Consider the following 115,343-nt stretch of genomic DNA (forward strand, 5'->3'; position numbering starts at 1 on the left):
GGAAAACCGCCAGACTTTCACCTGAACGATATTGCGACCTGAGCTGATAGGCTCCTGCAATACTTTTCGGCTTAACGACTACCGCGGAGACATCGCCAACATGATGGTGTATTTCATCATCGGCATGGTTTTCATGTTTTTGAGCATCATGTACTGCCCATACGGCAGTAATGGGAACCAGAATGGCTTTATCCCAGGCATCACCAGAGGCTGGCAATACGCCGGTAACGGTATAATTGACCGACTCATGTTGATGGGCGCCTTCACTGCCAACCTGCCCATGAATGGGGATAACCTTATCACCTATCGAAAGCCCTGTTGCCACGCCAACAATAGCACCATATTCACTACCAAATACCGAGTCTCTATGATTCTGGCCGTCATTACCGTACTGTATATCCCTGCCCCGTAACAGGTCATCATCGGTTCCAATAATTGGCATACCTTTATAACTATCACCAAAGGCTAACGGCGAAGCTGATTCCACTAACGAATGCTGTTTTAATTCATCCAGATAATGATGAGGTAACAGCGGTAATAGCGAAGGTTGTAAAAACACGCTGGATAACACCAGTTGAGTTTCACTACCAGCAGCCCCAACGATTAAATCAAAACGGTCGGCCGCTCTGGCGCTTCCTTCGCGTAGCGCCCTTTCCTGCAGGTTAACCACCATACTGAAAGCCACGGCAGTCGCAATCAACAGGGTAAGAATCAGTGTTCCACCCCACAGGCGTTTAAAATCGGCATAGATAATTTTAAAGGGGATCATAGCGCTCTTCCTGTAGTGATATCTTTAACCGGGCGACCGTTTTCCAGCGTAATTCGCCGACGCATTTCATCGCTCAAACGGGGATCGTGTGTAATACATATCAGGGTCGCTTTCGACCGTTTTGCAAACTGAGTGAGCAGGCGAATAACTTCCAGACCATTATTTGCATCCAGACTGGCGGTAGGCTCGTCGGCAATGACAATTTCTGGTTTATTCAATAACGCTCTGGCTATTGCCACCCGCTGTTTCTCTCCGCGAGATAACGTATCTACCACCTGTTTGTGTTGCTGAATACCAACCTGCTCCAGTAACTCAGCAGCACGTGCTTTCAATGATGCGGGCAAGCGCCAGTGGTGAAATCGTGCCGGAAGTAAAACATTGTCCAGCGCACTCAATCCTGGATACAAATGAAAGTCTTGCATCACCAGACCTATATGATGTGCCCGCCAGCGATCGCGCTGACGTTCCGACATACGACCAATATCTTTACCGTTCCAGAAAATTTTCCCACTATCGCTACGCTCAAGGCCGCTAATGGCATTAACCAATGTGGTTTTTCCACTACCGGAAGCACCGGTAACTGCCACCTGAGCCCCGCTGGATACCACCAACTGAGGAATATTCAGTGCCGCCTGAGCGCTGCCATTAAACCTGACCTGCAACTGATTAATAAACAGTTCTGACATATACAGACTCCCGATTAAAGCTCGCTAAATTGCGCATCTCGCAGGCGCAGCAGACTGACAAACCCCGTTTCTTTATCTCGCCAGGTTCCATACTCCAGAGTCCCTGTCACTTTTATCATGCTGTTATTTTGTACAAAGGTTTGGCGTTTGGTGAGATAGACCACCAAAATATCTTCCGGCCAGTCGGCATCTGAAGAGCAAAACGGACAAATCGCCATCGGCATTTTGGTTAAGACAAAAAACTGGGATTCTGCTTTGATAGGAGGCGCCATAAAGCCGGTGATTTCTATCTGCTGACCCGATAGCTGCTTCACTCGATCGGAAAACTCCAGTCCCAACACGCTTACTTTGCTATAAAACTGATCAAAAGAGAGTGTGGGCTGTGCTTTTAATGGTGATGCAATAAACAGTATCAATAACCACCACAGGCTGTGACGCCAGCCAGAAAAAACGCCGGGGGAACCCCGGCGATTAAGAACAGAGTATCTTGTCATTATCACCCCTGTTTTCCATGGCCTAACGACAGCGAATCAACAATCACGCGAAACAATTCGGTGTTATCCATATAGCCATGAATACGTTCAGCCCCGGGGCCCGATGCCTGAACAATCATGTCATCAACGGAGTGCACGCCGGTGTCGGTATTACGCGGGATATTACCGGTTCTCAGTACTGCACCCGGTATATCTTTGTATATCGCGTTGGCAATATACTCTCCCTTCTCATTTTGAATGGCGGGCACAAAACGAGCGTCCAGCTTAGGTCTGAAGGTTTCATAATGGTCAGGGAAGTTATTGAAGAACACCGCTAAACGTTTAGAGACATCAACTCTGTCCGGATAGCCGTCACCGTTTTTATCCTCATAATTTGGATAACCTGCTGTTTCATATACGCCTACCTTCTCACGCATATCGTTGCCCGGTTTATCATCATCGACAGTTCCGACAATGGAAATTCCGTGAGTATGGTCACCGGTAACAATAATCAATGTATCCGGGTGGGTTTCAGCAAACTTCTTCGCAATGGCTACAGATTGATCCAGCATGATGGTGTTATATGCCGCACGCTCCCAATCCAGCGGATGTGAGGCTTTATCAATTAGCGCTGATTCAACCATCAGAAAGAAACCATCCTGATTTTTTGACAGCACATCCAGCGCAGTTTGGGTCATTTCCGTCAGATCTGGCTGATCGGGAAACTTTTTAGTGACATCATTTTTCAGGAAACGTCGGTCCAGTACGTCATCCATATTACTGGTATGGAACAGGCCGAGTAGCTTATCCGCCCCGGAGCCCTGCTTTTTCAGTTCATCTGCATTAGTAACCAGCTGATAACCGGCCTGTTGGAAACGTTCAACATAGTTTTGGTTATCTTTACGTTTAGAACCTGGCGTGGTTTCCGGCAGGAAGTAGGCTGAGCCGCCGCCCAACAGAACATCTGGCTTAACGTCATAGAACATACTGACGATCTCTGCTTTATCGGCACGGCGGCGAGTATGGGACAACACCGCTGCTGGCGTGGCATCTTCCAGTTCTGCATCACTGACAATACCTACCGACATATCGGTTGTGCGTTTAATCAGTTCGCCCAGCGTTTCTTGCTTTGGATGATTAAGGGAGTCTTTAGCCCGACTAACATAGACCCCCAGCGCGTTCACACCCGATTTATGACCGGTCATATACGCACTCATGGTGTTAGCGCTGTCAGCAGCAATAGAGTCAGTACTTGAGGTACCAATAAATGCCATATTGGTTAAGTCATCAATGGCCAGGCGACCGTTGGCTTTACCTTCAGTAATGCCTTTTGACATCACTCTGGCAGCAGTACGGTGAGCAACCGACAGACCATCACCAATAAACAGAATGACATTTTTAGCCTGGCGTTTTTCTGGCGTTTGGTAAACATTCCAGCTTACCGAGCCCTTTTCATCGCCAGCTGAAACTTCAACTTTATAATCACCCGGCGTAGTGATATCGACATTTTTGATTACCAGTGAAGAAGCATTCAGACCATCTTCGTCTTTAATAAACTCGCTTTTTTGGTCCCATACCTGTTGATATGCTTTGCCATTAATTTTGATACTGACTTGAGCCGGGTCTACCTGCTTATCAAACTCAACCTTAAAGTCAAATTTGCCGCCGGTTAACATGGTCGCACGGTCAATAGGATAGATATTTACGGCGGATGCCGTTGCGGGAATAACCACAGGGACTAACGCAAAAGTGAGAGGAATCAACCAACTTGCCTTCATAACATTCTCCTGATTTTTATTTTTCAGGAGCAGATTACTCAGGCTGAATGTCAGTTTTATGAACGATATATGTCCAATTTATGTCTTAGAATGGAAACAACAGCGGAATAATAATGACACTCACCACCATCACCAATAAGGTAAACGGCACGCCGATGCGTAAGAAATCACTAAATTTATAGCTACCAGGTCCGAGTACCATGGTATTTACCGGTGAAGATACCGGCGTCATAAAGGCTGCTGAAGCGGCGATTGCTACCACCATAGCAAACGGTAAAGCGGAAACCCCCATCTGATTTGCCGCACCAATGGCTATCGGCGCCATCAAAACGGCAGTGGCAGTATTGGAAATAAACAGTCCTATAACCGCGCACAGAACAAACAGGCTAAGCAGTACCACCCTTGGTCCCATATCGCCAACGGCATCCATCAATCCTTTTACCACCAGATCGATACCACCGGTTTTTTGTAATGCATGAGCGAAAGGCAACATACCGACAATCAAAATAAGCGTTGGCCAGTGAATCGACTTATAGGCACTTTCCATATCGATGCAGCGGAATTTACCCATCAATAAGCAGGCCAGCAGCGCCGCAATAACGTTAGGCACGATGTCCGTTACCATCAGGAAAATCATCAGAATCAGGCACAGAAGAGCATGAGGTGCCTGACTGGTAGCCGGGGCGACTTCATCCACCTCAGCGGGCAGATTCATTACCAGGAAATCTCGGGTATTACTCTGTAATTGCCGAATCTGACGCCAGTCGCCAATCACCAGCATCATGTCACCGACTTTAAGCTCTTCATCAATCTGATTAGCCTCAATCAGTTTACCGTTGCGTCGGATACCAATCACATTCAGATTATAACGAGTGCGAAAACCCATCTGTCGCAGGGTTTTACCAATATATTCAGATTCAGGAACCAGCGATACTTCCGCCATACCGACTTCACGCGCTTGTTCAGAGAAGTATTCACCGCGCAAAATCATTGGCTCTAATTGCTCTTCGGTACAAAAGTGCCTGACGTCCGCTTCCGGGTCAAACATATCCACCAGCAGAATGTCATGCACCCGAAGTTCAGTGGCAGCAAAAGCGCCTATCATCACCCGACGGAATTTACGCCAGCGTTCAATACCCACCACGTTGGCACTGTAACGGGAACGCAGATGCAGTTCATCCAGCGTACGGCCAATTAGTGGAGAACCGGGGCGAATAGAAAGGCGACGAGCACGACCGCTTAACTTATAGTCATGAATCAGATCGCGCATGGTACGACGGGTACGGGATTTAGCCTTATCCTGACTCGCTGGCTTCACCAGCCATGGGCGAACCAGCAGCATATAACCAATCCCCATCGCCAGAATCACAATACCAATGGGGGTAACACTGAAGAAATCAAATTGCCCTACGCCATAACGTTGTAGTTCACTGTTTACCACCAGGTTTGGCGGTGTGGCTACCAGCGTCATCATGCCGCTGATTAATCCAGCAAAAGCTAATGGCATCATCAGGCGGCCAGGCTCTCTTTCCATCCGTGATGAAACGCTCATCACCACAGGAATAAAGATAGCCACCACGCCGGTGGAACTCATCACGGAACCTAATCCGGCCACCGCTAACATTAACAACACCAGCAATTTGGTTTCACTGCTGCCAGCAACCCGAACCAGCCAGTCACCTACCTGATAGGCAATACCGGTACGCACCAGCCCTTCGCCGATGACAAACAGCAATGCAATCAGAATAACGTTGGGATCGCTGAAACCAGAAATAGCTTCAGGTAGTGTCAAAATACCGCTGGTAACAAAAACGGTAATCAATAACAGAGCAACCACGTCCATTCGAACTTTATTGGATATGAACAGGATTATTGCGATAAATAAAAAGCACACCACCCAGAAAAGCTGGCTATCGGCTAACGTACCCATCGTTGTCAATAATCGCTCGATCACTGCGGCTCCCTTACTGGTTATCTGAACGTTTTTGCCCCACACAAAGATATTATCGAATACTAATCGTGATAAAACATTGGCTTTAAGATGTTTTTTCAGTCTGCCTATAAAGTCACTCTATTTTTCCCTCAATAAAGGAACAAAATATGCGCTTTAACTGATTAAAACAGAATAAAACACATCGTCAACCTTATATCAATCAAAAACCGAAACATTCAGCATAAACAAGGAGATTAGCCATAAATGTCATCAGCATGTTAATAAAAAAGCCCCAAATTATGGAGCTTTCTTATCTTTATGTCGCTAATCATTCATTTAATTAATCAAATTGAATTCTGGCAATGTTATCTGCATAACTGACCTGTAACTGTTGCAGCGTTTTTAGCGATTTATCTACCCGGGACAGTTCAGGCGTATTCGCCGGTGCATTGACCGCTATTACCTGACAACCGGCAGCCAGCCCGGAAGCGAGTCCTGCGGCGGCATCTTCAACCACCACACAGTCGGACGGAGCCAAACCTAAACGCTCTGCGCCCAGCAAATAGGCATCAGGCTCAGGTTTACCTTTGGCAACCAGTTCAGCGGTAACAAACACCTCAGGGAAAGGTATTCCTGCTGCTTTACTACGAGCATGAGCAATCGGAATAGTGCCGGAGGTCACAATGGCCCAAGGCACCTTCAGTTCATTAAGTCGATTAAGTAACTCAATAGCACCGGGTAGAGCCTCAACACCTTCAGTGTCGGTCGCTTCTATTTGTTCCAGTCGGTCAAACTCTCTTTTGATCGCCTCTTCACTTTGACCGGCCATAAAATGACGTAGCGAAGTTATTGCCTGCTTACCATGAATAAAATCGAGCATTTCCTGTGGTGCAACATTCAGGCGTTCAGCCACCCCTAACCAGGCACGTTCAACAACAGGTAAAGAGCTAACCAGCGTACCGTCCAAATCAAAAAGAAAACCTTTGCAATTCAAATTAATATTCTCACTGACAAAACAGAAAAACCAGTGACCGACATTAGCCGGTCACTATCGTAATAAGAAGAAAGAGAAAACATCAGGCATTAATGATTTGAGAAATCTCAATAGCGCATAAGTGATACTGACGCGGACAGGATTGCCAGATGGCCAGCATACGCTGATATTTATCCCACATTTTGGTTTGTGAGTTAAAGCCATGAGTTCCTGAATCAAAGTGGGTATAACGCCCTTCAGTATTTACCAGAAAGCGAACATAGCTGAGATAGCGGGCTTCAGTTGCTGCGTCAAAACCAAGGAAATTGATCCGGCGCTCATCAATTTCGGCTTTATCTTTCAGATTTTCACGCAGATTCTCAAAGGAGACTCTCAACGCGTGATGCATTTCCATAATATTAATAATAGTGCGACAGGTTTCTTCTGACAGTTCACCAAACTCGCGTTCCAGTTCCTTCATCTGCAAACCAAAGCCACGCTCAATGATGGTCTGTAACCGGCGATAACGTTCCGCGTTATCCGGATCCAGCATGGTCATCATTTTATATTGGTTTGAAAGGATTAGCCGTTGGGCATTAGTCATTTCCACGATAACAACTCCTGAGATTCAAAAACAAAAAAGAATTCTGTATGTGAATAAACGTCATCACGAATGGATAGAGAATGGCATATTGCGCAACAGAGTGATACCCATTCAGTGTAATTTTTTGTTTACCCGAACAGGTGATGAATAAAGGAAGGAAAATCAATCCGCGGCGTAGCTTCTGAGCAATGTCAGAAGCCCGCGCGTTTAGTCAGAGCTCATCCAGAAAAGTTTTATCTAACTGATTAAAAGCATGCTTAAGCAGTTCGGCCAAATGTTGATAAGTTGGCTCTTGCTCTAAAGGTGCAAACTCCTGCCCGGCTTCAGCCAGCTTCTCCCGCAGTTGTAGAAACCACTGCTTCAACGATGGCGGTAATGTTGAAATAGAACGCTGACCTAACCACCACAACCCTTGCATTGGCAAACTGCAGGCGAAAATAGCGGTAGCAACCGCTGGCCCCAGTTGGCCACTCATGGCAATTTGCCAGGCAAGGGTAAAGATAGCGACAGGCGGCATAAAGCGAACACCAAAGCGCGTTGCCGTAGTGATACGGTTTTCCGGGAACACCGCGGACAAACGTTTTTCGTTTGGCCAGGTCTTCATGTAAGTCTGCCCACGCTGAAATATCTGAATCCAACGGATAGGACCTGATGAACGTAGCATTTAATTTGCCGCCTTTGATTCCAGATCTATCAATATGTACATTATGTTGCGTTCCGGATTATAATGCACATTCAAAAAATTCTGTAAATTTTAAAATAAATGCACAAAAAACTTGATGCAGTTTAATAAATATCAATTTAATTTGCATTTCTGTTTTATTTTTACTTAGCCAGGTATTATTCTGGTCGTGGCCTTACGGCCAATTTTTTTGTTAGGGATAAAATAATACCAATAACCTGTTTTCAGGCAATTGTGTACAATAATAAGACGCGGGTACGCAGCATAACCTGGTGATAAAGGTTCGTCCTTACCAGTTAACGCTACGCTTGCCCTATTTTCGTTTTCCAAATCACAAAATTAAATAGGTACTTCTCATGTCGAGTAAGCTGGTTCTGGTTCTTAACTGCGGTAGTTCTTCTCTGAAATTCGCCATCATTGATGCTGCCAATGGCGAAGAACACCTTTCTGGTTTAGCCGAGTGTTTCCACCTTCCGGAAGCCCGTATCAAATGGAAAATGGACGGAAGCAAACACGAAGAAGCCCTTGGAGCAGGTGCTGCACACAGCGAAGCTCTGAAATTCATCGTTAATACTATTCTGGCTAAAAAACCAGAACTGTCAAACAACCTGACCGCTATCGGTCACCGTGTTGTTCACGGTGGTGAGCAGTTTACTCAGTCAGTTGTGATCAATGCTGATGTGCTGAAAGGTATTCAGGCTGCATCTCCATTCGCACCTCTGCATAACCCAGCTGGCCTGATTGGCATCGAAGAAGCATTCAAAGCGTTCCCATCTCTTAAAAATAAAAACGTGGCCGTTTTTGATACCGCTTTCCATCAAACAATGCCTGCTGAATCTTACCTGTATGCTCTGCCGTACAGCCTGTATAAAGAACACGGTATTCGTCGTTATGGCTTCCACGGTACCAGCCACTACTATGTCAGCCGTGAAGCAGCAAAAATGCTGAACAAACCGGTAGAAGAGCTGAACGTGATTACCTGCCATTTAGGTAACGGCGGTTCTGTTGCAGCTATTCGTAACGGTAAATGTGTAGATACTTCTATGGGTCTGACCCCGCTGGAAGGTCTGGTTATGGGTACCCGTAGCGGTGATATCGACCCTGCAATCATTTTCCATCTGTATGATGTGATGGGAATGAGCATGGAACAAATCAACAAAATGCTGAACAAAGAGTCTGGTCTGCAAGGCCTGACTGAAGTCACCAGCGACTGCCGCTATGTTGAAGATAACTATACACAGAAAGAAGATGCCAAGCGTGCGATGGATGTATTCTGTCACCGTTTAGCAAAATATATCGGTGCTTACACTGCACTGATGGACGGTCGTTTAGATGCAGTTATCTTCACCGGTGGTATCGGTGAAAACGCTGCAATGGTTCGTGAACTGGCACTGGGTAAACTGGCTCTGTTAGGCTTTGAAGTCGACCACGAGCGCAACCTGGCAGCCCGCTTTGGTAAGTCAGGTAACATCGCAAAAGATGGCACTCGTGCAGCACTGATCATTCCAACCAACGAAGAGTTGGTGATCGCTCAGGACGCATCTCGTCTTACCGCGTAAATAACGACAATAACACCGTCAGCTCAGGCTGGCGGTGTTGTTTTAGCCAAAGCATAACCTAAAGAGGTTTCGTCGTGTCTCGTACAATTATGTTAATTCCTACCGGCACCAGCGTCGGGCTGACCAGCGTCAGCCTTGGTGTCGTTCGCGCTATGGAGCGCAAAGGTGTCCGTTTAGGTGTTCTTAAGCCGATTGCACAGTCCCGCTCGGGTGCCGATGTGCCTGACCAGACTACTACTATTCTGCGTGCTAACTCCAACGCCGTAACGGCTGAACCACTGAGCATGGCTCAGGTTGAGAGCATGCTCAGTAACAATAAACAAGACGTACTGATGGAAACGATCGTTGAACGTTACCAGGAGTGCGCAAAGGACGCTGAAGTCGTTCTGATTGAAGGTCTAGTGCCTACTTCTCATCATCAGTTCGTTAATGCTCTGAACTATGAAATTGCTAAAACGCTGGGTGCAGAAATCGTTTTTGTGATGTCATTAGGTAATGACTCCCCTGCCCAACTGAAAGAGCGTATTGATTTAGCGCGTTCTAACTTCGGCGGCAGCAAAAATGAAAACATCACTGGTGTTATCATCAACAAGCTGAATGCTCCGGTTGATGAGCAGGGCCGTACTCGTCCCGATCTGTCAGAGATGTTTGATGATTCAGCCAGTAAACCAGCAATCAGTGTGGTTGATACCGCTCAGCTGTTCACTAATTCCTCACTGCCAATTTTAGGCTGCATTCCGTGGAATCTGGACCTGATTGCGACCCGTGCAATCGATATGGCTCATCACCTGAAAGCACGTATCATCAACGAAGGTGACATTCGTACCCGTCGTATTAAGAACGTGACTTTCTGTGCGCGTAGCATTCCTAATATGTTACTGCACTTCCGCCCGGGTTCACTGCTAGTGACCTCTGCCGATCGTCCTGATGTTCTGGTTTCTGCCTGTCTGGCAGCGATGAACGGCGTAGAAATCGGCGCAGTACTGTTAACCGGTGGTTATGCCATTGATGAACGTGTACACAAACTGTGTGAGCAAGCGTTTGAAACGGGTTTACCGGTGTTCATGGTTGATACCAACACCTGGCAAACTTCGCTGTCGCTGCAAAGCCTCAGCCTGGAAGCCCCGGCGGATGACCATCAGCGCATTGAACAAGCGCAAAACTATATTGCTAACCATATCAACAGCGAATGGATTGATACCCTGACGGCAAACAGTGAAGGTTCACGCCGCATGTCTCCTCCTGCGTTCCGCTACCAGTTAACTGAGCTGGCACGTAAAGCAGGTAAGCGCGTTGTTCTGCCGGAAGGTGATGAGCCTCGTACCATTAAAGCAGCGGCTATCTGTGCTGACCGTGGTATCGCACAATGTATTCTGCTGGGTAATCCGGAAGAAGTCAGACGTGTTGCGGAAGCTCAGGGCGTTGAACTGGGTAAAGGCGTAGAAATTGTTGACCCGGCTGAAGTACGTGAAAACTATGTTCCACGTCTGGTCGAGCTGCGTAAGAGCAAAGGCATGACCGAAGTGGTTGCTCGTGAGCAACTGCAGGACAACGTGGTACTGGGTACCATGATGCTGGAGCAAAATGAAGTTGACGGTCTGGTATCCGGCGCGGTTCACACCACGGCTAACACTATTCGTCCGCCGTTGCAGTTAATCAAAACCGCACCGGGCAGTTCTCTGGTTTCTTCAATCTTCTTTATGCTGTTACCTGAACAAGTTCTGGTATACGGTGACTGTGCGATTAACCCGGATCCAACTGCAGAACAACTGGCTGAAATCGCTATTCAGTCTGCTGACTCTGCTGCAGCCTTTGGCGTTGACCCTCGCGTTGCAATGATCTCCTACTCTACCGGCAATTCCGGTACCGGTAGCGATGTTGATAAAGTACGTGAAGCCACTCGTCTGGCGCAGGAAAAACGTCCTGACCTGGTAATCGATGGTCCGTTACAGTATGACGCAGCGATTATGGAAGACGTAGCAAGATCTAAAGCACCAAATTCACCGGTTGCAGGTAAAGCTACGGTATTCATCTTCCCTGATCTGAACACCGGTAACACCACCTATAAAGCGGTTCAGCGCTCAGCCGATCTGGTTTCTATCGGTCCAATGTTACAGGGTATGCGTAAGCCAGTTAACGACCTGTCTCGTGGTGCATTAGTAGACGATATCGTGTACACCATTGCATTGACAGCTATTCAGGCTGCTCAAAACGAAGGTTAATTCTCTCGTTTGTTGGTGAAAAAAATGCCGGGTTTAATACCCGGCATTTTTATTTGATGAAATCAGCTAATACGAATGAAAATCGTCAGATATCAGGCTTGATGTTCAACCGTTTCTGCAATCTCTTGCTGCTCTGGATTACGCGTCACCCAGAGATTAAGTGCCTTTACAGAATCTGGAGTAAACTCATCGGCTCGTTGATTGATCTCTTCCAGCGTCAGCCAATGCACGCTTTCAATCTCTTCTTCCTGCAAGGCAAATGGACCATGGGTAATACAGCTAAACAGCGCTCCCCAAACCATGCAGTTGTCCGACTCATAGTAAAAGGTACCGTGATCGGCAAATGGAACATCAGCAATCCCCAGCTCTTCTTCCGCTTCACGGCGTGCTGAAGCCAGCATGTCTTCCCCCTGCTGAACTACGCCACCGGCTGTGGCATCAAGCCACCCCGGATAGAAATCTTTAATGTCAGTACGACGCTGCACCAAAATCTTTCCCATACCATTATGAACCACAATATAGGTTGCCCGATGGCGCAAATTCTTCTGCCGCATTTGCTGGCGGGTCACTTGAGCCATCACATTGTTATTTTCATCAACAACATCGACCCACTCGACTTGTTCGGTCTGCTCTTGTTCTTCCATCTGTTAAAACCTTTTCTCTAAAGATACCTGAATGATGGGCTCTTGTTGTTGTAAGCTTAACACCTGTAACACACCATCGCTCAGCATACCAAAACTAGCCGGATATCCACCTTTAGGCAGACTGGCAGATCCCGGATTTAATACGTAAATATTCTCACGTTTTTCAGCCTGAGGTATGTGCGTATGACCATAAACAAACACATCCCCGGTACGTAACGCAGGGAGTTTATCGGGATGATAATGGTGTCCGTGAGTTAAAAACAACCGGCGTTGTTCAAGTAACACCTGTTGCCATGTTGCCTCTATTGGAAAGTGTAATAGCATTTGGTCTACTTCACTATCACAATTACCCCGCACAGCCATGATTCTATCAGCAAACTGATTAAGATACAGCGCCACTTCAGCAGGATTATACTTATCCGGCAATGGGTTACGCGGGCCATGATACAACAAGTCCCCCAGTAAAATTAACCAGTCAGCACCGGAATGCTCAAAGCGTTCTAATACCAATTGAGTTGCTGATAAAGAACCATGTAAATCAGATGCAAACATCAATTTCATCAGTGAATATTCCTGAATATAAAACCAATCAAGGTTGGAATTTGTGCAATAACGATACATTAAAAAATATTATCTAAGGTTACCGCACATTTTACTGAATAAAAAAGGTTTCTCCCGGCATAATATACCTGTTGGTCACAGGGAAAAAACCAGTAACTGTATTAAGCCAGTAAAATTTATGACATGGAGGGAACTATGATTAAATTTTATTACACCCCAATTCCTGATGGAAAAAAGATTGCTATCTTCCTTGAAAAGCTCGAGCTGTCTTACAGTATACATCCTTTCAAACTTGGTAATGTCGATTACCCACTGCAAACGCTCACAACATTGTCCCCTGAAGAAAGAGGTCCAATAATTATTGACCCTAAGCCGCATACTGGAGAACCGCCTTTAACGTTATATGGTGCAAGCACTATTCTGGTGTATCTGGCTGAAAAGAGCGGTCATCTTATGTCTGCCGGGCTTCGTCATCGTTATGATGTACTACAATGGCTATTTTGGATAGAAAACAAATTAATGCCAACGCTTGAAAATATGGAATATTTCAGCCACCACTCTAAGCGCATCATTCCTTCAACTATTGAGCTTTACCAAACTGAAACCGTTGGAGTTTATCAATCTCTTGAACAAAATCTGATCAAGAATATGTATATTGCTGGCGATCGCTACAGCATCGCAGATATTGCCCTTTATCCTTTGATTGATGATTATCAAAAGCAGCGTATAGATTTACAAAATTACCCGGCCGTCAATAACTGGTATCAACGTATCAGCAAACGACAGGCTGTAATTATCGCACGACGAATAGATACCGAATGGCGATTAAAAAGCAAAATAGAGTAAAAACACAAAGTTGTGAGCAATCATAATATTTTATGTCAACTATCCGCTATGATAAGTAGATGCTAGACGGTTTTATTCCTTACGACTGCTTCAGGAGATCGCCCATGCATATACTTATTACCGGCGCTACCGGGCTTATCGGTCGCCATTTGACCCAAAGCCTGTTATTGCAGTCCCATACCATTACCGTGGTTAGCCGCAGCATTGAAAAAGCCAGAGCACTATTTGGTGATAGTGTCAGCTATATCAATGCACTGGATAATTTGAAGAATCTCGATAATTTCGACGCGGTGATAAATCTGGCGGGTGAACCCATTGCCGATAAACGCTGGACAGCCGTACAGAAAAGACGGTTGTGCAACAGCCGCTGGCAATTAACGGCTCATCTCAGCAAGCTGTTTGCCGATAGTCATACGCCCCCCGCAGTATTCATTTCCGGTTCTGCCGTTGGTTATTATGGCGATCAGGGCCAAAGCGTAGTCACCGAAGACGAAACGCCTCATCCTGAATTTACCCATACTCTCTGTCAGCGTTGGGAAGAAGAAGCCCTGCTGGCAAAAAGCGATCGTACCCGAGTTTGTCTGCTACGTACCGGAATTGTGTTATCCGCTGAAGGTGGAGCGCTGGCCAAGATGCTACCTATCTTCAAAATGGGTCTGGGGGGGCCATTGGGTTCCGGCCTGCAATATATGCCGTGGATTCACATTAACGATATGGTTAATGGCATTCTGTTTTTACTGACCACGCCTAAACTGGAAGGCCCATTTAATATGGTATCCCCTTATCCGGTGCACAATGAATTATTTACCGACCTGCTGGCCTCAGCCATCGACAGGCCGCACTTCTTCCGCACTCCGGCATTTGTTATCCGTTTATTAATGGGGGAATCAGCGGTATTAGTACTTGGCGGTCAGCATGCATTACCTAAACGGCTGGAAGAAGCTGGATACCATTTTGAGTTTAGCGACTTAGAGAAGGCGTTTGATAACCTATTTCCGAAAGATTAATCATTGGGGAACAAAAATCCATCATCTCTCTAAAGTTAAACACCTATAAGCCAGTTCTGGCGCTTATAGGTGTTCAGGCCCCGTAAGCTGGTATTCGCTATTTACCTTATGCGCGTTTAGTCCGACGCTCGGCAATAAAAGACACCAGGAATATTGCACCAATCAGGTCAAAGAATCCCATTGCAATAAACAGAGGGTTAAAACCGATCTTGTCTGCGGTAACACCAATCAACAACGAAAACAAGAAACTGGCGATCCAGGCGGCCGAACCCCGCATACCATTAACCGTCGCCATCTGGCCTTTATCGAAAGAATCCACAACCAGGGCGCTCAACATACAAGAGATAATCTGATGGCCAAAGCCGCCGATAGAGATCAGTACGATAGCGATATAAGGATCTTTCGTCACTGCAACCAGTGCCAGAGAAAGCATCATAAATGCCCCGGTAACTGAACTGGCGACCACCGAGTTAGTACGTGAACAGCCAAACCAACGAACATACAATTTAGTCAGATAGCCACTGGCAACGCTACCCAGGTCCGCAGCTAAAAATGGCAGCCAGGCAAACATGGCAATCTGTTTTAAATCCATACCCCGCTCGTTAGCCAGATATAGCGGAACCCAGAAGCTTAGTACCGCCCAGGCAGGCTCGGCCATAAATGCCGGAATGGCGATACCGTAAAAACGTTTGTTTTTCGACACGGTTTTCAACGCAGTAAAGAATGGCAGTTTCACCGCAGGCGCTTCGTTATCCTGTTTAATGAATGCCAGCTCTTCTTTGCTCAAATTCGGATGTTGCTCTGGGTTATGATAGAACAGCCACCAAAGAATGACCCACACCATCGCCAGAATACCGGTAAACATAAATGCACCCTGCCAGCCAAAAGAGGCATGTGCAAAATAAATAATAGGCGGTGCCAGCATCGCACCAATGGAAAAACCAACCCCCGCCCAACCGGCAGCAACCGGACGCTCCTTTTTAGGGAACCACTCACCAATGGTTTTGGCGTTAGCTGGCGTAGCTGCTGCTTCGGCACCGCCCATCATAAATCGTAAAATAGCTAATTGTAGCCAGCTTCCCGCTCCCGCATGCATCATACAAACAATTGACCAGACAATTGCACATACCAGAAAACCCAGCTTCAGCCCTATTACATCAATTAACCAGCCGCATATTGGTTGGAAAACGGTATAAGCCAGTTGAAACGCACCAACAATCCATGAATATTGTTCGGTGGTAATCCCCAGACTGTTTTTTAACTCCGGAGCCAAAATACCAAGCGAGTTACGGGTAATGTAGTTAACGGTAACCCCCATCAAAAACAGTACTAATACCCACCAACGCAGGTTGCGGATGGTTCGCGTGGCCTTCACTGCAGTCACATCCTGATTTATTTCAGAACTCATTTTGATCTCCTCCTTGCAACGATAAGAATCAGCTCTGGTATGGCAACCTTCTGGCAGCCACTCTCTTTAACCATCTGATTAATTGTTTTTTTTATTTAAATTTTTTGCGTAGAAAAGCTAAAAGCAATTCGACAAATTGAGCCTAAATGAGTTATAAATCGACCAATAGCAGATTTGCTGCAATAATTTTCATCAGCCTGAAATAATCTAATAAACATTTAGTTAAACGGCTTTGAGAATGGTGAATGCTAAAAGATGAAAAAATTTTCATTTGCAAAATGGGCATAGATCACAGAATGAGTAAAAAGCTAAAAATAAGCGAAATTGCTACCCAAACCGGGTTATCGATCAGTACGGTTTCAAGAGTATTGGCAGGCAAAGCTAATACCAGTGAAGCGGCAAAACAACGGATTCTGGCTTGCGCACAGCAAAATGGCGTACTGCAAGGAATGGCTGCAGGACGTTTATTGCTTAATAATCTGATGGTATTTGCGCCCCAGCGGGCCTTTGATGAGCGTCTGGATGTTTTCTATTACCGTGTTATTCAGGGCATCAGCAAGGCACTTAGCACTCATGAAGTTCGGCTACGCTATTGTGCATTAGAAGAACTGGACAGCGATACCAACCTGTTTCTGACAAAAATGAATGAACCAGATACAGAGGCAGTGATGCTGCTGGGTATTGACGATCCCCATATTCATGATTTGGCGGTGGACTTGGGTAAACCCTGCGTTCTGATAAACTGCCGCGATCGCAAAATGCGCCTGCCTGGCGTATCTCCCGACAACCAACTTATCGGTGAATATGCCGCAAGTTATCTTTTTGAGCTGGGGCATAAATCGGTTGTTAATCTGCTGTGTCTGAGGCGTCACACCATGGAGCTGCGTCTGACAGGAATTCGGGACGCCTGGGAAGCCCATAACCTTGCGTTCGATGACGATAAACACCTGATTACTGCGCAAAGCTTTAGCGCAAAAGAAAGTGAGCAGCTAATCAGTGATTTTCTTGCTGTTACGCCACGGGATAAACTGCCCAGCGCATTACTGGTGGGTGGGGATTTTATGGCAGCAGGTGCCGTCAGTGCACTACAAAAAGCAGGACTGCGGGTTCCTAATGATATTTCGGTGATGAGTATTGATGGTTTCAACCTGGCCGCGATCCACGATGTACCTCTGACTTCCGTTCACGTTCCACGCGATCAATTAGGCGAAGAGGCAGTACATATTCTTCAACAGCGTCTGATACGTCCACAGGCTCCCGTGGGTAACTTATTGCTAAATGGTACTCTGGTCATACGGGAGTCGGTACGCCGCATTCGCCCAACGAAAAACCATACGGCAGTACGTAATGACGGGTTATATGATGAGTAATTATTGATGGCTATTTCAGTATTCAGAGTACTGAAATAATCAAGTTTTCCGGAAACAGAAAACCATCTTGATTGATTACCTTATGGCTTACTACCCTGCCAACGATCAAACAGGTCCTGCTCTAATTGAATATCAAGCTGGTCCAATACCCGATTCACCGTTTGATCAACTATATCCTGTACGCTTTGAGGTCGATGATAAAAGGCCGGAGCCGGAGGCATAATCACCGCACCCAATTCCGCAGCCTGTGTCATTAGACGCAAATGCCCCAGATGCAATGGTGTTTCCCGCACACACAGCACCAGAGGTTTACGCTCTTTTAGCGTCACATCCGCTGCCCGACTTAATAAATCATCAGTGTAACTGTTTACAATAGCCGACAGCGTTTTCATCGAACATGGCAAAATCACCATACCGTGGCAGCGAAACGAACCGGAAGAAACCGAAGCTGCAATATCCCGTACATCATGTACCACCGAGGCCAATGAAGTAACATCCCGCAGACCATAATCCGTTTCCATCGCCAACGTTTGACGAGCAGCGTTACTGACAATCAGATGGGTTTCTACTTCTGCACAACCTTGCAGAACCTGTAACAGGCGGACACCATAAATCGCACCACTGGCACCGGAAATACCGACAATCAAACGTTTCATAAGAAAACTCTTCGCATTCGCTGAATAATGACAGGACTTTGCCGTAATCACTGTAGTTTATCAATTAGAATTCTGATTGGGATGGGAAATCCTATGTGATTGAGTAAAATACTACGTTGATTATTTTCAGATTACTAGCAAACCTAATGGATCAGCTACTGAGAATATTCCGGTCGTAATAGCAATTATAGTTATATAAATATTGTGCTCGACCGGAAAAGCATTCGTACTCCACTTTAGAGTGCGTCGGGCCTAGGCTGCCTACGGGCAGTTATGAAACACCTTGCGGTGTTTCACCCTGACGGGCCAGCGCAAGCGCTGTTCAAACAAGCTTTGCCTGTTTGTCGTTGGCTTACGCCAAGTCGACCCCCACGGCACCCTCTCCCTCCGATTAACTATTTTGGAGTATGAAATTAAATTATCGGTGCTGCCATTAATACGAAATGCCGCACTAAAAATTTCAATACGGCATTTCAGGTTGATGACAAAACCTAATAAGTATCTATATTTAGCAAGAGCCTATCGGAGGGAGAGATTGCCGTTGGGGTCGTAGCAGCTTTAGCTGCCGGAGCGCTCCTTAGTTAAGTACAGATGGTCTTCCGGCCGAACACAAAAGTGATTTAAGCCAAATCGTTTTTACGGCCGGAATATTCACAGATGCTGATTATTAGGTTTGCAGGCAGCCTCAAATGTTCAATCACTAATAACCATCAATCTACCCTTCGTTATACAACTCCAGATTTTCTGCATTATGATGATCCTTATCCGCCTTAGCGTCATCATTCCGCAAAGTATCCAGATAATCGAGATAGTTCTGATCGATATCCCGCGTGACATAAATACCGTCAAATACTGAGCTTTCAAACTTCTCGATATCGTGGTTATCTTCACGCACTGCATCAACAAGATCATCCAGATTCTGGAATATCAACGCATCAGCACCAATGATGGCGTTAATCTCGTCTACTTCACGGCCATGGGCTATCAGCTCATTGGCGGTAGGCATATCAATACCGTAAACGTTAGGGAAACGCACTTCAGGGGCGGCTGACGCCAGATAGACCTTTTTCGCCCCTGCTTCGCGCGCCATTTCCACGATCTGTTCTGAAGTGGTACCGCGAACAATAGAATCATCCACCAACAGTACATTCTTATCACGGAACTCAGCACGGTTTGCATTAAGTTTACGGCGAACTGACTGCTTACGTGCCTGCTGGCCCGGCATAATAAACGTCCGACCAACGTAGCGATTTTTTACAAAACCCTGACGATAAGGCTTGTCGAGAATACGGGCAATTTCCAGCGCGATATCACAAGAAGTTTCCGGAATAGGAATAACTACATCAATATCCAAATCGTCCCATTCGCGGGCAATTTTCTCACCCAGCTTTTTACCCATACGAACACGAGCGCTGTATACGGAAATCTTATCGATAAAAGAATCCGGGCGGGCGAAGTAAACATACTCAAACAGACAAGGATGGCTTTGCGGATTATCGGCGCACTGCTGAGTAAACATTTGCCCCTGTTCCGACACGTAGATAGCTTCTCCCGGTTCGACATCGCGCAGGAACTCAAAGCCTAAGGTATCCAGCGCCACGCTCTCAGAAGCGACCATATACTCGATACGACCATCAACCAGTTTACGTTTACCAATCACTAATGGACGGATACCGTTAGGATCGCGAAATGCCAGCATACCATGGCCAATAATCATGGCTACACAGGCGTAAGCACCGCGGATTAATTTATGCGTATTGCGAACCGAGGTAAAAATATCCTCAGGTGTTAATGGATAGTGGCGGAAGTTATCCAGCTCGCTGGCCAGAATATTCAGCAGGACTTCAGAATCGGAGGTGGTATTAATGTGGCGACGCGCCACTTCAAACATCTTCTGCTTCAATTCATGAGCATTAGTCAGATTGCCATTGTGTGCCAGAGAGATACCATAAGGGGAGTTAACATAAAACGGTTGAGCTTCAGAAGCGCTGGAACCACCCGCCGTAGGATAACGAACATGCCCAATACCCATATTCCCCTGCAGGCGCTGCATATGCCGCATCTCGAACACGTCTTTTACCAGACCGTTGGCTTTTCTTAAGCGAAAATTGTTATTTTCATCAATAGTAACAATACCCGCTGCATCCTGCCCACGGTGCTGTAGCACCGTGAGCGCATCATAGATGGATTGGTTGACTGGTGTAAAACCAACAATACCGACAATACCGCACATGCTGTCTTTTCCTCATCAGTATCACCCCACGTCCACCCTGACGAAAATGTCTATTGCGTAACGTGAGGCAAGAAACTCGACGAACTTTGCAAGTAGTCAAAGAACCACTTGATAATATGACTAAATTGCGGAATCAACTGGGACTGTACCCAGTCTGTACTTTGAGAAAACGATGTAAATGAATCAAGGAAAAACAGTAACGCCGCCACAATCAGCGCGCCTCTTAAAGCACCAAAACAGATACCTAAAACGCGGTCCGTGCCGGAAAGTCCGGTATGTTTTACCAGGGAACCTATCACATAGTTAACAATAGCACCCACAATCAATGTCGCAATAAATAGCGCGGCAATAGCAATTCCATTACGTACCAACTCGTCCTGAAACTGCGTAAAATACACTGTCAGGTAAGGGTAAAATTGACTGGCTACAAAAAATGCCGCTACCCAGGTTACCAATGACAACGCTTCACGAACGAATCCCCGAATCAGGCTAACCAGCACTGAAAAAACAATGATGCCGATAATGGCATAGTCAACCCAGTTCAACATATGTACATCCATGTATTCATAATGTGGTACTTCATAAAATCAGCCTATGTAAATGCTACGCCGTCTGATTTGCAGCGCATTCTAACAGAAAAAGAAAACGTTCGCGTATCGTTTTTCCACTTAAGCAAACGTTATCGTCCAGTACTATATGCTTTAACTTGTCCACTCAGGCCAGTCAGTCGATGTAAATCCGATAGTGATGCTTCAAGCTTCTGTTTTGAAGGATCCGGACCCACCACTAAACGGGTAATCTGCCCCTGAACCGGTGTTGTTGGCACCGTATATACCCGGTAACCTGACAAACGTAAGGTAGCAACTAGTTCATTCACCTTGTCGGCATTTTTTAATGCGCCAAGCTGAACAATATAAGCCTGACCAACAGGCGGTTTCTCTACCGGTTTGGTTGGCTCTGTCGGTTTAACCGTTGGTTTAGGGTCCGCTGGCTTCACCGTCGGTTTTGGCTCCGGCTTAGGCTCTGGTTTTGGTTCGGGCTTCGGTTCAGGTTTAACTTCTGGCTTTTGCGTTGGCGGTACAACTTCCGGAGGTAATGTCGCCCCACCATTATCGGTTGTCAGTGGTGGAGGGGTTATAGCACCTGGCTCAGAACCGTTACCCGCGTCCGGTGCGGTAGCTCCTGTATTTACCGGCGGTAAATTGTGGTTTACCGAAGGCAAAATTTCGGTGTTTTGATCGTCCCCCTCTTTAGGCACCAGAGGAATCGATGCAAACTCATCTTCGTAATGTTTTTTCTTACCATCAAACAGGCTGGGAATAACAATGACCCCAATGGCGACAATAATCACTGCCCCCACCAGCCGGTTCTGAAATTGACTAGCCATCCTGTTCTCCTGTACATGACTCCAGCGCTTCCATCACATGTGCAACCGTATGGAAGGAACCACAGACAATAATGGTGTCCTGACTACCTGCATTCTGCAGCGCTTGATTCCAGGCCTGCTTAACATCAGAAAAGATATGCGGCTGCGGTAAATATTGTGCCAACTGCTCTGCTGTCGCCCCGCGAGGCCCCTCCAGAGGAGCGCAATACCATATATCCACTTGAGGTTTCAGCAATGCTAAAGTGCCTTCGATATCTTTATCCGACAGCATGCCAACAACGGCGTATACCTTTCCACCCTGCTTAGGTAATGCGGCTAAACGTTCGGCTAAATAGCCTGCCGCATGAGGGTTGTGGGCCACATCAAGAATTCTTAATGGCGATTGACCAATCGTCTGGAAACGCCCCGGGAGTGTGGCTTGTTTTAGCCCCTGATGAATTGCGCCATCGCCCAGACTCAGAGAAGAGTAATGCAGAGCAGCCATAGCCGTAGCCGCATTAGCTAATGGAACGTTTAGCAGTGGCAATGAACTGAGCTGTTCTCCATTAGTCTGCCAGCTCCAGCTATCACCCGCAGGATTTACACTGAATGACCACTCATGACCATGACGGTAGAGAGGCGCATTGAGCTGATGGGCAACATCGGCAATACTTTGTGGCATATCCGGTTCGCCAACCACGGCCGGACGTCCTGAACGGAAAATACCCGCTTTTTCACGACCAATGCTCTCGCGATCGAAACCCAACCAATCGGTATGGTCTAACGCAATACTGGTAACAACGGCTACGTCAGCATCAACGATGTTTGTTGCATCCAGACGACCGCCCAATCCTACTTCCAGAATAACCACATCCAGTTTGGCCTGCTTAAACAGTTGAAACGCTGACAGGGTACCAAACTCAAAATAGGTCAGAGAGGTTTCTCCCCTTCCCTGTTCAATCAGAGAAAAAGCCTGAGTATGGTCACTTTCTGCCAGTTCCTGGCCCTGAATTCGTACCCGTTCAGTATAACGAATTAAATGGGGAGAACTATAAACGCCAACGCGATAGCCTTCAGCCATCAAAATCATTTCCAACGTTCGGCAGGTGGTACCTTTGCCGTTAGTTCCGGCAACGGTAAACACATAAGGGGCAGGCTTAAGCAGGTCAAGGCGTTCGGCCACGGAACGAACCCGTTCCAAACCTAATTCAATAGCCTTGCTATGCAGGTGTTCGAGATAATAAAGCCACGAGGCAAGAGGCGACGTGGCTTGTGGTATTTCCAGATCTTTCATGATTCCCGTTCACTTAGCTACGGTGTTGTTTTGCACAAACCGGCCAAAAGGCCGGGTTGTGCAATTATCATTAGTAAATCGCCGGTTACTCTTCCGCTTCTTGTGCGGGCTCTGAAGGTTCGGCCTGAATTTCACCCTCATGAGGCAGAGGTTTACCGGTCATTTTTGCCAGCAAGCCAGCTAAACGCTGACGCATTTCAGGACGACGGACAATCATATCAATTGCCCCTTTCTCAATCAGGAACTCACTGCGCTGGAAGCCCGGTGGTAATTTTTCGCGAACGGTTTGTTCAATAACTCGTGGACCGGCAAAACCGATCAATGCTTTTGGTTCTGCCACATTGATATCACCCAGCATTGCCAGACTGGCAGAAACACCGCCCATAGTAGGGTCAGTTAATACTGAAATATAAGGTAAACCGCGCTCTTGCATTTTAGCTAATGCCGCACTGGTTTTAGCCATCTGCATCAAGGAGAACAACGCTTCCTGCATACGGGCACCGCCACTGGCAGAGAAACAGACCAGTGGGCAATTATCTTCCAGTGCCTGCTCAACACCGCGAACAAAACGGGCCCCAACTACTGACGCCATTGAACCACCCATGAAAGAGAATTCAAACGATGCAACCACTACCGGCATTCCATACAGGGTACCTTTCATGACGATCAGCGCATCTTTTTCATCAGTCTCTTTTTGAGCTGCAGACAGACGGTCTTTATATTTTTTAGAGTCTTTAAACTTCAGCAGATCTTTAGGTTCAAGCTCACTGCCCAGCTCAACTTCGCTGCCTTTATCCAGGAAGCTATGCAAACGCACACGAGCACTCATTCGCATATGGTGATCGCACTTAGGACAAACGTCCAGATTACGATCCAGCTCAGCGCGATAAAGCACCTGACCACAGCTGTCACACTTGGTCCAAACCCCTTCAGGGATGCTAGCTTTGCGCGTTGGAGCGCTGCTCTTACTTAAAATTCTTTCAATCCAGCTCATTGATGACCTTTCTGTTTAAACCGAGCATACCGCTGGTCTGTTATTCAGACGGATATCTTCCCGTGATAATGACAGTCATTGTCTGACACAGGTATATGACACAAATAATCGCCCATTAAACCATAACGCTCCGATAGAGTGGACTAAAAACTTATCGGAACCCTTTATTCTGTATAGCAAAAATCATAACAATATGAATTATTGGATATTTTTATTTTTTGCTGCCGCACGACGATGGCGAATAACTTCGATCACCCCCGGCATGACGGAAATAATAATAATCGCTACGATTAATAATTTTAAGTTATCTTGCACAATCTTTAAATCGCCAAAAATATATCCTGCATAGGTGAACAGCACAACCCAGACCACCGCACCAATCACGTTATAAGCAGCAAAATGACGATAGCTCATATGCCCCATACCGGCAACGAACGGCGCAAATGTCCTGACGATCGGAACAAATCGAGCCAAAATAATGGTTTTTCCACCATGACGCTCATAAAACTCATGGGTTTTCACCAGATAACTTCTGCGAAATATTTTAGAGTCAGGGTTTCTAAATAGTTGTTCACCAAACAGTTTACCAATGGTGTAGTTTACCGCATCGCCTAAAATAGCGGCGGTAATCATTAATGCGACCATGGCATGAACATTAATATCATTTCCTGGCAACGCTGATAGTGCGCCAGCAACAAATAGCAGTGAATCTCCTGGCAAGAACGGTGTTACGACTAAACCGGTCTCACAGAACAGAATCAAAAATAGAATGCCATACACCCACATACCGTAATTTTCAAAAATCTGTGCCAAATGCACATCGATATGGAGAATAAAATCAATTAAATAAGTAATGTAATCCATAGCAGGTGTTAATCATCCACAAAGGTTGTTATCTAAAAAAAGCGGGCCTAAGGGTAAGTCTGGTAACTCAAAGCGCTCCGGGTAATCTACGGCCACTAAATACAGACCTTCCGCCTTTGCCGTTGCGGCGGCCAGTGTGCGGTCTTTCGCTGCCAGTAGTTCGGCTATCCAGTGTTCATCCTGATTACCGCAACCCACTTCCAGCAGGCTGCCTACAATATTTCTCACCATATGATGCACAAACGCATTGGCCTTTATATCTACCACTACATAAGCCCCCTGTCGCGTGACATTTAAATGATTTACATTTCGCCACGGCGTACGTGATTGGCACTGTACTGCCCGAAAGGAGGTAAAGTCATTTTCACCTAACAAATACTGACCGGCACGATGCATACGCATTTCGTCCAACGGTAAATGAAAATGGGTAACACCGCTGCTTAAAATGGCGGGACGAAAACGATGGTTATAAATAATATAGCGGTAACGGCGCGCCGTTGCACTGAAGCGGGCATGAAAATCCTCATCAACCCGCTTAACCCAACGTACGGCAATATTCTTTGGCAGGTTGGCGTTCACACCCATTGTCCAGGCAACATCTTGCCTCTGAACATTGGTTTCAAAATGGACAACCTGCCCGGTAGCATGTACTCCAGCATCAGTGCGACCAGCACAAAAAACAGATATCGGCTGATTAGCGACTTGAGTTAATGCTTGTTCCAGATGCCCTTGAACGCTGGCAACTTCCTGTTGGCGCTGCCAGCCGTAATAGGCGCTGCCATCATATTCTATACCTAATGCAACCTTGATTTTTCCCGCCTCTGACATCAGTAAAAATACTCCTGAGTCAGGCTCTCCGCCGTTTTAACCATCATTAATGCACCGCCAAAACGGATGTTGTCAGCCACTGACCAGAACTGGATCTGTTCAGGAATACCATAGTCATTACGCAAACAACCAACGCTCAGGTGTGGATTACCTGTCGCATCACCAACCTGAGTCGGATAATCATCATTCTCACTCAGTTGGATATCTTCAGCATTAGAAAGCTCATCGTAAGCTTCTTCAGCCGACAATGGGCGTAGCCCTTCCATATGTACGACTTGCGCATTACCGTAGAATACCGGAGACTGAATACAAGAAATTGAAATTGCCAACCCATCATCTTGTAATACTTTACGGGTCTCATCCACCATGCGGCGCTCTTCTTTCACGCTTCCTTCTGAATCAGGTAACAGTGGCAGCAGGTTAAATGCCAACTGCTTATTAAAGAAACCCTCTTCTACCGGTAAACCGTTTAGCAAACGCGCACTTTGGCCAGCCAGATCGTCTACTGCCGCTTTACCATGTGCAGAAGCCGATAACATGGCGGTAACCTGAAGTCTGGAAAGCCCTGCCGCTTCAGAAAGTGGCTTAATAGCTGTCAGCAATTGGCTGGTTAAACTATCCGCTACGGCAACAATATTACGGTTACGGTACTCTGACAGCGCATGATTATTCACCCCAGGCACCACTAAAGGCACTTCCGGCTCAAGGGAAAATACACCGCTGTTATCAATCACCAGACATCCGCTGTTCGCCGCTTCATCAGCATAGCGCACTGCCGCTTCGGTTCCAGCAACAAAGAACGCCAGCTGAGCCTGTGACCAGTCAAATTCAGCCGCATTCTGTACCACAATACTTTTACCATTAAAACGCAGCGTTTCACCGGCTGTACGTTCACTGGATAAAAGATACAGTTCTCCTACGGGGAAATTGCGCTCCTGTAACAACTCAAGCAAGGCCTCACCTACTGCGCCTGTCGCCCCAAGTACCGCAACTTGCCAACCATCAGTCATGCTGAACTCTCCAAATCGTTACATATATGCACATCACGGCACGTCCCTTCTCCACATTAAGAAAAAAGAACGCACCGTAAAATCATTTTAAATCAGGTGTTATCGATATCTGACGCTAAAACCAAGTTGTTGAAGCTGAGTGGCAGTATCAACATTGTCACACTCAACGACCAGAGAGGACCACTCTCTGCGTTCGACATACTCTTTACGTAAACGGTCAAACTCACCGCGCTGGCCTGCCACTTTTCTCAGTGGCGCATCATCACGGCGCACATCATACACCAGATGAACTAATCGTTTTAGCCTGTGTTCATCTAATTCACCGTTAAAAGTGATATGGTTGAACTCTGCCTGCGGTAGTAACGATGAAAGCTCAATACTTTTCGGTTGCCCTATATATTCGCTCAATGCGTGATAAATCTGGGTAGTACCACGAGCCTTACCCTCCAGCGAATAACCCGCTATATGAGGAGTACCAATATCTACTCTCGCCAATAACGGTAATAGTAAATCAGGTTCAGGTTCCCAAACATCAAGAATAGTGCTCAGCTGTTTCCCTTTCTCCAGAGCCCGTAGTAAAGCGATATTGTCTACCACCGCACCACGGCTGGCATTAATCAATATACGTCCCGGAGCCATAGCAGCCAGCACTGATTCATTCACCATATGGAAAGTTTTATCCTCCCCATCTTTATGCAAAGGGGTGTGGAAAGTCAGAATATCAGCCTGCTGTACCAGTGTTTCCAGCGGTAAAAACTCAGCACTTTTTTCTTTGCGTGCTCTGGGTGGATCACATAATAGTGTTTTTATGCCTAATGCTTTCAGTCGGTTATTTAATCTTGAACCAACGTTACCAACACCAACTATGCCAACGGTTTTATCTCTGAGTTGAAAACCATCACGTTCAGCCAACATCAGCAAGGAAGAGAAAACATACTCAACAACAGCAATCGCATTACAGCCCGGCGCTCCTGAGAAGCCAATACCATGTTGTTTAAGCCAGATATCATCAACATGGTCAGTACCCGCTGTTGCCGTACCCACAAAGCGAATCTGAGAACCACTTAACAACTCACCATTAACTTTGGTAACGGAACGCACCATTAGCACGTCAGCATCCGCTAAGCGCTCGGTGTTTAGCTGCCGTCCGGCAACCAGAGTTACCTCTCCCAACTGCCCGAAAAGTTCACGGGCATAAGGCATATTTTCATCAGCCAGAATTTTCACGTTATTTTTCTCTTATCTGTTCCGCATCAGCAGAAATCGTTGGTTTAGATTGAAGGCTATCCATAATAAAACATGGCAACATCACCGACGAATCACTATTATTAGCTGCTTTTCAGATGATGGGTATCCCTGATATCACTATATTTGCCATATTGTCAGTCAGACAATCCAGAACAATGTAATGAAGAATACCCTGAATGTATATGCTATTTCCCCGATTGCAGGGATAACAGACAGAAACAGTTGATGGAGTGATTATGAAACGTGCGGTGGTTGTTTTTAGCGGTGGTCAGGACTCTACAACCTGCCTGATTCAGGCACTCACACAGTATGACGAAGTTCATTGCGTCACTTTTGATTACGGGCAACGTCATCAGGCTGAAATTGATGTAGCCAGAACGCTGGCTAAACAACTTGGAGCCACCGCTCATAAAGTGCTGGATACAGGCTTACTGAATCAATTAGCTATCAGCAGCTTAACTCGCGATAACATTCCCGTTCCTGTCAGTGTGGATGATGGTATCCCTAACACCTTTGTACCCGGTAGAAATATCCTGTTTCTGACTCTCACGGCAATTTATGCCTATCAGATCAAAGCGCAGACAGTAATTACTGGCGTATGTGAAACCGATTTTTCCGGCTACCCTGACTGTCGAGATGAATTTGTTAAAGCACTGAACCATGCGGTTGCGTTAGGTATGGACTATCCGGTGAAATTTGAAACCCCGTTAATGTGGCTGGATAAGGCTGAAACCTGGGCTCTGGCCGATTATTACGGCAAACTGGAGTTAATCCGCCACCAAACTCTGACCTGTTACAACGGCGTTCAGGGTGATGGCTGTGGTGAGTGCCCGGCCTGTCATTTGCGTGCTAATGGGTTAAAAACTTATCAGGATAATCGCCAGCAGGTTATGGTGCAGTTAAAAAGCAAACTGGCATTAAGTTAAGTGTCTTTTGATTGACACCACGTTATACAGGCGTGGTGTCGTTGTGTTATTTCACTAGCCTGTTATAAAACTTAAAGCTTCAGGCGCGTTAAGTTACGCTCAATGGTTGCAGCACCAATACCGGGTACTTCCTGAAGCTGTTCAATGCTGGCAAAAGGCCCATGCTGTTCCCGATAACTGACGATACTCTGCGCCTTCTTCAGCCCTATCCCTAACATCACTTCTGCCAGTTGCTCCGCTGTGGCTTGGTTAATACTTACCTGAGCGTTATCTAATCCTTTTTTCCCTTTACCAGCGTTCACCATTTCTGGCGCTGGTGCTGTTACTACCGATGTCGGAGGAGCACTCTCTTTCACCAGCGCTTTATCAGCAAAAACCGGGCCACTAAGCGGTAGCAACAACGCGCCGAGAAACAGGCATTGGCGTAGAGTCAGAACTGATTTTTTCATATACATATCCTTTGATTATTAAGCTGTGCCTTATGGTCACAGTCATAACAGATTGCCCGCCCCTGTAATTCAGTTAAACCCAAGGATTTCAGATATGCAAAAGGCCGCGAAAGCGGCCTTTAATTATGATGAGACGTTACATATAAATGCGATGCATGCCGCACAGATTACTGTACGTTGGCTAAATCACCCATTTTGATTTTTGCCTGTTGACGCAGATTGCTGATCAGAGCATCTAATACCACACCACTATCCTGATTAGCCATCTGAGCACTAAATGCTTTTAATGATGCAGCATCCATTTGACCAGGATGAACCGCGTCCAGCGCAACTAAAACGATATTATCGTTCTTATCACTGGATACACCGTATGAAGGTTTACCATCTTTCGGCAGCGGTAGCGCAAATACGCTCTCGGCCAGTTGGGCATCATCAGACATACGGGTAATCACTTTCTTATCACCAAATTTAACTTTGGCGGCCTGAAGCGCTTCATCGCCTTTATCGGTTTTCAGTGCAGCTACCAGTTGGTCTGCTTGTTCACGCGCCATCTTAGTTACGTTCTGACGTTTCAGCAACTCGGTGATGTCAGCAGACACTTCTTCAAACGGCTGCACGGCTTCCGGACGATGCTCAACAATACGCAGAACAAATGCACGATCCCCTTCTACGGTAATCAAGTCAGAGTTAGGACCAGGAGCACCTTTCACACCAAACAGATCGCCACCAAAAATTTCCTGAACCACTTCAGGATAAGCCAGCTCTTTCGGCATATTGTCACGAGACAACCAGCCGCTTTCTACCGCTTTCAGGCCCGACGATTTTTCTGCTGCATCCAGAGACAGGTTATTACTGGCTGCACCATCCATCAATTTGGTCTGAATATCTTCAAACTTGTTATAAGACTTATCCTGTAACAGGTTTTTAGTAATTTCAGCTTTCACATCTTCCAACGGTTTTTCTTTTGCAGCCTGAATATCGTTCAGACGTACAACCAGATATCCCATATCAGAGTGAATTACATCAGACAGCTGACCCTTTTCGGTTAATTTTGCTTTAGCAATATCATCAGGCACGGCCGCTGCTTCCAGCCAACCTAAATCACCGCCTTTAGCACCAGAATCTTTTTCCAGTGATTTTTCTTTTGCCAATGCGGCAAAATCACCACCGCTTTTTAGCTGAGCTAATACATCTTTAGCATCACTCTCTTTAGACAGCACAATAATGCTGTAGCTGGAACGAGGTGCCTGAATATACAGCGGCTTGTTCTTAGCATAAAAATCCGCAACTTCCTGATCGCTCACTTTAATATCGTCAGTCAGTTTAGCCGCATCTACTTCAATATATTTAACCCGGGCCATTTCTGGGGCAGTAAAGCGGCTCTTATTCTGATCGTAGAATGCTTTAACTTGCGCTGCCGTCGGGGTAACTTCAGCTTTGGCTTCCAGCGCTTTCATATCGATACTGGCAACGCGAATATCACGTTGCTGTTGAATCAACGCCACAACGGATTCAGTTTCAACCGGCAGAGAGAAATTAGTTCCGGCAAATGCCGCCAGCAGTTGCTGACTCAGCAATTGTTTGCGCGTCATTTCTGCATATTGTTCAGGGGCAATCTGGAAGCGATTTAATAAGTCACGATACTTACTGTTATCAAACTTACCATCAGTCGCGAATTCAGGAGATGACTGAATAGAAACTTTAACCTGATCGTCACCAATCGCCATACCAATTTTGGCCGCGTATTGGTCAAGTAACAGATCGTTAATCATGCGGTTAAGCACCTGCTGACGCATTTGCTTCACATATGCTTCATTGCCAGCCAGTTGAGAGAACTGTTCACCAAGCTGTTGTTGTAAACGAGCACGTTCATTCATGACCGACTGCTCAAACCGGGCGCGATCAATTTCTTGTCCGTTTACTTCGGCAACGTAAGAGTTTGAACCGCCAACCAGGTAACTACCCACGCCGGTCAAAACAAACGATAGCATAATCAAAGCAAGGATAACTTTAAGCACGACACTATTCGAGGCCGCGCGTAGATTGTCCATCATAGGGTGACAACTCTCCGCTGTAATAGGGCTAAACCATGAAACATAGATATGGTTGACCGCCATCTGACGATTTACCAACGGGCTATATGTTTACTGTCAGAATTACTGCTTATCTGACAGATGGCTATAAGTTTATATTAACCTTCAAAAAAAGGCGTAAAAAAAGCGCATCATTTGATGCGCCTCTATTCTATCAGTTCATTGCCTTAAGGTAATACCTTACATGGCAAAAACCCAAAAAATCTTAGTTAACGGCGTCTTTCAGCGCTTTACCTGCGCGGAATGCCGGAACTTTTGCAGCTGCAATTTTGATTTCTTTGCCAGTTTGTGGGTTACGGCCAGTACGGGCAGCGCGCTCACGAACAACAAATGAACCAAAACCAACCAGAGAAACTTGATCGCCATTTTTCAGCGCGTCAGTTACTGCATCAATAATTGCGTCTAATGAGCGGCCAGCTGCAGCCTTAGAAATATCTGCTCCCGCAGCAATTTGGTCGATCAGTTGTGATTTGTTCACTATAAAATCCCCTTTACGATAAATTGTCGTCCCTGATCATCGATAGGGATACGACGCCACTGCTGTTATATCAAGCAAAACAAGCGATAGCAAGTCAGCCTGCGCACTAATTTAACGGTACATAAAAAAACTGGCAAGAGAGAAATCCCTTGCCAGCCCTAGTTTTATCAAGAATATTTGCTCTACATCACTTTTTTGATGCTTTTGCCGCCGTCGCAGCCTTCTTTACAGCTACTGGCGCAGCGCCAAACGGTGGATTTTGTAACGCAAGCGTCAGCACTTCTTCAATGCGTTCTACCGGATGAATGTCCAGATCGGCAATGACGTTTTCCGGAATATCTTCCAAATCACGTTTATTTTCTGCCGGAATCAGCACGGTTTTAATTCCACCACGATGAGCTGCCAGTAACTTCTCTTTCAGGCCCCCAATTGGCAGAACCTGACCACGTAGTGTAATCTCACCCGTCATAGCAACATCTGCACGCACCGGGTTTCCGGTTAAGCAAGAAACCAGCGCAGTACACATGGCAGTACCGGCGCTTGGACCATCTTTCGGCGTTGCACCTTCCGGTACGTGAACGTGGATATCACGCTTCTCGTAAAAGTCACCGTTAATACCCAGTTTTTCAGCACGAGCACGCACAACAGTAAGCGCAGCCTGAATGGACTCCTGCATAACCTCACCCAACGAACCAGTATAAGTCAGCTTACCCTTGCCCGGTACACAGGCGGTTTCGATAGTCAGCAAGTCACCGCCTACCTCAGTCCATGCCAGCCCGGTTACCTGACCTACGCGGTTTTCATTATCCGCACGGCCATAGTCAAAGCGCTGAACACCCAAAAACTCTTTCAGGTTATCTGCGTTTACCGTGATATGTTTTATGCTCTTGTTCATCAGCAAGGTCTTCACTGCTTTACGACAAACTTTGGAGATTTCACGCTCTAAACTACGAACCCCTGCTTCACGAGTGTAATAGCGAATCATAGAAACAATCGCTGAATCATCCAGCGTCAACTCACCTTTCTTCAGCGCATTACGCTCAAGCTGTTTGGTCAACAGGTGTTGTTTAGCGATATTCAACTTCTCATCTTCGGTATAGCCCGACAGACGAATCACTTCCATACGATCCAACAGTGGCGCTGGAATATTCATGGAGTTAGATGTCGCAACAAACATAACATCGGACAGATCATAATCCACTTCCAGATAATGATCGTTGAACGCTACGTTTTGTTCCGGATCCAGAACCTCTAACAAAGCAGAAGCCGGGTCACCGCGCATGTCGGAAGACATTTTGTCGATTTCATCCAGCAGGAACAGCGGGTTTTTCACCCCAACTTTGGCCATTTTCTGAATCAGCTTGCCCGGCATTGAACCAATGTAAGTGCGACGGTGGCCACGAATCTCGGCCTCATCACGCACGCCACCCAACGCCATACGCACATATTTACGACCTGTCGCATTAGCAATAGATTGGCCCAGTGACGTTTTACCTACGCCCGGAGGTCCAACTAAGCAAAGAATTGGCCCTTTAATTTTGCTAACCCGGCTCTGAACCGCTAAATATTCAAGAATACGATCTTTGACCCGATCCAGGCCGTAATGATCGGTATCCAGAATCTCTTGTGCTTTGTTCAGATCTTTTTTCACTTTACTGCGGGAATTCCATGGAACCTGAAGCATCCACTCAATATAACCACGTACAACAGTGGCTTCAGCGGACATTGGCGACATCATCTTCAGCTTCTGCAGCTCGGCTTCGGTTTTTTCCCGTGCGTCTTTCGGCATTTTTGCCGCTTCAATTTTACGCTTAAGGGTTTCTATCTCATCTGGCGCATCGTCCATCTCACCCAGCTCTTTCTGGATGGCTTTCATTTGCTCATTCAGATAGTACTCACGCTGGCTTTTTTCCATCTGTTTTTTAACGCGATTTCGAATACGCTTCTCAACCTGTAACAGGTCGATTTCAGACTCCATCATCGCCATCAGGAATTCCAGACGTTCACCGACATCAACCATTTCCAGCACGGTTTGCTTGTCACTCAGTTTCAGTGACATATGTGCAGCGATTGTGTCCGCCAGACGGGCAGGATCTTCGATTCCGTTCAGGGAAGTCAGTACTTCCGGTGGAATCTTTTTGTTTAACTTAATATAACCGTCAAACTGATTGATAGCAGTACGGATAAGAACTTCCTGCTCCTGCTCATCAATACTGGCACTCGGCATGTATTCTGCCTGTGCAGAGAAATGCTCGCCGTTATCGGCCAGCATAGTAATACGGGCACGCTGTAAACCCTCAACCAGTACTTTTACCGTACCGTCAGGCAGTTTCAGCATTTGCAAAATAGAGGCAACGGTTCCCACCGAAAACAGATCGTTAACACCAGGATCATCCATGGTGGCATCTTTCTGTGCGACCATCAGAACTTTTTTATCCTGATCCATCGCCGCCTCAAGACAACGAATAGACTTCTCCCTTCCAACAAACAGTGGAATAACCATGTGTGGATAAACCACTACGTCTCTTAGTGGCAGCGCAGGGATTTCAATGCGTTCGGAACGCTCAGCATTCATAGAGCTCTCTCTTTGTTCGTTTTCCGCCAACTAAAAAACATTAACGGAAATGGGGGGATACGTTATTAACGTAGTACATGAAAGAGTATATGGGGACTATTCAATTACATTCAACGGTAGATAAAGATAAAAAAACAGGAGGATATTATCCCCCTGTTCTTTTTACTGGTTACAACGCCATTCTCAACCGAATTTTATTGAAAACTGACGATGATTTTATCAGTTACTCACCTGACGCCTGAGCTTCAGCCTGGCTGTAGATCAGAAGTGGATCGGTGTTATTTTCAATAACCGACGCATCAATTACCACTTTATCGACATTTTCCATAGAAGGAATGTCATACATAGTGTTAAGCAATGCAGCTTCCACAATTGAACGCAGACCACGAGCACCGGTTTTGCGCGACATTGCTTTTTTAGCGATGGCTTCCAGCGCTTCATCACGGAATTCCAGCTCAACATTCTCAAGGTGGAACAACGCCTGATATTGCTTGGTTAACGCATTTTTAGGCTCTTTCAGAATCTGAATCAGCGCCTGCTCATCCAGCTCACCCAGCGTAGCCACTACCGGCAGACGACCGATAAACTCAGGAATCAAACCGTACTTAATCAAGTCACCCGGTTCAACCTGCTTAAACAGTTCGCCTTCGGTTGCTTTATCGGATGCTTTTTTCACTGTCGCACCAAAGCCGATACCAGTACCGGTTTCAATACGCATACCGATAACTTTATCCAGCCCGGCAAACGCACCACCACAGATAAACAGAATCTTAGAAGTATCAACCTGTAAGAACTCTTGCTGTGGATGTTTACGTCCACCCTGTGGAGGAACGGCCGCAATGGTACCTTCAATCAGTTTCAGTAGCGCTTGCTGTACGCCTTCACCGGAAACATCACGGGTTATGGACGGATTGTCTGATTTACGAGAAATTTTATCAATTTCATCGATATAAACGATACCGCGCTGAGCCTTCTCAACATCGTAATCACATTTTTGCAGCAGCTTTTGAATGATGTTTTCAACATCTTCACCCACATAGCCTGCTTCGGTTAATGTGGTTGCATCCGCCATAGTGAATGGCACATCAAGAAAACGTGCCAGCGTTTCCGCCAGTAATGTTTTACCGCTACCCGTTGGGCCAATCAGCAAAATATTACTTTTACCTAATTCAACTTCCTGGCTGCTATCGCTATTGCGTAAACGCTTATAGTGATTGTAAACCGCAACCGCCAGAACCTTTTTAGCCTGCTCTTGCCCAATCACATAATCGTCAAGATGCTGACGGATTTCATGTGGTGTAGGCAGTGCATTGCGCTCTCTGTGTGGGATTAATTCTTTAATCTCTTCGCGAATAATATCGTTACATAAGTCGACACATTCATCGCAGATATACACTGACGGACCAGCGATTAACTTGCGAACTTCGTGCTGGCTTTTACCACAGAAGGTGCAGTACAGCAGCTTTCCTGAACCGTCTTTGCCCTTATCTGTCATCAGTAAACCTCATAAATTTAAACTTTCTTTGTGCATCCTGCTTCACTTTCCCTGACGCATACCAATATTCGGCAGCTATTGCCGCCTACCTGTTTATATAAGTGTAGGCGCTAAATAGACTCAATGTCAGGGATAATGATTATACCCTTGAGGTAACGATCTCATCGATCAAACCGTATTCTAACGCTTCCTGAGCGGACAGGAATCTGTCACGATCGGTATCACGCTCGATATCTTCAAGTGGCTTTCCACTATGATGGGACATCAGTTGATTCATTTTGGCTTTGATCTTCAGGATCTCTTCCGCATGAATTTGAATGTCTGAAGCCTGGCCTCTGTAGCCGCCTAATGGTTGATGGATCATGACGCGAGCATTCGGTAAACATAAACGTTTGCCCGCTGCGCCAGCCGTTAACAGGAATGCACCCATTGAACAAGCCTGACCTAAACACATCGTGCTGACATCCGGCTTAATAAACTGCATGGTGTCATAAATAGACATGCCTGAAGTAATTACGCCGCCCGGTGAGTTGATATACATAAAAATATCTTTTTCCGGGTTTTCAGCTTCCAGAAACAGTAACTGAGCCACAATCAGATTAGCCATATGGTCTTCAATCTGACCGTTAAGGAAAACGATACGTTCCTTTAACAGACGAGAGAAAATATCGTAAGAACGCTCTCCCCGGGAAGTCTGCTCAACCACCATTGGTACTAACGCCATGTGAGGTGCCATAGGCTGTTCCATATCTGATGAAAAATTATCTAACTTGCCACTGTAGGACATTGGGGTCTCCTGATAGAAAAATGGCCCGGAAACAGAGCCTCCGAGCCATATTTGCAGAAGAATAGCGACTAAGTCAACTTTCTGTCTGCTCTCAAAGCATTATCATGCAGCTGGAGTCTGATTCATTAGCTCGCTGAATGACATGGCTTTCTCAGTTACTTTAGCGTTAGACAGCAGAGTTTCCACTGCTTCTTCTTCCATAGCAACGTTGCGCATGTTGTTCATCAGTTCGCTGTTCTTATTATAGAACTCAATTACTTCTTGTGGATCTTCATACGCAGAAGCCATTTCTTCAATCAGTGCATTAACGCGAGTCTGGTCAGCTTTCAGTTCATGCTTACGAATGACTTCACCTAACAGTAAACCCACTACAACACGACGTTTAGCTTGCTCCTCGAACAGTTCGCGAGGTAATTCCATCGCTTGCTGTTGGTTGCCACCAAAACGTTGTGCCGCTTGTTGACGCAGTACATCGATTTCACCATCAACCAGTGACGCAGGAACGTCAACTTCGTTGGTTTTGATCAGACCGTCGATAACCTGAGTCTTAACGCGGTTACGGATAGCGCCTTTCAGCTCACGTTCCATATTCTTACGAACTTCGGCTTTTAAGCCATCCAACGTACCATCAGCAACACCAAAGCGAGAAATGAACTCTGGAGTAAATTCTGGCAGCTCACGCTCTTCAACTTTCTTCAGAACGATAGCGAACTTAGCCGCTTTACCTTTCAGGTTTTCTGCATGGTAATCGTCAGGGAAGTTAACATCGATAGTAAACTCTTCACCTTTCTTATGACCCACGATGCCTTCTTCAAAACCTGGGATCATACGGCCCTGGCCCATGGCCAGAACGAAATCAGATGCTTTACCACCTTCGAACTCTTCACCGTCGATAGAACCGGTGAAATCTACAGTTACGCGGTCTTCGGCTTTAGCCTGGTCATCAGTTTCTTTCCAGGTTGCTTGCTGCTTGCGTAAAGTATCCAGCATAGTCTCAACGTCAGCATCGCCCACGTTAACCACTGGTTTTTCAACTTCGATGGTGTTTAAGTCTTTCAGTTCTACTTCCGGATACACTTCAAACTCTACGGCATAGCTGAAGTCTTCACCCAGCTTGTATTCGCCCGGTACATACTTCGGTGCGCCTGCTGGATTGATTTTTTCTTTGATGATGGCATCAATGAAATGACGCTGCATCAGTTCACCCAGCACGTCCTGGCGCGCAGAAGCACCATAACGCTGAGCGATAATGTTCATTGGTACTTTTCCTTTACGGAAGCCGTCGATACGTACTTTCTTGGCAATATCTACCAGCTCTTTTTTTACTGCTTCTTCAATCACGTCAGCCGCAACAGCGATTGATAGACGGCGCCCTAGGCCTTGAGTTGTTTCAACGGAAACTTGCATCTTGTTACCTCAAAAAATCACAGTGCTCGGTCAACTCCAGAAGCGATTTTCAATATTGCACAGGCAAATTTGAAAACGATTCTTAAGACCGGGACGGCCGCGCTTACGGTACCCTATCCCTTATTGTCGGAAGCATCCCGAATAAAGTCCGGAAAATTAGACGCAGCATTATAGCCGCGCATTGATGATGAGTCGAGAAAAGAGAGGGGGTTAGTACCAGATAAATCGTGATTCAGTTCCCGAAACTTTACCCAACCGACGGTTATTGCCCTATTTTTATGGATATCAGACTCGATTTCCATTTTGATTCAATCGTTATGAAAAACGGCTACCGCCACGACATTCGGGTGAATCTGGCACTGAATCCTGCTGTTTTTGCCACTCGTCAGGCGTATAGGTATGTAAAGCCAGCGCATGGATTGGCTGCTGCATCTCTTGAGCCAGCAATTGATAAATTACACGATGGCGGGCCAGCAGACGTTGCCCGGCAAAACTATCAGAGACAATCACCACCTTAAAATGACTCTCTGAACCCACAGGCACATTATGCTGATAGCTTTCATTGACTACTTCAATGAACAGCGGCTTCAGCACTGCTAACTTACTTTTGATAATCTCTTGCATCATGATTGACTTACCCAACTTACTTCCTGATGATTAATTCTTGCATTATTCAGCATCGACATTTTATTGTCCCTGCAATTAAAGTACAGCATCGGTCATTTTGCCCGAGAAAAGTGGTCTTTTATTAAAATCACATTCCACCGCAAAACAGCGTTATCCGATCTACATAACCTCATCTGAATCGGCAATCGACCTGACCGCAGGCAACCATCCACAAAAAAACACATTAACCTGCGCGATATTATCATTTCCCCTCTTCCCCATCACCAGAGCAATGATATGATAGGCGCCGGTCTTATTTGTACCACGGTTTATCTCGGCAGTATGATTGACAATGCAGGTGACTAAACCAACTCACAAGCCGCTCTGACCTCTGATTAGGCTCAGGTATTAGCTGATAATACTATCATCGAAGCGGTATATGGATAATAAATTGAATTTAAAAGGTTTACCGTGAAAAAAATGACTCTGCCACAGCGTATTCTGTTTCCATTAATGGCGCTATTTATTCTGGCCGGCTGTGCCGGTTCAGATAACACATTAAACATCAACCCAACCATGAACCTTCCTCAGCAAGATCCATCGCTGATGGGAGCAACTATCAGTATCACCAGTGCAGACCAGCGCCAGGATAGCGCTTTAGCCAAAGTGAATCGCGATGGTCAATTGTTAACCTTAACTCCGTCAAGAGATATGCGTTTCTTGCTACAGGAAGCGCTGGAGAAACAACTGCGTGCCCGTGGTTATATGGTAGGTCCTGAAGGTAGCGTTAACGTACAGATCATTATCAATAATCTGTACGCCGATGTTCAGGAAGGTGACTTGCGCTATAACATCGTTACTAAAGTGGATATCTCGATTGTCAGCCAGGCAAAAAATGGCCAGCAACAAACTAAAAACTTCCGTACGACTCACAATACCAAAGGGCCCTTCACCGCCAGCAATAAGAACATCGAAGATGTTATCAATGCGGCCCTCACCGATATGATTAATGAAATGGCGCAGGATACCAGCATCAGCGACTTTATCCGTCAAAATGCGCGTAGTTAATCCAGTACTAATCCCTGCTCAAACCGGCAGGGGTTTCTGATTCTATGACTAATTATTATTTTAAGGCGTTTACTCAGCGTAATACCGCGGTATTGCTATTGCTTGGTTTTGCATCCGGTCTGCCTCTGGCCTTAACTTCCGGCACTCTGCAAGCCTGGATGACTGTAGCTGGTCTGGATTTAACCACCATTGGTTTCTTCTCTTTAGTCGGGCAAGCTTACGTTTTCAAGTTTCTCTGGTCACCCTTAATGGACCGCTACAGCCTGCCATTGCTTGGCCGTCGTCGTGGCTGGATGCTGCTAACTCAGATTGCACTGGTTATTCTGATTTTTGCCATTGGTTGCCTGAATCCTCAGCACGATTTATGGTTAATGGCAGCACTGGCGGTAATGATTGCCTTCTTCTCCGCCTCTCAGGACATTGTGTTTGATGCTTATAAAACCGATGTTCTGCCAGCAGAGCAGCGGGGAAACGGAGCGGCTATCTCAGTATTAGGCTATCGTTTAGCCATGTTAGTTTCTGGCGGACTGGCCCTGTGGATTGCTCATTACTATCTGGGATGGCGCGCAACTTACTGGTTGATGGCGCTGTTGATGGTTATCGGTATTATTGCCACGTTATGGGCAAAAGAACCTGAAACCATAACCTCTACGCCTAAAACCATTGAACAGGCGGTAGTTGAGCCATTAAAAGATTTCTTTGGTCGTAATAATGCCTGGCTGATTCTGTTACTGATTGTGCTGTATAAAATGGGTGATGCCTTCGCCGGGAGCCTGAGTACCACGTTCCTGATTCGCGGCGTCGGTTTTAACGCTGGCGAAGTGGGTCTGGTAAATAAAACGCTGGGCCTGTTTGCCACAATTATTGGCGTGCTGATTGGCGGCATTCTGATGCAAAAGCTAACGTTATTTCGCTCGCTGATGCTGTTCGGTATTTTGCAGGCGGTATCCAATTTTGGTTACTGGATTCTGGCGGTGACCGATAAAAACATTATCACCATGGGCAGCGCAATTTTCTTTGAGAATCTGTGTGGGGGAATGGGTACCGCAGCCTTTGTTGCTCTGCTGATGACCCTGTGTAATAAATCATTCTCTGCCACTCAGTTTGCCCTACTCTCAGCGTTATCTGCTGTTGGGCGTGTTTACGTTGGCCCGGTTGCAGGCTGGTTTGTTGAGCATTACAACTGGCCGCTGTTCTATCTGTTTACCATTGTAATGGCAGTTCCCGGATTGCTGTTGCTGGCGGTATGTCGTCAGACTCTGGAACATACCCAACAGACAGATAGCTTTATGCCCAGAATACATTTTTCCCGTCAGTACCAGTTGGCAATTCGATTAGTTATCGCCGGTGCAATTATGCTGGGGGCATGGCTGGTATTGCTGTTCGAGTCCGCAACTGAATTCAGTTCTCTCTATTATATAAAAGAAGCGCTACTAAATATTGGTGGCCTGCTGTGCCTGATGGGGATATTGATAGGCTGCTGGTTGGATTATAAATCCATCAGGAAAGAATCATCAGAAGTGACTAAAAGCATAGAATAACTTTAGAGCACCTGAATTACAGGTGTTCTAAAATCTATAATAAAAACATTTATTATCATATTGATAATAAATTTCAAAACGCTCGCAATTACATCCAATCCTTTCATCATCCTGACAATTTTGAGATTGGTTTAACTATTCTACGATTTGATCCCCGATCGTTTTTTGAGAAATCAATACTTTTTGAGTGCAGTAAATAGCCTCTTTATCTATTACCTCTATTGAATTCTCTTTTATGAAGATATCAATAGCACAACCCCCTTTTGAATCATTAATAAGCGCAATGATACTGCCGCCACCTCCTGATTGAGAGCCTATTTTCCATTTTGAAAATAACTCAGTATCTTCTGAATAAGATGTTGAAACAGGTAGTGATAACTGTTCATTTGGCCTAATAACTTTGATTCGTTTTAATTGCTGTAACTCTTCTAATGTTGGCTCCATACTGCCTGTGTGCTGCATCGTATAGATATATAAATCTTTGTTAGTATTATTATGTAAATAAATTGTTGGGGCCAATCGACTGAAATAGAAAATAATGAGCAATACAATACTCAATATAACTAAACCTTTTTTATTCAATTTCATAATTACTCTACTATTTTTAATAGATTTTCAGTATGCCTGCGCCAATGTAATAGGAAAACAGGATAGCTACAGCTGATAACATTGCCAGTAATAATAGATTTACCAGTAATATCAATAGAATTATTCAGGATTGGTGATTAGTAACGTAATAACATCTGAAGATTATATAAAATAATTTTCTTGATAAGCCAAACGATAAATAGATGGGAAGCACCCTGACAATAGGTGGGTGCTTCAAGATGTAGTTAATTTTACTGCCCGTAATAAGCATTCTTACCATGCTTACGCAGATAATGTTTATCCAACAGCTCTTGCTGCATTTCACCTAAATCAGGCGCTAGCTGGCGGGTAAACAGATTCATATAGGCAATCTCTTCCAGTACCACGGCGTTATGTACCGCATTATCTGGATCGGTTCCCCAGGCAAAAGGACCATGAGAGTTCACCAACACTGCCGGAATATCTTTAGCGCTAATACCCAGAACTTTGAAAGTTTCGATAATAACGTTACCCGTTTCCAGCTCATACTCCCCGGCTATTTCTGCCGGTGTCATTCTTCTGGTACACGGAATCGGGCCATAGAAATAGTCTGCATGGGTGGTTCCCCATGCGGGTAAATCACGTCCGGCCTGTGCCCAAATGGTGGCATGACGAGAGTGAGTATGCACAATTCCACCAATCTCAGGGAATGCCCGATACAGCGCCAGATGAGTTTCGGTATCTGATGAAGGCTTTTTGCTGCCTTCTACAACTTTTCCACTTTCCAGACTCACTACCACCATATCATCAGCAGTCATATGTTCATATTCAACACCTGACGGCTTAATCACGATCACTCCGCGCTCACGATCGATTCCACTAACATTTCCCCAGGTAAAGGTCACTAAATTATGACGAGGTAACGCCAGATTAGCTTCTAAAACCTGTTTCTTCAGTTGCTGATACATATTCTTTTGCCTTTTAATCTTTTCTTTCTAAATTAGCAGTTAAATTCAGCTCACTACTGAAAGAGGATTGCCCCCAGACGGTTATGCCTGAGGGCTTAGCTTTATTACTCTTTCAATTCAAACACCCATTTTCATCAACGTGTGTTTTGTTTATCACCAGATATCGCTTAGCGACACAGCTTGTAATAAACCTCATTCCAGCGAATCTCGTTCTTAAATGCCGGAATTTCAGTGTCCTGACCGATCACCAGCATCTCAATGCCGCACATTTCAGCATAGATACGCAGATGCTCGACATCCAGCGCCTGAGTGAACACGGTATGGTGCGCACCACCAGCCAGAATCCAGGCTTCAACTGCCACATCCAGTGATGGATGAGTTTTCCAGACTGCATGAGCTACCGGAAGCTTAGGCAGGTCATGTGGTGGTTTAACGGTATCAACCGTATTTACCAGCAGGCGGAAGCGATCGCCCATATCAATCAGGCTGGCGTTCAGCGCTGGTCCTGCCGGAGCAGAGAAGATCAAACGAGCTGGATCGTCTTTACCGCCGATACCCAGATGCTGGACATCCAGCAATGGCTTCTCTTCGCTGGCGATAGACGGACAAACTTCCAACATGTGAGAACCTAATACCAGGTCATTACCCGCCGCGAAGTTATAGGTGTAGTCTTCCATAAAGGAAGTCCCCCCTTTCATACCGCTGGCCATGACTTTCATAATGCGCAGCAACGCTGCGGTTTTCCAGTCACCTTCGGCACCAAAGCCATAACCCTGTTGCATCAGGCGCTGTACCGATAATCCCGGCAGCTGTTTTAAACCGTACAGGTTTTCAAACGTGGTGGTGAAAGCACCAAACTTACCTTGCTCCAGAAATTTCTTCAGGCCCAGTTCAATGCGGGCCGCTTCCAACAGGTTGCTACGTTTTGCCCCATTGACTTTAACCACATCAGTCAGACGATAGGTAGCTTCATACTCTTCAACCAGCGCGTCGATCTCACCTTTAGAGATGGCATCTACGACTGATACTAAATCCCCTAAGCCATAGCCGTTTACCGCATAACCAAATTTGATTTGTGCAGAAACTTTATTACCTTCCGTTACCGCTACTTCACGCATGTTGTCGCCAAAGCGAGCAACTTTCAGGTTTTTGCTTTCATAAATACCAGCAGCAACACGCATCCAGCGGTCCAGCTTGTGGTGTACTTCTTTATCTTTCCATGAACCCACTACTGCGGTGTACTCATTGCGCATACGTGCACCAATGAAACCGAACTCACGGCCGCCATGGGCAGTTTGGTTCAGGTTCATGAAGTCCATATCAATGGTGCCCCATGGAATTTCATTACTGTATTGGGTATGGAGTTGTAATAACGGCTTTTCCAGCAGACTTAAACCGGCAATCCACATTCTGGCTGGAGAGAAAGTGTGTAACCAGGTAACGATACCCACACAGCTTTGCGCGTAGTTCGCTTCCCGGCACAGGTTTATAATCTCATCCGGCGTGGTCGCCAGAGGTTTGATCACTAACTTGATCGGTAATCCTGCTTGCTTATTTAAGCCATCAACCACTTCCTGAGCCTGTTGACTCACCTGTTGCAGTGTTTTTGGCCCATACAGATGTTGACTACCAATAACAAACCAAACTTCTAACTGATTAAAGACGTTCATATAAACTCCTATAGAGAGCCTGCTTTTCAGCAGGCCAATTCAAAATGTAGTACCGCATTATTCGGCTTTAGCCGCATAGCAAGGCTCTGCGACTTTGCCCCATTGCTGATAACGCTGATAAAGTTTTTCATACTGCTCAGCACGCTGTGGATCTGGCGTCAACGTGCGCTCAATTGGGCTGGCCATATGCTGCTGAGCATCCTGAATTGTGGCGTGAACACCCGCGGCAACCGCAGCAAAAATAGCGGCACCCAGAGCACAACACTGATCGGATTCAACGATTTGCAGCGGACGATTCATGACATCGGTACAAACTTGCATAATTACCGGAGATTTACGGGCAATACCGCCTAATGCCAGTACGTTTTCCACAGGAATATCCTGATCGATAAAACACTCCATAATGGCTCGGGCACCAAATGCCGTAGAAGCAATAAATCCACCAAACAGGGTTGGGGCATCAGTACCCAGATTTAAATCTGTGATAACACCTTTCAGGCGCTGGTTGGCAAATGGCGTTCTGCGGCCGTTGAACCAGTCAAGTACCACCGGTAGCTTCTCCAATGAGGTTTGTTGAGCCCAGGCTTCAGTCAGCGCGGGTAATAAATTAGATTCGATTTGCTTCAGCGCTGGCGCTAACTCAGGGTTCTGCTCTGCAGCATGATTCAATGGCCATGACAGCAAACGGCTAAACCAGGCATACATATCACCAAATGCAGACTGCCCGGCTTCCATCCCGATAAGGCCCGGAATAACACTACCGTCCACCTGACCACAAATGCCTGCAACGGCACGGTCACCCACCAGCTGATAATCCGCCAGCAGGATGTCGCAAGTAGAAGTCCCTATCACTTTCACCAGCGTATAGGGTTGAGCACCTGCTCCCACTGCGCCCATATGGCAGTCAAACTCACCACCAGAAATCATCACGTTTTCAGGCAGACCTAAACGTGCAGCCCACTCTTTAGTGATTTGCCCTACCGGTTTCTCAGCAGTGTGAGTTTCAGTAAACATTGGATAGGTCAGGTCATTAACCAGAATAGGATCTAATGCCTGTAAGAAGTCGCGCGGTGGCAAACCATTCCAGTCCATATGCCACAATGCTTTATGGCCTGCGGCACAACGGCTGCGTTTAAGATTAGTTGGAGCCTGAGTACCACTTAACAATGCAGGAACCCAATCACACAGCTCAACCCAGGAGGTTGCCGCGCTGCGTACAGCCGCATCCGCCCGGGAAACGTGCAGAATTTTGGCCCAGAACCATTCCGATGAATAAACACCACCAATATAGCGAGTGTAGTCATCAAACTTGCCGCTATGGCACAAGCGGTTAATCTCTTCCGCTTCTTCAATAGAGGTGTGATCTTTCCATAACACAAACATAGCATTCGGGTTATCTGCAAACTCAGGACGCAGCGCTAACACCTGACCTTCATTATCAATTGGCGCCGGCGTTGAACCCGTAGTGTCAACACCAATACCTACAATGCTTTTGCGCTGTTCCGGTGTCAGCATAGCGACCACGGCTTTAATCGCCTGCTCCATAGACTCAATATAGTCCTGAGGATGGTGGCGGAACTGATTATCAGATGGTTTACAAAATAGCCCCTGCTTCCAGCGCGGGTAATAGACGACGTCGGTTGCAATCTCGGAGCCTTCTATGCAGTCAACAGCCAAAGCGCGAACAGAGTCACTACCGAAGTCAAGCCCAAGAGCAATAGCGCCTTTTGACATAAAAACCTCATATACGAATTAATGGTGATTTTTGTTTGGGGATACCATAAAAAAATCCCATCAAATCGGCGAGGATGCATTAGCTAGAAATATGCACAATCTTGCTTTCTTAAGATGGAGTATGATCTACCTCAAAATCAAAATGCATCACTTTTTCACTGAATATATGAACGATCTTGCTGTAATTCTCAATTGTGATGGCGCTCTAAAAAATCATATCGAATAAACGTTAAAACTTACGCCACTTTGTTATGGATTCTCTATCAACAGGCTTAAAAATAGCGTCAGTAAGCGTGTTAAATAAAAATCCGTTGTTATAACAATAGTAGATCTCGCTGAGTCAATATCATAAATACAGCCAATTAGGCTATATAGACCAAGTACAGGAGAGATAGAACATATGCATAAATTTACTAAGGCCCTTGCTGTTGTAGGATTGTCGGCAATTATGTCACATTCAGCTATCGCTGAAACGATGAAGCTCGGCTTTCTGGTTAAACAACCTGAAGAACCTTGGTTCCAAACCGAGTGGGCATTTGCTGATAAAGCAGGTAAAGATCTCGGTTTTGACGTAATCAAAATTGCCGTTCCGGACGGCGAAAAAACCCTAAACGCGATTGATAGTCTGGCAGCTAATGGAGCAAAAGGTTTTGTTATTTGTACTCCAGACCCGAAATTAGGGCCGGCAATTATTGCTAAAGCCAAAAGCTACAACCTGAAAGTTATCACCGTCGATGACCAGTTCGTTAACGCTAAAGGTAAACCGATGGATACGGTTCCTCTGGTCATGATGGCTGCCACCAAAATTGGTGAGCGTCAGGGGGAAGAACTATGGAAAGAGATGACCAAACGTAAGTGGAACATCGCTGAAACAGGGGTGATGGCGATTACTTCTAACGAACTGGATACTGCTCGCCGCCGCACCTCGGGTTCTATGGATGCGTTGAAGGCTGCTGGCTTCCCTGAGAAACAAATTTATCAGGTACCAAGCAAATCAAACGATATCCCGGGTTCTTTTGATGCGGCTAACTCCATGTTAGTGCAGCATCCGGAAGTGAAAAACTGGCTGATTGTTGGCTTTAACGACAACACCATTCTGGGTGGCGTACGAGCAACAGAAGGTCAGAATTTCAAACCTGAAAACGTTATCGGTATTGGTATCAACGGTGTGGATGCGGTAAACGAGCTGTCAAAAGCTAACGCTACTGGCTTCTATGGTTCATTGTTACCAAGCCCGGACGTACATGGTTATAAGAGTATTGAAATGCTCTACAACTGGGAAACCAAAGGTGTTGAACCAGCTAAATTCACTGAAGTTACCGACGTAGTACTGCTTACTCGCGAAAACTTCAAAGTTGAGTTGCAAAAGAAAGGACTGTAATTGTCCATTGGGCAGATGGTTAACCATCTGCCCGCTTTATACGACACCGTATTATCGAAAAATATACTTATTCCGTCAGTCGCTTCTTTTGGGCCGTTTACAATTAAAAGCCCCCTGCGGATAAGTGGTACGAGCATTAAGGAACTTATTATGCCTACGCTGCAATCACCTTATCTCGAGTTTTGTCAAATCAGTAAAACGTTTCCAGGCGTAAAAGCGCTGCAAAACATTAGCTTTGACTGTCACCCAGGTCAGGTCCATGCGCTGATGGGAGAGAATGGAGCTGGAAAATCAACGCTGCTTAAAATACTCAGTGGCAACTATATCCCAACTACGGGTGAAATTAAGGTCAAGGGACAACCAGTAAAATTCAATAACACCATGGATGCCCTGAATTCCGGCATTGCCATTATTTATCAGGAACTACATTTAATTCCTGAAATGACCGTTGCTGAAAATATCTATTTAGGACAATTGCCAACCAAAGGCGGCGTAGTCAATAAAAAAATCCTCAACTATGAGGCAAGTATTCAACTGGAGCATTTGGGGCTGGATATTGACCCAAATACTCCGCTTAAGTATCTCTCCATCGGCCAATGGCAAATGGTGGAAATAGCCAAGGCACTGGCGCGTAACGCCAAGATCATTGCCTTTGATGAGCCAACCAGCTCACTGTCAGCCAGAGAGATCGAACAGCTGTTTCGTGTTATTCGTGAACTTCGAGCTGAAGGTCGGGTCATTCTGTATGTATCCCACCGTATGGAAGAGATCTTCGCTCTTAGTGATGCCATTACCGTATTTAAAGATGGCTGCTACATGAAAACCTTTACCGATATTCCTAACCTGACCCATGATGAATTGGTTCAAACCATGGTTGGACGCGATATTGGTGACATCTATGGTTATAGCCCACGTCCTTTAGGGGATGTCCGCTTTGAACTGAAAAACGTCAAAGCACCGGGTGTTAAGCACCCAATTAGTTTTCAGGTACGTCAGGGAGAAATCGTCGGCTTATTTGGTCTGGTCGGCGCTGGCCGCAGTGAGCTCTTAAAATCACTGTTTGGTGCTACCCGTATTACTGGCGGTAGCGTCGAACTGGATGGCAAAACGCTGAAAATTGGCTCTCCGATTGAAGGCATCAGTCAGGGTATTATGTTATGCCCGGAAGACCGTAAAGCCGAGGGCATCATTCCGGTCCACTCCGTAAAAGACAATATCAATATCAGCGCCCGCCGCAAAACCCTTAGTGCAGGCTGCCTGATCAATAACAGTTGGGAAAACAGCAACGCCGAACGGCGCATTAATGAACTCAACATCAAAACGCCATCAGCAGAGCAGCTGATTATGAATCTGTCAGGTGGTAACCAGCAAAAAGCCATTCTCGGTCGCTGGTTATCAGAAGAGATGAAAGTGATTTTGTTAGATGAACCAACGCGCGGTATTGACGTTGGTGCTAAACACGAAATCTATAACGTTATTTATGAACTCGCAAAACAGGGCATTGCCGTCGTCTTTGCTTCCAGTGACTTACCGGAAGTTCTCGGCCTTGCCGATCGCATTCTGGTCATGCGCGAAGGTGCATTATCCGGGGAATTAGCCCATGACGATGCTACTGAAGGAAAAGCCCTGAGTTTAGCCATGTTAAATACCACCGCTGATGCGGTTGCCTAAGAGAAGGAAAATCTTCATGTCGATAACAACTACAACCCCATCACCGGCAAAAGCATCGGCTAACAATACAGGCAACAGCCTGAGCCGTATCTGGGATAGCTACGGGATGTTGGTGGTGTTCGCCGTACTATTTATTGCTTGTATGGTATTTGTACCTAACTTTGCCTCCTGGATTAATATGCGCGGTCTGGGTCTGGCGATTTCCATGTCCGGTATGGTGGCCTGCGGTATGCTGTTCTGTCTGGCATCCGGTGACTTTGACCTGTCGGTAGCTTCCGTTATTGCCTGTGCCGGTGTAACCACTGCGGTGGTCATCAACCATACAGAAAGTCTGGCTATCGGTATCGGTGCTGGTTTATTACTGGGTCTGGCATTTGGTTTACTTAATGGCTTCGTCATTGCCCGTTTGAAAATTAACGCCCTGATTACCACTCTTGCCACCATGCAAATTGCCCGTGGTTTAGCCTATATCATCTCCGATGGTAAAGCAGTTGGTATCGAAGATGAGCGTTTCTTTGAATTAGGTAATACCAGTTGGTTTAGCATTCCGGTTCCTATCTGGATCACTCTGTTCTGCTTTATTCTGTTTGGCTTCCTGCTGAATAAAACCACCTTTGGCCGCAACACTCTGGCCGTTGGCGGTAACGAAGAAGCGGCCCGTCTGGCCGGTGTACCGGTAATTCGTACTAAGATCATCATCTTTGCTCTGACAGGTTTAATCTCTGCGGCAGCAGGCATTATCTTAGCCTCGCGGATGACCAGCGGACAACCAATGACCTCTATGGGCTATGAGCTGATCGTTATCTCTGCTTGCGTACTAGGTGGGGTTTCACTAAAAGGTGGTATTGGTAAAATATCTTATGTTATTGCTGGTGTTCTGATTCTGGGTACGGTAGAAAACGCGATGAACCTGTTAAATATTTCGCCATTCTATCAATATGTTGTGCGTGGTCTGATCCTGCTGGCTGCGGTTATCTTCGACCGCTATAAGCAACTGGCGAAACAGAAAGTATAATTACCCCATTACCATACCGGGTTTAACCCGGTATGGTATGTTACACCGTCTAATGCCAGCCTGAGGAGGTAAGATTGTACCAGCGCATTGTCTCTGACTCACAACCTAACCCACTGTTACCCGGATACTCCTTTAACGCCTACCTGGTGGCCGGGCTGACCCCTATCGTCACTGATGGTCCTCTCGATTTCTTTATTGACCGCCCTAACGGCATGAAGGGCTATATCCTGAACCTGACGATTAAAGGCCAGGGACAAATTTTTGACGGTGAGAATGCGTTTTACTGTAATCCCGGCGATATGCTGTTATTTCAACCAAAAGAAGCTCACTATTATGGCCGTTCGCCTAACAGTGATTGCTGGTATCACCGTTGGATTTATTTCCGTCCACGCGCCTACTGGGCTGACTGGTTGGAGTGGTATAGTCAGACTAATCGCGTTGGTCGCCTGACTCTACCAACGGAAGCACTACAGGAAGAGTTCGAACAGCTGTTTACTTCCATTGAACAAACCCATCAGTCCGGCAGACGCCTGTCTGAAGAGCTATCGATGAATCTGCTGGAAAGATTACTGCTGCGTTGTATTGAAGAAGACCCTCAATCACCACAGAAAATTATGGACCCGCGAATTATTGAAGCCTGTCAGTATATGACCAGCAACTTATCGGATGATGTGCGTATTGAAGATATTGCTAACCACGTCTGTCTCTCCCCTTCTCGTCTGGCGCATCTGTTTCGCGAGCAGGTTGGCATTAATATGCTACGCTGGCGTGAAGACCAGCGAGTGATTCGCGCCAAATTGCTGCTGCAAACCACTCAGGAATCTATCGCCAGTGTGGGGCGCATTGTGGGTTATGACGATCAGCTCTATTTCTCCCGCGTGTTTCGCAAACGTGTCGGCGTTAGCCCCAGCGATTTCCGTCGTAGAAATATGGAACTGACGACTTACCCTGATGCAGATAACCCAATGTCGACAGAAGTAACGCTTTAAGCACAATTTAAACAGGGTCAGCTATCTCGCTGATCCTGTTCCGTTTATATATTCAGGATATCTTTTTCTTTCATTCATTATTATATACATTAGTTTCTCGTTTCAGCTTTTATATTAAACTACTCTTTTATTTCTGACATTCAGATCATTTACCCAACCTTATAAATATTAATTAGCTGCCAAAACATATATCAATAAGTTAATGGCTAAATAATTTATAACTTGAATAAACGATATAAAATTTCAGATAGCAGATAAAATAACCAACCTCAATTGTGATCCAAGTCTCAAAATAGAATGGCGGCATTTATATCCATATAAACAGCTAATAAATACATAACTATTTTAACATTAAAACTCTACAGTCCTTTGGCGGAAAGGAGTATTGACGGGGTTTATAGACAATATTTTAAAATCTTCGATACTATCCATAATTATTTTATAGCCAACTTTTACATAAAAAGGCACCTTAATTACGGTAAATTCACTCCTTTATCGCTGAATATGATGTAACTGTGCGCAAAAAAGAAATGGGTATTTTGTTTATCTCTGCATAAACAAAATCATTAACGTGAATTATTTTTACCACCAGCCCGAGGTATGAAATGAGTAAAATGAATTTGGCTAAACTATTATCCGCCAGTTTATTGGGGTTAATGGTTTGTTCTACCGCCGCAATGGCAAAAGAAGTTGAAGTGGTTAATATTTCCAAAATTGGTGGCATGCCATGGTTTAACCGGATGGGTGAAGGGGTAACCAATGCAGGAAAAGATTTGGGAATAAAAGCCTATCAGGTTGGCCCATCCAGTACCGATGCGCCTCAACAAGTTAAAATCATTGAAGATTTAATCGCCAAGAAAGTTTCCGCTATTACTATCGTGCCAAATGACGCCGATGTGTTGGAGCCTGTTTTCAAAAAAGCTCGTAGTGAAGGCATCGTGGTATTAACCAACGAATCACCAGGACAGCCAAGCGCTAACTGGGATGTTGAGATTATTGATAATGAAAAATTTGCTGCCGATAACGTAGAAGAAATGGCTAAAGCCATGGGCGGCAAAGGCGGTTATGTCATCTATGTTGGTAGCCTGACCGTTCCTCAACATAACCTGTGGGCCGATCTGTTTGTTAAATACCAAAAAGCGCACTATCCGGACATGTTTGAAGTGACCAGCCGTATGCCGGTAGCAGAAAACATTGATGATGCTCGTCGCACTACGTTGGATCTGATGAAAGCCTATCCGGCCATGAAAGGGGTGGTAGCTTTTGGTTCACAAGGCCCTATCGGTGCTGGCCGTGCAGTTAAAGAGAAACGCGCTCGCGGTAAAGTTTTCGTTTACGGCATGATGATCCCATCTCAGGCAGCATCACTGATTAAAAGTGGTGATATCGCCATGGGCGTAACCTATGACCCGGCTTCAGCGGGTTATGCGCTGACCGCAGTGGCTAACAAAATCCTTAAAGGCGAAGAAATCACCAAAGATCTGGACATTCCAAATCTGGGTAAAGCCGATGTGGATATGGATAAGCGCATTATCAAATTCCATAAAGTTCTGCGCGTTACCAAAGAAAACATCGATAGCCTGTATTAATCGCTCTACCTCCCCTGCCGGTAACCCACGGCAGGGGAAGCAAAAACACAGCAGTTTGCTACAAATGGGTGACAAGTTAACAAGAGGTAAAAATGGAACCCTTTATTTCACTGGGTAATATCAGCAAAACCTTCTATGGTGTTAAGGCGCTGGATAACATTGCCCTGACACTGTTGCCGGGAGAAGTTCACTGTCTGGCCGGACAAAACGGTTGTGGAAAATCGACGCTGATAAAAATTATTTCTGGCGTTTACCAACCAGATGCGGGGGCAGAAATTACCATTAATGGTAAATCATACTCTCACCTTTCCCCGATTGATTCAGTGAAAGCCGGTATTCAGGTTATCTATCAGGATCTATCGCTGTTTCCCAATTTAACCGTTGCTGAAAACATCGGTATTAACCAATATCACCATAACTTATTGGTTAATAAGCGTGAAATTCGCCGCATCGCCGAACTCACGATTAAAAGCATCGATGCCCAACTGGATCTTGATGCTACGGTAGAATCCCTGCCCATTGCCCAGCGTCAAATTGTCGCTATTTGTCGGGCACTGTCGCAAGAAGCCAAACTGATTATTATGGATGAACCTACCGCTTCTCTGACTATGCAGGAAGTAAAAGGCCTGTTACGGGTGGTTCACGATCTGAAAAAAAGAAATATCTGTGTAGTATTCGTTAGCCATCGGTTAGATGAAGTAATGGAAATCTCCGATCGCATTACCGTGTTAAAAGATGGCAAGCTGGTGGGCACCTACCCAGCCACAGAAATCGATAATAAAAAACTGGCCTTCCTGATGACCGGTAAAGAGTTCTCCTACGCAGTGCTACCTCCAATACAGGAAAAGGATGCTATTGCGCTGGAAGTGAAAAACCTTTGCCGTGGTCAGGAATATAACCAAATATCCTTTAGCCTGCATAAAGGCGAAATTGTTGCTATTACTGGCCTGCTTGGCGCAGGGCGCACTGAGCTTTGCCTTAGCCTGTTTGGCCTTACTAAACCTGATTCTGGTGAAATCCTGCTGGAAGGCAAATCAATTAACTTCTCCAGCAATCGGGAAGCAATTAAAGCCGGTATTGGTTACGTATCAGAAGACCGAATGAGTACCGGTTTGGTCATGGAGCAATCCATTAATGACAATATTATTTCCACCGTACTAAACCGCTTAAAAACTCCGCTGCAACTGTTAAACAGGCCTAAGGCCGACAGCGTTGTAGTGGATTTAGTTGAACAGCTAACCATTAAAATTGGCAGCGTAAATCTGCCAGTCAATACCCTGTCAGGCGGTAATGCCCAGCGGGTCGCCATTGCCAAATGGCTGGCAATTAATCCTAAAGTTCTGATCCTTGACTCCCCAACTGTTGGGGTAGATATCGCCAATAAAGCCGGTATTTATCAGATTATCTCGGCGCTATCACAAAAAGGCATTGCGGTACTGATGATCACCGATGAAATTGATGAAGCCTTCTTTAACAGCCACCGGATTTTAGTAATGCGTAAAGGTGAAATCACCGCAGAATATTTACCGGGAGAAACAACGGAAGCAGCTCTGGCAGAGGTGGTCAATGGTTAATAAATTAGGCATTAAGCCGCATGAACTGTTTTTAGGCTTAACCATTCTGGTGATTGGTGGTTATCTCTCTTTTGCCAGCCCGGACTTTATGACTTTTGGCAATATTTACGATCTGGTCAATAACTACGCCATGCTGACCATTCTGGCCTGCGGTCTGTTTATTGTTCTGATCTCTGGCGGTATTGATATCTCCTTCCCGGCAATGACCATTATCTCTCAATATGTCATGGTTAGCCTTATTCAGGGCACTACCGGCAACTTTGCCATCGCTTTTGCTCTGTCCGGCGGTATTGGTTTACTGCTGGGTATGGTTAACGCCGTGTTGGTTAATCGACTTAAAGTTCCTTCGATTATTATTACTATTTCAACCCTGAATATCTTCTACGGATTACTGCTCTATCTCACCAAAGGGGTATGGTTATACAGTTATCCGGAGTGGTTTGAACAAGGGGTTATGCTGTTTAAATTCACTGCTGCAGATGGCTATGATTATGGGTTGAGCCTGCAAATTATCACCCTGATTGTGGTGATCGCCCTGACCGGCATCATCATGAATAAAACCAGCATCGGCCGCATGATTTACGCTATGGGTGGTAATAAAGAGGCGGCTTCCCGTATGGGATTCGGCATCTTTAAACTTCAGCTGTTTGTATATGGCTATATGGGACTAATGTCCGGAGTAGCGGGTGTGGTTCAATCAGCAACAGTTTTAACCGTAGCACCAGACTCACTGCTGGGCTATGAACTAACGGTACTGGCTGCCGTAGTGTTAGGTGGTACCAGCATTGTGGGCGGACGAGGGACGCTGTTAGGCACGTTATTGGGGGTTATTTTGTTAGCTGTTCTGCAAAACGGCCTGAACCTGCTGGGTATCTCCTCTTACTGGCATACCGTGGTTACCGGTTTGGTAATCGTTATCAGTGTCAGTATGACGGCCTGGAGCCAGCGTAAGGGTCAGGGGGTATAACCATGAGCGCAAGAAAAGTAAAAGATAACGTAGAGATTTACCTGAGCCTGCTAATTGGCCTGGTGGTTATTACCTTCAGTTTTCTGATTCCTGATATTTTCTGGTCATCAGCTAACTTTCAGTCTATCGCATCACAAATGCCGGTACTTGGCGTACTGGCACTGGCAATGGCCATCACTATGCTTACCGGTGGGATTAATCTGTCGATTATTGCCACCATGAACGCCTGTGGATTGGTGATGGCTTGGGTAGCGACTAACTACCCACCAAGCATTGGCAGCGTAGCGCTGGTGTTGCTTGCTGGCTTAGCAATGGCTATCGTTATCGGTAGTGTGAACGGTTTCCTGATTGCCGTAGTCAGAGTCTCACCTATTCTGGCAACCCTCGGTATTATGACGTTACTCAACGGCATCAATATTTTAATATCGCGTGGATCGGCTATCTCTAATTTCCCTGACTATATTCTGGCGATTAACAGCACTAATCTGCTTGGTATTCCTCTACCGTTGCTAGTCTTTTTAGCCGTGGTTGCTGTGATATGGGTGATTCTGGAGAAATCTGCATTTGGTCGCACCATCTATCTGATCGGTTCTAATGAACAGGCAACTCACTACTCTGGTATTAACACCCGCAAAACTATCGTTTGGGTATATATCCTATCGTCCATACTCTGCGTGGTTGCTGCGCTGCTAATGATGTCCAAGCTCAACTCAGCCAAAGCATCGTATGGTGAATCCTACCTACTGGTTTCAATTCTGGCAGCAGTATTAGGTGGAATAAACCCGGACGGTGGATTTGGTAAAGTGTTCGGCATGGTAATGGCGCTGATTTTATTACAAATGCTGGAAAGCGGACTGAATATTCTGGGAGTAAGCAGCTACATTACTATGACGCTGTGGGGAGGACTATTACTGGCCTTCATCTTCCTGAAAGGTATTAACCTCTCCAGACTGTTTGGGCGATAAGCCAATATCTCCGAAAAGCATACAGCCCGGAATATGAATTCCGGGCCGTATTAAAATTGCAACTCAATACCAACTATCTTTTGGCTCTTCTCTTCTTACTCTTTCTATTTTTTTTAATATTTTTATTGTCAGCAACTTCAAGCTTCGTAAATACGGGTGAAGCATAACTCTCTACCGAGATACCATTCAATGAATAGCCACTCAGGTTGCATCCATCCCCTTTAACTACAGTGTCAGGCTGCTGTATCACCTTGGTTTTCATACCGTTTAATACAAAAACTTGCTGGTCTGAAACCTTGATGGTGTACTTATCCCGGACATACAGTTTCCGACTATAGTCATACAGAGAAAAGTTATTTTCACCGGATTTAAAGCTGTAGGTATCAACGTGTAAAGTAAACAGATCGATAATTTCTCCATCCCGTTCATGCTTTACCGCCACCTCTTTTAGTTCATCATAAGTAAAACCGGAGAAGGAAAAATCTATACCGCCCAGTGTTTCAACCTGCGCGCAATATTCCGCAAATTCAAGCTGTTGCTGTTCATAGCTGTTACTGCATCCGCCTGACAGAATGCCTGCGCCGATAAACAGCGGCAATAACCGGGAATAATTTTTCAGCACGCCAGCTTTACTCATACAAACTCCATTTCAATTAAACCAGACAGCTCAACAGTGCTGTCTGGTATCTGAGTCATTCCCTTAATCGCGGAAGTTATTAAACTGGAATGGCTGTCCTAACTCAGCCCCTCTCACCAGCGCCATTGCGCCCTGTAAGTCATCGCGGGATTTGCCGGTAACACGGACCTGATCGCCCTGAATTTGAGCCTGAACTTTTAGTTTATTATCTTTAATCAGCTTTATAATTTTTTTAGCCACGTCAGTTTCAATACCCTGCTTGAGTTTAACCTCTACGCTGTATGTTTTACCGCTGTGTACCATCTCCTCAGGGATTTCTAACGCCCCGGCATCAATACCGCGTTTAGCAAATTTATCGCGCAGAATATCCAGCAATTGCTGAACCTGAAACTCAGACTCACTGGCAACCTTAACGCTTTCACTCTTCTCGTTTAACTCAAAACTGGCGGGTATATTACGGAAATCCCAACGGTTGGTCAGCTCACGGCTGGCATTCTCCACCGCATTGCGGACTTCAGGCATATCAATTTCAGATACAATATCGAAAGATGGCATAACTTCTTCCTTTTTTATGATGGCTCTTTTAATAACAAATAATGTTATGCATGATAACGGTTATATTCACGCCTGCACAACCTGTCAGGTAGACAATCTTATTGATTAAGGAGTACTAAATGGCACCTAGAGCACTGGTTTGCCTGGCTCACGGCACTGAAGAAACCGAAGCAGTTACCACTATTGACCTGCTGGTTCGCGGTGGAATCGAGGTTATCACCGCCAGTGTCGAAGGGGATGGCTGCCTGAATATTGTCTGTTCACGGGGAGTAAAATTAATTGCCGACCATGCATTAGTTGATGTCGCTGATGAGCATTATGATGCTGTGGTTCTTCCTGGCGGTGTAAAAGGTGCCGAATGCTTTCGGGATAGCCCTTTGTTAGTAGAAAGAGTTCGCCAGACTCACCTTAGCGGTAATATTGTTACTGCGATTTGCGCGGCGCCTGCCTTAGTACTGGAACACCATAAGCTGTTTCCTGTCGGAAATATGGCGGTTAATCCGGGTTTTAAACATATGATTCCGGAGAATAAGTGGGTGGACAGACGGGTCAATTATGATGAGCGTGTCAATCTGGTCACCAGTCAGGGGCCTGGAACCTCAATCGATTTTGGTCTCAAATTAATTGAGCTATTAGTCAACCGGGATAAAGCTGCTGAAGTTGCCGGGCAACTTATCGTTGCTCCGGGAATATATGCCTACCTTTAAGCCATTTTTGCGGAGCACCTCTGCTCCGCACCCTACTCTTCTTTTGATTAAAACTTGAGATATTTCTTATCAGAGACAAATTTTAATTATTAAATATCTTTAGTCAGCATAAAGAATATATTTCCTGCACTTTACTTGTGCATTCTTGCACTATAATAAACCAAAGCGAATAAAGAAGAATAAAAGCAATTAGTGCATTTATTAAATTAATAATAAAAAGCTCGCCACCTGATGGATAAATATTAATGATTAAAAACGTTATTTTTATTATTCAAAGAGTAATTAACGTTCAACTTTCAAGCCAGATTAATTTTATAGTATTAGTATCACCCTCTCTTACCTGCACTAACATCGTGCAAATCAGTTGATATATAACATATAATTTATGTGGTCTATAAGTTTTTTTAATATTAGTTATCTGAAAATTAAATTTATTCACAATAGTTATTGTGAGGTAATCTTACGCTTTGTACTTTTAATACTTAAATAAATTTATTTAAATAAATCATAAAAATACCCTCATGTAATTTCACCCATAAGTTTTATTAATGATATCCGGAAAAATTTATATTTATTCTTTATCCTTTATTTACATTTTATTAATAACCCTATTTTTATTTAATTACTAAGCTCAAACGGCAAGTGGCAAAATTTAATCTCACTCCTTATTTTTATCGTTATCACCACAGGCCATAACATATGAAAAAAGTAATAGCAGTGCTCATCTCAACCATTGTTGCTGCCAGTGCAGCTCATGGGGCCGAAATCTATAACAAGGATGGAAACAAACTTAACCTGTATGGAAAGATAGATGGTTTACATTATTTCTCATCAGACAGCAGTCAGGATGGCGATGCGACCTACACTCGTTTTGGTATTAAAGGTGAAACTCAGGTCAATGAAGATGTAGTTGGCTTTGGACAGTGGGAGTACAACGTTCTTGCCAGTAACACCGAAGGTAGCAGCAACCAAAGCTTCACCCGTCTGGCTTATGCTGGAATAAAGCATCGTACCGTTGGCTCGCTGGACTATGGTCGTAACTACGGCATTTTATACGATGTTGAAGGCTGGACCGACGTACTGCCAGAATTTGGTGGTGACAGTTACACCGGGGCAGATAACTATATGGTAAGTCGTGCTAATGGTGTAGCAACTTACCGTAACACTGACCTGTTTGGCCAGGTTGAAGGTTTAAACTTTGCCGTTCAGTATCAGGGTAAAAATGACGGACAGAATTGTGAAGAATCTGGTGGCACCTCGGTATGTGAAAATTTGAGCCGTAACCCTCATGATGTCCAGCATCAAAACGGCGACGGTTGGGGAATCTCCTCTACTTACGATATTGGAGAAGGTATTAGTTTAGGTGCCGCTTACAGCTCATCTAACCGTACCGGAGAACAAAAAAACACAGGCGGTAATATTGCCGGAGGCGACAATGCCCAAGCCTGGACCACTGGTCTGCGTTATAGCGCGAATAACGTTTATCTGGCCGCCATGTACTCAGAAACCAATAACATGACCCCCTATGGTGGCGATGGTATCGCTAACAAGACTCAAAACTACGAAATAGTCGCTCAATACCAGTTTGAGTTTGGCTTAGCCCCTTCGCTTGCCTATCTGCAATCCAAGGGCAAAGACTTAAACACCAACAATGGTCAGTACAATAGCAACCAGGATCTGGTGAAATATGCTGATGTTGGCGTAACCCAATACTTCAACAAAAACTTCTCAGCCTATGTTGACTACAAAATTAACCTGTTAGACGACAACAGTTTCTACAAGGATAACGGTATCTCTACCGATAATATCGTAGCGACCGGTTTGGTGTATCAGTTCTGATATTGTTTATTTTATATAGCAAAAAGGCCCGATTGTGGGCCTTTAGGACTGCTGGGAAACCGGATAAATCAGCACCTGCAAATATTCCGACCGTAAAAACAATGTGCTTATATCGGCACTAGTAACGGTCGGTAAACCATTTGCACTCAACTACGGAGTGCGTTGGGCCTGGCCGGGTTAGGGGCGCTTCGTTGGCTTACGCCAAGTCGACCCCAACACCCGTCCCTCCCAACGATTAGCTATCTTAAGATACGAAACCAAACTGCCAAACGTTGTCATAAATAAATATTCCAGTCGTAAAGGCATCGTGTAATCTAAAGGAAAATATCTAACCAATATATTCGCTTATGCTGTCTTGCGATAAACCTTCACATTACTGTATCCCTGCTCCTGCAAATACAACGCCTGCAGGCGACTCATCACACCACGGTCGCAATACAATAAATAGGTTTTCGATTTATCCAGCTCGCTAAATGCCGTGCCCAACTTGTAGAACGGAATATGTTTTACACTAACTTCCGTGAGTTTCAGCGGGCTGGTTTCATGTTCATCAGATGAGCGAATATCAATGATCACATCATTGCTGCCAAAAGCCGCCACTGTTTCTACTTCGGTGATTTGCTGTTGGGTTTGCTCCGCGATCTGACGAATATCAATATTTACCGCCTGCTCAACGACTTTATCCAGAATACCAAAGTCAAAGTTCGCTTCTTCAGCCTCAATTTTAGCCTTCACCGCTTTCACCGTTGGGCTTTTTGAGATCACACCACAGAACTCTGGCATGGTTTTGGCAAAATCTTCAGTGCCGATCTGACGAGCCATATTGATAATGTGCTCTTTATCATGGGAGATCAGCGGACGCAGAATCAGGGTATCAGAGGCATTATCAATTAAACGCAGATTGGTTAAGGTTTGGCTGGAAACCTGTCCCAATGCTTCACCGGTTACAATGGCCTGAACACCATAGCGCTCAGCAATAGCTGAAGAAGCTCTGACCATCATACGTTTAAGCACGACACCCATTTGACCATCGTCCACCTTTTCCAAAATTTCGCCCACCACTGGAGCAAAATCGACAGAGATAAAGCGAACCTTATGAGAGCTACCGAACCGACTCCAGATATAGTGAGCTACCTGCTTAACACCAATTTCATGAGTTGCACCACCCAGATTGAAGAAGCAGTAGTGAACCCGGCAACCACGACGTATCAACATATAGCTGGAAACACCAGAGTCAAAGCCACCGGAAATCAGTGACATCACATCTTCCTGAGTCCCAATCGGGAAACCACCTAATCCTTCGTAGCGGGCCTGAACCATAATCAGGCGATCGTCTTCGATCTCTAAACGTACGGTTACGTCCGGATTGGTCAGATTCACTTTAGCCGACTCAATATGTTGGTTTAGTCCACCACCAACATAGCGCTCCACATCCTGCGAGTTAAAATCCTGCTTGCCACGGCGCTTAACTCGCACACAGAAGGTTTTACCTTCCAGCTGTTCACGATAGTTAGCCAGCGTCTGTTCAAAGATATTATGCATATCGGTATAAGGGGTTTCATCCACTTCAAGAATGTGGTGAATACCGGGGATTCGCGTCAGTGCATCCCGAATAATCGGGCCATTAGCCGGATCTTTGGTTCTGACTTCCAGAAAGTCCCAATGGCGGACCACCGCACACTCCTCAATACGCTGCCTTAAAACGTTACGCACGTTTCCGGTCAGAATTTTGATGAAGCGCATACGCACAGATTGGCTTTTGATAGTAATTTCAGGGAACAGCTTAATGATAAACTTCATGATAGTTGCGAGTACTTACGTCGTTAAATCGAATGAAAAGGATGATAGATTTCTGGGCGTGGAGTATACACCCGGAAAGGCAATCGGCGCACTAAACAATCTGCGCCGACAGAATATTTCATTGATTCGGATCTGAAATTAGCTGGAGCAGGAGATTTCCAGTCGTTTTCCCCAATCCGGAGGTAACTCAGCTAAATCGTTAAATTCAGAGGCATCCGTATAAGGATTCATTAAGCCCTGATGAATATGAGCCAGTACGCTGACATCCCCTTTCTCAGCAGCTTCAATCGCTTTTTGTGCCAGATAATTGCGTAATATGCGTTGTGGGTTAGCCGTTTTCATCACCTGCTGACGCTGAGCATCATCTACCTGTTCTTGCTGTAAACGCTTACGCCATGCCTGATACCAGTTGTCAAAGCTCTGGCGATCAATAAATTCATCACGTAAAGCAATGGCAGGACTCCCTTGCTCAACATCACTTAGCAAGCGGAAGGTATGAGTGTAATCACGCTTCTCTTTTGCCATCATGTCTAACAGCTGATTCAATAAATCATTATCCTGCGGATCCTGAGTGAAAAAGCCCAGTTTAGTTCTCATCAGTCGACCATAGGCGGCCATCAACGCTGGTTCATACGCAGCTAAACCAGCCTGTAACTGCTCCATGGTCATCAGACCAGACAACGCATTAGCCAATCGATGTAAATTCCAGTAGGCCACCGCAGGTTGATTACTAAAGGCATAGCGCCCCTGATAATCACTATGATTACAAATATATTCGGGGGAGTAATCATCCAGAAAACCATAGGGACCAAAATCGATAGTAATACCTAAAATCGACATATTGTCAGTGTTCATTACCCCATGAGCAAAGCCAACTGACTGCCAGAGCGCAATCATTTCCGCCGTTCGCTCAACAATATCTTTAAACCAAAGAAAATAGCGTTCTGACTGTTCCTGCCATTGAGGCCAATGGTGTCGAATAGCATAATCTGCGAGTTGCTGAACCTGCTCCTGCTGATTACGGTGATAAAAATGCTCGAAATGACCAAAGCGAATATGGCTCTCAGCTATCCGCATTAACATTGCGCCCTGTTCGGGCTGCTCACGAAACACTGGCTGTTGGCTGGTCACAATGGATAGTGCCCGGGTAGTAGGAATACCTAAACAATGGAGCGCTTCAGAGGCTAAAAACTCCCTGATTACCGACCGTAAGACTGCCCTACCGTCCCCCATACGGGAATATGGCGTCAGACCGGCACCTTTCAGATGCCAGTCCATCTTTTTTCCGCTGTCGGTTAGTTGCTCGCCCAATAAAATTCCACGACCATCACCCAATTGCCCGGCCCAAACGCCAAACTGATGGCCGCTATATACCTGAGCCAGCGGTTTCATTCCCGGCAGTAATTTCTCCCCTGACCAGATTTTCTGGTTGTCGCCGGAAAACAGTGAATCCTCCAACCCCAGCTCTTTTGCCAATGGTTGGCTGTGGTACAACAACCGGGCCTGGCTCAACGGTGTTGGAGCCAATTCAGTATAAAACCCGGGGAGTTCATCATAATAGGTGTGAATAAACTTTGGCATAGTTGACATAGTTGGCGCTGGTATCGACATCAATTGAGATAAAACCAGTGTAGTGCGCAGGTGACAGAATTAACACCAACCAAATGTAGGGAGATTATCGCTTTCTGTTGAGTTTCTCTTTCCAGCCCCTGCCACTCGGCCCTCACTCCTTATGAGTAAAATCTTGATAATATGTACCACTGCACAATTTCATGGTTAATTATCATTTTTATGAGTCATTTAATGGTAAACTCCACCCCATAACTTAGGTATTATTTAACCATAGCCGACAAAATAATCAGCATCGTTGGTATGAGCGGTGTATTATCTGCGCAATGCCCTGCATCCTTGCTGAGTTTGCGCTGGTTGATGCTTTCAGAATCCGCTAATGCGGTTATTTATTAAAGATAACATTTAATCGAAGCCACTATTAGATATGCCAAAAATGCCGAAAAAAACGCCTCAACCAGCCAGTTTTGAAACTGCATTAGGTGAGCTGGAACAAATTGTGAATCGTCTGGAAAGTGGTGACCTACCACTGGAAGAAGCATTAAACGAGTTTGAGCGCGGTATTCAGCTGGCGCGTCAGGGTCAACAGCAATTGCAACAGGCTGAACAACGAGTTCAGATCCTGTTAAACAGCGAGCCTGAGGCCCCGTTGTCTCCTTTTGATCAGGATGAAGCCTGATGTCATCGTTTACCCAGCTTCAATCTGAACATCGCCAGCGTGTCGATCGGGCGCTGGAGCATTATCTTTCTGCCTTACCGTTCAATCAGGCCCCGCTGGTAGAAGCCATGCGATATGGTGCCCTACTGGGTGGAAAACGTCTGCGCCCATTTTTAGTCTATGCTACCGGTGAAATGCTTGGCTTAAGTGCTCAAAATATGGATGCTCCTGCTGCAGCCATCGAGTGTATCCATGCTTACTCACTGATTCATGATGACTTGCCTGCGATGGATGATGACGATTTACGTCGCGGTCAGCCAACTTGCCATATTAAATTTGGTGAAGCACACGCTATTCTGGCGGGAGATGCGTTACAGACTCTGGCATTTTCTATCCTGAGCGATGCACCAATGCCCGAAGTGCAAACCACCTCTCGTCTGGCCATGATTAGTGAACTGGCCTGTGCCAGTGGCGCCGCTGGTATGTGCGCCGGACAAGCATTGGACCTGGAAGCTGAAAAGAAAAAAACTAATTTAGAAGAACTGGAACGTATTCACCGCCATAAAACTGGTGCCTTGATTCGTTCTGCTATACGCCTTGCAGCACTGGCTGCCGGTGAGCGCGGTAGAGCTATCCTGCCAATTCTGGACCGTTATGCTAATGCCATTGGTTTAGCCTTTCAGGTACAGGACGATATTCTCGATGTAGTTGGTGCTACCGAGAAAACCGGCAAGCGTCAGGGGTCCGATTTACAACACGAAAAGAGCACTTACCCTGCCCTGCTAGGAATTGAAGGCGCACAGGCAAAAGCGTTGGACTTGTACCGGGAAGCAATGGATGCACTATCGGAATTAGCATCACAGTCTTATAATACGGCTTCGCTGGAAGCACTGGCCGGTTTTGTTATTGAACGCGATAACTAAACTGCACATTTAAGCAAATAATTTTAGACGAGTTTTGGATGAGTCTTGATATAAATCGATATCCATTGTTGGCGTTAGTAAATAGCCCCGACGACCTGCGCCTGATATCAAAAGATAACCTACCTAAGCTCTGTGATGAGCTACGTGAATATCTGTTGAACAGCGTCAGTCGCTCCAGCGGTCATCTGGCTTCAGGTCTGGGTACTGTGGAACTGACGGTCGCGTTACACTACGTCTACAATACCCCATTCGATCATATTGTTTGGGATGTAGGGCATCAGGCTTATCCCCATAAGATCCTGACCGGTCGTCGCGATCAAATGCCAACTATTCGTCAAAAAGATGGACTGCACCCTTTTCCATGGCGCGAAGAGAGTGAATATGATGTGCTGTCTGTAGGCCACTCTTCTACTTCAATCAGTGCCAGCCTGGGATTAGCTATTGCTGCCCAGCGTGAAGCTAAAGGTCGCCACGTTGCCTGCGTTATCGGTGATGGTGCTATTACCGCTGGTATGGCGTTTGAAGCCATGAACCACGCCGGTGATGTCAAACCTGATATGCTGGTTATTCTGAATGACAATGAAATGTCGATTTCAGAAAACGTAGGTGCCCTGAATAATCATTTAGCGCAAATTCTCTCCGGCAAGCTCTACTCCACCTTACGTGAAAGCGGAAAAATGGTGCTGTCTGGCTTACCGCCAATCAAAGAATTAGTCAAACGCACCGAAGAGCACCTGAAAGGCATGGTGGTACCGGGTACGCTGTTTGAAGAGTTCGGTTTTAATTATATTGGTCCGGTTGACGGACACGATGTGCAGGCGCTGGTCCAAACCCTGAAAAATATGCGTAACCTGAAAGGGCCTCAATTACTGCATATTATGACCAAAAAAGGTAAAGGCTATGCACCAGCGGAAAAAGATCCTATTGGCTGGCACGGTGTACCGAAGTTTGATCCGGCAACCGGCACTCAGCAAAAAGGTGGTAGCGCTCACCCAAGTTATTCAAGCGTGTTTGGTGACTGGCTGTGTGAAACAGCGGCTAATGATAAAAAGCTAATGGCAGTTACTCCCGCCATGCGTGAAGGTTCAGGTATGGTACGTTTTTCCCGCGAATATCCGGATCAATATTTTGACGTTGCTATAGCAGAGCAGCATGCGGTTACTTTTGCTGCCGGGCTGGCTATTGGTGGATACAATCCTGTTGTAGCAATTTACTCGACTTTCCTGCAGCGGGCGTACGATCAGGTCATTCACGATGTGGCTATCCAGAAGCTACCGGTGATGTTCGCTATCGATCGCGGCGGCATTGTCGGAGCCGATGGACCAACCCATCAGGGCGCTTTTGATCTCAGCTATTTACGCTGTATTCCTGAGATGGTGGTGATGACCCCAAGCGATGAAAACGAATGTCGTCAAATGCTGTATACCGGTTATCACTATCAGGATGGTCCGGTTGCAGTGCGTTACCCACGAGGTAATGGTATTGGCGTTGAGCTGGAACCGCTTGCTATGTTGGCGATGGGCAAAGCTAAAGTTCGTCGTAACGGTGAAAAAGTAGCAATTCTTAACTTTGGTACTTTATTGCCCGACGCATTACAGGCCGCCGAGCAATTAAATGCTACCGTTGTGGATATGCGTTTCGTGAAGCCTCTGGATGAATCATTGATTCTTGAGCTTGCAGAATCTCATGATGCACTGATTACACTGGAAGAGAACGCCATTATGGGCGGTGCTGGTAGCGGCGTAAATGAACTGCTGATGGCACATCGTAAGACCGTTCCGGTATTGAATCTTGGATTGCCAGATGAGTTTATTGCTCAGGGTGGGCAGGAAGAGGTTCGGGCGGGATTGGGGTTGGATGCCGATGGGATTGTTGCGCAGTATCAAGAATGGTGTAGCAAATAGTAGTTTGGCTAATTGTTTTGCAAATCGGCTTCTGAGGGTATTCCGGCCGTAATGGCTATGTGATTATATAATCGCTGTGCTCGGCCGGAAGACCCGTTTATCTTAGCTATTACTGATATTTTTCATCAAATAGGCTATCGAGAATATTCCGGCCGTAAAAACCATATTACTCATATAAATATGGTGCTCGGCCGGAAGACAATTTGTACTTAAATCCGGCGTGCGTCGGGCCTAGATTCCCTAGGGGCACTTCGTTGGCTTACGCCAAGTCGACCCCAACGGAAATCTCTCCCTCCGATTGAATTCGGCTAAAAAACTCAAAACCAAAACCAAAACCAAAACCAAAACCAAAACCAAAACCAAAACCAAAACCCATATTCAGGGGCAATGCTCCAGAATGCTAACCAATATTTTGACCTTCATCTTTTGACTTTTAAGAGCACTGGAATTCAGCCGACAACTGAATGAGGGTAGCACGACCAGCAGGGATGCTGGTCGAGGCGCAGCGACGTCTGGAGCGGCTCTGCGCCGGTGCGTAAGCCCGAATGAAGGCGGAGGGCAGTCGCGTAGCGACCTGGATTCGTGTGCGAAGGCGCGGAGGTGCAGGAGGCGTTCGCCTTAACGCCTCTTGCTCGGCCGCCGCACATTAGTCAAGCAAGACACTACATCATTTGCGGACGAAACCTACTTAAATCTCAATACTACTCACCAAAGTGATCATACCCACTCCCCTCAAACTCCACCGCCTGATTCCCATCCAACAACTGCAATCCACCATTAGCAGTAATCTGCCCAATACAGTTATAAGGAATACCTAAACCAGAAAGTGCGGTATCCAGAGCGCCCCGGTTGTCTTCCGGTACGGTGAAACAGAGTTCATAGTCTTCACCACCGGTCAATGCCCAACGAATTGCCTGTTCGCGGCTGCAATTATCCGTCAATGCCGATGAAAAGACTAAGCGATCGAGATGGATTCTGGCGCCACAACCGCTGGCTTTCAGGATATGTCCTAAGTCCGGTAACAGGCCATCAGAAATATCAATAGCCGCTGTTGCCAGTTGGCGCATACCCTGCCCCATTAAAATACGTGGCTGTGGGCGGAGGTGGCGTTTTATCAGATAGTTTCGCTGTTCCTGATTTTCTACTTTGAGCTTACCCTGCAAAATAGCCAGACCAGCTGCGCTATCACCGGGCCAGCCGGTCACGTAGATCCAGTGCCCTGCTTTAGCGCCGCCGCGGGTTAGTTGTTTATCAACAGGTACCCAACCGTTTATGGTTAATGTCAGGCTGAGTGGGCCTTTAGTAGTATCCCCACCAATCAGTTGCATTCCGTAGTAGTCCAGCAACCCAAACAGGCTTTCACTAAAGCTGGCTAACCAAGGCTCATCGATTTCAGGTAGAGTTAATGCCAGAGAAACCCAGGCAGGATCGGCTCCCATTGCAGCCAGATCGCTTAAGTTAACCGCCAGACACTTGTAGCCTAAATCAGCAGGGTCGATATCAGGAAGAAAATGGATGCCGGACACCAGAGTGTCGGTACTAATAGCCAGATATTGTTTTTGTGAAGGAACCAGTAAAGCACAGTCATCACCAATACCCAGTAATACGTCTTTACGAATGGTACTTTGCCGATTGAAATAGCGGGCAATAACGTCAAATTCACTGCACGACATAGTAGCGGTACTCCAGTCGAACTTAACAATAAGGCCGGCATTGCCGGCCTTATCAGAACTCTTAATGGTGAATCAGGATATAACTCATTGCTTGGCGTTACGTACACGCAAACGAGGAACCACTTTATCCAGCACACCATTAACAAATTTATGGCTGTCTTCAGCACCAAAGATTTTAGCTAACTCAATAGCCTCATTGATAACCACTTTATAAGGGACATCTTCACGTTTGCTCAATTCGTAAACAGCAACACGTAAAATGGCTCTCTCAATTTGGCCCAGCTCATCCAGAGTACGGGACAGATAAGGTGCCATCAATTTATCCAGTTCACCCGCATGGGTGGCCGCGCCGGAAAACAGCTCACGGAAGTAAGTTAAATCAACATCTTTAACATCCTGTTCCGTCAGAAATTGTAATTCAACATCGGCAATATCATTTTTGGATAATTGCCAGGAGTATAACGCCTGAACGGCGCACTCGCGGGCGCGGCGACGAGCTGCAGGTTTCACAGGGTTTCCCTCAAATCTTAGTCGGACAATCAATGTTTATAGTCAGGTGTTACCCAAACTTACGCTTTGATCGCCTTAATTACATTAATCATTTCCAGTGCGGTCATTGCCGCTTCGGCACCTTTGTTACCGGCTTTGGTCCCGGCACGTTCGATAGCCTGTTCAATATTTTCTGTTGTCAGTACGCCGAAGGAAACCGGGATTTGGCTCTCCATGGCAACGCTGGATAAACCAGAGCTACATTCACCGGCAACATACTCAAAGTGTGCAGTACCACCGCGAATAACGGTACCCAACGCGATAACCGCATCATAACGACCGGTATCAGCCAGTGTGCGAACGGCTAAAGGCAATTCATAAGCACCCGGTACCCAAACTACAGTGATATTTGAATCAGAAACCTGACCAATACGTTTTAATGCATCAATAGCCCCTTCCAGCAGGCTATCATTAATAAAATTGTTAAAACGAGCAATAGCAATGGCAACACGGGCTTGTGGTGCTGCAACAATACCTTCGATAACGTTCATAAAAGTATATCCTTGGTTTCTTGATTCAATAACCCGACAAGGGGGCGGATTCTATCATATTCTTTCAGTTGTGGCGCTGCGGATTTGCTATCCGCGCACAATTACTGCAACTAACTACGAGGCGCAAGGCGTAAACGTAAGTCTTCACCGACCTGTTGCACATGCTGTATTTTAAACTCAGGTGCCTGTGTCAGTTGGCTAAGACCGGGAAGTTTACACAACCCACGAGCATCGTCCCCCAATAATTTAGGGGCCAGGTACAATACCAATTCATCCACCAGGCCTGCCTGTAATAAGGCACCGGCAATGGTTGGCCCGGCTTCAGTCCAGATAGTATTTATCTGACGGCGTCCCAGCTGCATCATCAACACAACCAGATCGATTCCCCTCTGATAAGCCGGAACAATAAGCTGTTCAACATTATCAGGCCAGGCCTCTTCACCTTTATGGGTGCGTACTAACCAGATATCTCCCGCTAGTGAAAATAATTTGAGATCTGGCGTTAAACGATTCTGGCTGTCAAGAATCACTCTTACAGGCTGACGCAGTAAACTTTTAGGATATATATCGTGGGTTTGACGGTCCAGCTCTTCCCAACGAACATTTAACGCCGGGTTATCCGCCAGCACCGTAGCACTGGTGCTCAAAATAGCCGAACTCTGAGCTCTGAACTGTTGAACATCGCGACGGGAATCTACCGAAGTGATCCACTGGCTTTCACCAGAGGCCATGGCTGTTTTGCCATCCAGTGAAGCTGCCAGCTTAAGCTGAAGATAAGGAAAACCGGTACGCATACGTTTAAAGAAACCGCGATTAACGGCTTCGGCTTCTGCCATCATTACGCCATGTTCAACTTCAATTCCTGCCTGCTGTAAGCGATACAGGCCGCGCCCTGCTACTTCAGGATTAGGATCCTGCATCGCAGCAACTACCCGCTTAACACCGGTATTAACCAGTGCATCGGCACAGGGAGGCGTACGCCCATGATGACTGCATGGTTCCAGCGTAACATAAGCCGTTGCTCCCCGAGCTTTTTCTCCCGCCATGCTTAAGGCATGAACTTCAGCATGGGGCTCACCTGCTTTATGATGGTATCCCTCGCCAACGATTTCTCCATCACGCACCAGCACACAGCCAACGTTAGGATTAGGCGTAGTCGTAAAACGCCCTTGCCAGGCCAGCTCAAGCGCTCGCGCCATATACTTTGCGTCATTCTGCATAGGGCAATCAGTCCTGTAGTTTGGCGATCTCTTCACCAAACTCTCGAATATCTTCAAAGCTACGGTAAACCGAAGCAAAACGAATATAGGCAACCTTATCCAATTTTTTCAAAGCATCCATCACCAGGTTACCCACCAGAGATGCCAGAACTTCGCGTTCACCAGTAGCGCGTAATTGGGATTTAATATGACTGATGGCCATTTCAATATCGTCAGAATTAACCGGTCGTTTCTCCAACGCCTTTAACATGCCCCGACGTAATTTTTCTTCATCAAAAGGCTCGCGAATTTCATTGCTTTTAATTACTCGTGGCATTACCAGTTCTGCCACTTCAAACGTAGTAAAGCGCTCATGGCAAACTAAACATTGGCGGCGGCGGCGTACCTGAGAGCCATCGCCGACCAGACGCGAATCAATGACTTTGGTATCAACAGCTGCACAAAAGGGGCAATGCATAACATCTCCTGAAAATATTTCCGGGGAAAAGCATACTCATATATTGATCTACCATTTTAAACGCCCCAGCTAAATAGTGATATAGCTGAGGCCCAGAAAGCAGATAATTAATGATAATCAATACCAGTGGAATATATCAGTAATCTTATTTTAAAGAAGTGGATTGCCAAATATTCAGGCTTTCACCATTTTATCTTCAATAACTACCCAGCGCTTATGGAACCATAATGACAGCAACATAATAGCCCCTCCCGACAGCGTTTTTCCCCATTCAGGTTGTTCTTGCCAGATAAGAAAATTCACCATCAGGCCAACGGGTATCATGGCGTTATTCATAATTGCCAGCGTTCCGGCATCCACTTTTCCGGCACCATAGTTCCACATAAAGTATCCCATACCAGAAGCACCTAATCCCAGCCAGACCAATATTCCCCACTGCACTGAAGTGGTTGGTAATTGTTCGACATTACCTAATAATAGCCATGCCACAATGGCTACACATAGCGCCCCTAAATAAAACAATGCACTACTCTGTCGTGAAGGCATTGGATAAAGCTCCATCGCACGCTTATAGCCAACCTGCCCTAACGCAAAGAAAAAGTTAGCAATTTGGATAATTAACATACCAAACCAGAAATCCTCTCTGGGATGACTAAAGTTAATTACGCCAGCTCCCAGCACCGCCAGTAAAGCACTAAACAGGTAGCCCAAACGCAGTGACTGTCCTTTCAACAAATCATAAATCAGCGTGACATAAATCGGCATGGTAATGCCAAACAGCAAAACTTCCGGTACGGTTAAATAGAGAAATGACTGATAGTAAAACAGATACATAATTCCTAACTGACAGGCACCTGCCGTCATAAAAGCCACACCGGCTTTTAAGCTTGTCCCCTTAAAACGCATGAACGGTACAAACAATAACGTCGCTAAACCAACTCGCATCAAAATAGAGAACCAGGGATCGACTTGCCCTGCCAGATAGACGCCAATCAGGCTAAAAGAAAACGACCAGATAACAGTAGTAATAATTAAAAACGGCATGACCACTCCGGAATGAATTGAAGAATTAACCAAAAAGAATGTCAGGCCGTGATACCGCATGGCGGATAGCATCGATTAACAGCGATAACTGTGCGGGCTGAATAATATAGGGCGGCATTAAGTAGATAAGTTTGCCAAACGGACGAATCCATACTCCCCTGGCAACAAAGAATTTTTGCAGGCTGGCCATATTGATCGGTTTAACCACTTCAACAACGCCAATCGCCCCCAGTACTCTCACCTGATGTACATAAGGAGAATCCTCCAGCGGACGTAATCCTTGTTCTAAAGCATCAGCGATTTGCGCTACCTGAGACTGCCAGTGATTTTCAGCCAGTAAATCTAAACTGGCACAGGCAACCGCACAGGCGAGTGGATTGGCCATAAATGTCGGACCATGCATAAAACATCCGGCTTCCCCCTGGCTAATAACATTAGCTACATTACGGGTAGTCATAACCGCAGAAAGCGTCATATATCCCCCGGTTAGCGCCTTCCCTACACATTGGATATCCGGTGAAATACCCGCATGCTGGCAGGCAAACAGTTTGCCGGTTCGCCCAAAGCCAGTAGCAATTTCATCGGTAATCATCAGAATTTGATATTTATCGCAGAGCCGGCGTATACCTTTGAGATATTCGGGATGATAAAAACGCATTCCTCCAGCACCCTGAACGATAGGCTCCAGAATAACGGCGGCAATTTCTTGTTGATGCTGTTCCATCAAACGAGAAAAGTGCTCCATTGCCCCTTCCTGCCATTCGCCGGAGAAGGGGATATCCATACCATCGGCAAACAAATTTTGCGGCAAAAAACCTTGATACAGACTATGCATCGAATTTTGTGGGTCGCAAACTGACATGGCTCCAAAGGTGTCACCGTGATAACCATGACGTAAAGCCAGGAACTGGTGTCTTCGCTCTCCTTTGCTCTGCCAGTATTGCAGTGCCATCTTCATTGCAACTTCAACAGCAACGGAACCGGAATCTGCCAGAAAAACGGTTTCCAACTCAGGTTCGGTTATCTCAATCAAACGACGACACAGTTCAGTCGCAGGTTGATGAGTAATACCACCGAACATCACATGTGCCATTTTGGTTAACTGTTGGCTGGCTGCCTGATTTAATTTGGGATGGTTATAACCATGAATTGCTGCCCACCAGGATGACATACCATCAACCAACTCGGTGCCATCTTGTAAATAGAGTGAAACGTCCTGAGCAGAACTCACCGGATAACAGGGCAATGGCTGAATCATCGAAGTATAGGGGTGCCAGATATGGCGTTGGTCAAATTCAATATCTGAAAACATAAAAAACAACCGTAAACTAAATTGACATAAAATTAGTTTACAATTAAAGTTTTTCAAAACCAACAGATTATTGATCGGATCTCTTATGAACCAGACTGAACGCTGGAGTGCAGCACAAACCCAGACGCTTTTTGATACACCGCTACTGGAGTTACTTTTCACCGCACAGCAAGTGCATCGTGAACACTTCGATCCCCGGCAAATTCAGGTCAGTACGCTACTGTCTATCAAAACCGGTAACTGCCCTGAAGACTGTAAATACTGCCCGCAAAGTGCCCGCTATAAAACCGGTCTGGCCTCAGAAGCATTAATGGCTGTAGACCAAGTACTGGAGTCGGCTCGTCAGGCAAAAGCCGCAGGTTCCGGACGCTTTTGTATGGGAGCTGCATGGAAAAATCCGCATGAGCGCGATCTCCCCTATCTGGAACAGATGATTCGTGGTGTGAAAGCACTGGGCATGGAAAGTTGTATGACCTTAGGCTCACTTACCCCTTCTCAGGCTGAAAGGCTAAAACATGCCGGACTGGATTATTACAATCACAATCTGGACACCTCGCCAGAATACTATGACAAGATTATTACCACTCGCAGTTATCAGGAACGGCTTAATACGTTGGATTATGTACGTCAGGCAGGTATTAAAGTCTGCTCAGGCGGTATTCTGGGATTGGGAGAATCGGTAACCGACAGAGCCGGTTTACTACGCCAGTTGGCGAATATGCCCGAACCACCGGAGAGTGTTCCAATTAACATGCTGGTTAAGGTGGCTGGTACACCGCTGGATAATCTTCCTGATATAGACCCTTTTGAGTTTATTCGCACCATCGCCATTGCCCGCATTATGATGCCGCGTTCTTATGTCCGTCTGTCCGCTGGTCGGGAACAAATGAATGAACAAACTCAGGCTATGTGCTTTATGGCAGGCGCTAACTCTATTTTCTATGGTTGCAAATTACTCACCACACCCAATCCGGAACAAAACAGCGATCTGAAACTGTTCAACAAGCTGGGGCTAAATCCTGAAAAACAGCAAATACAACAAACCTACAGCGAGCAGTTAGTACGTATCGCTAAGCAGTTACATGAACCAGACACCGAGCATTATTACAATGCCGCACCCTGATACCTTCGAGAATGTTATAAATCACACCTGGTTTATTACTGGTACCGATACCGATGCCGGAAAAACGGTTGCCACCAGAGCTTTACTACAATCATTTTCAGCCCGTCACTATCAGGTTGCAGGTTACAAACCTGTAGCCTCTGGCAGTCAGCTAACAGAAGATGGATTACGCAATCAGGATGCCCTGATTTTGCAGCAATATTCATCAAAGAAATTAGACTACCATCAAGTCAATCCGGTCACATTTCTTCACCCAACATCACCGCATATAGCCAGCCGCTTAGTATCGCAGCCTATACAACCATCTCAGCTATCATCAGGGTTAGCCAGCTTACAGCAGCAAAATGAAGTGGTGATTGTTGAGGGAGCTGGAGGATGGTTTACTCCTGTTGATGAGCAATATTCTCTGTCTGACTGGGTTATCGCCGAGCAGCTACCCGTGGTGATGGTGGTGGGAATCAAACTTGGCTGTATAAACCATGCATTATTAACTCAACAGGCTCTGGCAAGTGCAGGAGTTCATTTTAGCGGTTGGATAGCCAATAGCGTACAGCCAGACTATCTTCACTATGATGATTATATGACAACGCTAAAAAAACGAATTGCCGCCCCACTGCTGGGAGAAATTCCCTATTTACCAAACCTTTCGTCAATAAAGTCATTAGAGCAATATGTTGACAGCTCGCGACTGCTGTCTGAATAAAAACCAAAATCCAGGGCAATAAAAAACCCTCATATCACTATGAGGGTTTTTCTGTTCAATAATCGTATTAATTAAGGCAGCATTGAAGGCTGATCGGCGCCCTCTTTTTCCACTTTGGTTGGTAGCATGTGTTCACGCTTCACGCCCATCTTCAGCGCCATATAAGCCGCTACCCAGATGGATGATGCCGTACCCAGCAAAATACCAATAGCCAGTGATTCAGAGAAGCCTTTCAACATCTCACCACCAAAGAACAACAGACACAGAACCGCCAGTAAGGTAGTACCTGATGTCATTAACGTCCGGCTCAGCGTCTGAGTCAGGGAGACGTTCATGATTTCATAAGGTGTACCACGACGAATCTTACGGAAGTTCTCACGCATCCGGTCAAATACTACGATGGTATCGTTCAGTGAGTAACCGATGATCGACAGCATTGCTGCAACGATAGTCAGGTCCACTTCACGCTGGAATAACGAAATGATACCTAAGGTAATCACCACGTCATGCGCCAGTGCAAATACTGCACCTGCAGCCAGGCGCCATTCAAAACGAAAACCAACATAGATAAGGATACAGAGCAAACAAACAATAATCGCCATCAGACCGGATTGAGCCAATTCGGCACCAACGCTTGGTCCAACGAACTCGATACGTTTAACTTCCGCACCTTCATCGGCGTTGCTGTGAACGATATCCAGAATCTTGCCGCTCAGAACTTCACTGTTCATACCTTCAATAGGTGCCATACGGATCATAACGTCACGGCTACTACCAAAGTTTTGAACAATTGGGTCCTTAAAGCCCTGTGCATTCAGGTCAGCACGCACTTTTTCCAGGTCTATCGGATGGGTTAATTTAACTTCAATCACGGTACCACCGGTGAAGTCCAAACCCCAGTTAAACCCTTTCATGCCCATGATGACAAATGATGCAACCACAAGAATCATAGAAATAACGAAAGCGATATTACCCACGCGCAGAAAGTCATAGACTCTCCGACCGTGGTTAAGCTGCTCTACTTTATATTCCTCTGCCACAACAGACTCCTTAAATAGACAGCTTGGTAATGCGCTTGCCGCCGTACGCCAGGTTAACAATGGCGCGCGTACCTACAATCGCAGTGAACATGGAAGTCAAGACGCCAATAGACAGCGTGATGGCAAAGCCTTTAATCGAACCGGTACCTACAGCGTACAAAATCGCGGCGGTAATCAGCGTAGTCAGGTTGGCATCCAAAATACTGCTAAATGCGCCCTTATACCCTTCATGAATCGCCTGTTGGACACTACGTCCATTTTTCAGCTCTTCTTTTATTCGCTCGTTAATCAGTACGTTAGCATCAACCGCCATACCTACCGTTAGTACAATACCGGCAATGCCCGGCATACTTAGCGTTGCCCCCGGCAACAGCGACATGGTACCAACAATAAGAATAACGTTAACCACCAGTGCAGCACTGGCCATCAGGCCAAATACGCGATACACCAGCAGCATAAAAATTACCGATACCATCAGACCCCAGAAACAAGCTTCCAGACCCTGAGTAATATTTTGCTGACCCATTGACGGACCAATAGTACGCTCTTCAACAATTTGAATTGGCGCTATCAGTGCACCAGCACGCAGTAACAGTGAGAGCTGACGAGCTTCAGCGGCATTATCAATACCGGTAATACGGAAGCTGTTACCCAAACGAGACTGAATGGTCGCAACGTTAATCACTTCTTCTTGTTTTTCAAGAATAGATCTACCGTTGGCATCTTTTTTACCGCTGTCTTTATACTCTACAAACACCGTGGCCATATTCTTGCCAATGCTGTCTTTAGTAAAGTTAGACATGATATTACCACCAGCGCTGTCCAGAGAAATGTTCACCTGTGGGCGACCATACTCATCGCTGCTGGAAGTAGAATCGGTAATATGATCGCCAGTCAGAACCACCTTTTTATATAACACCACTGGGGAGTTATCACGGCGGTACTTAACTTCAGATTTACTACGGTCGCGACCGCGTAATACTGAAGCGGCATCAATGCTGGTATTTACCAGACGGAACTCAAGCGTTGCTGTCGCACCTAAAATCTCTTTAGCACGAGCAGTATCCTGAATACCCGGTAATTCAACCACAATACGGTCAGCTCCCTGACGCTGAACCACTGGCTCAGCAACCCCTAACTGGTTTACCCGGTTACGCAGGATGTTAACGTTTTGCTGAACCGCATATTCACGCGCTTCGCTCAAACGTTCCGCAGTCATTTGGGTCGTAAAGCTGTTATTAGAGCCTGGAGTGATAATCAGATCGCGATGACGAGGCGTCAGAAAATCAATAGCCTTAGTACGCGTATCTGCATCAGGGAAACGAGCTTCAACGCCGAAGTTGCTACTTTTCACTATTTCAGAATAAGCAATGCCTTCAGTATGAAGTTCACTTTCAATAGAATCTTGCGTTTGCTCTTGCAGTTTGGACATCGCGGTATCCATATCCACTTCCATCAGGAAGTGCACACCACCGCGCAGGTCGAGGCCCAGTTTCATTGGCTCTGCACCAATTGTCTGTAGCCAGGCTGGCGTAGCTGGAGCAAGGTTTAATGCAATAACAAACTGATTTCCCAGCGACTCTGCCAGAATTTCCCGAGCCCGCAGTTGAACATCAGTATTATCAAACCGTACCAGTAAAGAGCCATTCTCTTCCAGAGCTGCCGATTTGATAACAATATTCTGTTGCTTCAGAGCATCTTCTACCTGACCCAACGTAGCAGTACTGGCGGTGCCACCGCGCACCCCAGTAATCTGAATCGCCGGATCCTCACCATAAATGTTAGGAAGTGCATAAAGCAAACCGATGCCGATCACGAAGACCAGCATCAGATACTTCCATAAAGGATAACGGTTTAACACAATAGTAGTTTCCCTTCGGGAAAATCAAAAAGTATAGCGCTCAAATTAGAGCGCTTTCATTGTGCCTTTAGGCAATACAGCCGCAACGAAGTCACGTTTGATGGTTACTTCAGTTGTATCATTCAGAGCAATAACGATGTAGCCAGTATCAGAAACTTTAGATACGCGACCTACTAATCCACCGGTGGTTAAAACTTCATCACCTTTAGTAATGGAACTCATCAGGTTCTTATGATCTTTAGCACGCTTCTGCTGTGGGCGCAGGATCATAAAATAGAAGATCAAACCGAAAACTACCAGCATGATAACTAAAGAATATGGGCTGCCTTGAGCTGGTGCACCGGCTGCTGCCACTGCGTCAGAAATAAAAAGACTCATTAATGAGATTCCTCTGTTGTTATGTTGATGAATATATGAATTATTTAGCTAATGGCGGAACAGCTTTACCAATCCGCTCATAAAAATCAGTCACAAAGCGCTCTAATGTACCTTGCTCAATGGCCTCACGCAAACCCGCCATTAAACGCTGGTAGTATCTCAGGTTATGAATGGTATTTAACCGTGCACCTAATATTTCATTACAGCGATCAAGATGATGCAGATACGCCCGACTGTAATGGCGACAGGTATAACAGTCACAGTGCTCATCAAGCGTAGATGTATCATCTTTATGTTTTGCATTACGGATTTTAACCACTCCATCCGTAACAAACAAATGTCCATTACGCGCATTGCGCGTTGGCATCACACAATCAAACATATCGATGCCCCGGCGAACTCCCTCCACCAGATCTTCCGGTTTACCAACCCCCATCAAATAGCGAGGTTTATCTTCCGGAATTTGAGGACAAACATGCTCTAAAATCCGATGCATATCCTCTTTGGGCTCACCTACGGCCAAACCGCCGACAGCGTAACCGTCAAACCCAATCTCTACCAGCCCTTTTACAGAAACGTCACGTAAATCTTCGTAAACACTGCCCTGAATGATGCCAAACAGCGCATTTTTATTATTCAGTTCATCAAAGCGTTGACGGCTACGTTTCGCCCAGCGTAGGGACATCTCCATTGAACGTTTAGCATAATCCCAGTCAGCCGGGTATGGTGTACACTCATCAAAGATCATGACGATATCAGATCCGAGATCGTATTGAATTTCCATCGATTTTTCCGGGCTGAGGAATATCGAATCACTATTTATCGGATTGCGAAAATGCACCCCTTCCTCGGTGATTTTACGGATATCTCCCAGGCTAAACACCTGAAAACCACCGGAATCAGTCAGAATAGGACCGTGCCACTGCATAAAGTCGTGCAGATCGCCATGCTTGCGCATGATCTCCTGACCAGGGCGTAACCATAAATGAAAGGTATTGCCCAGAATGATTTGAGCACCAGTGTCTTTCACCTCTTCTGGTGTCATGCCCTTCACCGTACCGTAGGTACCTACTGGCATAAACGCCGGTGTCTCCACCGTGCCACGTTCAAAAACTAAACGACCACGTCTGGCGCGACCATCTTTTGTTTGTAATTCAAACTTCACGTAAAACCTCCGCCACCAGATAAACAGTCTGGAGCTTGTTTTTGTTAATTACGATTTCCCACCAGGGATTTCATTAATCGCTTCCGGATTACGGGTGATGAACATGGCATCCCCATAGCTAAAGAAACGGTATTGCTTCTCGACCGCCTGCTGATATGCCCGCATGGTATTGCTATAACCGGCAAATGCCGATACCAGCATGATTAGCGTTGATTCAGGCAGGTGAAAATTAGTAATCAAGGTATCAATAACCCGGAACTGATAGCCAGGATAAATAAAGATGCTGGTATCGCCAAAGAATGGCTCAATTAAATCTTGTTTGGCTGCCTGAGCTGCGCTTTCCAACGACCTAACTGATGTGGTTCCCACGGCAATCACTTTATTACCCCGGGCCTTACAGGCTAATACGGCATCAACTACCTGCTGTGGAACTTCTGCATACTCAGCATGCATTATATGCTGTTTAATATCATCAACCCGCACTGGCTGGAATGTTCCGGCTCCTACATGCAGAGTGACGAATTCCATATTAATCCCTTTGGCACGCAATGCTTCCAATAGCGGCTGATCAAAGTGTAAACCTGCCGTTGGAGCCGCAACTGCGCCAGGGCGCTGGCTGTAAACCGTTTGATAAAGCTCACGGTCAGCCTCTTCATCTGGCCTGTCAATATAAGGGGGTAATGGCATATGCCCGGCAGCGTTAAGAATCGTCAAAACATCGCGGCCATCGGTAAAATGAAGTTCAAACAGCGCATCGTGGCGGGCTGCCATAATAGCTGGAATAGATTCATCATCTCCCAATAGTAGTTCTGCTCCCGGTTTTGGCGCTTTAGAAGCGCGAACGTGAGCCAGAACTCTTCTGTCGTCCAGCACTCGCTCAACCAGAACCTCAATCTTTCCACCGCTGGCTTTTTTGCCAAACAGCCGAGCCGGAATCACCCTGGTATTATTAAATATCAGCAAATCACCCGGATTCAGCTTATTCAGCACATCAGTAAATGTGTCATCAGAAAGTGTGCCACTGATACCTTCAAGAGAAAGCATACGACAAGCGCTGCGTTCCGCCTGAGGGTAGCGAGCAATTAAGGATTCAGGAAGTTCAAATGAAAAATCAGTAACGCGCATAGGTTTTCTAATCTCAAAAAACAAGCGGCTTAGTCTAGAGCCAGTCGGATAAGGCTGCAACCTATAAGGCAATAAAAGTATAAGAAAACCAGCAATAATCGACATACTTCGCATCGCCGGAATATTAATCTTAATAATAAAGCATACCAGTGATGTCAGATTACACTATAATTAGCCCATGAATTTTCTCGCTCACCTCCATTTAGCCTCGCTGGCTGACAGTTCCCTGTTAGGAAATCTGCTGGCAGATTTTGTACGCGGTAACCCTGACGGAGAATATGCTCCGGAAGTGGTTAACGGCATCATGTTGCATCGACGTATCGATAAGCTTACCGATAACCTTGAACCGGTAAGAGAAGCGCGTCGCCTGTTTAGCCAACCTCACTATCGGGTGGCACCTATTGCATTAGATGTACTCTGGGATCACTTCCTGGCCCGACATTGGGAACAACTTAATGGCACCATGCCGCTGGCAAATTTTGTTGCTCTGGCAAAAAACAATATTGTTCCCCATTTATCAGAAACGCCCCCGGGGTTTCAACATATCAATCAGTATATCTGGCGAGATCGCTGGCTGGAACGCTACGCTGAATTACCATTCATTGCTGATACCTTGCATAATATGGCCATTCGCCGCCCACGACTGGAGGCGCTAAGCTATTGTATCGAGGATATTCAGCAACATTATCACCCATTAGAAGAGACATTTTTGCGCTTCTATCCACTGATGATGGCGCAGGCAAAAGCAAAACAATTATAGCACTTTCATTTAGTTAGCTAACAAAGCTAAAGTAAATTACCGTATAGCCGCTTTACAGGGTATGATGTTATGGTTATGTTTACCATCTGTAATAAGTGCCCTGATTAAACCATAGGCGGAAGCTATCTCAACAATCGGTCTGATATGCTTTGCGATCGATACCTTACTGCCTATACTGGCACACAAAATTTATTCCCTTATTTATCAACCTAATTGACAGGAGAGTTATTATGGTTCTGGTTACTCGCCAAGCCCCTGATTTTACTGCTGCAGCTGTTCTTGGTAACGGCGAAATCGTTGAAAACTTCAATCTGAAGAATCATCTGAATGGCAAAGCAGCTGTGCTGTTCTTCTGGCCAATGGACTTTACTTTCGTATGTCCTTCTGAACTGATCGCTTTCGACCACCGTTATGAAGAATTCAAAAAACGCGGTATCGAAGTTGTTGGTATTTCTTTCGATTCAGAGTTCGTACACAACGCATGGCGTAAAACCCCAGTAGACAACGGCGGCATCGGCGAAGTTAAATACGCAATGGTTGCTGACGTTAAGCGTGAAATTCAACAAGCATACGGCATCGAACATCCGGATGCTGGCGTTGCTTTACGTGCATCTTTCCTGATCGACAAAAACGGTGTTGTTCGTCACCAGGTAGTTAACGACCTGCCACTGGGCCGTAACATCGATGAAATGATCCGTATGGTTGACGCACTGCAATTCCACGAAGAGCACGGTCAAGTGTGCCCAGCTCAGTGGGAAAAAGGTCAGGAAGGCATGAACGCATCTCCGGATGGCGTTGCTAAATTCCTGTCTCAGAACGCTGGTAAGCTGTAATTAGCTGTTTGTTCTGATTCTGATATTAAAAAGAGCCGCGATGCGGCTCTTTTTTTGGCCGTTAGTTAGCCATTGTTTTTAGTTTTTAGCTTTTAGCTTTTGACCTTTGCTTTTGACCTTTGCTTTTGACCTTTGCTTTTGACCTTTGCTTTTGACCTTTGCCCTTGTTCTTAGCTTTTGTCTTTGCCCTTCACTATGAGCACTTGAATTCAGCTGACGACTGAGAGAGGCCAGCACGAGCAGCATGGATGCTGCTCGAGGCACAGCGACGCCGGGAGCGGCTCTGTGCCGGTGCGTTAAGGCTGAACGAAGGAGGAAGGAAGTCGCCTAAGCGACCTGAATTCCTGTGCGAAAGCGCGGGAGTGCAGAGGGGGTTCGCTAACCCCTTCTGCTCGGCCGTTACACTGGCGTTGAGATAAACTCAGCACTATTACGGACGAAACTTACACCAAGACTTAAGAGCAAAGACATAAACTAAGGTCAAAAGCTAAGAACAAGGGCAAAATACCCAACAAAAAATGGCCCCGGTTATCGGGGCCATTTTCAACTAACTCTATCTAACAACAATTAACTGCGCTTCTTCTGCATCCCCTTCAAATAGTAAACCCCCACCAACAACGCTATCCAGGCAAAGCCTACATACAACGAAATACGCGTAGTTGGGAAATAACCAATCAGGCCAATAATGCCAAACAGGAAGATCAGAGCAATAACAGAAGTGGTTGTGCCCCCGCGCAGAGGAAAATCTAACTTGCTGATTTGCTCTGGCGTTAACTTACGGCGGAAGCCTATTTGTGACAGCAGGATCATAATCCATACCCATACGGTAGCAAAGGTTGCCAGCGATGCAATAACCACAAATACATCTTCAGGAATAATGTAGTTCAGGTAAGCCGCAACCAACAGACCAGCCATCATAAACAGCACGGTAATCCACGGTACACCACGTTTAGACAGCGTAGTGAACATTTTTGGTGCCTGTCCCTGCTCTGCCAAACCGTACAGCATACGGCCTACACCAAACACGTCGCTGTTAATCGCAGAAAGCGAAGCGGTAATCACGACAAAGTTCAGAATACCGGCTGCAGCAGTAATACCCAGATTCTCAAAAGTCAGAACGAACGGGCTACCGTGAGTACCAACCTGATTCCATGGGTAGATAGACATAATAACGAACAGTGTACCTACATAGAAAAGCAGTATGCGAAAAGGTACAGAGTTGATGGCTTTTGGAATGGTCTTCTTCGGATCTTCAGCTTCACCCGCAGTGATACCAATAATCTCAATACCGCCATAAGCAAACATCACCATTTGCAGAGACAGAACCATACCGATAAAACCATTGGCGAAGAATCCACCATTAGTCCATAAGTTATGGATGCCTGTTGGTTCACCCTGATTGCCAAAGCCCCAGACGATGATACCAATGCCTGCCAGAATCATAATGATAATAGTGGCAACTTTGATGAACGACAGCCAGAACTCAAACTCACCGAATACTTTTACGTGTACCAGATTAATCGCACCGATAATCAGTACCACGCTCAATGCCCAGACCCAAAGTTCGACATTCGGGAACCAGAAACTCATATACAGACCAAAAGCCGTGACGTCAGCAATGGCTACAATCAGAATTTCGAAGCAGTAAGTCCAACCGGTGATATATCCCGCTAATGGCCCCAGATAATCCTGTGCATAGCGGGAAAATGCGCCAGCCTGTGGGTTATGTACAGACATCTCCCCCAACGCTCGCATAATGATAAAGGCGAAAACACCGCCAATGAGATAGGCCAATAGAACACTTGGGCCTGCCATTTTTATTGCACTGGCGGAACCGTAGAACAATCCGGTTCCTATTGCTGACCCCAACGCCATAAAACGGATATGACGAGCGGTTAAGCCTCGTTTAAGTTTGTTGGTTTGATTTTCCATGCCGAAGTTACTCGTCTTTTCTCGTTATAACGCCGCAGATTAAGACCGCGGCGTTTATTATCAATAAATAATACCCTGTCTAAAAATTACGTTCTGGATGCTTCCTGATGCTGAGGCATTAGACGATCGACAATCACTGCAATCACTAATGTTATAACCGCAGGAGGCAGCCATGCCAGCCCCTGCTGTGCACCCGGAAGATTATCAATCCAGCTCGGTAAAATGTGCGCTATCGCTGATGCTTTAATACCATCCAAAATACCGACCGCTGATGTTACCAGCATTACCGGGATCATAATACGACTTTCAGAACGCCACATGCGACTGGTAAAGCTTAATACAACCAAAGCGATACAAGGAGGATAAATTGCAGTTAATACCGGAACCGAGAACTGAATCAGATGGCTTAGCCCTAAATTAGAGACCACCATGGCGAAAATAGCCAGAATAAACACCAGAGTCCGGTAGGATAACGGCAGTAATTTAGAGAAAAACTCCGCACAGGCACAGGTCAGGCCAATCGCCGTCACCATACAGGCAATAAAGATCATTGCCGCCAGGAAGAAGCTACCAAAGCCACCAAAGGTGTGTTGAATATAGGCATGAAGAATCACCGCACCATTAGTAGCATCAGGTACCAGAGAACCACTGCCAGAACCTAAATTAAACAGGCTCAAATAGACCAGCGTCAAACCAATACCGGCAATCAAACCAGCCACTACCGTATAACGGGTTAATAATGTAGGGCTGGAAACACCGCGAGAACGTGCTGCATTAACAATAATGATGCCAAATACCAGAGCGCCTAAGGTATCCATGGTCAGATAACCTTCAACAAACCCTTTGGAAAATGGAATATTCTGATAAACCTGTACCGCAGGCAAGTGCTCACCGGCAGGCCATAGCAGTGCAGCAATACCTAAAACCGCCAGTGAAATAATCTTTAACGGGGCCAGAAAACGGCCAACGGTGTCCAGTAGCTTGCCCGGATAGAGAGAAACCAGAATCACCAGAGAAAAGTAGACCAGACTATAAATGAATAACGGTAAGCTACTGTCTTTATCGGATAACAGCGGAGCAATACCCAACTCAAACGATACTGTTGTGGTTCGCGGTGTGGCAAACAGAGGACCAACAGCTAAATAGCAGATAGTTGCCAACAGTAATCCAGCTTTATGACCTATTGGAGAACTGAGCGCTTCAATACCCCCGCCCACTCTGGCCAGCGCAATCACGGTAACTACCGGTAAACCCACAGCAGTTAACAGAAAGCCTAATGACGCAATCCAAACGTTTTCACCAGACTGTAACCCTACCATTGGAGGGAAAATAATATTGCCGGCACCAACAAACAGGGCAAACGTCATAAAGCCTAAGGCGATAATATCTTTAGAACTCAGTTGTTTCATATTAAACCATTACATATTTATCAAAAAAATCGTCAAAAATGTTGATTTTGTCACATCGCAAATGCGTTGCATTACCGTTGTTCTGCAGCACAGTGGTCTGCCTGAATGGCATTTTAACAACATTAAATTGGATAATTTATATACTAAAAAAGATGATTTTATGGTGACTTCACCAATAACGGCGCTAAGTAAACACAATAATCGCCATAGAAAACAAGTCTTATTGGCAATCACAGAACAATTATCTAAACAAAGGTTAAATAGCAGTCTGAATGACACGCATTTTAGCATAAAAATCTATTTATTCATTCATGATTAGCTCATTTTTTAATCTTAAATAAAAACCGTTGCTTAGGGTTATTTTACTTTCAAAAGCATTAGCTAAAATTTTCAGTACAGAAAATATCTAACGGTGTAATTGAGAGGACTGGCAATTTTACTGCGGTCACAATAATCCCTCAGGACATCTACCCATTTTTTACTTCATCGGTAGATTCTGCTATCAGGCAAAAAACAGATAAGATAGTTTATTCAGGCGACAGTATTGAAGGTAAACGATGACAGTCACAACACAAGGCGCTGCAATGAAACTCAAACCATTACGCTGGAACGATGACTTCATGTATCAGGCGATTCTGAATCATGAGCAGAAGTATGACGGCAAATTTCTTACCTGTGTAAAATCAACGGGTATCTACTGCCTGCCCTCCTGCCCTGCCCGAAAGCCGCTGTTAAAAAATATCCGCTTTTTAGCAACCGAACAGGAAGCCGTCGCCGAAGGATTCAGAATCTGTAAACGCTGTCGCCCCGATCTGTTTTATCGGAGAGAAAGCGTTGATGAAAATCTGTTTATCGAGATGTTGTCCCGCATTCGCGCTTGCCCATCATCATTTACCAATGTCAGCTCACTGGCAAAAAGCTGTGGTATCAGTACTACTAAACTTAATGAATTAATTCGCCTGCATGCTCATCTTTCGCCAGCGGATTTACTCAATCGTGAACGTATCAAAGCCGCCTGTAATGCGCTGATTAATTCATCGCAGCGCATTCTGGATGTTGGTCTGGCTGTTGGTTTTGAAAGCGAAGCCAGTTTTCACCGGCAGTTTTCAGCCCATATGGCCATGACGCCCAATGCCTGGCGCTTATTAAATAACAGCAATGAATTTACGCTAAAACTGCCGGATGACTTCACCGCTGATTACGCATGGCGCTATCACCTGCGTGATAAAGAGAGTCTTTCTGAATATCTTGATGAGACTGGTTTTACTAAAGCGCTGTGGGTTCATGGATATCCAGTGATTATCCATCTGCATATTGATGGGCATACTGCCCGTTGCCACTGGACACTACCTGAGGAGTTTACCGCCAATAGCGAACAACCAGTGGGAGTAGAAATTCACCAGCAGGTGATGCGGTTATTGGGACTGAATGCCGATGTAACCGGTTTTCGCAGCAGCGCCCGACAAAACAAACATATGGCACGATTAATTGAATCCTCTTCTGTCATCTATGTGCCTATGACTGCTAATCCTTTTGAATCACTGGTCTGGGCGATCATTGGTCAGCAAATTAACCTGACTTTTGCCGCAATGTTACGGCAGGTCCTGGTTAAATTAACCGGCCCGGTAATCAGGCAAGATGGTTTTCGTATTCACCCTTCTGCCAGAGAAATTGCAAAGCTGGAACCGCACCAACTCACCGACATTCGATTTTCCCGGTCAAAAGCTCAATATCTTATCGGCGTGGCTAAAGCCATTGTCAGTGGGGAGCTCGATTTAGAGCAATTAAGTCAGGGTTCTGCCATTGTGGCTGAAAGAAAACTTTGTGAGTTAAAAGGCATCGGCCCCTGGACTGCTCGCTATACGCTAATGCGCGGCATGGGTTTTGCCGACTGTGTTCCCGTTGGTGATAGCGGTCTTTATGCTGCCCTACAACAATTTTATCAGTTGGATAGTCGCCCCAGCGCGGCTGAAACCGAACAGTTAATGAAACCATTTAGTCCATTCCGTACGCAGGCAACCACCTGTTTATGGGAAAGCCTGAGGAAAAAATCATGAGACCAATGAGCAAAAGCCTGATAAATGCCAAAACAATTGGCATCTTTGACAGCCAGTTTGGTTCGCTGTCTGCCTGGCTGGATGAGTCGGATAAGCTTATTCGCCTGTCATTTCATACCCAACAGGATTTGGAATATGCCAAACGACTTGAAGTGACTCGTGACGACAACAAAGTTGAGTTCATTGCCCGGCAAATTCGTGAATATCAACAAGGAAAAAGGGTTGATTTTGATTTACCAATTAACCTGTATGGTACGCCATTCCAGATAAAAGTCTGGAATGAGCTGTGTAAAATTCCATTTGGAGAAACCATAAGCTACCAAACTCTGGCAACTCGCGTTGGAAATCCAAAGGCTTCCCGGGCAGTAGGAGCAGCCAATGGAAATAATCCAGTCAGTCTGATTGTTCCTTGCCATCGAGTGATCGGAAGTGATGGTTCGCTAACCGGTTATGAAGGAGGGCTGCCAATTAAACAAAAACTATTAGCTTTTGAAAAAGAGAATGCCAGCTAATGATGCTTAAAACTCTGCTGTTATTTATTGCGACTGCTTTAGCAGAAATTATTGGCTGCTTTCTCCCCTATTTATGGTTAAGAAAGTCAGCCTCCATTTGGATATTGCTTCCCGCAGCAGGTAGTCTGGCGCTATTTGTCTGGCTGTTGAGCCTTCACCCTGCTGCCAGTGGTCGGGTATACGCTGCCTACGGTGGCATCTATATTGCCACCGCGCTGGTTTGGTTAAGACTGGTGGATGGCATCAGGCTATCTATGTATGACTGGCTGGGTGCCACGGTAGTTTTGGCTGGCGTGTTAATTTTAGTTTCTGGCTGGAAAGCTTAAGAATCATATCCTTTGCCCGACAACCGTATATTCATCGGGCAAAGCATTACATTACCTGCGGACAGAATATTCTCTATATTCTTCCTGTCCTACAGTAACTTCTTCACCATCAGCACTTCACAAGCATGATGCCCACTCGCCCCAACTCTTTCTTCCACATACTCAAACCCCACCGATTCATATAACTTCAGTGACTCTTTAAGCGTTGCGGTACTTTCCAGATAGCAGTAGTCATAACCCTGCTGACGAGCAAACTCCAGTGCGGTAATCACCATGCGACGGGCAATACCCATACCTCTGACTGAAGGTAAGAAATAGAGCTTCTGTAATTCACAATATCCATCTTCCATTGGCGCGATACCAACACCGCCGGAGACAATACCGTCCAGCTCAACCACCCAATAAGCGCTCCCCTTCTGGTTATAGACTTCTGATAATTGGTGAAGTATCGGATCCGAGAAGCTAAAACCTTCTTGCCCTAACAAGCCATATTCACCAAATACGGACATAATAATCCCGGCAATCGCCGCGTTATCTCTGGCTTCAATCGGGCGAATAGTAATGGTTCTGGAAGACTGTCTGGCTACACTCTGTATGGCTGAGGCATATTTCTTCATTGACGACATCAGAGTTTGGTACTCATCTGAACCCAGTTGTTGAAGAATTTGGGCATTGTAAGCATTAGCCAGATTATTCAGCTCTTCCAGCTGTTTTCGACCGTTTTTGGTTAACTGGTTCAAGGTACTGCGACCATCAACCGGGTTAGGATATATCTCTATCAGCCCCTGCTGTTTTAGCCCTTGCAGAATACGACTCACGCTGGATTTATCTACTTTAAGCACAGTAGCCAGCTCCAAACCGGATAAGGGCTGATCATCAAGTTCAATCAGGCTATGGGCCTGTAAAGGAGAAAGCTGGGTTCCGCTCACCCATTTATCCATTACCCCCAGCTCTCTCACTAAAATTCTCGATAAATATCGTAAAGATGTTGGTTCCATGCCGCCCTCAGATATAGTAATTAATATCAACTTAATTTAGTTGACAATAACAACCAAATCAATATCCAGAGATAAAGAAATTAAATCAGCGTAATAACAAATCAGTGATTGATTATTGTTGAAAAAATCAGCTATAACAGAAGTGTTCCCACCTCATTGTGCTAATCCATCGACCAGAAGGTATGACTTATGCCTGATACATCACAGATTATTGCGTTTTCAATTTTGTCTTTAGGCATGGCATTAACCCCTGGTCCAAATATGCTGTATCTGGTATCTCGTTCTATCTCTCAGGGGCGGGTTGCCGGGCTGATATCATTAACCGGTGTTGCTTTAGGCTTTGTGCTGTATATGTTATGTGCAGCTTTTGGTATTACTACGCTTATGCTGGCCGTGCCTTATGCCTATGAAGCTTTATGTTTTGGTGGGATGATCTACTTACTTTATCTGGCATGGCAGGCAGTTAAACCCGGAGGACGTTCGCCATTTCAGGTTAAAAGTTTACCTAAAGACAGCCCTAAAAAGCTGTTCACAATGGGGTTCATCACCAACCTGCTCAACCCCAAAATTGCCATTATGTATTTATCTCTGCTACCACAATTTATTACCCCAGATCACGGTAGCGTATTAATCCAGTCGCTGGTTTTAGGTTCAATCCAAATTGTTACCAGCGTCACCATCAACGCACTGATTGCCATTATGGCTGGTTCTATTGCTGGCTTTTTGACGGGAAGACCTGCGTGGATGCTGGTTCAGCGCTGGTTAATGGGAACAGTTCTGGCTGGTCTGGCAATAAGAATGGCATTTGAAGCGCGCAGATAATGTTCTGAAAGTTGATTATCCATACAATTACTATTGTTTATCATCATAATTTCACTTATAAATTATTCCGTTATCAAAACTAGTCTATATTTATTCAGGTGTGGATTATCAACTTATTAATGGAGTGATTATGGGTAAGGTATTCATTGTCTCACTACTATCTCTGTTTGTGCTGGCTGGTTGTAACAGCGCACCAGAGGTAGGTAACTGGTCAAAGGCTGGCGCATCAGCACAAACTGCTGACGCCGACCGAGTCCAGTGTGAGAAAGAGAGCAGATCGTCTGCCAACAACAGCTATCATCCAGACCCACTCAATGAAACTGGTTCTGATGAAACCGTGAATAAACTTCTGGTGAAAGAACAACAGCAAGTTGATCTGGTTGGTGAATGTATGCGTGAAAAAGGTTATACCAACTTTTAAGCGAACGTTGCTGAAAACAAAAAACCCGCCGTTAGCGGGTTTTTTGTTTTAAATGGACTGAATGATTAACGACGAATTAAATCATCACCAAAGCCAATCCACTTATAAGTGGTTAATGCTTCCAGCCCCATTGGACCACGAGCGTGAAGTTTTTGTGTACTGACAGCAACTTCTGCACCTAAGCCAAACTGTCCACCATCGGTGAAGCGCGTACTGGCATTAACATATACCGCCGCAGAATCCACTTCATTAACAAAACGGTCAGCATTATTCAGAGAGCGGGTTAAAATGGCATCCGAGTGAGCACTGCCGTGTAAACGAATATGTTCAATTGCTTCATCCAACCCTTCAACAACAGCAACATTCAGATCCAGTGACAGCCACTCGTTGTCATACTCTTCATCATTTACCTGCACAACTTTCACTTCTCCACCACTGAGATACATCATGGCTTCTGGTGAAGCATGCAGCGTTACGCCACAAGAGTGCATTTTCTCCGCCAGCTTAGGTAAAAATGTCGAGGCGATCGCACGATGTACCAGTAGTGTTTCCAGAGTATTACAAGTGCTTGGGCGCTGAGTTTTGGCATTTTCAATAATCATCAGCGCTTTATCAAAATCAGCACACTCATCAACAAAAGTGTGGCAAACACCGATGCCGCCAATAATCACAGGAATAGTAGAATTCTCTTTACATAACTTATGCAGTGCCGCCCCACCACGAGGAATAATCATATCAACATAGCGATCGAGTTTAAGCAGTTCGTTGATTAATGCACGATCCGGGTTATCAATGGATTGCACTGCCGCCGCGGGTAAACCACATTTTTTAAGCGCCAGTTGAATCACTTCAACCATTGCCTGATTAGTATTAACTGTCTCTTTTCCACCGCGCAGAATCACTGCGTTACCGGTTTTCAGACATAACGAAGCAACATCGATGGTTACATTAGGACGAGATTCATAAATCACTCCAACTACGCCAAGAGGAACACGACGGCGCTGTAACTGCAAACCGCTGTCCATTAAAGAGCCATCAATAATATGACCAACAGGATCGGTTAAACGGTAAACATGACGCACATCGTTGGCAATAGATGCCAGCCGGGATTGCGTCAGCATCAGACGATCGATCATCGCCTCACTCAGGCCCGCCTGTTGTGCATTCGCGATATCTTTTTCATTCGCAGCCAGAATAGTATCGCTGTTAGCTTCCAGCGTGTCGGCCATCACCGCCAGCGCCTGGTTTTTCTTGGCCGAACTTAGCACCGCTAATTGATAAGATGCCTTTTTAGCGGCCATCCCCATTTGCTCTAACATTGCTAATACTCCTAGTTGATGATCATGTCGTCGCGGTGAACAGCAACCGAACCATACTCATAACCTAATATTTCATCAATTTTCTGAGAATGGTGTCCTGCAATCATGCGCAATGCGTCACTGTTATAGCGCGCCACGCCGTGGGCTAAATCACGCCCGGACAGATCGCGAATACGAATAACCTCACCGCGAGAAAAATCGCCTTTTACCTGCTTAATACCTTTCGGTAACAGCGAACTTCCCCGTTCCAGCATGGCCTGTACAGCACCATCATCAATAGTAATCTCGCCTGCAGGCGGTGCGCCAAAAATCCAGCGTTTGCGGTTCTCAAGAGGTGATGTCTGAGCGTGGAAACGTGTACCGACAGAGATATCATTAATCACATCGCCAATCACGCCCGACTTGCTGCCTGCGGCAATCACCACTTCGATACCCGCTCTGCCAGCGACATCAGCAGCCTGCAGTTTTGTTGCCATGCCCCCGGTTCCCAGCCCGGAGATGCTATCACCAGCAATGGCTCGTAATGCGCTATCAATACTGTGAACTTCCCGAATTAATTCTGCATCCGGATTATGACGCGGATCGGCAGTAAATAATCCTGACTGATCGGTTAGTAGTAATAGCTTATCGGCACCACCAAGAATAGCGGCCAGTGCAGAAAGGTTATCATTGTCACCGACTTTGATTTCCGCTGTTGCTACCGCATCGTTCTCATTAATCACCGGAACAATTTGGTTATCCAGCAGAGCCTGCATCATGTCGCGCGCATTTAAAAAGCGCTCACGATCTTCCAGATCGGCACGAGTAAGCAGCATTTGGCCAATATTGATGCCATAAATTGAAAACAACTGTTCCCAAAGCTGAATCAATCGACTTTGTCCTACTGCCGCCAGCAATTGCTTGGAAGCAATGGTTGCGGGTAGTTCGGGGTAGCCAAGGTGCTCACGTCCGGCGGCAATCGCGCCAGACGTCACGATAATAATACGATGGCCAAGTGCATGCTGTTGCGCGCACTGACGCACTAACTCAACAATATGGGCACGGTTTAAACGCAGTGACCCGCCTGTAAGTACGCTGGTTCCCAATTTAACCACCAGCGTTTGGCTGCTATTCATAATGTTCTGCCGTTGAATATCAAGAAAAGATGCAAGAAGACCTTTTTATCAGGTGTGACGCGTTATGCCAACAGGCATAACGCGAAATAGGCGAGATTTAGAGAAAAAATTGATCAGACTGAAAGTTTATCCGGACTTTTTGCCGCTTCAGTTTGGACGGGGCGGAAACTGAGTTTAATAGACGTCAGGTAATCCTGAAGCTTTTGTTGAAAGGATTGCAAATTCTGCTCAACTTCCTGTTGAATATCCGCATCCTTAATGGTTTTTACCTGCCACTCACCGACTTTATCAAACAGCCCGATTTGGCAACTGTAGGTGAAGCCCTGTTCATCAGCTTCGATATCCATCCACCATCCCCAAAATTCTCTTTTTTCCGGGGCTGGCTTGCTGCTAACGCAGACAGCCAGACAATCAAAAAAATAGTGATTCCCTTTACATTGAGACTCCCTGATATACGGTCCCAGAGTGATAAATTCTTTAATCAGCTTGTTTCTTGAATGACCATTTGCTAATAGCATGATGTAGCCCCAGTAAATTATAATTTAACAACCAGTTAACAGCCGCTGGGGATATTAGCATAACTTTTGATTAATCCACTCGCTTAATTGTTCCAATCCGCTATTTAAATTATTGAGTAATGGGGTCGAAGCGACTGTGATTAATTTTCCATCTCCGGTAGAAGAAACGATCAGCTTTGATTCAGATAATGGGCTGAAAACGTCCTTCTCAAAACTGGCTGAACACATAGGAATTGGACAGCGTCGCCCCAACAGCCCTTGCGTTTTCAGCGAATATCGAATTAATTCAGTATGTAATAAATTATCGGTTGTTGAATCCATCTTCAGGCGACTGGCGATCATATCCCGATAGACAATTGGCGTCTTAAGTTGAGTTTCTTTATTTACAAACAAATCATGAACAATCGGCCCTAAACAGGCAACTCCGCGCAAGCGACGTGACTCCAGATATCCCAGACGAACTGCGACATTGGCACCAAAACGAATACCCAACGCCACCACACGTTGATGATCAATCCATGGCACCTGATCTAATTGGTTCAATACCTGACGATGGAGCAGACTGGTGTCTTCGGTTAAGGTCCAGCGAGATGAAAAACCAAGGGAAGGTAAATCAACGCACAGCATCGCAATGCCTTTTGGTGCCAGATAATTCACAAACAGAGGATAATAATCGTTTTGCAGATTATCTAATCCCCCACACAATAAAACCGTTGGATGTGGCCCTTTTCCTTCGGATGGAATATGTAAAAAGCCCGCCAGGTTGCCACCTTCAACTTTAAAGTCGATAGATTTCAACTCAAAGGGTAAATAGTTTGCGGCTTCTTTATAAGCTCTGTCAGCTAATAATTCTGCCTGCTCCGCTAACTGATCGCCCCGCAGGTGAGGATAGCTGGCAATGCTGTAAAAGTGAGAAGCTTTTAGCCAATAACTGCCCGCGGTTATCGGATCCTGACAAGCCAGATCTAAGGCTTTTTTTTGCCAGACCATCCCCTCTTTTGCCCATTCATAAATCCAGTTTCCCCCCCGATAGCCAACTACCGTATCTAACAGCCCTTCATCCGTTCGCTCATTAGGCGAGGCGGCAATACGCGCCAGAACCTCTTCAGCCTCTATCGGGTCAACACCACGCCAGGACCATATGGTTTTATTAATCATACGATACCAATTTGATTGAGTTTCGCCTTCCAGTGACGATTGAATACTGGCATTGGTTTGTTCTATACGCTTGACCAGCGTTGAGGTTTCCGGGTGTTTAAAAGAGGGTTTAAACAGCACTTCTGAAAGATTAGCTTTTGGCATGATGGTGCAACAATCTCCTGTACAGGCTTATGCTTATAACTCGGCCTGAATAACATGATTCCACCAGTGTACCCAATAAATGGTAGCAGATGAAGTCAACAACGGGATAATTACACAGCCTTACTTTTCACTACCAATATAGGTAACAAAACAATTAACCACTATCTTATTAACCGGAAATAACCCAAGTCGACATGTTATATATATAAGTTATATTTTAATTACCACTTAAATTAATTTCCATTAATAAAAACACTATTGTCTCAATATTTAAAGTTAGACTAACATCTAATATTAATTAATTGTATTGTGTTTGATACTGTTAAAATTAATATCCCACAAAAATTACACTGACAATCTAATAAATTGATTTATAAACTAAAAATAATTTAAAGCCATAAAAAAAACACTCAAAAAAACAGAAAACCACCAATATATAGCACTGAAGCTAAAAATATCATTATGTTTAATTGAAGATTTTAGAATCATTACTATATTCATAGATATCTGAACAGAAATAACCTATCAGATTAAAAATGCAAATCACAACACCTCTATTTTTATTGAGGTGGGGAATAGATCATCATTTAAATATGCTTTAACCATCTCAGGAGCAAAGACATGAAGAAAGTTTTTCTTGCATTAACCTGCATAACATCACTAATCAGTTCAGCCACTGTCTTTGCTGCCGGCAATGGTCAGGTAAGCGGTACATTAGGCGTACAACTAACCATCACGAATGGCTGTGCAATCAATGGTAATAGCGTTCAGGGTTCACCAACAGGTTTGGGTACACTGGATTTTGGTAGTCACTCCACATTAGCCAATGATATTACAGCACAATCAGCCAGTAGCAGCAGTGGCACCATCAAAGTTCAATGCACGAATACCCTACCCTATACCGTTACTCTCGATAGCGGTGAGCACGCGCAAGGCACGCAACGTCGTTTGGCTCAGGGAAGCGAGTTTGTAAATTATAACCTCTATCAGGATTCCCTACGCGCCGTACTTTGGGAAGATACAACGTTATTAAGCAGAACCTCAACCGGGGTTCCTGATGATTTGACCGTATATGGTCTGGTGCCGCCACAAACCACACCGTCAGCCGGTATCTATTCGGATACCGTCCTGGTTACTGTGGACTGGTAATTCCGCTTAAGTATCTCCAACTTAAGCCATATATACGCAATGAGTATCAGGGGTAACAATGCATCTTTGGTTTAAAACCTGCCAATGCATCCTGTTGGTAGTCAATATTATTACCCCATCATCGGTGTTGGCAGTAACGGTAAAATCGGCAACGGTTTCCATCACTGCCAACGTCTTTCCCGCCTGCAGTGCGGGTTCTACCTCCGGGGGAACCACAACCTTTGGCGTAATGAATTTTGGTACTCACAGTACATTAAGTCGAGAGATAAAACTTATCGGACAAAGTAATGCCGGAGCCATTCTGGTGCAGTGTGCACCCGGAGTTAATTATCAGATCGTGTTAGGGGCAGGAAAAAGCAGCAACGTAGCACAACGCTATATGACTGGCAGTCAGTCTGGCCAACGGATCAACTATAACCTCTACAGTGACGCTAATTACACCGCTATCTGGGACGATACTCTGGGTATTACTAAAACTGCTAATGGCCTACAGGAATGGGTCAAGTCTATGGATATATTCCAGCACAATCAACTCCCGTAGCCGATAGCTACATCGATACGGTGCAAGTTACAGTAAGTTGGTAACAAAAATGAAAAAAACTATTCCTGCTTTTATGATCGTGATTTCTACTCTGGGTCTGATTTTAACTTGTTTCGCCATGGCCTCTGTCGTTTATGCCGACTCTCGAACCAAAGACGTCAAAATTGATGCCACCATCACTGCTGGCATCAATTTTGGTAACAATATCTCCTCACTGTTCAACAATATCGATGTGACATCAACACAAAATGCCGGCTCGATCATGGTGAGATGCACACCAAAAACCAATGTCACTTTGGGTATTGACGGCGGATTGAACAGCGGAGGAACCGTTGGTACTGGCCGATTAATGAAACTCGCCACGGGTACCAACACCCTGAAATACCAGCTCTATCAGGATAGTAATCACACCACCATTTGGGGAAATAACAGCAATGGTGGGCAAAATTTAACAGTCATGAGCGATGGTAGCGTACAAAAGATCGATATTTACGCTCGTCTGTTTTCCTCTACCTCACTACCTGCCGTCGGGCAATACAGCGATACCGTATTAATTACCGTCAGTTATTAAACTATTATGTTTACGGATGAAAGATCTATGACACATATAAAACAACCTATTTTACTGATTACCTCTGCCCTGCTGTTTTTTTGTTTCTATTTTCAATCACTAGCCTATGCCAGCTCAATTCTTATCTGGCCAATCGATCCAGTTATTGAAGATGAACAAAATGCTACCGCCATCTGGCTGGAGAATCAGGATAGTAAACCTGCTTATATGCAAATTCGAGTGTTGGAGTGGCAACAAAGCTCAGGTGAAAACCAATACCAACGGCAATCGGATATATCCGTTAGTCCACCTTTCGTTCTAATCGAACCGGGAAAACGTCAGATGGTTCGTCTGGTAAAAAATATCAAAATCCCGGCTAATCAGGAAAAAGCCTACCGAATTCTGGTAGATGAAACGCCAAGAGCTAAAAAGGATAATGAACCAGAGGATAATCAGAATGTTAGTATCGGCGTGAAATTCCAAATGCGTTACTCCATTCCTCTGTTTGTCAGTGGCCAGGGGATTTGGACCAATCCTGATTACAATAAAAACAGAGACATTAAAACCGCAACAACGCCTGAACTCAGTTATCAGATAAGCAATCTGAATGGGCAATCTTATCTCAGCGTCAGGAATGACGGTAAGGTTCATGCACGATTGTCAAAACTGAGCAATTTGTCCGGAAACAAAACTACAACACTGGTAGATGGTCTGGTGGGATATGTGCTACCCGGCTCCGTTATGCGTTTCCCTATTTCTAAAAACAGTCGTTCTTCTGGCTATGACAAGCTGCAGGCACTAATTAATAACGATCCTGACCCGGTTCAACTAATTAAACGCTAGTGCCAACTAAGATGATGATTAACGCAGCAAGAGAATTTGATGCTGGTGTGTTTCTGCGCGACGCCCTGCTCAACAAAGTCTTATTGCCTTTGAATATTCTGCTGTTCTCACTGCCACTAATGGCTGTGCAGCCGACCTTATCAGAATCAACGGTCAATTCATCGGTATCAGAGAGACCGGATGCGCCACCGCGCCCGGTTTCCGATACCGATGAGCTACCCGAAATGTCACTCATGTTGGAAATCGTTATTAATGGTCGTCAGACACAAGATATCACCCCGGTTTCTTACCGCTCAGGCCATTACTACATTACTTCTGAAGCATTTAATCGACTTGGTTTGCCGCTAAAAATTACTGATTCTCCAGAAGTTGAAATCGATACGCTTAAAGATGTGCAGGCCAGTTACGAAAGTAATACTCAGCAATTATTAATCACAGTGCCATCCAACTGGTTACCAGAACAACAAATCAAAGATTATAAAACTCAGTCTTTTGAGCAGGCTGAAAGCACGCTTGGTCTGCTGTTTAACTATGATATCTATGCCAGCCATAACTCTGGCGATACAGAAAGCAATGCTGTCTCTGCCTATACGGAACAGCGTTTATTAGGCGCTATCGGTGTGCTCTCTAATAATGGCATCTATAACCAAAATCTGAATTCTGATACCAACAATAATACCGACAGCCGCTATCTTCGCTACGATACCAAATGGTATTACAACGATGAAAAACGCATGTTGAAATACAGCATCGGCGACATTATTACAGACGCCCTTTCCTGGAGTACCTCCATTCGCCTTGGTGGGTTACAGATTGGTCGTAACTTCTCAACCCGTCCGGATTTAATTACATATCCTTTACCCCAGTTTGCTGGACAGGCAGCCGTTCCCAGTGCGGTTGATGTCTACATCGATAGCTACAAATACTCCAGCTCAAACGTCAATCCCGGCCCCTTTACCATTGAAACCGTGCCTTACATTAATGGTGCTGGTAATGCTAACGTGGTGGTAACCGATCCTTTGGGCCGTCAGGTTAATACATCAGTATCGTTTTACGTCTCCAGTGAATTGCTACAACAAGGGCTAAGCGACTTTAGCCTGTCAGCAGGAAAGATCCGTAATAACTATGGTCTGAAAAATTTTGATTATGATAATAATGCCGCCAGCACCACTCTGCGCTATGGATTAACTAACTGGATGACGCTGGAAGGCCGGGCAGAAGGTGCCAGTCAGCTAAATGTAGAAGGCATTGGAGCCAATCTTAAACTTGGTTCCTTTGGTATCTTAAGTGGTTCATACAGCCAGAGTCATGCACAAAAAGATGCTTTTAAAGCGGCAAACGCCCCTACTCTATCACCTGATATCACGCCGTCTGATAATCACTCTCTTAATGGTAATCAAAGCTCTGTTGGTTACTCTTACACTCAACGTTATTTCGGAATTAATGCCCAAAGAGTCATTCGTAGTGGTGGCTATGGCGATCTCTCCAGCTATAAAAGTACCTACCGGTTAGACAAACAGGTTGACCAAATTACGGCTAACACCTCATTTGACCAATATGGTTCTATCGGTATTGGTTACTTTGATGTTCATCAGTCGGATAATCATCGCTTTCGATTGCTAAACCTGTCTTACAGTGTCCCTCTGTTTAAGAACAGCAGCCTGTATGCTTCGGTTAACCGTGAAATTGGCGCTTCCGGTTATAGTGCGCAAGTGATTATCAGCATTCCATTAGGAGATTGGGGGGGAGCCTCTGTCAGTTCCAGTCGTGATGAAAATAATAACTGGACACATCAGGCTAACTATAACCGGGCAGCACCTACCGATGGCGGACTGGGATGGAATCTCTCTTATGCTAAAAACCCTTCTGGCCAAACAGATTACAAACAGGCCAGTCTTGACCTCTCAGCACGAAAAATGCGCCTTCAGGGAGGGATTTATGGTAGCGACCAACAAACCTATTGGGGAGAAGTCAGCGGTTCAGTGGTTGCGATTAAGCAAAACCTTTATGCCTCCAGAACCATTAGTGACTCTTTCGCATTAATCTCAACCACTGGCTATCCGGATATTCCGGTGCGTTATGAAAATCAGCCACTGGGGAAAACCGACAGTAACGGATACTTGCTGATTCCAACCGTTACCTCATATACCCATGGTAAATATGAAATTGACCCTATTGGTTTACCCGCCGATGTAAAAGTCCCAGTGGTTGAACAATATCGCTCAGTTAAGCAAAGCAGCGGTACTGTTATTGAATTTCCCGTCAGCAAAATCTTACCGGCCACCCTGACGCTGGTGGATAGCACCGGTACTCCACTTCCCAGGGGCAGCATTATCTATTTAAACGGTCAGGACAATGTGAGTTATGTCGGTTGGGATGGGGATTCCTATCTGGAAAATATCGCAGCAGAAAACAATTTAGTGGTTCAACGAGCTGATAACCGTGCTCAATGTTACGTTCACTTTACGTTACCAACACCAGAACCCACAGGGGTCATTACGCTAAATACGCTGGTGTGCTCAGAAGAAGGCAAGCCATGAATAACATACACAGCAAACCATCATCGTCTGTCTTAACTCATTATATGGTTCTGAGTATTGCCCTGTTTATTTTGCTCATAGCATCTCCACTACAGGCTGCTACCTGCAGAATTACCGCCAGTCCTGCGGCAGAAGATCTTGGAACCACCAGCTCATTTAACGTCAATAGCGCCAACGGACTAAGCACTTCCGGGCCAGGAGGGATTTCCTGTTCAGGGCTAAGCATTGACCTGTTATCCGGTAGCGTATTAACCGGAACCTTGAAAACTACCACCAATAACATGAATCTGGTTAACACGCAGATTCCCGGCGCAAAAATCCCTTATATGTTATACGCCGATAACACCACCAACTATCCTTTTATCAAGGATCAAGCCGTAAACTATGGGGCTGGTGGCCTTAATATTCTTAATCTGTTGGTGGTTGGACTAGGCGGTTCAACGACGATTTACACCAAGACGACTCCTCTGCAAAATATTCCTGCCGGAACCTATACAGATACAGTGACTATCTACTGGTATTCTAAAATGTGTCTGGCTAACCTGTTAGGAGCCTGTATCAGCCTGTCTCCCCCAGATGAAGGCACCAGCACCATTCAGATAAAGCTGATTGTGACTAAAGATTGTCAAATTATCACTACAACCAATATTAACTTTGGCAGCAGCGCCTTTGTCGATCAGTTCCCGATAAAAGCTAATAACACGGTAACTCTTACTTGCTCAGCTCAAACACCCTATAAAACCTACTTTACTAATGGGGATAACTACAGCGATCCCTGGCGACAAATGAAAGGCTCAGGAAACAGTTTCCTGCAATACAATATCTATTACCCCGACAACACCACGGTTTGGAACAGCCTGTCCAAGTTATCTGGCACCGGTAACGGTCTGAGCCAAAGCCTGATCTACTCAGCGATCATTAACCCTAGCCAGCCAGCACAACCCGCTGGTAGCTATAGTGATACTGTCCAGTTTGTCGTGGAATATTAAGACACAATCAGTTATGTTTCTGGTGATTGTTTTTCATACAAGGAAAAATAAAAAATGGGTAACCCCAATAACATCACCAAAGTAGCCGATCTGTGCGATGCCTTTAGCGACCGCGTTCGGGTATTTGCACCACTGTTCACTGACTTTGGTGGGAAAACTGAATTTCATGGCCCCGTAGCTACAGTAAAGTGTTTTGAAGATAACTCTCTGGTAAAAAGTCTGAGCCTGACACCCGGTAACGGCAGAATTATGGTGGTTGACGGTGGAGGAAGTACGCGCTGCGCTCTGCTGGGGGATAATCTGGCGGCTAATTTGATTAATAATGGTTGGCAGGGAGCGATTATCTACGGCTATATCCGTGATAAAGCAGAGCTGGCTCAGATGCCTGTCGGCATTAAAGCGCTCGGCGCCATACCACTACGCTCCGCCCAGAAGTCTGAAGGTACACTGGGGAAACCCGTCGAATTCGCCGGTCAGATAATCCAGGAGGGAGATTATATTTATGCTGACGACGACGGTATCATCATTCTTAATCCCGTCTGATAACGAAAGCATAAAAACGACAAAGCCCGGCATTAACCGGGCTTTGTATCAGAATCAGATAATCAGCAATCACCAATTGGCTTCACAAATGCGACGCCCATATCCCACGGTTGCTCAATCCAGGTATCCTGTGGAATATCAACTACATAATCATCCACCAACGGCTGACCAGCAGGTTTAGCAAAAATAGTCACAAAGTGAGCTTTTGGATACATATCGCGAATTGCTTTAGCGGTACTACCGGTATCCACTAAATCGTCAATCACAATAAAGCCTTCGCCATCGCCTTCAGCACGCTTCAAAATTTTCATTTCGCGCTGATTATCATGGTCATAGCTGGAGATACAAACGGTATCTACATAACGGATACTGAGTTCGCGAGCCAGTAACGCAGCAGGCACTAAACCACCACGACTCACAGCAATGATACCTTTCCATTGTTCTTTCGGCAGTAAGCGATGGGCAAGCTTACGGGCTTCAATCTGCAACATATCCCAAGTGACGACGTATTTTTCGCTCATATAAATCGAATCCCAGCCAGTAAATCATGGCTTCTATAATAATCAGGGGGAAAAAAGTTGCAGCAGATTATAAAGAGACGCGCCGATAAAAACCAGCGGTTATATCAGAGAAAAATAAACTAATTGATCCAAACGTATATTGGTTCAGTCTGACTAATCTGTTGGAGAAACCGTCAATATCCGAACAATTTTATCTTCCAGCGTCAGTGGTTTTGTCACGGGAGCAAATCGTTCCACCCTTCGTCCTTCATCACTAATTAAAAATTTAGTAAAGTTCCATTTGATCGCCTGATGCCCCAATAATCCCGGTGCTTTTGACTTTAGATAACGAAATAGTGGATGAGCATCTGAGCCATTTACTTCAACTTTAGCAAACATAGGAAAACTAACGCCGTAGTTAAGTTGACAAAAAGCTTCAATCTCCTGATTGCTACCCTTCTCCTGCTGACCAAACTGATTACAAGGAAACCCCAATACCATCAATCCCTGAGCACTGTAACGTTGCCACAGCTGTTCCAACTCCTGATATTGCGGCGTAAATCCACATTCACTGGCGGTATTCACTACCAGTATGGCTTTCGCCATAAAATCACCCATGCTTTTTGTTTCGCCGTGGATGTTAAGCAATGGAATAGAAAACAGTTGATTCAACACAAAGCACTCCGGCAATTCAGTTAGTTAACGTCTATTATAGTGAATAAACGTTCTTTTCAACCAGTTCTGGACTAAAACAACTATAGCTCCAGCCTGGTAACGGCTTATATTCTATTCTTCTACCTGTTATGCAGTGAGAAAAGAGTAAAATATAGACAAACAACACGATATATACGCCAAATTCTATGCTTTCAATGTTATTCTGTTGCAGAAGAAATTAAAAAAACCATGTTATTGTTACCCTAATCTTATTGATAACAGCATCGGCATTCCTCGCCGTTGACCAGAAGATTGTTACAGGAGACTTATCGTGTCTGATTTAGCTCAACTTTCGCCACAGCATCTATGGCAACACTTCGCAAAAATTTGTTCAATTCCCCATCCATCTAAACATGAAGAAGCCTTAGCGCAATACATTGTTAACTGGGCAAAAGAAAAAAAACTGCATGCTGAACGCGACGCTGTCGGCAATATACTGATCCGTAAACCAGCGACTGCGGGTATGGAAAATCGTAAGTCTGTGGTTTTACAGGCTCACCTGGATATGGTTCCACAAAAGAATAACGACACTGAGCACGATTTCGAAAAAGACCCAATACAAACCTATGTAGACGGTCAATGGTTAAAAGCCCGTGGTACTACACTGGGTGCCGATAATGGTATTGGTATGGCATCTGCTCTGGCTGTGTTATCCGATGACACATTAACTCATGGTCCGATTGAAGTTCTGTTAACCATGACTGAAGAAACCGGTATGGATGGTGCTTTCGGTTTACAGCCAAACTGGCTACAAAGTGAAATCCTGATTAACACCGACTCCGAAACCGAAGGTGAAATATATATGGGCTGCGCCGGTGGCGTAGACTGTATTACAAGATTGCCACTTACCCGTGAAGCAGCACCGGCGGGTAACCAGCTGTTTAAACTCTCATTAAAAGGGTTAAAAGGCGGTCACTCTGGTGGTGATATCCATCTGGGTTTAGGTAATGCTAACAAGCTGATGGCTCGTTTTTTGGCAACTCATGCTAAAACGCTGCAAATTCGCCTGCTCTCTTTCAATGGCGGTACCCTGCGTAACGCGATTCCACGTGAAGCTACCGTGGTATTAAGCCTGCCAGCGGCTAATGCTGAAGCGCTGAAAAAAGCGAGTGCTGATTATCTGGCTCTGCTGAATCATGAACTGGCGGCTGTTGAAAAAAATATAGCATTGCTGGTTGAACCAACTGAATGTGGTTCACAGGCTCTGACGCTGGATAGCCAGTCACGTTTGATTGGCCTGATTAACGCCAGCCCTAATGGTGTGGTTCGCATGAGTGATTCCGTTAAGGGTGTGGTTGAAACCTCCCTGAACGTTGGTGTAGTCAGCACCGAACAGGACTATGCTCAGGTTCTCTATCTGATCCGTTCATTAATCGACAGCGGTAAAGAGTATGTAGTTGAAGTACTGACTTCATTGGGTGAATTAGCTGGTGCAGAGGTTAACGCTAAAGGCGGTTACCCTGGCTGGCAACCAGACCCGGCATCACCGGTTATGAATCTGGTACGCGAAAGCTATAAAAAGCTATTCGATACCACACCTCATATTATGGTGATTCATGCTGGTCTGGAGTGTGGTCTGTTCAAGCGCCCTTATCCTGAAATGGATATGGTTTCTATCGGGCCAACCATTACTGGTGCACACTCACCTGATGAGCAGGTTCATATCGCCAGCGTTGGTCGTTACTGGCAGTTGCTGACTCAGGTATTAAAATCAATTCCTGAACGCAATTAATCATCATGATGTAAAAATAACGGCGGAAATCCGCCGTTATTTTTTTATCTGAATTGGAATAAAACTCTGCTATAGCTTCGATAACATACAGGTAGGTTACGAAAATAACGCCAGTTGTTTTTCTATCTGAGGATCCACCAGCGTCACATGTAATCCAACCAACCTTACTCCCCTATTTTGACGCCGTTCCTGCCAGACCTGTTCCGCTACAGTTAACAAATCGCTTCTGTCGAGTTTTTGCCAGACATGTTCCTGAGTAGTTAACTGAAAATCATTAAACTTCAGCTTTACACCCTGCCGGGCAATGCGTAAATCTGGCCTGACATTACTTAAGCGGCGTTCCAACTCCAGATATAAACGTTCAATGACACTCAGACAACTTTGCCAGTCGTGAATATCTTCCGATAACGTTGTTTCCACACCAATAGATTTACGCTGCCGATCGCTACACACTTCTCGCCGATCAATGCCGTTGCAACGTTCATGCAAGATTCGACCAAATTTGCCAAATCGATGAAGTAAGGTGGCTAAATCAAAATCCTGAACATCTTTGCAGGTATGTAAACCTAAATCCGCCAATTTTTTCCCTGTTACCGCTCCTACACCAGAAATTTTAGTTAACGGCAGTGTTGATAAAAACTCATCGATTCGCTCAGGTGCAATCACAAACTGGCCGTTAGGTTTATTAATATCCGATGCTATTTTGGCCAAAAACTTGATGGATGCCACTCCGGCAGATGCGGTCAGTTTCAGCTCTTGATAAATAGTAGCCCGAATATCCTGAGCAATTAAAGTAGCAGAGCCATTAAACAGGGGGCAATCGGTCACGTCCAGATAAGCTTCGTCCAGAGAAAGGGGTTCAATAATAGAGGTATAACGCTGAAATATGCGCTGAATTTGTTTGGAGATATCTTTATATACCTCCATACGCCCAGGTAAAACCTTAAGATGGGGGCACAATTTTAGTGCCTGAGCGACCGACATGGCGCTATGAACACCATAGCGGCGGGCAATATAGTTAGCCGTGCTGATAACCCCACGCTGCTCCCTACGGCCACCTACAGCCATAGGGACATTCACCAACGAAGGATCGTCCCGCATTTCTACGGCTGCATAAAAGCAATCCATATCAATATGTATGATTTTACGCACGTCATACTCCCACCACAAAATACTGTATAAATATACAGAATACAGCATTATCTCTCAAGCAAAATGAGCTGTGGAGAATCAAGGAGTTATTAGTTTTTGCTTAAATGTCTCAGAATAGTGCTCAATAAAACCCGATTCTGACTGGGTAATTATCATCACCGGTAATTGCTGCTGATTTGCCAGTTCCATCCCTTTTTCCAATCCTAATACGCCAATCGCCGTTGAAAATCCATCAGCCGTCATACAGGACGGGCTTAGCACCGTTACAGAAACTATTTCATTGGAAACCGGCCAACCGGTCCTTGGATCAATGGTATGGGAATAACGAACGCCATTAACTTCAAAGTAATTGCGGTAATTTCCTGAAGTAGCAACGGACATATCGCCAGGGGCAATCACCTCCTGCACTTTTTGCTCAATGCCAGCAGTGGGTTTCTCAATGGCAATACGCCAGGACTGTTGGCGGTCATTCTGCCCTTTGGTTCTCACCTCGCCACCAATATCTACCAGATAATTATTAATTCCTACTGATTCCAGATATTCAGCCACTACATCTACGCCATATCCTTTGGCAATTGCAGAGAGATCGAGATAAAGCTCAGGTATCTTCTTAATTAAACCATCACCTTCAACTTTTAGCTTATCCATCCCTACCCAAGCCTTTCTCTGCTGTAGTTCTGCATTTGAGGGAAGCTGGTCTTTATGCTCTTCAGGTCCAAACCCCCAAAGGTTTACCAAAGGCCCGACGCTAATATCCAAAGCGCCCTGAGTAAGCTGATTTATCCGGACAGCTTCATTGATCACCTTTACCGTTGCTGCAGAAACAGGAAAAACCTGATTAATATTAAGATATTGATTAAATCGGCTTAATTCAGATTCTGGCCGATAAGTGGACATCTGGTTATTGACATTTTCTAATAGAACATCAATTTGTTTTTGTAATTCAGCACGTTCAGGTGATTTTGAATCTTCAATATATTTTATTGAATAATAAGTCCCCATCGTTTTGCCATTAATAGCAGATTGTTGAGGTTCACATCCTGAAATATAAAACACCGTTACAAAAACCAATAATCGCATCAATAGATTAGAGATAATATTCAAGAAACCCACCTCAATATACATATTATTAAAAACAAAAAGTCACACATTGTTATATAAAAATATTATTTATTCCGACTTATTACTATTACACTACTCGAAAATGAATTGGTTAAAATAACATCAATTTATATTTTATTAACAGGTAAGTTTATATAATTAACAACAGGGACACAAATGAGCAAATACTTATTCCTGCTCAGCGTATTGCTATTTTCATCAGTATCCTTCTATTCTTCAGCAGAATCACAGGCAATACCGGTAACCAAGCAATCTATCGCTCCATCAGAGAAACAAAAACTATTAGGCCTTCCAGTATATATTCGTATTATTAAGGAAGAACATAAACTTGAGCTATTTGTTAAAAACAAAAATAGCTATCAACACATTAGAACTTATTTTATCTGTAGCTATTCAGGTGGCTTAGGCCCTAAAAAACGTCAGGGAGATAATAAAAGCCCGGAAGGATTCTATCAAATAACTGCCAATAGTTTGAATCCTAATAGTAAATATTATCGTGCATTTAATATTGGCTATCCTAACAAATATGACAGGGCCCATGGTTTTACCGGTAACTACCTAATGATACATGGTGCCTGTGTTTCAGCCGGTTGCTATGCCATGACCGATGAGCAAATTGCCGAGATTTATCAATTTGTCGAAGCAGCAATGAAAAACGGTCAACAGCAGGTGAATATCAATATTTTCCCGTTCCGTATGACCACCGAAAATATGCGTCGTCATCAAGACTCAGAGTATCAAGAGTTCTGGCAGCAACTAAAGGCTGGTTATGACTATTTTGAAGCCACTCACCAACCTCCAAATATTTCTGTTGTAGATGGCCGTTATGCATTAGCAGAACCCGCATTACCACAAACTCAGAATATGTATGCCAATAATCTCTCCAGAAATACTGAGGAATTTATTGGTAAGTTTAGCTATCGCTAAAAATGAGGCAATACTGATAAACGGTCAGATAGATATTCTTGCTTTTTGACCGTTTAATTAATTCCAAATAATTATAAATATATCAATAAATTATAATAAACTTCGCCGAGAAATCTCTCTTCGCCAAAAACGCTTTTTGAAGCGCCACACAAAATGGTCATTCGCTCTAAAAATAATTATTCTTTTTTTATTATCTGACTTACACTACTCGCCAGAAAATAGACTATAAATACAACAATATTAAATTAATTAACCACGGATATATGTTTTTAACAACGGGAAGAAAAATGAGCAAATCTCTATTCATGCTCAGCGTATTGCTACTGTCGCCAGTGTCGTTCTATTCAAATGCGCAGTCCGTTCAGCCGCTGACTGAACAACAATCTACTATGCAACCAGAAAAACAGCGGCTACTGGGCTTGCCGGTTTATGTTCGCATTATCAAAGAAGATAAAGTTCTGGAGCTGTTTGTTAAAAATCAGGGTGCTTATCAGTTAGTACAGACCTACCCTATTTGTAACTATTCCGGTGGTCTTGGGCCAAAACGCTATCAAGGTGACTTTAAAAGCCCTGAAGGTTTTTATCAGGTAACAATGCAAAGCCTGAACCCAAACAGTAAATTCTATCGTTCATTTAATCTTGGTTACCCGAATCAATACGATCAGGAACATGGATTTACCGGTAAGCATCTGATGGTACACGGTGACTGTGTATCTACCGGTTGTTATGCTATGAACAACCAACAGATTTCAGAAATTTATCAATTTATTGAATATGCACTGATTAACGGGCAGCCTCAGGTGGAAGTTAATATTTTCCCATTCCGTATGACCAACGATAAATTGAATAGCTACAACCACTCCGTACATTATGAGTTCTGGCAACAGCTGAAAGCTGGTTATGATTTCTTTGAAAAAACCCATCAGCCGCCAAATATGATTGTCAGCAATGGGCGTTACAATCTTGCTCCGCAGGGGTTATTAGCCAATAATCCACCAAAAACTAACCCTGCGAATCCCTTCGCTCGTTAAGAGCAATTAAATAATACGTTCACCAAAATGAAACAGGGCAAATTCTCCTTCAGGGATTTTTTGCCACTGTTCATTTCCGGTTAATGGTTGAGTGGCGATTAAAGTCACAATATCATTTGGTGTGGTTTCACGCTGAAAATCAATCTCCACATCTTCATCTAATAATGTTGCTTTACCAAAAGGTGCGCGCCGCGTTAACCAGTACAGATTGGTTGAACAATAGGCCATGACATAATGACCATCAGAAAGCAGCATATTAAATACGCCCTTCTTCCTTAACTGGTCAGCGCAAGAAGCAATAAAGCGAAATACTGCAGGCCAGTTAGATGGCCGACGAGGATAACGCTGCTTAAGTTGCTGCAGAATCCAACAAAACGCATATTCACTGTCAGTTTCACCAATCGGCTGAAAAAATGGCGTTTTCAGGCTTCGGTAACCTTTCAATTGCCCGTTGTGAGCAAAAGTCCAATTGCGCCCCCAGAGTTCGCGCGTAAATGGATGAGTATTCTCCAACGCTACCGCTCCCCGATTGGCCTGGCGAATATGAGAAATTACCGCACATGACTTAATCGGGTACTCTTGCACCAATTTAGCAATCGGTGAGTTATAACTGGGTTGTGGATCGCGAAAAGTTCGACATCCTTTTCCTTCATAGAAGGTAATGCCCCAGCCATCTTTATGTGGACCAGTACGACCACCACGCTGTATCAGCCCGGTAAAGCTGAAACAGATATCGGTCGGCACATTGGCACTCATTCCAAGTAATTCACACATACCGACCTCTCATCAAAACTTACTAAAGTAAGCTATTTCGCCATCTCTTTTTCAACTAACAACATCAGGATATGGATAACTTTAATGTGTACTTCTTGAATACGGTCTGCATAACCAAAATGAGGAATCCGAATCTCGACGTCAGCCAGACCATCCATTTTGCCACCATCTTTTCCCGTTAACACAATAACTTTCATACCTTTTTCGCGAGCGGCATCAATCGCCCTTAAAATATTGGCTGAGTTGCCGGAGGTAGATAAACCAAACAGCACATCCCCTTCCCGACCAACAGCTTCCAGGTAACGAGAAAAAATATAATCATAGCCAAAGTCATTACTGACGCAGGAGATATGGCTGGGATCGGAAATGGCAATAGCAGGATAACCAGGACGGTTTTCACGATAACGTCCGGTTAACTCTTCAGCAAAATGCATAGCATCGCAATGAGAGCCGCCGTTACCACAGGAAAGTACTTTACCGCCGGCTTTAAATGAATCAGCCAGCAACAGAGCCGCACGCTGTACAGATTCAATATTAGCGTCGTCGCTGAGGAACTTTTGTAATACCTGAGCCGCTTCATTCAGCTCGCTGCGGATTAAATCCTGATACATGAAAAACCTCTTTGTAGATAAAGTGTAGTGAATCAGTTCCACTCAGTGTAACGGATAGCAATAGCAGCGAGAAGTGCAATAAGCGCTATCTTATATTCAAATAGTCTGTTTTATGCTCGTTCAGGAACGGTTCGAGTTATACATTCGTGCCAGTTGCTGACGGTTTTCAGTCCAGATAATAGGTAATAACAAAACGGAAGAAAAAGCGCCTGCAATCATCGCAAGTATCCATAAGGTGGTACACAGACTACGCAGATTATGAGACCAGTTGGCCCGATAGCTGAAAATCATCAATATGCTGGTAAGCAGTGCGGCAATAACACTACCAGCATAAAATAGATTTACCGTTTCCTCAGCAGCCCCCATCGCCCCCGAAACAATCACCAGATAAGCAACCACACAAACCAGACTCAACCAGTAATTTGGTTTCTCTCGGCCCAGTTGAAATTGCTCTGCCACTTTGAGTAATTCCGCTCGGTATTCTCCGGCAGAAAACGGGTCAATCCATCCAAAACGACTACCTTGAGAATAGAGTACTTTCTTCCCCTGTTTGATTACCGCGGAAGACGCCGAACTCAGGGCAACTTCACTCCCCCCCTTTTTCCAGACTAATTCAACATCAGGAATATGCTCAGATAACGTCTGGAAAAAGCGAGTGATAAATTCAGTATCAAATCGTTTTTTAAATAGTAATTTTAAAAACCACATAAAGTCCTTCAAATCAGGCAACAGGCTATCAGGTTAATTTACAGGAAGACGAAGGAGAATAGAAACCGCTGTATAAATCAAATATGCTAAGAAATAAAACTGCAGACGAAAAAAATCCCCTGAGTGTTTAACTCAAGGGATTGAAATTAGTGGCGGAACGGACGGGACTCGAACCCGCGACCCCCTGCGTGACAGGCAGGTATTCTAACCAACTGAACTACCGCTCCACATAGCTTTCATAGGAAAGCGGGATGATAGTAAGGTTCCCTGTGCTGAGAGTCAATGAATTTTTACTAAAACAGGTTCAACTGCACATTAATTCAACAAAGTGCTTAAAAATTATTAATTTACCGTCTCACCATCTACAGCCGGGCGCCAAAGACAACAGCCTCCCTTCTTACTAATCAAATCTAAACGGGCCTCATGAGCCTCAACTTCAGCCTCACTCGCATAAACAACTTTTAATGCACTTTCGGCACGCACAACACGTTGAATTTCAGCACCTCGAGTCTGAGACTGATTTTCACCTTCTAAAGAAAATGACAGAGAAGTCTGACCGCCGGTCATAGTCAGATAAACTTCAGCCAGTATCTCAGCATCCAGTAAAGCGCCATGCAGCGTTCTGCGGCTGTTGTCTATATCCAGACGACTACAAAGAGCATCCAAACTATTTCGTTTGCCCGGAAACATCTTACGGGCCATCATAAGTGAGTCAGTGACCGTACAAAATGACTCTACTTTTGGATAATCGCTACGCAACATGCGAAATTCATGATCCATAAAGCCAACGTCGAACGATGCGTTATGAATGACTAACTCTGCGCCATTAATAAAATTAAAGAAATCATCGGCAATTTCAGCAAATGTGGGTTTGTCCGCCAGAAATTCATCGCTGATACCATGAACGCCATAAGCTTCAGGATCTACCAAACGGTCTGGTTTGACGTACACATGAAAATGTCTACCGGTTAGACGACGGTTAATTACTTCAACCGCACCTATTTCAATAATTCGATGACCTTCATAGTGAACACCAACCATGTTCATACCGGTGGTTTCGGTATCAAGAACAATCTGTCGTGTAATTTCAGTGCTTATTGATTCCATTTTGTGTCAGACTTACCGTTTTAAACTTTAATGACGAGTCTACCAGATATGCTTAAACAGGTAGAGATATTCACCGATGGCTCTTGCCTGGGTAATCCAGGACCGGGAGGCTATGGTGCTATTTTACGCTATAAACAGCATGAGAAAACCCTCAGCGCCGGATATTTCCTTACTACCAATAACCGTATGGAATTGTTAGCGGCAATTACTGCATTGGAATCCCTGACCGCCTCTTGTCAGGTTTCTCTCAGTACCGATAGCCAATATGTACGGCAAGGGATCATGAGTTGGATCCACAACTGGAAAAAACGTGGCTGGAAAACCGCAGATAAAAAACCAGTGAAAAACGTCGATCTATGGCAACGTCTCGATCAGGCAATTATTCGCCACAGCGTTGAGTGGCACTGGGTTAAAGGTCATGCAGGGCACGAAGAAAACGAGCGTTGTGACCAACTGGCTCGTGCCGCTGCTGAACAACCAACCTTAACCGATGAGGGCTACACGCCAGATAATAAGTAAGCATAATGGTTAATCGCCATTATGCATATTTTTAGTCGCCCCTACAGCTCCGGATCTGACACGAAACCGCTTTTTAAAGGCCGAAAGCGGGTTCAATGTTAACGGGATCGTTCGTTTACGAGCAACAATCAAAGTTTGGCAGCCAAAAGCCGGAATGTGTGAACTTAAAAAGCCTCCGCACAGACCATTCCACGGCATATTTTGAAAGCTTGCCTGATGCAGCACTTCATAGTTCAGCAGGCTAAGCCAATCAATCATCCGCATTCTGGTAAACATTCTACTGTCATAAGGATGCTTCTTTCTTATCACCGGAACTAATTTACCAGCCCCTACCAGGCTAAAAGGATTAAATCCACTGACTACCAGCCAGCCATCATCAACCAGAACTCTGTCAACCTCACGCAAAATGCGGTGAGGATCTTCTGAATAGGCCAAAGTATCTGCCAACAAGCAGGCATCTATAGATTTATCTAAAAAAGGAAGATTCAGGCTATCGGCATACACCTGAATATTATTGCCTGACTCCGAAGCGTTAACATGATGGGCGATCTGGCATTTGCTGGTATCAATTTCAGCGCTAAGATTTCCCAACTTCAGCAAATGAAGACCGAATAATTTTGGCCACCAGAGATCCAACTGTTGTTCCAGAGCACGGCGATAGCTATTACCATAAGATAACTCATTCCAAGACGCTGGCGATGTTACAATCGTTTCTGTTCGGGCAGCTCTCATGAAGTATTATCTCTTTTATAATATGACTTTCATCATCAGGGGACCATTATGCATCTTATCAGTATTCCTGCTTTTCAGGACAATTACATTTGGCTGCTAACGACCAAACAGCAAACGGGTATTATAGTCGACCCTGGTGACGCGTTGCCGGTTATCCAACACTTAGAACAACAACAAATAACACCCACTGCAATTCTTCTAACCCACCATCACAATGACCATACGGGCGGCGTCGCTGATTTAATTAGACATTACCCGGAGCTGAAAGTTTATGGCCCGCAGGAAACTCAGAGTAAAGGGGCTAAGTTTATCGTCAGAGAAGGCGATAATATCGATATTAACGGCATGTGCTTTAATGTAATCGGCGTTCCCGGCCATACGGCAGGACATGTGGCATTCTATTCTGCCCCTTATCTGTTTTGTGGTGACACACTCTTCTCAGCTGGATGTGGACGAATTTTTGAAGGCACTCCAGAGCAAATGTATCAATCCATCCAGAAATTAGCTGCTCTACCTGATTCAACAAAAGTGTGCTGTGCTCACGAATATACAATTTCAAATCTACGTTTTGCAAACTATGTTTTACCAGAAAATATCGAAATAGAAACATATTTAAAACATATAGTCGATATAAGGTCAAAAGATCAGCCTTCTGTGCCAACAGAGCTAAAAACTGAAAGAACAATTAACCTATTTCTTAAATGCCATCAACTTGATTTAAAAAGAAAGTTAGGCCTGGATGATTCAACTATACAACCTTGGCAAGTTTTTAAGCGATTAAGAGAGATGAAAGACAATTATTAACGCTTTTGATTGAGTTATTTAGTCAGCCAAAGTATTATCGGTCGACTTTTAATCAACGATGATAATTGATATACATGAAGGCAAAAGCGATCTTATTTGCTTCTGTATTACTTGTCGGTTGCCAGGCATCAAATAAAGATGCTTCCCAATCTGCAAGTAATCAGAATCCTCCTTC

At 45.2% G+C, this 115,343-nt stretch carries 108 protein-coding genes and 1 tRNA gene (2 of these 109 cut by a window edge); 43 read left to right on the forward strand and 66 right to left on the reverse strand.

Annotated elements, in window-relative coordinates:
• From GOL65_RS06270 to yfbV, 8 genes are all read right to left on the reverse strand, one after another.
• Positions 1-769: the 5' portion of an ABC transporter permease gene (locus tag GOL65_RS06270; protein WP_140919346.1), read on the reverse strand. It extends 440 nt beyond the left edge of the window; only the first 769 of its 1,209 coding nucleotides appear in the window; it begins with the start codon at positions 767-769; the stop codon falls past the left edge of the window.
• A complete protein-coding gene (locus tag GOL65_RS06275; RefSeq protein ID WP_140919347.1) occupies positions 766-1,455 on the reverse strand; it encodes an ABC transporter ATP-binding protein in 690 nt (229 codons plus the stop codon). Before GOL65_RS06275 ends, GOL65_RS06270 begins: the two co-directional genes overlap by 4 nt.
• A 14-nt stretch (positions 1,456-1,469) precedes the next feature.
• Positions 1,470-1,949, reverse strand: coding sequence for a hypothetical protein (locus GOL65_RS06280; protein ID WP_140919348.1), 480 nt, complete (start codon positions 1,947-1,949; stop codon positions 1,470-1,472).
• Positions 1,950-1,951: 2 nt separating this feature from the next.
• A complete protein-coding gene (locus GOL65_RS06285) occupies positions 1,952-3,706 on the reverse strand; it encodes an alkaline phosphatase (RefSeq protein WP_179038196.1) in 1,755 nt (584 codons plus the stop codon).
• 85 nt (positions 3,707-3,791) lie between these two features.
• Complete coding sequence (locus GOL65_RS06290) at positions 3,792-5,636, reverse strand: SLC13 family permease (RefSeq protein ID WP_179038369.1); 1,845 nt, start codon at positions 5,634-5,636, stop codon at positions 3,792-3,794.
• Between the two features lie 343 nt (positions 5,637-5,979).
• Positions 5,980-6,633, reverse strand: coding sequence for a sugar phosphatase (locus GOL65_RS06295; protein ID WP_140919350.1), 654 nt, complete (start codon positions 6,631-6,633; stop codon positions 5,980-5,982).
• 82 nt (positions 6,634-6,715) lie between these two features.
• Complete coding sequence (locus GOL65_RS06300; RefSeq protein WP_130590987.1) at positions 6,716-7,222, reverse strand: YfbU family protein; 507 nt, start codon at positions 7,220-7,222, stop codon at positions 6,716-6,718.
• A gap of 205 nt (positions 7,223-7,427) precedes the next feature.
• Positions 7,428-7,880 carry a terminus macrodomain insulation protein YfbV gene (yfbV, locus tag GOL65_RS06305; protein ID WP_140919351.1) on the reverse strand — a complete coding sequence of 151 codons (453 nt, stop codon included), beginning with the start codon at positions 7,878-7,880 and terminating at the stop codon, positions 7,428-7,430.
• 374 nt (positions 7,881-8,254) lie between these two features.
• Between yfbV and ackA the strand changes: the two genes are divergently transcribed.
• Positions 8,255-9,457 (forward strand): acetate kinase, encoded by a 1,203-nt coding sequence (gene ackA / locus GOL65_RS06310; RefSeq protein ID WP_140919352.1) that lies wholly within the window; start codon positions 8,255-8,257, stop codon positions 9,455-9,457.
• A gap of 74 nt (positions 9,458-9,531) precedes the next feature.
• Complete coding sequence (gene pta / locus GOL65_RS06315; protein WP_140919353.1) at positions 9,532-11,679, forward strand: phosphate acetyltransferase; 2,148 nt, start codon at positions 9,532-9,534, stop codon at positions 11,677-11,679.
• Positions 11,680-11,771: 92 nt separating this feature from the next.
• Here the strand turns inward: pta and yfcD are convergent, their stop codons facing one another.
• Both yfcD and yfcE read right to left on the reverse strand, forming a co-directional pair.
• On the reverse strand, positions 11,772-12,323 hold the full coding sequence (gene yfcD, locus GOL65_RS06320; RefSeq protein WP_140919354.1) for an NUDIX hydrolase YfcD: 552 nt from the start codon (positions 12,321-12,323) through the stop codon (positions 11,772-11,774).
• Positions 12,324-12,326: 3 nt separating this feature from the next.
• The gene (gene yfcE / locus GOL65_RS06325) at positions 12,327-12,884 is read right to left on the reverse strand and encodes a phosphodiesterase (protein ID WP_140919355.1); all 558 of its coding nucleotides are present in this window, start codon (positions 12,882-12,884) and stop codon (positions 12,327-12,329) included.
• Between the two features lie 195 nt (positions 12,885-13,079).
• On the opposite strand from yfcE, the gene GOL65_RS06330 reads away from it, so the two are divergent.
• A complete protein-coding gene (locus tag GOL65_RS06330) occupies positions 13,080-13,730 on the forward strand; it encodes a glutathione binding-like protein (RefSeq protein WP_179038197.1) in 651 nt (216 codons plus the stop codon).
• A gap of 104 nt (positions 13,731-13,834) precedes the next feature.
• Positions 13,835-14,737: a TIGR01777 family oxidoreductase gene (locus tag GOL65_RS06335; RefSeq protein ID WP_140919357.1), complete on the forward strand. Its 903-nt coding sequence runs from the start codon at positions 13,835-13,837 to the stop codon at positions 14,735-14,737.
• A 106-nt stretch (positions 14,738-14,843) separates the two neighbouring features.
• On the opposite strand, the gene GOL65_RS06340 is transcribed toward GOL65_RS06335, so the two are convergent.
• Positions 14,844-16,145 (reverse strand): MFS transporter, encoded by a 1,302-nt coding sequence (locus GOL65_RS06340; RefSeq protein WP_140919358.1) that lies wholly within the window; start codon positions 16,143-16,145, stop codon positions 14,844-14,846.
• A gap of 296 nt (positions 16,146-16,441) precedes the next feature.
• On the opposite strand from GOL65_RS06340, the gene GOL65_RS06345 reads away from it, so the two are divergent.
• The gene (locus GOL65_RS06345; RefSeq protein ID WP_140919359.1) at positions 16,442-17,515 is read left to right on the forward strand and encodes a LacI family DNA-binding transcriptional regulator; all 1,074 of its coding nucleotides are present in this window, start codon (positions 16,442-16,444) and stop codon (positions 17,513-17,515) included.
• Positions 17,516-17,595: 80 nt separating this feature from the next.
• Here GOL65_RS06345 and GOL65_RS06350 read toward each other — a convergent pair whose 3' ends face one another.
• The 10 genes from GOL65_RS06350 to pdxB form a co-directional block, all read right to left on the reverse strand.
• Complete coding sequence (locus GOL65_RS06350; RefSeq protein ID WP_140919360.1) at positions 17,596-18,171, reverse strand: UbiX family flavin prenyltransferase; 576 nt, start codon at positions 18,169-18,171, stop codon at positions 17,596-17,598.
• A 715-nt stretch (positions 18,172-18,886) separates the two neighbouring features.
• A complete protein-coding gene (gene purF, locus GOL65_RS06355; protein ID WP_140919361.1) occupies positions 18,887-20,404 on the reverse strand; it encodes an amidophosphoribosyltransferase in 1,518 nt (505 codons plus the stop codon).
• 50 nt (positions 20,405-20,454) lie between these two features.
• Entirely contained in the window at positions 20,455-20,949 is a 495-nt protein-coding gene (gene cvpA, locus GOL65_RS06360; RefSeq protein WP_140919445.1) for a colicin V production protein, read from the reverse strand.
• 134 nt (positions 20,950-21,083) lie between these two features.
• Positions 21,084-21,791 carry a cell division protein DedD gene (gene dedD / locus GOL65_RS06365; protein ID WP_140919362.1) on the reverse strand — a complete coding sequence of 236 codons (708 nt, stop codon included), beginning with the start codon at positions 21,789-21,791 and terminating at the stop codon, positions 21,084-21,086.
• Positions 21,784-23,064: a bifunctional tetrahydrofolate synthase/dihydrofolate synthase gene (gene folC, locus GOL65_RS06370; protein WP_140919363.1), complete on the reverse strand. Its 1,281-nt coding sequence runs from the start codon at positions 23,062-23,064 to the stop codon at positions 21,784-21,786. The genes dedD and folC overlap by 8 nt, the downstream gene beginning before the upstream one ends.
• 85 nt (positions 23,065-23,149) lie before the next feature.
• Complete coding sequence (gene accD / locus GOL65_RS06375) at positions 23,150-24,058, reverse strand: acetyl-CoA carboxylase, carboxyltransferase subunit beta (RefSeq protein WP_140919364.1); 909 nt, start codon at positions 24,056-24,058, stop codon at positions 23,150-23,152.
• Between the two features lie 198 nt (positions 24,059-24,256).
• Positions 24,257-24,922, reverse strand: coding sequence for a DedA family protein (locus tag GOL65_RS06380; RefSeq protein WP_140919365.1), 666 nt, complete (start codon positions 24,920-24,922; stop codon positions 24,257-24,259).
• Positions 24,923-24,934: 12 nt separating this feature from the next.
• Entirely contained in the window at positions 24,935-25,750 is an 816-nt protein-coding gene (truA, locus tag GOL65_RS06385; RefSeq protein WP_140919366.1) for a tRNA pseudouridine(38-40) synthase TruA, read from the reverse strand.
• Positions 25,750-26,760: an aspartate-semialdehyde dehydrogenase gene (locus tag GOL65_RS06390; RefSeq protein WP_140919367.1), complete on the reverse strand. Its 1,011-nt coding sequence runs from the start codon at positions 26,758-26,760 to the stop codon at positions 25,750-25,752. The genes truA and GOL65_RS06390 overlap by 1 nt, the downstream gene beginning before the upstream one ends.
• Positions 26,761-26,859: 99 nt before the next feature.
• Complete coding sequence (gene pdxB, locus GOL65_RS06395; RefSeq protein WP_140919368.1) at positions 26,860-27,987, reverse strand: 4-phosphoerythronate dehydrogenase PdxB; 1,128 nt, start codon at positions 27,985-27,987, stop codon at positions 26,860-26,862.
• Between the two features lie 257 nt (positions 27,988-28,244).
• Here pdxB and queC point away from each other — a divergent pair, with 257 nt between their 5' ends.
• Positions 28,245-28,934: a 7-cyano-7-deazaguanine synthase QueC gene (queC, locus tag GOL65_RS06400; RefSeq protein ID WP_140919369.1), complete on the forward strand. Its 690-nt coding sequence runs from the start codon at positions 28,245-28,247 to the stop codon at positions 28,932-28,934.
• 71 nt (positions 28,935-29,005) lie between these two features.
• On the opposite strand, the gene GOL65_RS06405 is transcribed toward queC, so the two are convergent.
• The 8 genes from GOL65_RS06405 to bolA all read right to left on the reverse strand — a co-directional run bounded on the left by GOL65_RS06405 (position 29,006) and on the right by bolA (position 38,845).
• Positions 29,006-29,383, reverse strand: a complete 378-nt coding sequence (locus tag GOL65_RS06405) for a ComEA family DNA-binding protein (RefSeq protein WP_140919370.1) — start codon at positions 29,381-29,383, stop codon at positions 29,006-29,008.
• A 167-nt stretch (positions 29,384-29,550) separates the two neighbouring features.
• Positions 29,551-31,437, reverse strand: a complete 1,887-nt coding sequence (ppiD, locus tag GOL65_RS06410) for a peptidylprolyl isomerase (protein WP_140919371.1) — start codon at positions 31,435-31,437, stop codon at positions 29,551-29,553.
• A gap of 244 nt (positions 31,438-31,681) precedes the next feature.
• Complete coding sequence (gene hupB / locus GOL65_RS06415; protein ID WP_108901814.1) at positions 31,682-31,954, reverse strand: nucleoid-associated protein HU-beta; 273 nt, start codon at positions 31,952-31,954, stop codon at positions 31,682-31,684.
• A gap of 187 nt (positions 31,955-32,141) precedes the next feature.
• A complete protein-coding gene (gene lon / locus GOL65_RS06420; protein ID WP_179038198.1) occupies positions 32,142-34,529 on the reverse strand; it encodes an endopeptidase La in 2,388 nt (795 codons plus the stop codon).
• Between the two features lie 223 nt (positions 34,530-34,752).
• Positions 34,753-36,024, reverse strand: coding sequence for an ATP-dependent protease ATP-binding subunit ClpX (gene clpX / locus GOL65_RS06425; RefSeq protein WP_130591008.1), 1,272 nt, complete (start codon positions 36,022-36,024; stop codon positions 34,753-34,755).
• A 139-nt stretch (positions 36,025-36,163) separates the two neighbouring features.
• The gene (clpP, locus tag GOL65_RS06430; protein ID WP_130591009.1) at positions 36,164-36,811 is read right to left on the reverse strand and encodes an ATP-dependent Clp endopeptidase proteolytic subunit ClpP; all 648 of its coding nucleotides are present in this window, start codon (positions 36,809-36,811) and stop codon (positions 36,164-36,166) included.
• Between the two features lie 102 nt (positions 36,812-36,913).
• Entirely contained in the window at positions 36,914-38,218 is a 1,305-nt protein-coding gene (gene tig, locus GOL65_RS06435; protein WP_140919373.1) for a trigger factor, read from the reverse strand.
• A gap of 315 nt (positions 38,219-38,533) precedes the next feature.
• Positions 38,534-38,845: a transcriptional regulator BolA gene (gene bolA / locus GOL65_RS06440; RefSeq protein ID WP_140919446.1), complete on the reverse strand. Its 312-nt coding sequence runs from the start codon at positions 38,843-38,845 to the stop codon at positions 38,534-38,536.
• A 465-nt stretch (positions 38,846-39,310) separates the two neighbouring features.
• Between bolA and GOL65_RS06445 the strand changes: the two genes are divergently transcribed.
• Together GOL65_RS06445 and ampG are read left to right on the forward strand one after the other, a co-directional pair.
• A complete protein-coding gene (locus tag GOL65_RS06445; RefSeq protein WP_140919447.1) occupies positions 39,311-39,892 on the forward strand; it encodes a lipoprotein in 582 nt (193 codons plus the stop codon).
• A gap of 44 nt (positions 39,893-39,936) precedes the next feature.
• Complete coding sequence (ampG, locus tag GOL65_RS06450) at positions 39,937-41,433, forward strand: muropeptide MFS transporter AmpG (protein WP_140919375.1); 1,497 nt, start codon at positions 39,937-39,939, stop codon at positions 41,431-41,433.
• Positions 41,434-41,568: 135 nt separating this feature from the next.
• Here ampG and GOL65_RS06455 read toward each other — a convergent pair whose 3' ends face one another.
• The 4 genes from GOL65_RS06455 to GOL65_RS06470 all read right to left on the reverse strand — a co-directional run bounded on the left by GOL65_RS06455 (position 41,569) and on the right by GOL65_RS06470 (position 46,372).
• Complete coding sequence (locus tag GOL65_RS06455) at positions 41,569-42,021, reverse strand: hypothetical protein (RefSeq protein WP_140919376.1); 453 nt, start codon at positions 42,019-42,021, stop codon at positions 41,569-41,571.
• Positions 42,022-42,272: 251 nt separating this feature from the next.
• Entirely contained in the window at positions 42,273-42,968 is a 696-nt protein-coding gene (araD, locus tag GOL65_RS06460; protein ID WP_140919377.1) for an L-ribulose-5-phosphate 4-epimerase, read from the reverse strand.
• Between the two features lie 167 nt (positions 42,969-43,135).
• On the reverse strand, positions 43,136-44,638 hold the full coding sequence (gene araA / locus GOL65_RS06465; RefSeq protein WP_140919378.1) for an L-arabinose isomerase: 1,503 nt from the start codon (positions 44,636-44,638) through the stop codon (positions 43,136-43,138).
• A 57-nt stretch (positions 44,639-44,695) separates the two neighbouring features.
• Positions 44,696-46,372, reverse strand: coding sequence for a ribulokinase (locus GOL65_RS06470; RefSeq protein ID WP_140919379.1), 1,677 nt, complete (start codon positions 46,370-46,372; stop codon positions 44,696-44,698).
• Between the two features lie 400 nt (positions 46,373-46,772).
• Between GOL65_RS06470 and GOL65_RS06475 the strand changes: the two genes are divergently transcribed.
• The 8 genes from GOL65_RS06475 (at position 46,773) to GOL65_RS06510 (ending at position 56,523) form a co-directional block, all read left to right on the forward strand.
• On the forward strand, positions 46,773-47,753 hold the full coding sequence (locus GOL65_RS06475; protein ID WP_130590726.1) for an arabinose ABC transporter substrate-binding protein: 981 nt from the start codon (positions 46,773-46,775) through the stop codon (positions 47,751-47,753).
• Between the two features lie 150 nt (positions 47,754-47,903).
• Complete coding sequence (gene araG, locus GOL65_RS06480; RefSeq protein ID WP_140919380.1) at positions 47,904-49,424, forward strand: L-arabinose ABC transporter ATP-binding protein AraG; 1,521 nt, start codon at positions 47,904-47,906, stop codon at positions 49,422-49,424.
• A gap of 16 nt (positions 49,425-49,440) precedes the next feature.
• A complete protein-coding gene (araH, locus tag GOL65_RS06485; RefSeq protein ID WP_179038199.1) occupies positions 49,441-50,439 on the forward strand; it encodes an L-arabinose ABC transporter permease AraH in 999 nt (332 codons plus the stop codon).
• 74 nt (positions 50,440-50,513) lie between these two features.
• A complete protein-coding gene (gene araC / locus GOL65_RS06490) occupies positions 50,514-51,428 on the forward strand; it encodes an arabinose operon transcriptional regulator AraC (protein ID WP_140919382.1) in 915 nt (304 codons plus the stop codon).
• 605 nt (positions 51,429-52,033) lie between these two features.
• Positions 52,034-53,017 carry an autoinducer 2 ABC transporter substrate-binding protein gene (locus tag GOL65_RS06495; RefSeq protein WP_140919383.1) on the forward strand — a complete coding sequence of 328 codons (984 nt, stop codon included), beginning with the start codon at positions 52,034-52,036 and terminating at the stop codon, positions 53,015-53,017.
• A gap of 92 nt (positions 53,018-53,109) precedes the next feature.
• Entirely contained in the window at positions 53,110-54,591 is a 1,482-nt protein-coding gene (locus tag GOL65_RS06500; RefSeq protein WP_140919384.1) for a sugar ABC transporter ATP-binding protein, read from the forward strand.
• Positions 54,584-55,558 carry an ABC transporter permease gene (locus GOL65_RS06505; protein WP_140919385.1) on the forward strand — a complete coding sequence of 325 codons (975 nt, stop codon included), beginning with the start codon at positions 54,584-54,586 and terminating at the stop codon, positions 55,556-55,558. Before GOL65_RS06500 ends, GOL65_RS06505 begins: the two co-directional genes overlap by 8 nt.
• 2 nt (positions 55,559-55,560) lie before the next feature.
• A complete protein-coding gene (locus tag GOL65_RS06510) occupies positions 55,561-56,523 on the forward strand; it encodes an ABC transporter permease (protein WP_140919386.1) in 963 nt (320 codons plus the stop codon).
• Positions 56,524-56,596: 73 nt separating this feature from the next.
• Here GOL65_RS06510 and GOL65_RS06515 read toward each other — a convergent pair whose 3' ends face one another.
• Positions 56,597-57,160, reverse strand: a complete 564-nt coding sequence (locus tag GOL65_RS06515; RefSeq protein WP_140919387.1) for a hypothetical protein — start codon at positions 57,158-57,160, stop codon at positions 56,597-56,599.
• A gap of 63 nt (positions 57,161-57,223) precedes the next feature.
• Positions 57,224-57,715 carry a YajQ family cyclic di-GMP-binding protein gene (locus tag GOL65_RS06520; RefSeq protein WP_140919388.1) on the reverse strand — a complete coding sequence of 164 codons (492 nt, stop codon included), beginning with the start codon at positions 57,713-57,715 and terminating at the stop codon, positions 57,224-57,226.
• Between the two features lie 119 nt (positions 57,716-57,834).
• On the opposite strand from GOL65_RS06520, the gene yajL reads away from it, so the two are divergent.
• Positions 57,835-58,422, forward strand: a complete 588-nt coding sequence (yajL, locus tag GOL65_RS06525) for a protein deglycase YajL (protein ID WP_140919389.1) — start codon at positions 57,835-57,837, stop codon at positions 58,420-58,422.
• A 699-nt stretch (positions 58,423-59,121) separates the two neighbouring features.
• Positions 59,122-60,261, forward strand: coding sequence for a porin OmpC (gene ompC, locus GOL65_RS06530; protein WP_140919390.1), 1,140 nt, complete (start codon positions 59,122-59,124; stop codon positions 60,259-60,261).
• A gap of 345 nt (positions 60,262-60,606) precedes the next feature.
• Here the strand turns inward: ompC and thiI are convergent, their stop codons facing one another.
• Together thiI and GOL65_RS06540 are read right to left on the reverse strand one after the other, a co-directional pair.
• Complete coding sequence (gene thiI / locus GOL65_RS06535) at positions 60,607-62,061, reverse strand: tRNA uracil 4-sulfurtransferase ThiI (protein WP_140919391.1); 1,455 nt, start codon at positions 62,059-62,061, stop codon at positions 60,607-60,609.
• Between the two features lie 138 nt (positions 62,062-62,199).
• The gene (locus GOL65_RS06540; RefSeq protein WP_140919448.1) at positions 62,200-63,642 is read right to left on the reverse strand and encodes a protein adenylyltransferase SelO; all 1,443 of its coding nucleotides are present in this window, start codon (positions 63,640-63,642) and stop codon (positions 62,200-62,202) included.
• A gap of 424 nt (positions 63,643-64,066) precedes the next feature.
• Here GOL65_RS06540 and xseB point away from each other — a divergent pair, with 424 nt between their 5' ends.
• From xseB to dxs, 3 genes are read left to right on the forward strand one after another with little or no spacing between them, the layout of a single operon-like run.
• A complete protein-coding gene (gene xseB, locus GOL65_RS06545; protein ID WP_140919392.1) occupies positions 64,067-64,309 on the forward strand; it encodes an exodeoxyribonuclease VII small subunit in 243 nt (80 codons plus the stop codon).
• On the forward strand, positions 64,309-65,211 hold the full coding sequence (gene ispA / locus GOL65_RS06550) for a (2E,6E)-farnesyl diphosphate synthase (RefSeq protein WP_140919393.1): 903 nt from the start codon (positions 64,309-64,311) through the stop codon (positions 65,209-65,211). The genes xseB and ispA overlap by 1 nt, the downstream gene beginning before the upstream one ends.
• Positions 65,212-65,249: 38 nt before the next feature.
• Positions 65,250-67,115, forward strand: coding sequence for a 1-deoxy-D-xylulose-5-phosphate synthase (gene dxs / locus GOL65_RS06555; RefSeq protein WP_140919394.1), 1,866 nt, complete (start codon positions 65,250-65,252; stop codon positions 67,113-67,115).
• Positions 67,116-67,816: 701 nt separating this feature from the next.
• On the opposite strand, the gene thiL is transcribed toward dxs, so the two are convergent.
• The 7 genes from thiL to bioA all read right to left on the reverse strand — a co-directional run bounded on the left by thiL (position 67,817) and on the right by bioA (position 73,861).
• A complete protein-coding gene (gene thiL / locus GOL65_RS06560; RefSeq protein ID WP_140919395.1) occupies positions 67,817-68,788 on the reverse strand; it encodes a thiamine-phosphate kinase in 972 nt (323 codons plus the stop codon).
• A gap of 84 nt (positions 68,789-68,872) precedes the next feature.
• Positions 68,873-69,298 (reverse strand): transcription antitermination factor NusB, encoded by a 426-nt coding sequence (nusB, locus tag GOL65_RS06565; RefSeq protein WP_140919396.1) that lies wholly within the window; start codon positions 69,296-69,298, stop codon positions 68,873-68,875.
• Between the two features lie 59 nt (positions 69,299-69,357).
• A complete protein-coding gene (gene ribH, locus GOL65_RS06570; protein WP_130590708.1) occupies positions 69,358-69,828 on the reverse strand; it encodes a 6,7-dimethyl-8-ribityllumazine synthase in 471 nt (156 codons plus the stop codon).
• 110 nt (positions 69,829-69,938) lie between these two features.
• The gene (ribD, locus tag GOL65_RS06575; RefSeq protein WP_140919397.1) at positions 69,939-71,048 is read right to left on the reverse strand and encodes a bifunctional diaminohydroxyphosphoribosylaminopyrimidine deaminase/5-amino-6-(5-phosphoribosylamino)uracil reductase RibD; all 1,110 of its coding nucleotides are present in this window, start codon (positions 71,046-71,048) and stop codon (positions 69,939-69,941) included.
• Positions 71,049-71,055: 7 nt separating this feature from the next.
• Positions 71,056-71,505, reverse strand: coding sequence for a transcriptional regulator NrdR (gene nrdR, locus GOL65_RS06580; protein ID WP_130590706.1), 450 nt, complete (start codon positions 71,503-71,505; stop codon positions 71,056-71,058).
• Between the two features lie 174 nt (positions 71,506-71,679).
• On the reverse strand, positions 71,680-72,549 hold the full coding sequence (locus GOL65_RS06585) for a DMT family transporter (protein ID WP_140919398.1): 870 nt from the start codon (positions 72,547-72,549) through the stop codon (positions 71,680-71,682).
• 25 nt (positions 72,550-72,574) lie between these two features.
• Entirely contained in the window at positions 72,575-73,861 is a 1,287-nt protein-coding gene (gene bioA, locus GOL65_RS06590) for an adenosylmethionine--8-amino-7-oxononanoate transaminase (RefSeq protein ID WP_140919399.1), read from the reverse strand.
• Positions 73,862-73,946: 85 nt separating this feature from the next.
• Here bioA and bioB point away from each other — a divergent pair, with 85 nt between their 5' ends.
• Positions 73,947-74,984 (forward strand): biotin synthase BioB, encoded by a 1,038-nt coding sequence (gene bioB, locus GOL65_RS06595; RefSeq protein WP_140919400.1) that lies wholly within the window; start codon positions 73,947-73,949, stop codon positions 74,982-74,984.
• A 16-nt stretch (positions 74,985-75,000) separates the two neighbouring features.
• Positions 75,001-75,687, forward strand: a complete 687-nt coding sequence (bioD, locus tag GOL65_RS06600) for a dethiobiotin synthase (RefSeq protein WP_179038370.1) — start codon at positions 75,001-75,003, stop codon at positions 75,685-75,687.
• Positions 75,688-75,758: 71 nt separating this feature from the next.
• Here the strand turns inward: bioD and secF are convergent, their stop codons facing one another.
• Genes secF through queA form a run of 5 tightly spaced genes read right to left on the reverse strand, consistent with a single transcriptional unit; the run spans position 75,759 to position 81,256 of the window.
• Positions 75,759-76,727 (reverse strand): protein translocase subunit SecF, encoded by a 969-nt coding sequence (secF, locus tag GOL65_RS06605; protein ID WP_140919401.1) that lies wholly within the window; start codon positions 76,725-76,727, stop codon positions 75,759-75,761.
• Positions 76,728-76,737: 10 nt separating this feature from the next.
• Positions 76,738-78,588, reverse strand: a complete 1,851-nt coding sequence (secD, locus tag GOL65_RS06610) for a protein translocase subunit SecD (RefSeq protein ID WP_140919402.1) — start codon at positions 78,586-78,588, stop codon at positions 76,738-76,740.
• Between the two features lie 45 nt (positions 78,589-78,633).
• Entirely contained in the window at positions 78,634-78,966 is a 333-nt protein-coding gene (gene yajC, locus GOL65_RS06615) for a preprotein translocase subunit YajC (RefSeq protein WP_130590699.1), read from the reverse strand.
• A 40-nt stretch (positions 78,967-79,006) separates the two neighbouring features.
• Entirely contained in the window at positions 79,007-80,131 is a 1,125-nt protein-coding gene (gene tgt, locus GOL65_RS06620) for a tRNA guanosine(34) transglycosylase Tgt (RefSeq protein ID WP_179038200.1), read from the reverse strand.
• 48 nt (positions 80,132-80,179) lie between these two features.
• Positions 80,180-81,256 carry a tRNA preQ1(34) S-adenosylmethionine ribosyltransferase-isomerase QueA gene (gene queA / locus GOL65_RS06625; RefSeq protein WP_140919404.1) on the reverse strand — a complete coding sequence of 359 codons (1,077 nt, stop codon included), beginning with the start codon at positions 81,254-81,256 and terminating at the stop codon, positions 80,180-80,182.
• A 178-nt stretch (positions 81,257-81,434) separates the two neighbouring features.
• Here queA and GOL65_RS06630 point away from each other — a divergent pair, with 178 nt between their 5' ends.
• The gene (locus tag GOL65_RS06630; protein WP_140919405.1) at positions 81,435-82,016 is read left to right on the forward strand and encodes an acyl carrier protein phosphodiesterase; all 582 of its coding nucleotides are present in this window, start codon (positions 81,435-81,437) and stop codon (positions 82,014-82,016) included.
• 230 nt (positions 82,017-82,246) lie between these two features.
• Positions 82,247-82,849: a peroxiredoxin C gene (locus GOL65_RS06635; protein WP_130590696.1), complete on the forward strand. Its 603-nt coding sequence runs from the start codon at positions 82,247-82,249 to the stop codon at positions 82,847-82,849.
• A 567-nt stretch (positions 82,850-83,416) separates the two neighbouring features.
• Here the strand turns inward: GOL65_RS06635 and proY are convergent.
• On the reverse strand, positions 83,417-84,781 hold the full coding sequence (proY, locus tag GOL65_RS06640; RefSeq protein WP_140919406.1) for a proline-specific permease ProY: 1,365 nt from the start codon (positions 84,779-84,781) through the stop codon (positions 83,417-83,419).
• 86 nt (positions 84,782-84,867) lie between these two features.
• The gene (brnQ, locus tag GOL65_RS06645; RefSeq protein WP_140919407.1) at positions 84,868-86,190 is read right to left on the reverse strand and encodes a branched-chain amino acid transport system II carrier protein; all 1,323 of its coding nucleotides are present in this window, start codon (positions 86,188-86,190) and stop codon (positions 84,868-84,870) included.
• Positions 86,191-86,774: 584 nt separating this feature from the next.
• Here brnQ and GOL65_RS06650 point away from each other — a divergent pair.
• From GOL65_RS06650 to GOL65_RS06660, 3 genes are read left to right on the forward strand one after another with little or no spacing between them, the layout of a single operon-like run.
• Positions 86,775-88,247 (forward strand): DNA-3-methyladenine glycosylase 2 family protein, encoded by a 1,473-nt coding sequence (locus GOL65_RS06650; RefSeq protein WP_179038201.1) that lies wholly within the window; start codon positions 86,775-86,777, stop codon positions 88,245-88,247.
• Positions 88,244-88,759 (forward strand): methylated-DNA--[protein]-cysteine S-methyltransferase, encoded by a 516-nt coding sequence (locus tag GOL65_RS06655; RefSeq protein ID WP_228723064.1) that lies wholly within the window; start codon positions 88,244-88,246, stop codon positions 88,757-88,759. Before GOL65_RS06650 ends, GOL65_RS06655 begins: the two co-directional genes overlap by 4 nt.
• Before the next feature lie 2 nt (positions 88,760-88,761).
• Positions 88,762-89,085 (forward strand): YnfA family protein, encoded by a 324-nt coding sequence (locus tag GOL65_RS06660; protein WP_140919451.1) that lies wholly within the window; start codon positions 88,762-88,764, stop codon positions 89,083-89,085.
• A gap of 89 nt (positions 89,086-89,174) precedes the next feature.
• On the opposite strand, the gene GOL65_RS06665 is transcribed toward GOL65_RS06660, so the two are convergent.
• Complete coding sequence (locus GOL65_RS06665; RefSeq protein WP_179038202.1) at positions 89,175-90,026, reverse strand: bifunctional helix-turn-helix transcriptional regulator/GNAT family N-acetyltransferase; 852 nt, start codon at positions 90,024-90,026, stop codon at positions 89,175-89,177.
• A gap of 246 nt (positions 90,027-90,272) precedes the next feature.
• Between GOL65_RS06665 and GOL65_RS06670 the strand changes: the two genes are divergently transcribed.
• Positions 90,273-90,905 carry a LysE family translocator gene (locus GOL65_RS06670; RefSeq protein ID WP_140919410.1) on the forward strand — a complete coding sequence of 211 codons (633 nt, stop codon included), beginning with the start codon at positions 90,273-90,275 and terminating at the stop codon, positions 90,903-90,905.
• A 130-nt stretch (positions 90,906-91,035) separates the two neighbouring features.
• Positions 91,036-91,326 (forward strand): hypothetical protein, encoded by a 291-nt coding sequence (locus GOL65_RS06675; protein ID WP_140919411.1) that lies wholly within the window; start codon positions 91,036-91,038, stop codon positions 91,324-91,326.
• Between the two features lie 65 nt (positions 91,327-91,391).
• Here the strand turns inward: GOL65_RS06675 and proA are convergent, their stop codons facing one another.
• The 4 genes from proA to frsA form a co-directional block, all read right to left on the reverse strand.
• Positions 91,392-92,645, reverse strand: coding sequence for a glutamate-5-semialdehyde dehydrogenase (gene proA, locus GOL65_RS06680; RefSeq protein WP_140919412.1), 1,254 nt, complete (start codon positions 92,643-92,645; stop codon positions 91,392-91,394).
• 11 nt (positions 92,646-92,656) lie between these two features.
• A complete protein-coding gene (proB, locus tag GOL65_RS06685) occupies positions 92,657-93,760 on the reverse strand; it encodes a glutamate 5-kinase (protein WP_140919413.1) in 1,104 nt (367 codons plus the stop codon).
• 113 nt (positions 93,761-93,873) lie between these two features.
• A complete protein-coding gene (crl, locus tag GOL65_RS06690) occupies positions 93,874-94,278 on the reverse strand; it encodes a sigma factor-binding protein Crl (RefSeq protein ID WP_140919414.1) in 405 nt (134 codons plus the stop codon).
• A 54-nt stretch (positions 94,279-94,332) separates the two neighbouring features.
• Positions 94,333-95,580 (reverse strand): esterase FrsA, encoded by a 1,248-nt coding sequence (frsA, locus tag GOL65_RS06695; protein WP_140919415.1) that lies wholly within the window; start codon positions 95,578-95,580, stop codon positions 94,333-94,335.
• A gap of 621 nt (positions 95,581-96,201) precedes the next feature.
• Between frsA and GOL65_RS06700 the strand changes: the two genes are divergently transcribed.
• From GOL65_RS06700 to rraA, 7 genes are read left to right on the forward strand one after another with little or no spacing between them, the layout of a single operon-like run.
• Positions 96,202-96,729, forward strand: coding sequence for a Csu type fimbrial protein (locus GOL65_RS06700; protein WP_140919416.1), 528 nt, complete (start codon positions 96,202-96,204; stop codon positions 96,727-96,729).
• A 58-nt stretch (positions 96,730-96,787) separates the two neighbouring features.
• Positions 96,788-97,270 carry a Csu type fimbrial protein gene (locus GOL65_RS06705; protein WP_179038203.1) on the forward strand — a complete coding sequence of 161 codons (483 nt, stop codon included), beginning with the start codon at positions 96,788-96,790 and terminating at the stop codon, positions 97,268-97,270.
• A gap of 49 nt (positions 97,271-97,319) precedes the next feature.
• Positions 97,320-97,841 (forward strand): Csu type fimbrial protein, encoded by a 522-nt coding sequence (locus GOL65_RS06710; RefSeq protein ID WP_140919417.1) that lies wholly within the window; start codon positions 97,320-97,322, stop codon positions 97,839-97,841.
• A gap of 27 nt (positions 97,842-97,868) precedes the next feature.
• Complete coding sequence (locus GOL65_RS06715) at positions 97,869-98,663, forward strand: fimbrial biogenesis chaperone (protein WP_140919418.1); 795 nt, start codon at positions 97,869-97,871, stop codon at positions 98,661-98,663.
• An 11-nt stretch (positions 98,664-98,674) separates the two neighbouring features.
• The gene (locus GOL65_RS06720; protein ID WP_181377702.1) at positions 98,675-101,203 is read left to right on the forward strand and encodes a fimbria/pilus outer membrane usher protein; all 2,529 of its coding nucleotides are present in this window, start codon (positions 98,675-98,677) and stop codon (positions 101,201-101,203) included.
• Positions 101,200-102,192 carry a Csu type fimbrial protein gene (locus GOL65_RS06725; protein WP_179038204.1) on the forward strand — a complete coding sequence of 331 codons (993 nt, stop codon included), beginning with the start codon at positions 101,200-101,202 and terminating at the stop codon, positions 102,190-102,192. Before GOL65_RS06720 ends, GOL65_RS06725 begins: the two co-directional genes overlap by 4 nt.
• A gap of 54 nt (positions 102,193-102,246) precedes the next feature.
• A complete protein-coding gene (rraA, locus tag GOL65_RS06730) occupies positions 102,247-102,735 on the forward strand; it encodes a ribonuclease E activity regulator RraA (protein ID WP_140919420.1) in 489 nt (162 codons plus the stop codon).
• A 62-nt stretch (positions 102,736-102,797) separates the two neighbouring features.
• On the opposite strand, the gene gpt is transcribed toward rraA, so the two are convergent.
• Together gpt and GOL65_RS06740 are read right to left on the reverse strand one after the other, a co-directional pair.
• The gene (gene gpt / locus GOL65_RS06735; protein ID WP_140919421.1) at positions 102,798-103,256 is read right to left on the reverse strand and encodes a xanthine phosphoribosyltransferase; all 459 of its coding nucleotides are present in this window, start codon (positions 103,254-103,256) and stop codon (positions 102,798-102,800) included.
• Between the two features lie 153 nt (positions 103,257-103,409).
• Positions 103,410-103,907 (reverse strand): glutathione peroxidase, encoded by a 498-nt coding sequence (locus tag GOL65_RS06740; RefSeq protein ID WP_407657495.1) that lies wholly within the window; start codon positions 103,905-103,907, stop codon positions 103,410-103,412.
• Positions 103,908-104,220: 313 nt separating this feature from the next.
• On the opposite strand from GOL65_RS06740, the gene GOL65_RS06745 reads away from it, so the two are divergent.
• Complete coding sequence (locus GOL65_RS06745; RefSeq protein WP_140919423.1) at positions 104,221-105,681, forward strand: aminoacyl-histidine dipeptidase; 1,461 nt, start codon at positions 104,221-104,223, stop codon at positions 105,679-105,681.
• A gap of 96 nt (positions 105,682-105,777) precedes the next feature.
• Here GOL65_RS06745 and dinB read toward each other — a convergent pair whose 3' ends face one another.
• Together dinB and GOL65_RS06755 are read right to left on the reverse strand one after the other, a co-directional pair.
• A complete protein-coding gene (gene dinB / locus GOL65_RS06750; RefSeq protein WP_140919424.1) occupies positions 105,778-106,833 on the reverse strand; it encodes a DNA polymerase IV in 1,056 nt (351 codons plus the stop codon).
• Between the two features lie 78 nt (positions 106,834-106,911).
• Positions 106,912-107,913, reverse strand: coding sequence for an FAD:protein FMN transferase (locus tag GOL65_RS06755; RefSeq protein WP_140919453.1), 1,002 nt, complete (start codon positions 107,911-107,913; stop codon positions 106,912-106,914).
• 198 nt (positions 107,914-108,111) lie between these two features.
• Between GOL65_RS06755 and GOL65_RS06760 the strand changes: the two genes are divergently transcribed.
• Complete coding sequence (locus tag GOL65_RS06760; protein ID WP_140919425.1) at positions 108,112-108,882, forward strand: L,D-transpeptidase family protein; 771 nt, start codon at positions 108,112-108,114, stop codon at positions 108,880-108,882.
• A 287-nt stretch (positions 108,883-109,169) separates the two neighbouring features.
• Positions 109,170-109,913, forward strand: a complete 744-nt coding sequence (locus GOL65_RS06765) for a L,D-transpeptidase family protein (protein WP_140919426.1) — start codon at positions 109,170-109,172, stop codon at positions 109,911-109,913.
• 6 nt (positions 109,914-109,919) lie between these two features.
• Here GOL65_RS06765 and GOL65_RS06770 read toward each other — a convergent pair whose 3' ends face one another.
• The 5 genes from GOL65_RS06770 to dnaQ form a co-directional block, all read right to left on the reverse strand.
• On the reverse strand, positions 109,920-110,687 hold the full coding sequence (locus tag GOL65_RS06770) for a class II glutamine amidotransferase (protein ID WP_140919427.1): 768 nt from the start codon (positions 110,685-110,687) through the stop codon (positions 109,920-109,922).
• A 32-nt stretch (positions 110,688-110,719) separates the two neighbouring features.
• A complete protein-coding gene (lpcA, locus tag GOL65_RS06775) occupies positions 110,720-111,298 on the reverse strand; it encodes a D-sedoheptulose 7-phosphate isomerase (protein ID WP_140919428.1) in 579 nt (192 codons plus the stop codon).
• Positions 111,299-111,418: 120 nt separating this feature from the next.
• Positions 111,419-112,006, reverse strand: a complete 588-nt coding sequence (locus tag GOL65_RS06780; RefSeq protein ID WP_140919429.1) for a hypothetical protein — start codon at positions 112,004-112,006, stop codon at positions 111,419-111,421.
• 150 nt (positions 112,007-112,156) lie between these two features.
• A tRNA-Asp gene (locus GOL65_RS06785) sits at positions 112,157-112,233 on the reverse strand.
• Between the two features lie 115 nt (positions 112,234-112,348).
• On the reverse strand, positions 112,349-113,104 hold the full coding sequence (gene dnaQ / locus GOL65_RS06790) for a DNA polymerase III subunit epsilon (protein ID WP_140919454.1): 756 nt from the start codon (positions 113,102-113,104) through the stop codon (positions 112,349-112,351).
• Positions 113,105-113,161: 57 nt separating this feature from the next.
• Here dnaQ and rnhA point away from each other — a divergent pair, with 57 nt between their 5' ends.
• Positions 113,162-113,632: a ribonuclease HI gene (gene rnhA / locus GOL65_RS06795; RefSeq protein WP_140919430.1), complete on the forward strand. Its 471-nt coding sequence runs from the start codon at positions 113,162-113,164 to the stop codon at positions 113,630-113,632.
• 9 nt (positions 113,633-113,641) lie between these two features.
• Here rnhA and GOL65_RS06800 read toward each other — a convergent pair whose 3' ends face one another.
• Positions 113,642-114,364, reverse strand: a complete 723-nt coding sequence (locus GOL65_RS06800) for a class I SAM-dependent methyltransferase (protein WP_140919431.1) — start codon at positions 114,362-114,364, stop codon at positions 113,642-113,644.
• Positions 114,365-114,412: 48 nt separating this feature from the next.
• Here GOL65_RS06800 and gloB point away from each other — a divergent pair, with 48 nt between their 5' ends.
• A complete protein-coding gene (gene gloB, locus GOL65_RS06805) occupies positions 114,413-115,168 on the forward strand; it encodes a hydroxyacylglutathione hydrolase (protein WP_140919432.1) in 756 nt (251 codons plus the stop codon).
• A gap of 74 nt (positions 115,169-115,242) precedes the next feature.
• Positions 115,243-115,343, forward strand: partial view of a murein transglycosylase D gene (mltD, locus tag GOL65_RS06810; protein ID WP_140919433.1) — the start only. It continues 1,453 nt past the right edge of the window; only the first 101 of its 1,554 coding nucleotides appear in the window; it begins with the start codon at positions 115,243-115,245; its stop codon lies off the right edge, out of view.

Source organism: Limnobaculum xujianqingii (genome assembly GCF_013394855.1).
GTDB classification, from domain to species: domain Bacteria; phylum Pseudomonadota; class Gammaproteobacteria; order Enterobacterales; family Enterobacteriaceae; genus Limnobaculum; species Limnobaculum xujianqingii.

Bases quoted from the DNA above. Each gene is read 5' to 3' on its own strand.
- ribH (WP_130590708.1), bottom strand. From the start codon at position 69,828: ATGAACGTTATCGAAGGTATTGTTGCAGCACCACAAGCCCGTGTTGCC.
- purF (WP_140919361.1), bottom strand. From the start codon at position 20,404: ATGTGCGGTATTGTCGGTATTGTTGGTTTTACACCAGTCAACCAATCC.
- GOL65_RS06455 (WP_140919376.1), bottom strand. From the start codon at position 42,021: ATGAAATTGAATAAAAAAGGTTTAGTTATATTGAGTATTGTATTGCTC.
- GOL65_RS06515 (WP_140919387.1), bottom strand. From the start codon at position 57,160: ATGAGTAAAGCTGGCGTGCTGAAAAATTATTCCCGGTTATTGCCGCTG.
- GOL65_RS06725 (WP_179038204.1), top strand. From the start codon at position 101,200: ATGAATAACATACACAGCAAACCATCATCGTCTGTCTTAACTCATTAT.
- araA (WP_140919378.1), bottom strand. From the start codon at position 44,638: ATGAACGTCTTTAATCAGTTAGAAGTTTGGTTTGTTATTGGTAGTCAA.
- GOL65_RS06670 (WP_140919410.1), top strand. From the start codon at position 90,273: ATGCCTGATACATCACAGATTATTGCGTTTTCAATTTTGTCTTTAGGC.
- truA (WP_140919366.1), bottom strand. From the start codon at position 25,750: ATGTCAGAGGCGGGAAAAATCAAGGTTGCATTAGGTATAGAATATGAT.
- GOL65_RS06650 (WP_179038201.1), top strand. From the start codon at position 86,775: ATGAAACTCAAACCATTACGCTGGAACGATGACTTCATGTATCAGGCG.
- GOL65_RS06505 (WP_140919385.1), top strand. From the start codon at position 54,584: ATGGTTAATAAATTAGGCATTAAGCCGCATGAACTGTTTTTAGGCTTA.
- gloB (WP_140919432.1), top strand. From the start codon at position 114,413: ATGCATCTTATCAGTATTCCTGCTTTTCAGGACAATTACATTTGGCTG.
- GOL65_RS06380 (WP_140919365.1), bottom strand. From the start codon at position 24,922: ATGGATTACATTACTTATTTAATTGATTTTATTCTCCATATCGATGTG.
- GOL65_RS06700 (WP_140919416.1), top strand. From the start codon at position 96,202: ATGAAGAAAGTTTTTCTTGCATTAACCTGCATAACATCACTAATCAGT.
- GOL65_RS06285 (WP_179038196.1), bottom strand. From the start codon at position 3,706: ATGAAGGCAAGTTGGTTGATTCCTCTCACTTTTGCGTTAGTCCCTGTG.
- GOL65_RS06275 (WP_140919347.1), bottom strand. From the start codon at position 1,455: ATGTCAGAACTGTTTATTAATCAGTTGCAGGTCAGGTTTAATGGCAGC.
- GOL65_RS06675 (WP_140919411.1), top strand. From the start codon at position 91,036: ATGGGTAAGGTATTCATTGTCTCACTACTATCTCTGTTTGTGCTGGCT.
- ampG (WP_140919375.1), top strand. From the start codon at position 39,937: ATGACTAATTATTATTTTAAGGCGTTTACTCAGCGTAATACCGCGGTA.
- GOL65_RS06280 (WP_140919348.1), bottom strand. From the start codon at position 1,949: ATGACAAGATACTCTGTTCTTAATCGCCGGGGTTCCCCCGGCGTTTTT.
- GOL65_RS06520 (WP_140919388.1), bottom strand. From the start codon at position 57,715: ATGCCATCTTTCGATATTGTATCTGAAATTGATATGCCTGAAGTCCGC.
- GOL65_RS06540 (WP_140919448.1), bottom strand. From the start codon at position 63,642: ATGCCAAAGTTTATTCACACCTATTATGATGAACTCCCCGGGTTTTAT.
- folC (WP_140919363.1), bottom strand. From the start codon at position 23,064: ATGAAAGATCTGGAAATACCACAAGCCACGTCGCCTCTTGCCTCGTGG.
- GOL65_RS06770 (WP_140919427.1), bottom strand. From the start codon at position 110,687: ATGTGTGAATTACTTGGAATGAGTGCCAATGTGCCGACCGATATCTGT.
- GOL65_RS06755 (WP_140919453.1), bottom strand. From the start codon at position 107,913: ATGCGATTATTGGTTTTTGTAACGGTGTTTTATATTTCAGGATGTGAA.
- GOL65_RS06710 (WP_140919417.1), top strand. From the start codon at position 97,320: ATGAAAAAAACTATTCCTGCTTTTATGATCGTGATTTCTACTCTGGGT.
- bolA (WP_140919446.1), bottom strand. From the start codon at position 38,845: ATGATGCAAGAGATTATCAAAAGTAAGTTAGCAGTGCTGAAGCCGCTG.
- ackA (WP_140919352.1), top strand. From the start codon at position 8,255: ATGTCGAGTAAGCTGGTTCTGGTTCTTAACTGCGGTAGTTCTTCTCTG.
- araG (WP_140919380.1), top strand. From the start codon at position 47,904: ATGCCTACGCTGCAATCACCTTATCTCGAGTTTTGTCAAATCAGTAAA.
- GOL65_RS06705 (WP_179038203.1), top strand. From the start codon at position 96,788: ATGCATCTTTGGTTTAAAACCTGCCAATGCATCCTGTTGGTAGTCAAT.
- yfbV (WP_140919351.1), bottom strand. From the start codon at position 7,880: ATGCTACGTTCATCAGGTCCTATCCGTTGGATTCAGATATTTCAGCGT.
- GOL65_RS06495 (WP_140919383.1), top strand. From the start codon at position 52,034: ATGAGTAAAATGAATTTGGCTAAACTATTATCCGCCAGTTTATTGGGG.
- frsA (WP_140919415.1), bottom strand. From the start codon at position 95,580: ATGCCAAAAGCTAATCTTTCAGAAGTGCTGTTTAAACCCTCTTTTAAA.
- yfcD (WP_140919354.1), bottom strand. From the start codon at position 12,323: ATGGAAGAACAAGAGCAGACCGAACAAGTCGAGTGGGTCGATGTTGTT.
- GOL65_RS06345 (WP_140919359.1), top strand. From the start codon at position 16,442: ATGAGTAAAAAGCTAAAAATAAGCGAAATTGCTACCCAAACCGGGTTA.
- GOL65_RS06510 (WP_140919386.1), top strand. From the start codon at position 55,561: ATGAGCGCAAGAAAAGTAAAAGATAACGTAGAGATTTACCTGAGCCTG.
- gpt (WP_140919421.1), bottom strand. From the start codon at position 103,256: ATGAGCGAAAAATACGTCGTCACTTGGGATATGTTGCAGATTGAAGCC.
- GOL65_RS06470 (WP_140919379.1), bottom strand. From the start codon at position 46,372: ATGTCAAAAGGCGCTATTGCTCTTGGGCTTGACTTCGGTAGTGACTCT.
- GOL65_RS06655 (WP_228723064.1), top strand. From the start codon at position 88,244: ATGAGACCAATGAGCAAAAGCCTGATAAATGCCAAAACAATTGGCATC.
- yfcE (WP_140919355.1), bottom strand. From the start codon at position 12,884: ATGAAATTGATGTTTGCATCTGATTTACATGGTTCTTTATCAGCAACT.
- dedD (WP_140919362.1), bottom strand. From the start codon at position 21,791: ATGGCTAGTCAATTTCAGAACCGGCTGGTGGGGGCAGTGATTATTGTC.
- nrdR (WP_130590706.1), bottom strand. From the start codon at position 71,505: ATGCATTGCCCCTTTTGTGCAGCTGTTGATACCAAAGTCATTGATTCG.
- GOL65_RS06665 (WP_179038202.1), bottom strand. From the start codon at position 90,026: ATGGATAAATGGGTGAGCGGAACCCAGCTTTCTCCTTTACAGGCCCAT.
- GOL65_RS06500 (WP_140919384.1), top strand. From the start codon at position 53,110: ATGGAACCCTTTATTTCACTGGGTAATATCAGCAAAACCTTCTATGGT.
- rraA (WP_140919420.1), top strand. From the start codon at position 102,247: ATGGGTAACCCCAATAACATCACCAAAGTAGCCGATCTGTGCGATGCC.
- GOL65_RS06715 (WP_140919418.1), top strand. From the start codon at position 97,869: ATGACACATATAAAACAACCTATTTTACTGATTACCTCTGCCCTGCTG.
- proY (WP_140919406.1), bottom strand. From the start codon at position 84,781: ATGGAAAATCAAACCAACAAACTTAAACGAGGCTTAACCGCTCGTCAT.
- ompC (WP_140919390.1), top strand. From the start codon at position 59,122: ATGAAAAAAGTAATAGCAGTGCTCATCTCAACCATTGTTGCTGCCAGT.
- thiI (WP_140919391.1), bottom strand. From the start codon at position 62,061: ATGAAGTTTATCATTAAGCTGTTCCCTGAAATTACTATCAAAAGCCAA.
- tig (WP_140919373.1), bottom strand. From the start codon at position 38,218: ATGCAAGTTTCCGTTGAAACAACTCAAGGCCTAGGGCGCCGTCTATCA.
- proA (WP_140919412.1), bottom strand. From the start codon at position 92,645: ATGTTAGAGCAAATGGGGATGGCCGCTAAAAAGGCATCTTATCAATTA.
- araD (WP_140919377.1), bottom strand. From the start codon at position 42,968: ATGTATCAGCAACTGAAGAAACAGGTTTTAGAAGCTAATCTGGCGTTA.
- GOL65_RS06475 (WP_130590726.1), top strand. From the start codon at position 46,773: ATGCATAAATTTACTAAGGCCCTTGCTGTTGTAGGATTGTCGGCAATT.
- GOL65_RS06390 (WP_140919367.1), bottom strand. From the start codon at position 26,760: ATGACTGATGGTTGGCAAGTTGCGGTACTTGGGGCGACAGGCGCAGTA.
- xseB (WP_140919392.1), top strand. From the start codon at position 64,067: ATGCCGAAAAAAACGCCTCAACCAGCCAGTTTTGAAACTGCATTAGGT.
- GOL65_RS06780 (WP_140919429.1), bottom strand. From the start codon at position 112,006: ATGTGGTTTTTAAAATTACTATTTAAAAAACGATTTGATACTGAATTT.
- dxs (WP_140919394.1), top strand. From the start codon at position 65,250: ATGAGTCTTGATATAAATCGATATCCATTGTTGGCGTTAGTAAATAGC.
- GOL65_RS06635 (WP_130590696.1), top strand. From the start codon at position 82,247: ATGGTTCTGGTTACTCGCCAAGCCCCTGATTTTACTGCTGCAGCTGTT.
- brnQ (WP_140919407.1), bottom strand. From the start codon at position 86,190: ATGAAACAACTGAGTTCTAAAGATATTATCGCCTTAGGCTTTATGACG.
- crl (WP_140919414.1), bottom strand. From the start codon at position 94,278: ATGCTATTAGCAAATGGTCATTCAAGAAACAAGCTGATTAAAGAATTT.
- rnhA (WP_140919430.1), top strand. From the start codon at position 113,162: ATGCTTAAACAGGTAGAGATATTCACCGATGGCTCTTGCCTGGGTAAT.
- yajL (WP_140919389.1), top strand. From the start codon at position 57,835: ATGGCACCTAGAGCACTGGTTTGCCTGGCTCACGGCACTGAAGAAACC.
- lpcA (WP_140919428.1), bottom strand. From the start codon at position 111,298: ATGTATCAGGATTTAATCCGCAGCGAGCTGAATGAAGCGGCTCAGGTA.
- GOL65_RS06290 (WP_179038369.1), bottom strand. From the start codon at position 5,636: ATGGGTACGTTAGCCGATAGCCAGCTTTTCTGGGTGGTGTGCTTTTTA.
- GOL65_RS06350 (WP_140919360.1), bottom strand. From the start codon at position 18,171: ATGAAACGTTTGATTGTCGGTATTTCCGGTGCCAGTGGTGCGATTTAT.
- clpX (WP_130591008.1), bottom strand. From the start codon at position 36,024: ATGACAGATAAGGGCAAAGACGGTTCAGGAAAGCTGCTGTACTGCACC.
- GOL65_RS06800 (WP_140919431.1), bottom strand. From the start codon at position 114,364: ATGAGAGCTGCCCGAACAGAAACGATTGTAACATCGCCAGCGTCTTGG.
- GOL65_RS06765 (WP_140919426.1), top strand. From the start codon at position 109,170: ATGAGCAAATCTCTATTCATGCTCAGCGTATTGCTACTGTCGCCAGTG.
- GOL65_RS06660 (WP_140919451.1), top strand. From the start codon at position 88,762: ATGCTTAAAACTCTGCTGTTATTTATTGCGACTGCTTTAGCAGAAATT.
- accD (WP_140919364.1), bottom strand. From the start codon at position 24,058: ATGAGCTGGATTGAAAGAATTTTAAGTAAGAGCAGCGCTCCAACGCGC.
- GOL65_RS06335 (WP_140919357.1), top strand. From the start codon at position 13,835: ATGCATATACTTATTACCGGCGCTACCGGGCTTATCGGTCGCCATTTG.
- queC (WP_140919369.1), top strand. From the start codon at position 28,245: ATGAAACGTGCGGTGGTTGTTTTTAGCGGTGGTCAGGACTCTACAACC.
- queA (WP_140919404.1), bottom strand. From the start codon at position 81,256: ATGCGCGTTACTGATTTTTCATTTGAACTTCCTGAATCCTTAATTGCT.
- GOL65_RS06585 (WP_140919398.1), bottom strand. From the start codon at position 72,549: ATGCCGTTTTTAATTATTACTACTGTTATCTGGTCGTTTTCTTTTAGC.
- proB (WP_140919413.1), bottom strand. From the start codon at position 93,760: ATGAATAGCAGCCAAACGCTGGTGGTTAAATTGGGAACCAGCGTACTT.
- clpP (WP_130591009.1), bottom strand. From the start codon at position 36,811: ATGTCCTACAGTGGCAAGTTAGATAATTTTTCATCAGATATGGAACAG.
- bioA (WP_140919399.1), bottom strand. From the start codon at position 73,861: ATGTTTTCAGATATTGAATTTGACCAACGCCATATCTGGCACCCCTAT.
- lon (WP_179038198.1), bottom strand. From the start codon at position 34,529: ATGAATGCTGAGCGTTCCGAACGCATTGAAATCCCTGCGCTGCCACTA.
- yajC (WP_130590699.1), bottom strand. From the start codon at position 78,966: ATGAGTCTTTTTATTTCTGACGCAGTGGCAGCAGCCGGTGCACCAGCT.
- GOL65_RS06720 (WP_181377702.1), top strand. From the start codon at position 98,675: ATGATGATTAACGCAGCAAGAGAATTTGATGCTGGTGTGTTTCTGCGC.
- thiL (WP_140919395.1), bottom strand. From the start codon at position 68,788: ATGTCGTGCAGTGAATTTGACGTTATTGCCCGCTATTTCAATCGGCAA.
- ribD (WP_140919397.1), bottom strand. From the start codon at position 71,048: ATGCAGAATGACGCAAAGTATATGGCGCGAGCGCTTGAGCTGGCCTGG.
- ispA (WP_140919393.1), top strand. From the start codon at position 64,309: ATGTCATCGTTTACCCAGCTTCAATCTGAACATCGCCAGCGTGTCGAT.
- GOL65_RS06330 (WP_179038197.1), top strand. From the start codon at position 13,080: ATGATTAAATTTTATTACACCCCAATTCCTGATGGAAAAAAGATTGCT.
- GOL65_RS06405 (WP_140919370.1), bottom strand. From the start codon at position 29,383: ATGAAAAAATCAGTTCTGACTCTACGCCAATGCCTGTTTCTCGGCGCG.
- GOL65_RS06630 (WP_140919405.1), top strand. From the start codon at position 81,435: ATGAATTTTCTCGCTCACCTCCATTTAGCCTCGCTGGCTGACAGTTCC.
- bioB (WP_140919400.1), top strand. From the start codon at position 73,947: ATGAACCAGACTGAACGCTGGAGTGCAGCACAAACCCAGACGCTTTTT.
- ppiD (WP_140919371.1), bottom strand. From the start codon at position 31,437: ATGATGGACAATCTACGCGCGGCCTCGAATAGTGTCGTGCTTAAAGTT.
- araH (WP_179038199.1), top strand. From the start codon at position 49,441: ATGTCGATAACAACTACAACCCCATCACCGGCAAAAGCATCGGCTAAC.
- GOL65_RS06340 (WP_140919358.1), bottom strand. From the start codon at position 16,145: ATGAGTTCTGAAATAAATCAGGATGTGACTGCAGTGAAGGCCACGCGA.
- GOL65_RS06760 (WP_140919425.1), top strand. From the start codon at position 108,112: ATGAGCAAATACTTATTCCTGCTCAGCGTATTGCTATTTTCATCAGTA.